The 89,390-nt window shown below is 72.9% G+C and carries 84 protein-coding genes and 1 tRNA gene; 38 read left to right on the forward strand and 47 right to left on the reverse strand.

Annotated elements, in window-relative coordinates:
* Nucleotides 1–75: 75 nt before the first annotated feature.
* Entirely contained in the window at nucleotides 76–1,332 is a 1,257-nt protein-coding gene (locus D2L64_RS20770) for an erythromycin esterase family protein (RefSeq protein ID WP_119578887.1), read from the reverse strand.
* Between the two features lie 60 nt (nucleotides 1,333–1,392).
* Nucleotides 1,393–2,298, reverse strand: coding sequence for a Gfo/Idh/MocA family protein (locus tag D2L64_RS20775; protein ID WP_119578888.1), 906 nt, complete (start codon nucleotides 2,296–2,298; stop codon nucleotides 1,393–1,395).
* A gap of 267 nt (nucleotides 2,299–2,565) precedes the next feature.
* Here D2L64_RS20775 and D2L64_RS20780 point away from each other — a divergent pair, with 267 nt between their 5' ends.
* Together D2L64_RS20780 and D2L64_RS20785 are read left to right on the forward strand one after the other, a co-directional pair.
* Complete coding sequence (locus tag D2L64_RS20780; protein ID WP_119578889.1) at nucleotides 2,566–2,952, forward strand: hypothetical protein; 387 nt, start codon at nucleotides 2,566–2,568, stop codon at nucleotides 2,950–2,952.
* Nucleotides 2,945–3,361 (forward strand): hypothetical protein, encoded by a 417-nt coding sequence (locus D2L64_RS20785; protein WP_119578890.1) that lies wholly within the window; start codon nucleotides 2,945–2,947, stop codon nucleotides 3,359–3,361. Before D2L64_RS20780 ends, D2L64_RS20785 begins: the two co-directional genes overlap by 8 nt.
* Nucleotides 3,362–3,452: 91 nt before the next feature.
* Here D2L64_RS20785 and fabG read toward each other — a convergent pair whose 3' ends face one another.
* Both fabG and D2L64_RS20795 read right to left on the reverse strand, forming a co-directional pair.
* Nucleotides 3,453–4,211 carry a 3-oxoacyl-ACP reductase FabG gene (gene fabG, locus D2L64_RS20790; RefSeq protein ID WP_119578891.1) on the reverse strand — a complete coding sequence of 253 codons (759 nt, stop codon included), beginning with the start codon at nucleotides 4,209–4,211 and terminating at the stop codon, nucleotides 3,453–3,455.
* A 50-nt stretch (nucleotides 4,212–4,261) separates the two neighbouring features.
* Nucleotides 4,262–5,914 carry an alpha-amylase family protein gene (locus tag D2L64_RS20795; protein WP_119578892.1) on the reverse strand — a complete coding sequence of 551 codons (1,653 nt, stop codon included), beginning with the start codon at nucleotides 5,912–5,914 and terminating at the stop codon, nucleotides 4,262–4,264.
* 61 nt (nucleotides 5,915–5,975) lie between these two features.
* On the opposite strand from D2L64_RS20795, the gene D2L64_RS20800 reads away from it, so the two are divergent.
* The gene (locus D2L64_RS20800) at nucleotides 5,976–6,566 is read left to right on the forward strand and encodes a DUF1349 domain-containing protein (protein ID WP_119578893.1); all 591 of its coding nucleotides are present in this window, start codon (nucleotides 5,976–5,978) and stop codon (nucleotides 6,564–6,566) included.
* A gap of 270 nt (nucleotides 6,567–6,836) precedes the next feature.
* On the opposite strand, the gene D2L64_RS20805 is transcribed toward D2L64_RS20800, so the two are convergent.
* Nucleotides 6,837–8,210: a chitinase gene (locus D2L64_RS20805; protein WP_119578894.1), complete on the reverse strand. Its 1,374-nt coding sequence runs from the start codon at nucleotides 8,208–8,210 to the stop codon at nucleotides 6,837–6,839.
* A gap of 148 nt (nucleotides 8,211–8,358) precedes the next feature.
* Complete coding sequence (locus D2L64_RS20810) at nucleotides 8,359–9,768, reverse strand: carbohydrate-binding protein (protein ID WP_119578895.1); 1,410 nt, start codon at nucleotides 9,766–9,768, stop codon at nucleotides 8,359–8,361.
* 165 nt (nucleotides 9,769–9,933) lie between these two features.
* On the opposite strand from D2L64_RS20810, the gene D2L64_RS20815 reads away from it, so the two are divergent.
* The 5 genes from D2L64_RS20815 (at nucleotide 9,934) to D2L64_RS20835 (ending at nucleotide 16,548) form a co-directional block, all read left to right on the forward strand.
* Nucleotides 9,934–11,082 (forward strand): carboxylate-amine ligase, encoded by a 1,149-nt coding sequence (locus D2L64_RS20815; protein WP_119578949.1) that lies wholly within the window; start codon nucleotides 9,934–9,936, stop codon nucleotides 11,080–11,082.
* 13 nt (nucleotides 11,083–11,095) lie between these two features.
* Complete coding sequence (locus D2L64_RS20820) at nucleotides 11,096–12,466, forward strand: FAD-dependent oxidoreductase (protein ID WP_119578896.1); 1,371 nt, start codon at nucleotides 11,096–11,098, stop codon at nucleotides 12,464–12,466.
* An 80-nt stretch (nucleotides 12,467–12,546) separates the two neighbouring features.
* Nucleotides 12,547–13,968, forward strand: a complete 1,422-nt coding sequence (locus D2L64_RS20825) for a WGR domain-containing protein (protein WP_119578897.1) — start codon at nucleotides 12,547–12,549, stop codon at nucleotides 13,966–13,968.
* Nucleotides 13,965–14,837: an aminoglycoside phosphotransferase family protein gene (locus D2L64_RS20830; RefSeq protein ID WP_119578898.1), complete on the forward strand. Its 873-nt coding sequence runs from the start codon at nucleotides 13,965–13,967 to the stop codon at nucleotides 14,835–14,837. The genes D2L64_RS20825 and D2L64_RS20830 overlap by 4 nt, the downstream gene beginning before the upstream one ends.
* 109 nt (nucleotides 14,838–14,946) lie before the next feature.
* Nucleotides 14,947–16,548, forward strand: a complete 1,602-nt coding sequence (locus tag D2L64_RS20835) for a ricin-type beta-trefoil lectin domain protein (RefSeq protein ID WP_119578899.1) — start codon at nucleotides 14,947–14,949, stop codon at nucleotides 16,546–16,548.
* Between the two features lie 13 nt (nucleotides 16,549–16,561).
* Here the strand turns inward: D2L64_RS20835 and D2L64_RS20840 are convergent, their stop codons facing one another.
* The gene (locus tag D2L64_RS20840) at nucleotides 16,562–17,368 is read right to left on the reverse strand and encodes an Fpg/Nei family DNA glycosylase (protein WP_119578950.1); all 807 of its coding nucleotides are present in this window, start codon (nucleotides 17,366–17,368) and stop codon (nucleotides 16,562–16,564) included.
* A 171-nt stretch (nucleotides 17,369–17,539) separates the two neighbouring features.
* Here D2L64_RS20840 and D2L64_RS20845 point away from each other — a divergent pair, with 171 nt between their 5' ends.
* The 4 genes from D2L64_RS20845 (at nucleotide 17,540) to rocD (ending at nucleotide 21,736) form a co-directional block, all read left to right on the forward strand.
* Entirely contained in the window at nucleotides 17,540–18,226 is a 687-nt protein-coding gene (locus D2L64_RS20845) for an SDR family NAD(P)-dependent oxidoreductase (RefSeq protein WP_119578900.1), read from the forward strand.
* Nucleotides 18,227–18,395: 169 nt separating this feature from the next.
* Nucleotides 18,396–19,253 carry a thrombospondin gene (locus tag D2L64_RS20850; protein ID WP_147376276.1) on the forward strand — a complete coding sequence of 286 codons (858 nt, stop codon included), beginning with the start codon at nucleotides 18,396–18,398 and terminating at the stop codon, nucleotides 19,251–19,253.
* 456 nt (nucleotides 19,254–19,709) lie between these two features.
* A complete protein-coding gene (gene ddaH / locus D2L64_RS20855; RefSeq protein WP_199714670.1) occupies nucleotides 19,710–20,525 on the forward strand; it encodes a dimethylargininase in 816 nt (271 codons plus the stop codon).
* Nucleotides 20,522–21,736: an ornithine--oxo-acid transaminase gene (rocD, locus tag D2L64_RS20860; protein WP_119578903.1), complete on the forward strand. Its 1,215-nt coding sequence runs from the start codon at nucleotides 20,522–20,524 to the stop codon at nucleotides 21,734–21,736. Before ddaH ends, rocD begins: the two co-directional genes overlap by 4 nt.
* 102 nt (nucleotides 21,737–21,838) lie before the next feature.
* On the opposite strand, the gene D2L64_RS20865 is transcribed toward rocD, so the two are convergent.
* The 6 genes from D2L64_RS20865 to D2L64_RS20890 all read right to left on the reverse strand — a co-directional run bounded on the left by D2L64_RS20865 (nucleotide 21,839) and on the right by D2L64_RS20890 (nucleotide 29,301).
* Nucleotides 21,839–22,987: an FHA domain-containing protein gene (locus D2L64_RS20865; protein WP_119578904.1), complete on the reverse strand. Its 1,149-nt coding sequence runs from the start codon at nucleotides 22,985–22,987 to the stop codon at nucleotides 21,839–21,841.
* Complete coding sequence (locus D2L64_RS20870; RefSeq protein ID WP_119578905.1) at nucleotides 22,984–23,277, reverse strand: 4a-hydroxytetrahydrobiopterin dehydratase; 294 nt, start codon at nucleotides 23,275–23,277, stop codon at nucleotides 22,984–22,986. Before D2L64_RS20870 ends, D2L64_RS20865 begins: the two co-directional genes overlap by 4 nt.
* 94 nt (nucleotides 23,278–23,371) lie before the next feature.
* On the reverse strand, nucleotides 23,372–27,076 hold the full coding sequence (locus D2L64_RS28320) for an SCO7613 C-terminal domain-containing membrane protein (protein WP_119578906.1): 3,705 nt from the start codon (nucleotides 27,074–27,076) through the stop codon (nucleotides 23,372–23,374).
* A 48-nt stretch (nucleotides 27,077–27,124) separates the two neighbouring features.
* The gene (gene cutA / locus D2L64_RS20880; protein ID WP_119578907.1) at nucleotides 27,125–27,445 is read right to left on the reverse strand and encodes a divalent-cation tolerance protein CutA; all 321 of its coding nucleotides are present in this window, start codon (nucleotides 27,443–27,445) and stop codon (nucleotides 27,125–27,127) included.
* Between the two features lie 9 nt (nucleotides 27,446–27,454).
* A complete protein-coding gene (locus D2L64_RS20885) occupies nucleotides 27,455–28,471 on the reverse strand; it encodes a 1-acyl-sn-glycerol-3-phosphate acyltransferase (protein ID WP_119578908.1) in 1,017 nt (338 codons plus the stop codon).
* Nucleotides 28,471–29,301: a patatin-like phospholipase family protein gene (locus D2L64_RS20890; protein ID WP_119578951.1), complete on the reverse strand. Its 831-nt coding sequence runs from the start codon at nucleotides 29,299–29,301 to the stop codon at nucleotides 28,471–28,473. Before D2L64_RS20890 ends, D2L64_RS20885 begins: the two co-directional genes overlap by 1 nt.
* A 133-nt stretch (nucleotides 29,302–29,434) precedes the next feature.
* On the opposite strand from D2L64_RS20890, the gene D2L64_RS20895 reads away from it, so the two are divergent.
* On the forward strand, nucleotides 29,435–31,108 hold the full coding sequence (locus D2L64_RS20895) for a serine/threonine-protein kinase (protein ID WP_233559067.1): 1,674 nt from the start codon (nucleotides 29,435–29,437) through the stop codon (nucleotides 31,106–31,108).
* A gap of 5 nt (nucleotides 31,109–31,113) precedes the next feature.
* On the opposite strand, the gene D2L64_RS20900 is transcribed toward D2L64_RS20895, so the two are convergent.
* The 7 genes from D2L64_RS20900 to D2L64_RS20930 all read right to left on the reverse strand — a co-directional run bounded on the left by D2L64_RS20900 (nucleotide 31,114) and on the right by D2L64_RS20930 (nucleotide 38,895).
* Nucleotides 31,114–32,175 (reverse strand): glycosyltransferase family 4 protein, encoded by a 1,062-nt coding sequence (locus D2L64_RS20900; protein WP_119578952.1) that lies wholly within the window; start codon nucleotides 32,173–32,175, stop codon nucleotides 31,114–31,116.
* A 159-nt stretch (nucleotides 32,176–32,334) separates the two neighbouring features.
* The gene (locus tag D2L64_RS20905; RefSeq protein WP_119578910.1) at nucleotides 32,335–33,009 is read right to left on the reverse strand and encodes a BON domain-containing protein; all 675 of its coding nucleotides are present in this window, start codon (nucleotides 33,007–33,009) and stop codon (nucleotides 32,335–32,337) included.
* A gap of 173 nt (nucleotides 33,010–33,182) precedes the next feature.
* The gene (locus D2L64_RS20910; protein ID WP_119578911.1) at nucleotides 33,183–34,817 is read right to left on the reverse strand and encodes a trypsin-like peptidase domain-containing protein; all 1,635 of its coding nucleotides are present in this window, start codon (nucleotides 34,815–34,817) and stop codon (nucleotides 33,183–33,185) included.
* A 62-nt stretch (nucleotides 34,818–34,879) separates the two neighbouring features.
* The gene (locus tag D2L64_RS20915; protein ID WP_119578912.1) at nucleotides 34,880–36,433 is read right to left on the reverse strand and encodes a HAMP domain-containing sensor histidine kinase; all 1,554 of its coding nucleotides are present in this window, start codon (nucleotides 36,431–36,433) and stop codon (nucleotides 34,880–34,882) included.
* Nucleotides 36,430–37,131, reverse strand: a complete 702-nt coding sequence (locus tag D2L64_RS20920) for a response regulator transcription factor (protein WP_119578953.1) — start codon at nucleotides 37,129–37,131, stop codon at nucleotides 36,430–36,432. The genes D2L64_RS20915 and D2L64_RS20920 overlap by 4 nt, the downstream gene beginning before the upstream one ends.
* Before the next feature lie 67 nt (nucleotides 37,132–37,198).
* Nucleotides 37,199–38,134 (reverse strand): lysophospholipid acyltransferase family protein, encoded by a 936-nt coding sequence (locus tag D2L64_RS20925; protein ID WP_119578913.1) that lies wholly within the window; start codon nucleotides 38,132–38,134, stop codon nucleotides 37,199–37,201.
* A complete protein-coding gene (locus D2L64_RS20930; protein ID WP_119578914.1) occupies nucleotides 38,131–38,895 on the reverse strand; it encodes a GNAT family N-acetyltransferase in 765 nt (254 codons plus the stop codon). The genes D2L64_RS20925 and D2L64_RS20930 overlap by 4 nt, the downstream gene beginning before the upstream one ends.
* A gap of 158 nt (nucleotides 38,896–39,053) precedes the next feature.
* Here D2L64_RS20930 and D2L64_RS20935 point away from each other — a divergent pair, with 158 nt between their 5' ends.
* The 6 genes from D2L64_RS20935 to D2L64_RS20960 all read left to right on the forward strand — a co-directional run bounded on the left by D2L64_RS20935 (nucleotide 39,054) and on the right by D2L64_RS20960 (nucleotide 46,935).
* Nucleotides 39,054–39,701 carry a hypothetical protein gene (locus tag D2L64_RS20935; RefSeq protein ID WP_119578915.1) on the forward strand — a complete coding sequence of 216 codons (648 nt, stop codon included), beginning with the start codon at nucleotides 39,054–39,056 and terminating at the stop codon, nucleotides 39,699–39,701.
* A gap of 146 nt (nucleotides 39,702–39,847) precedes the next feature.
* Nucleotides 39,848–40,780 carry an ABC transporter ATP-binding protein gene (locus D2L64_RS20940; protein WP_119578916.1) on the forward strand — a complete coding sequence of 311 codons (933 nt, stop codon included), beginning with the start codon at nucleotides 39,848–39,850 and terminating at the stop codon, nucleotides 40,778–40,780.
* Entirely contained in the window at nucleotides 40,777–41,592 is an 816-nt protein-coding gene (locus D2L64_RS20945) for an ABC transporter permease (RefSeq protein ID WP_119578917.1), read from the forward strand. The genes D2L64_RS20940 and D2L64_RS20945 overlap by 4 nt, the downstream gene beginning before the upstream one ends.
* 275 nt (nucleotides 41,593–41,867) lie before the next feature.
* Complete coding sequence (locus D2L64_RS20950; protein ID WP_119578918.1) at nucleotides 41,868–45,611, forward strand: multifunctional oxoglutarate decarboxylase/oxoglutarate dehydrogenase thiamine pyrophosphate-binding subunit/dihydrolipoyllysine-residue succinyltransferase subunit; 3,744 nt, start codon at nucleotides 41,868–41,870, stop codon at nucleotides 45,609–45,611.
* 89 nt (nucleotides 45,612–45,700) lie between these two features.
* Complete coding sequence (locus D2L64_RS20955) at nucleotides 45,701–45,880, forward strand: DUF6104 family protein (protein ID WP_119578919.1); 180 nt, start codon at nucleotides 45,701–45,703, stop codon at nucleotides 45,878–45,880.
* A gap of 5 nt (nucleotides 45,881–45,885) precedes the next feature.
* Nucleotides 45,886–46,935, forward strand: a complete 1,050-nt coding sequence (locus D2L64_RS20960) for a glycoside hydrolase family 6 protein (protein WP_233559068.1) — start codon at nucleotides 45,886–45,888, stop codon at nucleotides 46,933–46,935.
* Nucleotides 46,936–47,313: 378 nt separating this feature from the next.
* Here D2L64_RS20960 and D2L64_RS20965 read toward each other — a convergent pair whose 3' ends face one another.
* Entirely contained in the window at nucleotides 47,314–49,545 is a 2,232-nt protein-coding gene (locus D2L64_RS20965) for a bifunctional polysaccharide deacetylase/glycosyltransferase family 2 protein (protein ID WP_119578920.1), read from the reverse strand.
* Nucleotides 49,538–50,278: a hypothetical protein gene (locus D2L64_RS20970; RefSeq protein ID WP_119578921.1), complete on the reverse strand. Its 741-nt coding sequence runs from the start codon at nucleotides 50,276–50,278 to the stop codon at nucleotides 49,538–49,540. The genes D2L64_RS20965 and D2L64_RS20970 overlap by 8 nt, the downstream gene beginning before the upstream one ends.
* A gap of 396 nt (nucleotides 50,279–50,674) precedes the next feature.
* Here D2L64_RS20970 and pta point away from each other — a divergent pair, with 396 nt between their 5' ends.
* Together pta and D2L64_RS20980 are read left to right on the forward strand one after the other, a co-directional pair.
* On the forward strand, nucleotides 50,675–52,756 hold the full coding sequence (gene pta, locus D2L64_RS20975) for a phosphate acetyltransferase (RefSeq protein ID WP_119578922.1): 2,082 nt from the start codon (nucleotides 50,675–50,677) through the stop codon (nucleotides 52,754–52,756).
* Nucleotides 52,753–53,916: an acetate/propionate family kinase gene (locus tag D2L64_RS20980; protein ID WP_119578923.1), complete on the forward strand. Its 1,164-nt coding sequence runs from the start codon at nucleotides 52,753–52,755 to the stop codon at nucleotides 53,914–53,916. The genes pta and D2L64_RS20980 overlap by 4 nt, the downstream gene beginning before the upstream one ends.
* A gap of 113 nt (nucleotides 53,917–54,029) precedes the next feature.
* Here the strand turns inward: D2L64_RS20980 and D2L64_RS27650 are convergent, their stop codons facing one another.
* Nucleotides 54,030–54,197, reverse strand: coding sequence for a hypothetical protein (locus D2L64_RS27650; RefSeq protein WP_199714672.1), 168 nt, complete (start codon nucleotides 54,195–54,197; stop codon nucleotides 54,030–54,032).
* A gap of 149 nt (nucleotides 54,198–54,346) precedes the next feature.
* Here D2L64_RS27650 and D2L64_RS20985 point away from each other — a divergent pair, with 149 nt between their 5' ends.
* Nucleotides 54,347–55,213: an alpha/beta hydrolase family protein gene (locus tag D2L64_RS20985; protein ID WP_119578955.1), complete on the forward strand. Its 867-nt coding sequence runs from the start codon at nucleotides 54,347–54,349 to the stop codon at nucleotides 55,211–55,213.
* A 242-nt stretch (nucleotides 55,214–55,455) separates the two neighbouring features.
* Complete coding sequence (locus D2L64_RS20990; protein WP_119578956.1) at nucleotides 55,456–56,442, forward strand: alpha/beta hydrolase family protein; 987 nt, start codon at nucleotides 55,456–55,458, stop codon at nucleotides 56,440–56,442.
* A 79-nt stretch (nucleotides 56,443–56,521) separates the two neighbouring features.
* Here D2L64_RS20990 and D2L64_RS20995 read toward each other — a convergent pair whose 3' ends face one another.
* From D2L64_RS20995 to D2L64_RS21005, 3 genes are all read right to left on the reverse strand, one after another.
* The gene (locus D2L64_RS20995; RefSeq protein WP_119578924.1) at nucleotides 56,522–57,484 is read right to left on the reverse strand and encodes a zinc-binding dehydrogenase; all 963 of its coding nucleotides are present in this window, start codon (nucleotides 57,482–57,484) and stop codon (nucleotides 56,522–56,524) included.
* 76 nt (nucleotides 57,485–57,560) lie between these two features.
* Nucleotides 57,561–58,739 (reverse strand): NAD(P)-dependent malic enzyme, encoded by a 1,179-nt coding sequence (locus tag D2L64_RS21000; protein WP_119578925.1) that lies wholly within the window; start codon nucleotides 58,737–58,739, stop codon nucleotides 57,561–57,563.
* A 139-nt stretch (nucleotides 58,740–58,878) separates the two neighbouring features.
* Entirely contained in the window at nucleotides 58,879–59,220 is a 342-nt protein-coding gene (locus tag D2L64_RS21005; RefSeq protein ID WP_233559069.1) for a S24/S26 family peptidase, read from the reverse strand.
* A 75-nt stretch (nucleotides 59,221–59,295) separates the two neighbouring features.
* Here D2L64_RS21005 and sodN point away from each other — a divergent pair, with 75 nt between their 5' ends.
* Entirely contained in the window at nucleotides 59,296–59,700 is a 405-nt protein-coding gene (sodN, locus tag D2L64_RS21010) for a superoxide dismutase, Ni (RefSeq protein WP_119578926.1), read from the forward strand.
* Between the two features lie 121 nt (nucleotides 59,701–59,821).
* Nucleotides 59,822–60,229 carry an ATP-binding protein gene (locus D2L64_RS21015; protein WP_119578958.1) on the forward strand — a complete coding sequence of 136 codons (408 nt, stop codon included), beginning with the start codon at nucleotides 59,822–59,824 and terminating at the stop codon, nucleotides 60,227–60,229.
* 23 nt (nucleotides 60,230–60,252) lie between these two features.
* Here the strand turns inward: D2L64_RS21015 and D2L64_RS21020 are convergent, their stop codons facing one another.
* On the reverse strand, nucleotides 60,253–60,642 hold the full coding sequence (locus D2L64_RS21020; protein WP_119578927.1) for a hypothetical protein: 390 nt from the start codon (nucleotides 60,640–60,642) through the stop codon (nucleotides 60,253–60,255).
* A gap of 42 nt (nucleotides 60,643–60,684) precedes the next feature.
* Here D2L64_RS21020 and D2L64_RS21025 point away from each other — a divergent pair, with 42 nt between their 5' ends.
* Complete coding sequence (locus D2L64_RS21025) at nucleotides 60,685–61,629, forward strand: diacylglycerol/lipid kinase family protein (protein WP_119578928.1); 945 nt, start codon at nucleotides 60,685–60,687, stop codon at nucleotides 61,627–61,629.
* 446 nt (nucleotides 61,630–62,075) lie between these two features.
* The gene (locus tag D2L64_RS21030; protein WP_007072794.1) at nucleotides 62,076–62,333 is read left to right on the forward strand and encodes a WhiB family transcriptional regulator; all 258 of its coding nucleotides are present in this window, start codon (nucleotides 62,076–62,078) and stop codon (nucleotides 62,331–62,333) included.
* Nucleotides 62,334–62,484: 151 nt separating this feature from the next.
* Here the strand turns inward: D2L64_RS21030 and D2L64_RS21035 are convergent, their stop codons facing one another.
* The 4 genes from D2L64_RS21035 to D2L64_RS21045 are packed head-to-tail and all read right to left on the reverse strand — an operon-like array spanning nucleotide 62,485 to nucleotide 65,897.
* Nucleotides 62,485–63,261, reverse strand: a complete 777-nt coding sequence (locus tag D2L64_RS21035; RefSeq protein WP_407663150.1) for a sirohydrochlorin chelatase — start codon at nucleotides 63,259–63,261, stop codon at nucleotides 62,485–62,487.
* The gene (locus D2L64_RS21040; RefSeq protein ID WP_119578929.1) at nucleotides 63,243–64,007 is read right to left on the reverse strand and encodes a phosphoadenylyl-sulfate reductase; all 765 of its coding nucleotides are present in this window, start codon (nucleotides 64,005–64,007) and stop codon (nucleotides 63,243–63,245) included. The genes D2L64_RS21035 and D2L64_RS21040 overlap by 19 nt, the downstream gene beginning before the upstream one ends.
* Nucleotides 64,004–64,162, reverse strand: coding sequence for a hypothetical protein (locus D2L64_RS27655; RefSeq protein ID WP_199714674.1), 159 nt, complete (start codon nucleotides 64,160–64,162; stop codon nucleotides 64,004–64,006). The genes D2L64_RS21040 and D2L64_RS27655 overlap by 4 nt, the downstream gene beginning before the upstream one ends.
* Before the next feature lie 22 nt (nucleotides 64,163–64,184).
* Nucleotides 64,185–65,897: a nitrite/sulfite reductase gene (locus D2L64_RS21045; RefSeq protein WP_119578930.1), complete on the reverse strand. Its 1,713-nt coding sequence runs from the start codon at nucleotides 65,895–65,897 to the stop codon at nucleotides 64,185–64,187.
* A gap of 335 nt (nucleotides 65,898–66,232) precedes the next feature.
* Here D2L64_RS21045 and D2L64_RS21050 point away from each other — a divergent pair, with 335 nt between their 5' ends.
* Nucleotides 66,233–67,702: a glycosyltransferase family 39 protein gene (locus D2L64_RS21050; RefSeq protein WP_119578931.1), complete on the forward strand. Its 1,470-nt coding sequence runs from the start codon at nucleotides 66,233–66,235 to the stop codon at nucleotides 67,700–67,702.
* 155 nt (nucleotides 67,703–67,857) lie between these two features.
* On the opposite strand, the gene D2L64_RS21055 is transcribed toward D2L64_RS21050, so the two are convergent.
* Nucleotides 67,858–69,393, reverse strand: coding sequence for a PAS domain-containing sensor histidine kinase (locus D2L64_RS21055; RefSeq protein ID WP_119578932.1), 1,536 nt, complete (start codon nucleotides 69,391–69,393; stop codon nucleotides 67,858–67,860).
* Between the two features lie 25 nt (nucleotides 69,394–69,418).
* The gene (locus D2L64_RS21060; RefSeq protein WP_119578933.1) at nucleotides 69,419–70,450 is read right to left on the reverse strand and encodes an SIS domain-containing protein; all 1,032 of its coding nucleotides are present in this window, start codon (nucleotides 70,448–70,450) and stop codon (nucleotides 69,419–69,421) included.
* A gap of 258 nt (nucleotides 70,451–70,708) precedes the next feature.
* Between D2L64_RS21060 and D2L64_RS21065 the strand changes: the two genes are divergently transcribed.
* Nucleotides 70,709–72,346, forward strand: coding sequence for a tetratricopeptide repeat protein (locus D2L64_RS21065; protein WP_119578960.1), 1,638 nt, complete (start codon nucleotides 70,709–70,711; stop codon nucleotides 72,344–72,346).
* A 19-nt stretch (nucleotides 72,347–72,365) separates the two neighbouring features.
* On the opposite strand, the gene D2L64_RS21070 is transcribed toward D2L64_RS21065, so the two are convergent.
* Nucleotides 72,366–73,949 carry an MDR family MFS transporter gene (locus D2L64_RS21070; RefSeq protein WP_119578934.1) on the reverse strand — a complete coding sequence of 528 codons (1,584 nt, stop codon included), beginning with the start codon at nucleotides 73,947–73,949 and terminating at the stop codon, nucleotides 72,366–72,368.
* Nucleotides 73,950–74,058: 109 nt separating this feature from the next.
* Between D2L64_RS21070 and D2L64_RS21075 the strand changes: the two genes are divergently transcribed.
* Complete coding sequence (locus D2L64_RS21075; protein WP_199714676.1) at nucleotides 74,059–74,634, forward strand: TetR/AcrR family transcriptional regulator; 576 nt, start codon at nucleotides 74,059–74,061, stop codon at nucleotides 74,632–74,634.
* Nucleotides 74,635–74,686: 52 nt separating this feature from the next.
* On the opposite strand, the gene D2L64_RS21080 is transcribed toward D2L64_RS21075, so the two are convergent.
* Complete coding sequence (locus D2L64_RS21080) at nucleotides 74,687–75,190, reverse strand: GNAT family N-acetyltransferase (protein ID WP_119578935.1); 504 nt, start codon at nucleotides 75,188–75,190, stop codon at nucleotides 74,687–74,689.
* The gene (locus D2L64_RS21085) at nucleotides 75,187–75,402 is read right to left on the reverse strand and encodes a biotin/lipoyl-binding carrier protein (RefSeq protein WP_091447276.1); all 216 of its coding nucleotides are present in this window, start codon (nucleotides 75,400–75,402) and stop codon (nucleotides 75,187–75,189) included. Before D2L64_RS21085 ends, D2L64_RS21080 begins: the two co-directional genes overlap by 4 nt.
* A gap of 199 nt (nucleotides 75,403–75,601) precedes the next feature.
* Here D2L64_RS21085 and D2L64_RS28550 point away from each other — a divergent pair, with 199 nt between their 5' ends.
* Nucleotides 75,602–75,676: a 50S ribosomal protein bL37 gene (locus D2L64_RS28550; protein ID WP_370461611.1), complete on the forward strand. Its 75-nt coding sequence runs from the start codon at nucleotides 75,602–75,604 to the stop codon at nucleotides 75,674–75,676.
* A gap of 70 nt (nucleotides 75,677–75,746) precedes the next feature.
* Here D2L64_RS28550 and rsrA read toward each other — a convergent pair whose 3' ends face one another.
* The 5 genes from rsrA to D2L64_RS21115 form a co-directional block, all read right to left on the reverse strand.
* The gene (gene rsrA / locus D2L64_RS21095) at nucleotides 75,747–76,034 is read right to left on the reverse strand and encodes a mycothiol system anti-sigma-R factor (RefSeq protein ID WP_119578937.1); all 288 of its coding nucleotides are present in this window, start codon (nucleotides 76,032–76,034) and stop codon (nucleotides 75,747–75,749) included.
* Nucleotide 76,035: 1 nt separating this feature from the next.
* The gene (locus tag D2L64_RS21100) at nucleotides 76,036–76,851 is read right to left on the reverse strand and encodes a sigma-70 family RNA polymerase sigma factor (RefSeq protein WP_199714677.1); all 816 of its coding nucleotides are present in this window, start codon (nucleotides 76,849–76,851) and stop codon (nucleotides 76,036–76,038) included.
* Between the two features lie 276 nt (nucleotides 76,852–77,127).
* Nucleotides 77,128–77,739 (reverse strand): alpha/beta hydrolase family protein, encoded by a 612-nt coding sequence (locus D2L64_RS21105; RefSeq protein ID WP_119578939.1) that lies wholly within the window; start codon nucleotides 77,737–77,739, stop codon nucleotides 77,128–77,130.
* A 111-nt stretch (nucleotides 77,740–77,850) separates the two neighbouring features.
* On the reverse strand, nucleotides 77,851–78,243 hold the full coding sequence (locus D2L64_RS21110; protein ID WP_119578940.1) for a WhiB family transcriptional regulator: 393 nt from the start codon (nucleotides 78,241–78,243) through the stop codon (nucleotides 77,851–77,853).
* 197 nt (nucleotides 78,244–78,440) lie between these two features.
* Nucleotides 78,441–79,151, reverse strand: a complete 711-nt coding sequence (locus D2L64_RS21115) for an SOS response-associated peptidase (protein WP_119578941.1) — start codon at nucleotides 79,149–79,151, stop codon at nucleotides 78,441–78,443.
* Nucleotides 79,152–79,254: 103 nt separating this feature from the next.
* Here D2L64_RS21115 and aroA point away from each other — a divergent pair, with 103 nt between their 5' ends.
* Genes aroA through D2L64_RS21135 form a run of 4 tightly spaced genes read left to right on the forward strand, consistent with a single transcriptional unit; the run spans nucleotide 79,255 to nucleotide 83,459 of the window.
* Nucleotides 79,255–80,568 carry a 3-phosphoshikimate 1-carboxyvinyltransferase gene (aroA, locus tag D2L64_RS21120; protein WP_119578942.1) on the forward strand — a complete coding sequence of 438 codons (1,314 nt, stop codon included), beginning with the start codon at nucleotides 79,255–79,257 and terminating at the stop codon, nucleotides 80,566–80,568.
* The gene (rsgA, locus tag D2L64_RS21125) at nucleotides 80,526–81,620 is read left to right on the forward strand and encodes a ribosome small subunit-dependent GTPase A (protein WP_119578943.1); all 1,095 of its coding nucleotides are present in this window, start codon (nucleotides 80,526–80,528) and stop codon (nucleotides 81,618–81,620) included. Before aroA ends, rsgA begins: the two co-directional genes overlap by 43 nt.
* A gap of 19 nt (nucleotides 81,621–81,639) precedes the next feature.
* Nucleotides 81,640–82,443, forward strand: coding sequence for a histidinol-phosphatase (hisN, locus tag D2L64_RS21130; RefSeq protein ID WP_119578944.1), 804 nt, complete (start codon nucleotides 81,640–81,642; stop codon nucleotides 82,441–82,443).
* 59 nt (nucleotides 82,444–82,502) lie between these two features.
* A complete protein-coding gene (locus D2L64_RS21135; RefSeq protein WP_199714685.1) occupies nucleotides 82,503–83,459 on the forward strand; it encodes a hypothetical protein in 957 nt (318 codons plus the stop codon).
* On the opposite strand, the gene D2L64_RS21140 is transcribed toward D2L64_RS21135, so the two are convergent.
* Entirely contained in the window at nucleotides 83,414–84,616 is a 1,203-nt protein-coding gene (locus D2L64_RS21140; protein WP_119578946.1) for a glycosyltransferase, read from the reverse strand. The two genes, D2L64_RS21135 and D2L64_RS21140, sit on opposite strands and share 46 nt — an antisense overlap.
* Nucleotides 84,617–84,753: 137 nt before the next feature.
* Here D2L64_RS21140 and D2L64_RS21145 point away from each other — a divergent pair, with 137 nt between their 5' ends.
* Nucleotides 84,754–85,041, forward strand: coding sequence for an SDR family NAD(P)-dependent oxidoreductase (locus D2L64_RS21145; RefSeq protein ID WP_233559070.1), 288 nt, complete (start codon nucleotides 84,754–84,756; stop codon nucleotides 85,039–85,041).
* Between the two features lie 51 nt (nucleotides 85,042–85,092).
* Nucleotides 85,093–85,665 (forward strand): DUF5709 domain-containing protein, encoded by a 573-nt coding sequence (locus D2L64_RS21150; RefSeq protein ID WP_119578947.1) that lies wholly within the window; start codon nucleotides 85,093–85,095, stop codon nucleotides 85,663–85,665.
* 62 nt (nucleotides 85,666–85,727) lie between these two features.
* Here the strand turns inward: D2L64_RS21150 and D2L64_RS21155 are convergent, their stop codons facing one another.
* A complete protein-coding gene (locus D2L64_RS21155; RefSeq protein ID WP_119578962.1) occupies nucleotides 85,728–86,372 on the reverse strand; it encodes a response regulator in 645 nt (214 codons plus the stop codon).
* A 14-nt stretch (nucleotides 86,373–86,386) separates the two neighbouring features.
* Nucleotides 86,387–87,502, reverse strand: coding sequence for a MacS family sensor histidine kinase (gene macS / locus D2L64_RS21160; RefSeq protein WP_199714679.1), 1,116 nt, complete (start codon nucleotides 87,500–87,502; stop codon nucleotides 86,387–86,389).
* A gap of 117 nt (nucleotides 87,503–87,619) precedes the next feature.
* On the opposite strand from macS, the gene D2L64_RS21165 reads away from it, so the two are divergent.
* Nucleotides 87,620–88,090, forward strand: a complete 471-nt coding sequence (locus tag D2L64_RS21165) for an ATP-binding protein (protein WP_119578964.1) — start codon at nucleotides 87,620–87,622, stop codon at nucleotides 88,088–88,090.
* A gap of 9 nt (nucleotides 88,091–88,099) precedes the next feature.
* On the opposite strand, the gene D2L64_RS21170 is transcribed toward D2L64_RS21165, so the two are convergent.
* From D2L64_RS21170 to D2L64_RS21180, 3 genes are all read right to left on the reverse strand, one after another.
* Nucleotides 88,100–88,933, reverse strand: a complete 834-nt coding sequence (locus D2L64_RS21170) for a phosphoribosylaminoimidazolesuccinocarboxamide synthase (protein WP_119578965.1) — start codon at nucleotides 88,931–88,933, stop codon at nucleotides 88,100–88,102.
* Between the two features lie 44 nt (nucleotides 88,934–88,977).
* Nucleotides 88,978–89,217 (reverse strand): hypothetical protein, encoded by a 240-nt coding sequence (locus D2L64_RS21175; RefSeq protein WP_119578948.1) that lies wholly within the window; start codon nucleotides 89,215–89,217, stop codon nucleotides 88,978–88,980.
* An 89-nt stretch (nucleotides 89,218–89,306) separates the two neighbouring features.
* Nucleotides 89,307–89,380, reverse strand: a tRNA-Met gene (locus D2L64_RS21180).
* Between the last annotated feature and the right edge of the window lie 10 nt (nucleotides 89,381–89,390).

Genomic DNA, 89,390 nt, shown 5'->3' on the forward strand with positions numbered 1-89,390 from the left:
AAGGAAGGCAAGGGCCCCTGCTGACGCCTCGTGCGCGGCAGGGGCCCACTTGACGACGCGGGCCCGGTCCGGGCGTCACACCCCGGCCGGGTACGTCTCCATCTCGCCCGGCGTCACGAGCGCGGGCAGCGGATGCAGGGCAGTCGTCTCGTCGCACCAGATGAAGGCGTCGTACCGCTGTCCCAGCTGCGTCGGCACGTAGTTGCCCCACGATTCGAAGGACGGGTCGTACACCACCCCGATCGCCCGGTGGTCGAGCGTGTCGGTGACCCAACCCGGCTGGTCCGATCCGCCGAAGACCAGCACCGCGCGGTCCGGCATGAGCTGGTGCAGCAGGTCCTCGACCGAGCCGGCCCGGGCCGGCGGCACCACCATCGCCTCGGCCGGCGAGCCCCACCGCGGCGCGGCGATGGTGGTGCCCCGCCAGCTGCCGAACCCGACCAGCACGACCTGGTCGGCACCGTGGCGCTCCCGCGCCAGCTGCCCGATGTTCACCATCCCGTCGACGGCCATGTCGGTGGCGCGCGCGTCGCCGACGTGCGTGTTGTGGGCCCAGACCACCCCCCGGGCACCCGGCCCGTAGCGGTCCAGCAGCCGGTCCAGGGTGTCGGCCATGTGGTTGTCCCGGACGTTCCACGACCCCGGGCCACCGGCAACCATCTCCCGGTAGTAGCGCTCCGCGCCGGCCACCACCTCCGCGTTCTGCCAGGCCGCGAAGGCGCCCGGCCCGTCGGTGGCGGCAACTTCCCGGGTACGCGCCAACAGCCGCACCACCTCCTGCTCACAGCGGGCCGAGACGAACCGGCTCGCCATGCCGTACTCCTCGACCCGCTTGCCGTACGGCTCGAAGCACCGGTACGCGTCCTGCGCGGCCTCCAGCGACGCCGGATCCTCCTCGCCCAGGTAGTCGAAGATCGCCTGCATCGACTCCCAGAGGCTGTAGACGTCCAGGCCGTGGAAGCCGACCCGGGACGCCTCGGCCTGCTCCAGGTTCCACTCGCGCAGCCACCGGCAGAAGCGGGCCACCTCGGCGTTCGCCCACATCCAGGTCGGCCAGCGCTCGAAGCGTTCCAGCGCGACCTGCGGCTGTGCCGCGCCATCCGGCGCGCCGACCACCGAGCGGTGCACCCGGTCGCAGTCCGGCCAGTCGCCCTCCACCGCGACGAAGTCGAACCCGCACTCGGCGATCAACCGGCGGGTGAGCTGTTCCCGGATCCGGTAGTAGTCGTAGCTGCCGTGCGTCGCCTCCCCGATCATCACCACCCGGGCGTCCCGGGCTCGCTCCAGCAACGGGTCGAGGTCGCTCGGCGCACCGAGCCGCTGAACCAGCATGCCTGCGGCTACCCGGCACCCGGACGGGCAAACGCCGACGCGGCGGTGTGCCGGCGTGCGTCAGGGGGCGGAAACCGGGCGGGCGACGCCCTGGGCCCGGGCCGCTTCGGCGGCGGCGAGGACGGCCACCACCTCGCGGCCGAAGCGCACGTCGCACCGGTGGTCGCGGGTGCCGCTGTCGATCTCCGTCAGCAGTTGGTCGATCGCCACCCCGAACGCCGTCGCGGCGGTGCCGTCGGCGTTGGGCAGCCGCTCGATGCCGTTCTCGCCGTAGCACACGAACTCCGCGGCCACCGCCTCGGGCGGGGCGTCCAGGGTCAGCGACACGGTGCTGGTAGCCCCACCGTCGTGTTCGAGCAGCAGGTGCACCAGCCCGCCGGGGCCGTCGGTGGCCGTCACCCGGGTCACCCGGCCGAGCACCGGCAGCAGCACCGCCAGGGCGTGCGGGCCGATGTCCCAGAGCGCGCCGTGCGCGCGCCGCCACGCCGACCCGGCGTACGGGCTGCTCGGCTGGAAGATCGAGGCGAACCGGATCACGTTCGCGGTGTGCCAGCCACCGGCGGCGGCGGTCGCGGCGACGAACCCGGCGACCTCCGGCTGGTAGCGGCCGGTGAAGAAGACGACCGAGGCCACGCCCGACCCGGCGGCGGCATCCACGACCCGGTCGGCGTCGGCGACGGTAAGCGCGAGCGGCTTGTCCAACAGCAGGTGCCGGCCGGCGGTGGCGGCCCGCACGGCGATGTCCGCCTGGACGTCCGGCGGCAACGCGACGGCCACCGCGTCACACGCCGCCAGCAGGGCGTCGACCTCGTCGAAGGCGGGTACGCCGTACCGGGTGGCCAGCGCCGCGGCCCGGTCGGGGTTGCGGCCCCAGACGCCGACCAGCTCCGCCCGCGGGTGCGCGTCGAGCGCCGCCGCGTGCGTCTGCGCCGCCCAGTGCCCGGTGCCGAACAGTCCGAACCGCATCCTGGGGTACCTCCACCGTCGTCTCCGCCCGTGGCCGTCCCACGGATTGCTCCACGCTAAACGAGCGGTTCCGGCTCCGTCGGGTGCCCGTGGCGGTCGGCGCTGCGGTGCGGATCCTGTCGAGCTGATGGCACAGACGGATCACGCCGACCGCGACACGCCACCCGCCCCGGCGGCACCAGGTCACCGCGGAGAGCCGCGCGGTTCGTCTTACTACGCGGGTTAGTAGAGTGGTCCGGTGATCGGAACGAGCACCGGACGGGCCGGATGAACGCCGCCGGTTCGCCGGTCGACGGCGTACCCTCGGTCGTCGCCATCGTGTTGTCGCTGCTCGTCGCCGCGTGGGCGCTGGTGGCCGCGCTGCGCCACCGCCCGCCGGACCGGGTACAGCTGATCGGCCTGGCCGTACTGGAACTGGTCCTGCTCGGGCTGGCGGTGCTGGCCGGGGTAGCCCTCACCGGCGGCGAGCAACCGGGCGAGCCGGGGGCGTTCTTCGGCTACCTGGTGACCCTGCTCTGCCTGCCACCGCTGGCCGCGGTGCTGGCCCGGATGGAGCCGACCCGGTGGGGCTCGGCGATCGTCTGCGCCGTCTGCCTGGTGACGCCGGTGGTCGTGGTACGGCTACAGCAGACCTGGCAGGTGCTCGGTGGCTGAGCTGCGCACCGAGCGGCCGACCCGGACCAACGCCGGCCCCGGCCGGCTGCTGATCGCCGTCTACCTGCTCTTCGCGATCGCCGCGACCAGTCGCGCCGGTCTGCAGATCCTCACCCGGTTCGACGAGGCGCCGCTGGCGTACCTGCTCTCCGCGCTCGCCGCGGTGGTCTACATCGTGGCGGCGGTGGGCCTGGCCCGGGCCGGCCACGCGGGCCGCCGGGTCGCCCTGGCCTGCTGCACCGCGGAGCTGGTCGGCGTGCTCGGGGTCGGCGCGTTCAGCCTGGCCCGCCCCGACCTGTTTCCGGACGAGACGGTCTGGTCGGGCTTCGGCAGCGGGTACGGCTACATCCCGCTGGTGCTGCCCGTGCTCGGGCTGGCCTGGCTCTGGTTCACCCGCGCCCGGGGGTGAGGACGGGCCCCGGTCGACGCCGGTTACCGGACGGACCCCGTCCCGACGGCCAACGGCGGGGGAAGGGGCCCGGACGGCACGGTGGGGGCGGTCAGTCGCGGGGACCGCCGGCGACGTAGACGACCTGGCCGGAGACGAAGGACGCGCCCTCGCTGGCCAGGAACGAGATGGTGTGCGCCACGTCCTCGGGCCGCCCGACCCGGCGGACCGGGATCTCCGACTCGGCGTGCTTCTGCATCGCCTCGAAGTCGATCTTCATGCGGGCGGCGGTGGCGGCGGTCATGTCGGTGACGATGAAGCCCGGCGCCACCGCGTTGACGGTCACCCCGAACGGCCCCAGCTCGATGGCGAGGGTCTTGGTGAACCCCTGCATCCCGGCCTTCGCGGCGGCGTAGTTGGCCTGCCCCCGGTTACCGAGCGCGGACGTGCTGGAGAGGTTGACGATCCGGCCCCACTTTGCCTCGACCATGTGCTTCTGCGCGGCCTGGCTGACCAGGAACGCACCCCGCAGGTGTACGCCCAGGACGGTGTCCCAGTCCGCGTCGGTCATCTTGAACAGCAGGTTGTCCCGGAGCACCCCGGCGTTGTTGACCAGTACGGTCGGCGCCCCCAGCTCGCCGGCGACCCGCTCGACGGCGGTCTCGACCTGGGCCCGGTCGGACACGTCGGCGCCGACGCCGAGCGCCCGCCCGCCGGTGGCCGCGATCGCGGCCACCGTCTCCGACGTCGCCGACTCGTCGATGTCGACCACCGCGACAGCCAGCCCGTCGGCGGCCAACCGCTTGGCGGTGGCCGCACCGATCCCCCGCGCCGCGCCGGTCACGATGGCGACCCGCTGCCCCTCCGACATTCCTACCTCCCGGTAACTTGGCTCGACGGCAGGAGCCTAACCCGGTGAGATCAGGAGGACCAGGCGCGGCGCAGCCGGATCCACCGGTAGCCGTACCCGGCGACGTTGAGTTTGTCCAGCTTGCCGATGTCGGCGTAGTTGCGGTCGGCGAGCACGTCGATCGGAAGCTCGGCCTCCGGCTGGAGCAGACTCAGATCCACCTCGGCGTCCACCGCCCCCAGGTTGTGCAGGAAGACCATCGTCCCGGTCGGCCCGTCGGCGCGGTGCGCCAGCACACCGGGCGGCATCGGTACGTCGATGTGGGTGGTGGAGCCGAAGCCGATCTCCGGCGCCTCCCGCAGGGTACGGATCATCCGCTCGAACCAGGCCAGCAGCGAGTTGCGGTCCCGGCGCTGCAGGGTGACGTTGACCTTGTCGTAGCCGAAGTCGCCCTTGTCGATGACCGGACGCACCAGCTTCTCCGGCTCGGCCCGGGAGAAGCCGGCGTTGCCCTCGTACGACCACTGCATCGGGGTACGGATCGCCTCCCGCCCGGGCAGCGACAGGTCCTCTCCCATGCCGATCTCCTCGCCGTAGCGCAGCACCGGCGTGCCGCGCAGCGAGAACTGCAGCGAGTACGCCAACTCGATGCGCCGCCGGTCGTTGTTCAGCATCGGTGCCAACCGGCGGCGGATGCCCCGGTCGTAGATCCGCATGTCCTCCTCGGGGCCGAAGTGCTCGTACACCTGGTTGCGCTGTTCGGCGGTGAGCCGGGACAGGTCGATCTCGTCGTGGTTGCGCAGGAAGGTGGCCCACTGTCCGCCCTCGGGCAACGCCGGAGTGTCGCGCAGCGCCTCGATCACCGGCTCCGGATCCTGCCGGGCCAGGGCCAGCATCAGCCGACCGTTCAGCATGAAGTCGAAGAGCATGTGGACCCGGTTCGCCGAACCGCCGCTGTCGCCGAAGAACGCGGGCAGCTGGTCCGGCTCGACGTTGGCCTCGGCCAACAGGATCGCGTCGCCCCGGCGCCACTGCACGTGCTGGCGCAGCTCGGTGAGGAACTCGAAGTCCAGGTCCGGGTTCGGGTCACCGGGCTCGGTCCGCTCGATGATGAACGGCACCGCGTCCATCCGGAAGCCCGCGACACCGAGCTGGAGCCAGAACGACATGATCTTCTTGATCTCGTCGCGTACCTCGGGGTTCGTGGTGTCGAGGTCCGGCTGGAACCGGTAGAACCGGTGGTAGTACCAGGCCTTGGCGGTCCGGTCGTAGGTCCAGGTCTCGTGCTGCTCGCCTGGGAAGACCATGCCCTGGTGGCGGTCGGCCGGCTCACGATCGGACCAGACGTACCAGTCGCGGTACGGCGAGTCCGGCGACGAACGCGCGGACTGGAACCACGGATGCTGGTCGGAGGTGTGGTTCACGACCAGGTCGATGATCACCCGGATGCCCCGGTTGCCCGCCTGGTGCAGCAGCTCGGCGAAGTCGCCGAGGGTGCCGAAGCGCGGGTCCACGTTGTAGAAGTCGGTCACGTCGTACCCGTCGTCGTCGTTGGGCGACGGGTGGATGGGGTGCAGCCAGAGGCAGGTGACGCCCAGCCGGGCCAGATAGTCCAGCCGGCCGATCAGGCCCTGGATGTCGCCGACCCCGTCACCGTTGGAGTCGGCGAACGTGTCGATGTCGAGGCAGTACACGACCGCCTCCGAGTACCACCTGTCAGACATGCCCCGGAAGGTTCTCCCGGTCGGGCCGGCGGCAAACCCACCGACCCGTTACGGTGCCGTGATGCGCAGCATCGAGTGGTCGAGCGGCAGCTGGCTGCTGCCGCCCGTCCGAACGGTCCAGGAACCCGACGGCGGACTCGGCGTCGAACCGGGCGCGGGCAGTGACCTGTGGCGGCACACCAGCTACGGCTTCGTCCACGACGACGCTCCCGCGCTGCTCGCGCCGTTGCCGGAGAACACCGCGGTGGAGGTCGACTTCCGGCTGGACTACACCGAACAGTTCGACCAGGCCGGCGTACTGGTGTGGGTGGACGATCGGAACTGGGTGAAGGCCGGGGTGGAGGTCAGCGACGGCGAACCCCAGGTCGGCGCGGTGGTCACCCGGGAGCACTCCGACTGGTCGGTCGCCCCGGTACCGCGGTGGGCAGGCCGGGAGGTGACCGTACGGGTCAGCCGGGCCGGCGACGCGCTGACCGTACGCGCCCGGGTGGCCGGGGAGCCCTGGCGACTGGTCCGGCTCGCCCCGCTGACCCCGGACGCCACGGCTTCGGCCGGACCGTACTGCTGCTCACCCAGCCGGGGCGGGCTGACCGTCAGGTTCACCGACTGGCGCCAGGGACCGGCCGACGAGGCCCTGCACCCGTCGCAGTAACCACGAAGCCCCTCCCCCACGCCCACGCCGCCCGCGCCCCGCGTCGCGCCCCGCCCACGCCGCCCACGCCCCGCCCACGCCGCCCACGCCCCAGCCCCAGCCCCAGCCCCGGCCCCGGCCCCGGCCCCGGCCCCGGCACAGATCTTGCACTTATGGTCGCCGTTATGTGTCTTTTATTCAGTTATGGACCGACCGAAAGCGCAAGATCAACGCGGCGGGGAGGGAGGGAGGGAGGGAGGACGGCGGGGCGGGGTGGGGGGTGGGGTGGGCTCAGGGAAGGGTGCGGAGGTGGGGGGCTACGGTTCGGGCGAAGTTGTTGTTGTGGGTGACGTCCCAGTTGACGGACCAGGTCATCGCGCCACGCAGGCCGGGGTAGGTACGCGGCGGGCGGAAGCTGCCGCAGTTGGTGCCCCGGGTCAGGCAGTCCATCGCGGCGTTGACCACGCTGGGCGCGACGATGCCGCCGCCGGCCGCCCCGGGACCGGCCGGCAGGCCGAGCCCGACCTGGTCGGGGCGGAGCCCCGCCTCCAACTGGACGCAGGCCAACGCGACGATGAAGTTGACCGTGCCCTGGGCGTACGCGGCGTTGTTGTCGCAGCCGAGCATCGCCCCGGAGTTGTAGAACTGGGTGTTCACCACGGTCAGGATGTCCTTGATGTCCAGCGCCAGCTTGAAGTAGCTGCTCGCCGGGTTCTGCATGTCGATGGTCTGCGGCGCCATCGCGATGATCAGACCGCTGCCCACCTTGGCTCGCAGGGACCGTAGCGCCTGCGCCATGTAGGTCGGGTTCAGGCCGTTCTCCAGGTCGACGTCGACGCCGTCGAAGCCGTAGCGCTGGATGAGGGCGTACACGCTGTCGGCGAAGGCCACCGCGGAGGCGGCGTCGTTCACGGCGACCCGGCCGGTCTCACCGCCGACCGAGATGATCACCTTCTTGCCCCGGCTCTGCAGGGTGCGCACGTCGGCGGAGAACTCGGCGTCGGTGTAGCCGCCGAGCGAGGCGGACAGCCCCGGGTCGACGGCGAAGCCGACCGCGCCGGGCGTGCCGGTGGCGTCGGCGAAGGCGACCGCGACCAGGTCGTACTCGGTGGGCACGTCCCGCAGCCGCAGCTCGACGGCCGGGTTGTCGAAGTTGTGCCAGTACCCGGTGAGGATGTGCTTCGGCAGGCCGGTGACCGGCGGCGGGGTGGTCGGCGGCGGCGTCGTCGGGGGCGGGGTGGTGGGTGGCGGGGTGGTCGGGGTGATCCCTCCACCGCAGGCCACGCCGTTCAGCTGGCAGTTCGTCGGTACGCCGGGTCCGCTGCCGAGGAAACCGAAGGAGACCGACGCGCCGGGGGCGATGGTGCCGTTCCAGGAACGGTTGGTGAAGGTGTACCGCTGGCCGCTGGAGGTCAGCAGCGCGTCCCAGTAGGTGCCGACCGTGGTGCCGGCGGGCAGGTCGAAGGTGAGGCTCCAGCCGTTGACGGTGCCGGTGCCCGCGTTGGTGATCGTGTACTTGCCCTCCCAGCCGGACCCCCAGTCGGACGTCTTGACGAAGCTCGCGGTGGCTCCGGCGGCGTACGCGGCGGGCGCCAGCCACACCGCGCCGAGCGCGGCGGCCACCGCGCCGACCACCGACAACACCAGGATTCTGGACCGTTTCATGGGATGCCTCCAGACCGGACGGAAATCCATGGGCGTCAACCTGGCGCCCATTATTAAGAGTGTTAACTATTTCTGTCCAGTGCTGGCCGGCGGGAGGCCAGGAGGGCCCCGCTTCGCCGACGGCGTGAACAGGGGCCCTCCCGACACCTCAGCGGCGGAAGTGGAACCAGTTGACGTTGACGAAGTCGTTGGGTTGGCCGCTGCTGAAGGTGAGGTAGACGGTCCGCCGTCCGGTCACCGACGTGACGTTGCCGGGGACCGAGCGCCAGCTCTGCCAGCCGCCGGTGTTGGCGATCGCGAAGCTCCCGATCGGCGTACTCGTCGGGCTGCCGATCCGCACCTCGACCAGGCCGCTCACCCCGGAGGCCGCGCCGGAGGCGACCCGGGCCACGAAGTCCCGCGGCGCGGTGGAGCCGAACTCCACGTTGTCGAAGCGGACCCAGTCACCGTTGCGCAGCGCCGCGATGTTCTGCCCACCCTCGGAGCACGCCTCGACGAGCACGCCGTTCTGCGCGTTGAACGACTCGGCCTGGATGGTCGCGTACGCGTCCCGTACGCCACTGGGCGGCGGGGTGGTCGGCGGCGGGGTGCTGCCGCCACCCCGGCTGTAGACGGCCACGTAGTCGACGAGCATCGGTCGGCCGGGCACGGTCGCCGAGGTGGGGGTGGCGCTGCCGGCCACCCCGTTCGGGAAGGCGCCGCCCATGGCCACGTTGAGCAGCAGGAAGTAGCCCGCGTGGCTGGTCATCTGCGACCAGTACGGCTCACCGACACGGGTCTGGCTGACCGTGTGGTAGAGCTGCCCGTCGACGTACCAGCGCAGTTGCTGCGGGCTGGTCGAGGCGTCCCACTCGAACCGGTAGGTGTGGAAGGCCGACTGGCAGGTGCTGCCCGGACAGGCCCGGGAGCCGCCGATGCCGTTGAACTCGTCGCACGGGCCGCCGGGCGCGACACCGCAGTGCAGCACGCCCCAGACCGTGTTGAGCCCGTTGACGTTCTCCATCACGTCGAACTCGCCGATGCCCGGCCAGTTCTGGTAGTTGCCCCGGTACGGCGAGCCGAGCGCCCAGAACGCCGGCCAGTAGCCGGAGGCGGCGGCGCCGGTGACGTTGGGCAGTTGGATGCGGCCCTCGATGGCCAGCACGCCGCCGGTCGGCGGCTTGAAGTTGCTGCGTACGGTCTCGATGCGGGCCGAGGTCCAGCGGCCGGCGCTGTCGCGCAGCGGCGTGATCCGCAGGTTGCCGGCGCCGTCGTGGCTGACGTTGGCGGTGCTGTTGGTGTACGTCTGGATCTCGCCGGTGCCCCAGTTGGGCGGGCCGCCCGGGTAGCTGGTGCCGGTGTCGACGATCCAGTTGCTGGCCGACGGGAGGGTGCCGGCGGCGCCGGTGAAGTCGTCGCTCCACACCAGGCTCCAGCCGGCGGGGGGCGCCGGTACGGCGGCGTCGGCGGTGGCGCCGATGCCGGCCAGGCCGGCGGTGGCGGCGACGAGCACGGCCACTGCCAGGGGCAGCCGGCGCCGCGCGGGCGGGGCGGCCGGAGCCGCCGGGACAGGATTCATGGGACGTGCCTCTCTGCGGGGCGAACTGAGAGAGCGCTCTCTCAGGAGTTGTACGTCTCACCTGGACGGTTGTCAATGCATAGTTTCCGGCCCCCGCCGCCGCGGGTACTTGGCGGCCGACCCGGTGCGGAGCGACCGCCCCGGCAGAAGCGGACGGTGGTGGCGATGGTCAGGCAGGCAGCGGCGGCTGCGAACCCCTCGGCGGCGGAGACCGAGCTGCTCACCGTGGGTGTCGAGGAGGAGTTCCTGCTCGTCGACCCGGACACCGGAGCCGCGGTGCCGGCCGTCGACGAGGTGCTGGAGCAGGTACCGCCGGAGCTGCGCGGGCAGGTGGAGCGCGAGTTCCAGACCAGCCAGATCGAGATCGGCAGCCCGCCCGGGGTGGAACTCCCCTCGATCCGGCACTCGCTGGGGCTGCTGCGCTCCGCGCTCGCCGACGCCGCCGAGCGGGCCGGCGCGCGACTGCTGGCGATCGGGACCGGCCCGGTCGACGGACCGGTGCCACCGGTGGTGGACAAGCCCCGCTTCGACCGGATGGTGGAGCGGTACCGGCTACTGGTGCCCGGACCGGGCAACAACGGCATGCACGTGCACGTCGGGATACCCGATCCGGACACCGGCGTGCAGGTGCTCAACCACGTACGGCCCTGGCTGCCGATCCTGCACGCGGTCACCACCAACTCGCCGTTCAGCCGCAGCGCGGACACCGGCTACGCCAGCTGGCGCTCGATCGAGTGGGAACGCTGGCCCTCGGTGGCGCCGACGCCGTACCTGGTCAACCACGACCACTACCGGCGGTTGATTAGTCAGCTGATCGGCAGCGGCGTGATGCTCGACGAGGGGATGCTCTACTGGTACGCCCGACTGTCGGCCAAGTACCCGACGGTGGAGCTACGCATCGGTGACGTCTGCCCGACGGTGGACGACGCCGTACTGGTCGCCGCCCTGGTCCGAGCCCTGGTGGCGACCGCACTGGACGACATCGCCGCCGGCCGGCCGCCCCTGCCTACCGACCATCACCTGCTGGTCGGGGCGCACTGGCGGGCGGCCCACGACGGGCTGGAGGGTGCCGCGGTGGAACCGGCCAGCGGCGAGCTGCGACCGGCGTGGGACCTGCTGCACCAGTTGGTCGGACGGCTCGGCCCGGCGCTGGAACGGCACGGTGACCACGCCGAGGTGACGAGCCTGCTGGACGGGCTGCGCGCACACGGCACCGGCGCCGCGCGGCAGCGGGCGGTGTACGCCCGCACCGGCAGGTTGGCGGATGTGGTGTCGGAGGTGGCCCGACAGACCCGGGGAGAGGTCCCCGGGTGACAGGGGGTTTGCGATGGCGGAACGACTGATCGTCATCGGCGGGGACGCGGCCGGCATGGCCGCCGCGTCCCAGGCCCGGCGTCGCCGTGGCCGGGACGACCTGGAGATCGTCGCGTTCGAGCGCGGGCACTTCACGTCGTACTCGGCCTGCGGCATCCCGTACTGGATCAGTGGGCTGGTGAACGACCGCGAGCAGTTGGTGGCCCGGGATCCGGCGACCCACCGCAAGCAGTTCGACATCGACGTCCGGCTGCGGCACGAGGTGGTCGGGATCGACCTGGACCGCCGCGAGGTCACCGCCGTGGACCTGGACGGCGGCGGCGAGGTCCGGGAACCCTTCGACACCCTGATGTACGCCACCGGCGCGGTGCCGATCATGCCGGACTGGGCCCGGACCGAGGCCGGCGGCGTGTACGGGGTGCAGACGCTGGACGACGGCTCGGCGCTGCGCGAGTGGCTGGAGGCCGACCCACAGCCGCGCCGGGCGGTGGTGGTCGGTGGCGGCTACATCGGGGTGGAGATGGCCGAGGCGCTGGTGCTCCGGGGTCTGGCCGTCACCCTGGTCGAGCGGGGCGAGCAGCCGATGTCCACCGTCGACCCGGACATGGCCCGGCTGGTCACCGAGGCGATGCGCGGGCTCGGTGTGGACATCCGCACCGGGGTGGCGGTCACCGGCCTGACCGAACGGGACGGCCGGGTGACCGGGGTGCTGACCGACGGCGGTCCGATCCCGGCCGACGTGGTGGTCCTCGGTCTCGGCGTACGCCCGAACACCGAGCTGGCCGACGCGGCCGGGCTGCCGCTCGGTCCGACCGGCGGGATCCGGGTGGACCGCCGGATGCGGGTCACCGGGGTGCCCGGGGTGTGGGCCGCCGGTGACTGCGTGGAGACGCTGCACCGGGTCAGCGGGATGCCGGTGCACGTACCGCTCGGCACGCACGCCAACAAGCAGGGCCGGATCGCCGGGATCAACATCGGCGGCGGGTACGCCACCTTCGCCGGGGTGATCGGCACCGCCGTGACCAAGGTCTGCGACCTGGAGGTGGGGCGGACCGGGCTGCGGGAGCGGGAGGCCCGGGACGCCGGCTTCGAGTTCGTCTCGGTGATCGCCGAGTCGACCAGCCGGGCCGGCTACTACCCCGGTTCGCGGCCGATGACGGTGAAGCTGATCGCCGAGCGGCCCAGTGGCCGACTGCTCGGGGCGCAGATCGTCGGCTGGTCCGAGGCGGCGAAGCGGATCGACACGTTGGCCGTGGCGCTGTGGAACAAGATGACGGTGGACGACATGACCGCGCTGGATCTCGGCTATGCCCCGCCGTACGCCCCGGTCTGGGATCCGGTGCTGGTCGCCGCCCGCAAGGCGGTCGACGCGCTGGCCCGCTGAGCGGATCCTGTCGGTGGGGGCGGTTAGCGTGTGCGCGCCCACCCCGTCGGGTGGTGCCGACCCCCTCGGAGGAATGCCCCATGGCGCAGGAGACGACCTACCTCGAACTGTCCGAAGTAGACGGTGGAGCGCACAAGTTCTACGAGGTGTTGGTCGACGGCACCGCGCTGACCGTGCGTTACGGCCGGATCGGTGACCAGGGCCAGGTGAAGACCAGTGGCTACCCGGACAACGCGCGGGCGCGGGCCGCCGCGGCCCGCAAGATCGGCGAGAAGATCCGCAAGGGGTACGCCCCGGCCGTGCCCGGCGTACGCCAGAAGCGTGCCGTCTCCCGCCGGCAGATCGTCAGCACCCGCTCCACCGCCCGCACCGCCCCGGTGCTCTGGCGGTACGACTCCGGCGCCCCCGCGTTCGGCATCTTCATCGACGGACGCACCTGCATGGTGGGCAACGAGCGCGGTGTGATCACCACCCTCGACCACGACGCCCGGGTGCTGGACCAGGTCCGACTGCCCGACGGGGTGAAGTCCATCGTGGCGGACGACGCGTGGATCTACGCCGGCTGCGACGACGGCAACGTCTACGACCTCTCCGGCAAGATCCCCCGGGTCGCGTACGCGATCGCGCCCGACATCGACATCTACTGGCTGGACATCCACGACGGCGTGCTCGGGGTCTCCGACGCGGGCGGCGGGATCGCCGCCGTCGACCACGAGGACGAGTTCCTCTGGCGGCGCGCCGGGCGCGGCCGGTCGGCCTGGATGGTGCGCTGCGACAGCGACGCGGTCTACCACGGTGACTCGACCGGGGTCAGCGGCTACGACTGGCGCACCGGCCAGGAGCTGTGGCACACCCGCACCGGGTCGGTGCTGTTCGGCTGGCAGGAACGCGACGCGGTGTTCGCCGGCACCGCCACCCGCGAGGTGGTCCGCGTCGGCAAGGACGGCCGGGCCACGCAGACCTACCGGGCCGACGCGCCGGTCTTCTCCTGCGCCACCGCCGCCGACGGCCGGTACGTCTTCGCCGGCGACAGCCAGTCCTCGATCTACTGCTTCGCCGCCGACGGCACCCGGCTGTGGAAGCTCGGCACCGGCTGCGGCTCGGCGTACTCCATGCAGTACCACGACCAGCGCCTCTACGTGGTGACCACCAGCGGCCACCTGGCCTGCGTCGACGCCAGCGAGCCGGCGATCCGGGCGGCCGAGGCCGGCAGCGTGCCCGAGGTGGTCGACGTCAAGGCCCCCGCCCGGCTGCCCGAGCCGGCCGCGTACCACCAGGTCGAGGTGGTCGGCGAGGCCGGCGACGGGGTGATCGTGGAGTGCGTCAAGCAGGGCGGCCGGCTGCGGGTGCACGTCCTGTCCACCGGCTACCACCGGGACTGGTCGGTGCAGTTCCCCAAGGGCATCCGCGAGCCCGGCGCCCGCTACCTGGTCACCGAGGTTCGTGAGTCCGGTCGGGGCGGCTTCTACCGCACCCACGGCGACATCCGCCGCCTCCGATGACGGGCGCGCTGCGGATCCCCGACGAGTTGACCTGGTTGCGTGCCATGCCGGGTGGCCCGCAATGGTTGGCCGGGCTGCCGGAGCTGCTGGACACCTGTGCCCGGCACTGGTCGCTACGGGTCGGGCCACCCTTCGGGTACGGCATGACCTCGCTGGTGGTGCCGGCCGACCGGCCCGACGGCACCCCCGCGGTGCTCAAGTTGCAGTTCCCAGACCCGGAGAGCGAACACGAGGCGACCGCGCTGCACCACTGGGACGGCAACGGCGCGGTCCGGCTACTCGCCCATGACCCCGACCGTCGGGCGCTGCTGATCGAGCGCTGCGATCCCGGTACGCCGTTGCACGTACTCCCGCCGGACGATGCGCTGGACGCGGTGGTGGCGCTGCTTCCCCGCCTCTGGCGGCCCGTCGACGGGCCGTTCCGGTCGCTGGCCGAGGCGGTGCAGGGCTGGGTGGTCCGGTTACCGGCCGCCTGGGAACGGGTCGGCCGACCGTACGAACGGCGGTTCGTGGACCTCGCCGTCGACCTGCTCACCGGGCTGGCCGGCAGTCAGGGCGAACAAGTGCTGGTCAACCAGGACCTGCACGCCGCCAACGTGCTGCGGGCCACCCGCGAACCGTGGCTGGCGATCGACCCGAAACCGCTCGTCGGTGAGCGGGAGTTCTCGGCGGTGCCGATGGTGCGCGGCGTCGAACTGGGCCACTCCCCCGCAGCGGTGCGCCGCCGACTCGACCGGCTCAGCACCGAGCTGGGCCTGGACCGGGCCCGGGTACGCGACTGGACGATCGGCCACACGATGGCCTGGAGCATCGCCGGTGACACGGTCTTCGCCGACCACGTCGAGATCGTCCGCTGGCTCCTCGACTAGTTGCCCGGTAGGCGAGCCGAAGAAGGAATTTGTCAGCGAGGTCGTGAACGCAACACGATCCGGAGCCGTCACCAAAGATGTCGCCACGCCGAAGGGGATTGGCCTACCTGTGACCTCCGACCTCACACTCAAGAAGTTCAAGGCCGCCCGGGTGCCGCGCAGGATACTGGCGTTCGTGCTGGCCGCGCTGGCGATCCTCGCTGCCGTCGTCGCCACCATCAGTTACAGCGTCGCCTCGGCCCAGGGCGACGCGGTGGTCGGCGACCCGGTCTCCGAGAAGCAGATGACCGTTCTCGTCACCGCCGCCGCGTCCTGCCCGGTCCTGACTCCGGCGAGGATCGCCGGGCAGCTGATGGCCGAATCGGGCTTGGACAACCGGGCGGAGAAGACCACCTCCGGTGGTCGGGGCATCGCCGGCCTCAGAGACGGCGACTGGAAGTCGTGGAAACCGTGGCCGGCCGCCCAGCGCTCCGACACGTCCGCAGGCATCCTGGCGCTCGCCCACCAGATGTGCGACTTCACCGGTCAACTCCGGGTGGCTGGTGTCACCGGTGACCAATGGCGTCTCGCGGTGGCCGCCTTCCACATCGGACTGCCCGCCGTCACCGAGGCCAACCGGGTGCCCGACGCGGCGGCGGAGTACGTCGACCAGGTCAGCGCCTACGCCGGGTACTACGGCAAGCTGAAGCAGTTCGGCGGGGCCGGTACCACCGCCCCGACGCTGCCCGCCGTCGAGGCGAAGCATGTTCCCGCCGCGTATGTGCCGCTCGTCGTCGAGGCAGGTTCGGTCTGCGAGCAGGTGACCCCGCCGCTGGTCGCCGCGCAGCTCATGGCGCAGTCCGGATTCGACGCCAACCGACTCGGTCCGGCCGGTCAACGCGGCATCGCGCAGTTCCTACCCGAGGTCTGGCAGTCGTACGGGCCCACGGGCGGCTCGGTATGGGAGCCGGAGGTCGCCATCCCCACCCTGGGCGACGCCATGTGCGACCTGGTCGAAGAGTTGTCCGCGCTGGAGGGCGACCCGATGCTGCTCGCGCTCGCTGCCTACCGCGACGGCATCACGGCGGTTCGACAGTCCGGCGGCACCATCGACCGGCACACCGAGACGTTCCTACGGTCGGTGAAGTCCCTCGCCGACATCTACGCGCTCGACTCCCGGCTGACGAACTCGGCCCCGACCGCGCCTTCCCCGTCGACCGTGCCGCCGTACGTGACCCCCACCCCGACCAAGGACACCCAGCCCTCCGGCGCACCGAGCCCGAGCACCGATCGGCCCACTGGCGCGCCGTCCAGCCCGGCGGCGTCGCCGACCCCCGCGCCGAAACCCACGCGCCCGGCCGGCGCGGTGCAGATCTACCACGTACAGACCAAGCTCTGTGTCAGCTCCGGCAGCACCGGCAGCGGCACCCGGCTCAAGCTGCGGGCCTGCGCCGAGGAGCCGGCGCAGTGGTGGGATGCCCGTGACGACGGCACCTTCCGCTCCCGTGGCCTGTGCATGGAGGTCGCCTTCGGGGGCTCCGATGACGGCACGCCGGTGCAGGCTGCCACCTGCACCGCGAAGCCAGCTCAGCAGTGGCAGCTCAACGCCAAGGGCCGCCTGGTCAACAAACTCAACGACCGGGTCCTCGACGTCCGAATCAACGACGAGGACAAGCCGGTCGAGATCTGGACCAACCGCGGCTACGCCGACCAGGCCTGGCAACTGCGGTAACGAGTGGCGGGTTTCAGGGCTGGCAGCCGGCGCACCAGTAGAGATTGCGGGCGGTGATGGTGCCGCGGCTGACCGGGGTGGCGCAGACGTGGCAGGGCTGCCCGGGGCGGCGGTAGACGTACACCTCGCCGCCGTGCCGGTCGACTCGGGCAGGGCGGCCCATCGCCTCGGGCAGGTGTTCGGCGCGGACGGTGTCGATCCGGCCGGTGGCGACCGCACGCGTCATCAGTTCGACCAGGTCGGCCCAGAGCGCGTCCCAGCCGGCGCGGGTCACCTCGCGGCCGGGCAGCGTCGGCGGGAGCCCGGCGCGGAACAGCACCTCGGTCACGAAGATCAACCCGGTGCCGGCCACCACCGACTGGTCCAGCAGCAGCGCGGCCAACGGCGTCGAACTGCGGGAGATCCGGGCGTACGCCCGCTGCGGCTGCGCGTCGGCGCGCAGCGGGTCAGGACCGAGGCGGGCCCGCAGCATCGCCACCTCGGACGGGGTGAGCAGTTCGCAGGCGGTCGGCCCACGCAGGTCTAGCCAGTGCTGGTCGCTGGCCAGCCGCAGCCGGATCTGTCCCACCGGCTCCGGCGGCTCACCGTCACCGTCGGTGACCTTGCCGTACAGGCCGAGGTGCACGTGCAGGATCCGCTCACCGGCATAGTGGTGCAGCAGGTGCTTGCCGTACGCCTCGGTCCGCTCCAGGACGGCCCCGGACAGCAGCGCGGCCCCCTCGGCGAACCGGCCCTGCGGGCTGGTGGCGAGCAGCTTCTCCCCGGCGAACAGCTCCGCGTGACGCGCCGCCAGGCGATGAATCGTGTGTCCTTCTGGCACGACCGCCAAGCGTAGGCGGGGCGGAAGCCGCTCGGCCAACTGCGGCTGCGCGCTGCTGCCGACCAACCCCCACTACTCGCCGGTAGGGATCGGGGCGGCATGTCTGGTTCAATTGCGCGTCGGGGCGGCGGGGACGGCGGGCCGCACGGCGGCTGAAGAGGGACGGTGGGCATGACGGATCGGCTGCGCTACGCGGTGGTGGTCGGCAACAGCGACGGGATCGGGCTGGCGTTCACCCGCCGGCTGCTGGCCGACGGGTGGCGGGTCGCCGGGCTGTCCCGGCGGGAGAACTCGATCAACGTACCGACGTACACCCACCACACCGTCGACGTGACCTCGCCGGACTTCCCGCAGGTGCTGGGCACGGCCATCGACGAACTGGGACAGGTCGACCTCTGCGTGTACGCCGCCGGGGTCGGCGAACCGGTCGACCTCGCCGATCTGGACGAGCAGACCCGCACCTTCGAGGTCAACCTGATGGGCGCGGTACGCACCGCAGCCGTGGTCGTACCGAGGATGCTGGCCGCCGGGGACGGGCACATCATCGGACTGTCCAGTCTCGCCGACAAACTGGTCTCCGGCCACGCACCCGGTTACGCCGGGTCGAAGGCCGGCCTGTCGTCGTACCTGATGGGGTTGTCGGCGGCGTTGCGCGGACAGGGCGTGAGCGTGACCACCGTGCGGTTCGGGTTCGTCGACACCAAGATGGCCAAGGGGCCGGTACGACCGCTGATGATCCCGGTCGACCGGGCGGTCGAGATCCTGGTCCGCTGCGTACGCGACCGCCCGGTGCGGGTCTCCCGCCCCCGCCGCATGGCCCTCCTGACGACCGCCCTCTCCCCCTTCGCCCGCGGCTGACCTCCCCCACTGGTACGAAACCGCCCCGGCGGCCGGTAGGCATCAAGATCGGCTGCTCGGCGGGCGGTGTCGGGCGGAGGTGGGATGGGTATTGGTCGGGGTGTATCGGCGTGGGGGGTGGGACGGGGGGGTCGCGGCACCCGCCACGCGTGACCAGGAGGGTGACACCATGAGATTTCCTTCGCTGTCCCGCCGCGCGGAGCCGGCGACGACCGTGGACGAGGAGGCCGACGGCCGCGCCGCGGTCGCCACCGACACCCGCACCACCGACGCGCGCCCCACCAGCGGCGCACGTGCCACCACCGACACGAGCCCCGCGGGCGGCCGCCCGGTGGCCGAACGCGGCAATACCCGGACGTACCGCGGCGGGGCCGCGGCCACCGCCACCGACCAACCCACCGACCGCATCGACGCCGACCAGGTCGCCACCGACCGGCCCGGCACCGGACGGCCCGCTGCCGACCAGGCCGCTAACGGCCGGGCCGCCGCCGACCGAGCCGCCGCCGACCAGGTCGCTAACGACCGGGCCGCCACGGCCCGCTCCGGCGTCGACGGTTCCCGGCGGGCCCGGACCGCCGCGCCCGCGGCCGCACCCAACCGCGACCGCACCACCGCCCCGAGCGGCGTTGAGCCGGGTCGGGGTGGCGACCCGGACCGCGTCGCGGAGCGGGAGCTTGCCGGGGACGAGCCGGCCGTCGTGCGGCGGCCACGGGCCAGTCTGCTGGCCACCCTCGGCCTGGTCGTCGGGAGCGCCGGGTTGCTGTTCGTACTCACCGGGACGCTTGCCGGGTACGGCATCGCCATCGGTGCGGTCGGCGCCGTGCTCGCCGTACTCGGCTTGATCGGGACCCGGCGGCGGCACCTCGTCGGGAAGCCCGACGCGTTGCTGGGGATCGCCCTCGGTCTCGGCGCGGTGGTGCTCGGGGTGCTGGCGATGACCGGGCAGTACGACTGGCCGACCACCGACGGCGATGCGGTGGCCCGGCTGCGCGAGTGGCTTGATTCACAGTTTGTGAATCGGAGCTAGCGGGCACCTTTCGCCGCGCCGGTGGTTCACCGGCGCCCGGCCGGTGCGGAACCGGCCGTAGCCCGACCAGTTCTGGTGGTTCACCAGCCGGGCACATACCTCGTCAGGGGCGGCGGTGCGCCGCCCCTGACGTATGTCCGCGCCCTTCCCTCACCGTTTCGCCGGTGTGGCGGTATTCGGTACGAGGCGACCGCCATGCCGGCGAAACGGCGACGATCAAGGCCGCCGACGCGCGGAGCGGAACCGACCAGGCCAGCCGACGCGCGAAGCGGAACCGACCAGGCCGACGCCGCAACGATCAGCCGACAAATGCCGCGTAGACGCAACGATGAGCCGTTCCTCGCAAGGGTCAACGGTGGATCCTGCACGTCGGCGCCGCATACCGTTGAGCCACGCGCCAGCCCGTGGACCGAAGGTGGCCGGGCGCGCGGAGACCCTGGGAGCAGGACAATGACGATGGACGCCACCCGCCAGCGCTTCCTGATGTGCCGGCCGACGTACTTCGCCGTCGACTACGCGATCAACCCGTGGATGGACCCCACCGCCCCGGTCGACGCCGACCTCGCCGTACGGCAGTGGGAGCGGCTGCGCCAGGTGTACCGCGACCTGGGCCACACGGTCGAGGAGATCGCCCCGGTGGCGGGCCTGCCCGACATGGTCTTCGCCGCCAACGGCGGCACCGTCATCGACGGGAAGGCGATGGCGGTGCAGTTCCGCGACCCGCAGCGCGCCGACGAGGCGCCCGCCTACCGCGCCTGGTTCGAGGCCGCCGGCTTCGAGCTGTACGACCCCAAGCACGTCAACGAGGGCGAGGGCGACATCCTGCTGGCCGGCGGCCACCTGCTCGCCGGCACCGGTTTCCGCACCGCGCACGCCTCGCACGCCCAGTTGCAGGAGGTCTTCGGCTACCCGGTGATCACCCTGCAACTGGTCGACCCGCGCTTCTACCACCTGGACACCGCGCTGACCGTGCTCGACGAGCAGACCGTGGCGTACCTGCCGGAGGCGTTCTCGCCGGGCAGCCAGGCCGTACTGCGCCGGCTCTTCCCCGACGCGGTGCACGCCACCATGGCCGACGCCGAGGTGCTCGGCCTCAACGCGGTCAGCGACGGGCGGCACGTGGTGCTGCCCGAGCAGGCCACCGACCTGGCCGGCAAGCTGCGCGACCGGGGCTACCAGACGATCGGCGTCGACCTGTCCGAGCTGCGTAAGGCCGGCGGTGGCCCGAAGTGCTGCACGTTGCGACTCCGTCAGGGAAAGGCGAGCCGATGATCGAGGACATGCTGCGGACCCCCGCCGCGGTGCAGGACGCGGAGCGGCACACCGCGCACAACTACCACCCGCTGCCGGTGGTGATCTCCTCGGCCGAGGGCGCCTGGGTGACCGACGTGGACGGCCGGCGTTACCTGGACTGCCTGGCCGGATACTCGGCGCTGAACTTCGGTCACCGGCACCCCACGCTGATCGCCGCCGCGCACGCCCAGCTCGACAGGCTGACCCTGACCAGCCGGGCCTTCGTCCACGACCAGTTCGCCGACTTCTGCCGCGAACTGGCGGCGCTCTGCGGCAAGGACCTGGTGCTGCCGATGAACACCGGCGCCGAGGCGGTGGAGACCGGCATCAAGGTGGCCCGCAAGTGGGGCTACCAGGTCAAGGGCGTACCGGCCGGGCAGGCCAACATCGTGGTGGCGGAGGGCAACTTCCACGGGCGTACGACCACCATCGTGAGCTTCTCCACGGACGAAGACGCCCGGGCTGACTTCGGGCCGTACACCCCGGGTTTCCGGGTCGTCCCCTACGGTGACCTGGCCGCTCTGGCCGGGGCGGTCGACGAGCACACCGTCGCGGTGCTGCTGGAGCCGATCCAGGGCGAGCAGGGCGTGGTGGTGCCGCCGAGCGACTACCTGCCGGGGGTGCGACAGCTCTGCACCGAACGCAACGTGCTCTTCGTCGCCGACGAGATCCAGTCCGGCCTGGGGCGTACCGGTGCCACCTTCGCCTGCGAGCAGGAGGGCGTCGTACCGGACATGTACCTGCTCGGCAAGGCGCTCGGCGGAGGCATCGTGCCGGTCTCCGCGGTGGCCGCCGACGCCGACGTGCTGGGCGTACTCCGGCCCGGACAGCACGGCTCCACCTTCGGCGGCAACCCCCTCGCGTGCGCGGTGGCGACCGAGGTGGTCCGGCTGCTGGCCACCGGCGAGTTCCAGCGACGCTCGGCCGAGTTGGGCGAGCGGCTGCACGCCGGGTTGCGCGGGCTGATCGGCAAGGGTCTGGTCGCCGTCCGCGGCCGGGGGCTGTGGGCCGGGCTGGACATCGACCCGGCGCTGATGAGCGGCCGGGCGGCCTGCGAGCGGCTGATGGCGCGGGGCGTCCTGGCCAAGGACACCCACGGCTCGACCATCCGGCTGGCCCCGCCGCTGACGATCACCGCCGAGGAGATCGACCACGCGGTGGCGCAGTTGGCCGCCGTACTGGCCGGCTGACCGGTCGTACCGAACGGGCGGGCGCCGGGACCACGGTCCCGACGCCCGTCGTCGTACCCGCCCGGTGCTCCCGGCCGGGGGCTGCCGGTGGCGGGCGACAGCTCAGCGGGGCAGGCGCATCGCCATCGTCGGCGCCTCGGACATCACCGAGTCGGGGTTGTACGGCGCGCCCGCCGGCAGGTCAGCCGGCCGACCGATCTGCACGCCGGGATACAGCTCCACCAGGTCACCCGCGCCCAGTACCCGGGTCTGCTGCGGTGCGAGGGGGATCCGGTCGGACTCCGCCATCGAGCCGCCCGGCCGCACTCCCGAGCCGTTGGTGCTCACGTCGGTGACGACCACGTCGCTGCCGCGCAACTCCAACCGGACGTGACTGCGGCTGATCCACCGCCGCGCCTCGTCGTTGAGCCACTGCCCGAGCATGACCGCCCCGGTGCCGTCCGGTGCCCGACCGACCAGCACCGGCTGCTCCTCGGTGAGCACGAAGCGGCGGCGGATCAGGCCACCGATGCGTACCGCGAGGACCTCGCTACGCGTCCGGGGCCCGTTGTCGCGCAGCCGGGTGCCGTGCCGGGGGCAGGTCGGCACGCCGTTACGCAGCGACGGTGGCGCCTGGCCGGTCGGCTTACGGCCCACGGCGGCGAGGTCGGCGAAGGCACCACCGCCGCCACTCCCGCCGAACAGGTTGCAGCCGGACTCCGAGCAGCGCCACTCCCGGGCGAGCAGCTTGGCGGCGGCCGGCGACGGCGGCCCGGCCAGCGGCGTGTGACCACCGCCGACATGGGCGATGAAGACCGGTCCGCCGGCACCCGGCACCGGGGCGAGCGCCCGACCGGGCTGCTCGACCAACCACGGGAACCGCCCACGCAGGCCGTCGAAGCGGACCCGGCTGAGCACCGGCAGGCCGAGCAGGTCGGCCACCTCCAGCATCCGGTCACCCGGGTTGTCGAGCACCTCGACCAGGCCGTCGTCGGCCCACCGGCGCACCACCATGCGTTCGTTGGAGGTCAGGTCGGCGTCGGAGAGCACCCCCCGGTGCACCACCGCGTAGACCGGGACGCTGTCCTCCTCCAGGCTGCGTGCCAGGGCGTCGATGACCATGCCGAGGCGCAGCGTGCTGGCCGGACGACCGCCGTCGAGATCCTGGTAACGGATCACCTCGGCCAGGTCGATCACCGCCCGGACCAGCTGCGGGTCGGTGCAGACCCGCCCCTCGATGGCGTCCAGCACCTTGCTGATCTCGAACCTCATCGGCTGCCTCCCACGATCCCGTCGATCCGCCGGGCCAGCTCGATGTCCCGCCCGGTGACACCGCCCGCCGAGTGGGTCACGCAGCGGAAGGTCAGGGTCCGCCAGCGGATGTCGATGTCCGGGTGATGATCCAGTTCCTCGGCCGTCACGGCGACCCGGTCGACCACCCCGATGGCGTCCGGGAAACTGGCCAGCTCCACGGTACGGGTGATCCCGGCGGGGTCTCCCGACCAGCCCGCCAACCCACCCAGTTCGTCTCGTACCGCCTCGGCGGTGAGCACCTCTGCCATGGCCAGACCCTACCGCTGCCCGCCCGCCCACCCCGCAACCCGATCTTGGTGCGAACGTGCCCGCGAGCGCGTTCGCACCAAGATCGACGCATGGTCAGCTCATCCGGCCCACCGTGGCGCGTAGTCGCAGCAGGTCGCGGCGGCGCCGCTCGTAGGTGGCCGCCAGGCTGATCAGGGCCAACCCGGCGACGGCCAGGAAGACCCACCGGGGCAGCAGATCCCAGCCGCGGATCAGCTCGTGCAGGGCGAGCAGGGCCAGGGTCCCCCCGCCGAGCAGCACCGGCGCCTGCCAGCGCCGGATCGCGCCGAGCAGCGTCGCGGCCAGCGCAACGGTACCGAGCAACAACCGCCGCCACGGCTGCGGCTCGGCGCCGAACAGCACCGCGGTCAGGCTGGGCAGCAGCAACGCGGCCAGGCCCGGGCCGAGCGCGAGCCAGCTGGTCAACCCCGATCGGGTACGCAGCGCCACGGTGCCCGCGGCGAGCACCAGCACCGCCAACGGCACGGTGTACGCCTCCAGCACGCTCACCCCACCGGAGACCAGCAGCAGCCAGTCGGCGAACAGCACACTGCCGGCGGCGATGCCGGCGAAGACCCACCGCCGCGCGGCCGACTCGCCCCGACGCAGCAGGCGCAGCCCGAGCGCGGCGGCCCAGAGCACGCAGATCGTGGCGGCGTGCCGAGGCGCGCCGCTGGTGAGCAGCAGGGCGACCAGTGCCACCGCCTGCGCGGCGGCGTCCAGCACCCGACTCGCCAACCCGGCCGGAGTCACCGCGCCGCCCCGACCGGCCAGCGTCGGGGCTGCACCCTGACCGGCAGCCGTCGACGCCGCGCCGTGACCAGCCATCGCCGAGGTCGGCGCGGTGGTCCGACGGGCGGGCACGAGCGCGGCCAGCGCGAGCACGGCGGCGGCCACGCCGAGCACCGCGAACGCGGCCGACCGCAGCGGCAGCCCGCCGGCCAGCGGCGCGGCGACCGCGAAGCCGGTCGCCGCGGTGACCGCGACCAGCCAGCTCGTCACCCGTACCGCCAGCTGACGCGCGGCCACCCCGGCCACCGTCGCGGCCACCACCAACAGGCCCAGCCCGGCCAGGGTGCCGAACCGGGTGGCCTGCAGGTTGACCAGTCCGGCCCCGGCCAGCACCAGCCCCACGGAGACCGCGACGGCGGCGAACGCCCCGCGAGTCGACCGTACGGCGGCGACCAGCAGCAACAGCACACCGCCGAGCAGCGCCGTCGCCGGCACCACCGGCCAGGGCGCGGCGGCGGCGACCAGCAGCACCGGTACGGCCGCCGCCGCGAACGGCAGAGCCGCCGTCACCACCCGCCCGGTTCCGGCCCGCTCGGCCCCGGCTTGCCCGGCCCCGGCCCGCTCGGCCCCGGCTTGCCCGGCCCCGGCCCGCTCGGTTGCGGCCCGCCCGACCGGCCAACCCAGCAGCGCCGCCGCCAGGGTCAGCAGCACCAGCGCCACGCCGACCGGCAACGCATCGGGAACCGCCTGGGTCGCCGGTGCGCCGGACCACGGAGCAGCCGGCGGACCGTACGGGGCCAGCAGCGCCGTCCCGACCGTCGGCAGCATCGCCAGCACTGCCACGGCGGCCAGGCCCAGCCCCGCCGCGGCGGGCGCGACCGGCGGCCGGCTCCGGAATCCGGCCAGCGCCAACAGCAGCGCCGCCACCGCCGCGTAGAGCGCCGTCCGTTCCTCGGCCGGTACGGTCAGCGGCGCCAGGCCGGTCAGCACGGCCACCGCGGCGAGACCCGCCGAGGCGTACCCGTGCAGGTCGGGCCAGGCGCGGCGGAGCTGGAGCAGCGCGACCGCCGGCAGTGCGACGGCGGCCAGCGCCGCCCGGGACTGCCACCACGGCGGCGCACCGAACCCGATCAGCGCGATGGCCGCACCGGCCGGCACCACGAGCACCGCGGCGAGCAGCGCGCACCCGGCCAGCGTCCGCTGCCCGGGGCTACCGCGCCGACCGGTGGCGGCCACCCCGACGCCGACGAACAGGATCACCGCGCAGGCCGCGCCCGCCCCGGCCGGACCGGCCAGTCCCACCAGCAGACCGTGTGCGAGCAGTGCGGCGCCGGTGAGCGCCGAGACCAGCACGGTCGCCCCCCGGGTCGCCGGGCGGGCCACCGCGACGGCCAGCAGCGCCGCACCAGCCACCAGGTCGACGGCGACCACCGCCGGCCACGGCGCGGCCCAGGCCACCGGCAGGGCGAGCGCCGTGGCGGCGACACCGATCACGCTGACCGCCGGTCGGGCGGCACGGGGCAGCAGCCAGACCGCCGCCGCCGAGGTCAGCGCCACCGCGACCGGGAGCTGCCAGCCCCAGGCGAAGGCCGGTCCCGCCGTGGCCCCCCGCCACGGCGGCAGCGACCGGCCGACCGTGGCGCCCCCCAGCACCACCGCCGTCAGCATCGCCAACTGTGCCCCGCCCGCCGCCACCACCAGCGCGCCGATCCGCGGGCCGGGCTGCCAGCCGACCGGGAGCAGCCGCACCGCACCAGCCAGTGCCGCCGCCACCAGTGCCGCCGCCACCAGCACCACCGAGCCGCGCAGCTCCGCGACCGGGCGGATCAACGCGAGCGCCAGCACCGGCACCAGGACACCCGCGGCCGATGCCCGCGCGATCCGCCCGCCCAACAGCAGCGCCGTACCGAGCAGGGTCGACGCCACCAGCAGCAGCGGTACGCCGGCCAGCACCGGCACCCCGCCGGCCCGGCCGACCAACAGCGGCACCAGGGCGAACCCCGCGGCGACCAGCAGTGCCACGGCGTACCCGACCCCGGCGGTGACCTGCGCGGCGAGCGGCGTCGCCGAGGTCGTCGTGGCCCCCTCGCCCGCGACGTTCCTCGATCGACGCCGCACCGCGACGATCACCGTCAGATCGACGAGTGCCACCCCGACGAAGGCCACCGCCCAGCCGGCCGGCTCCGGCCGGGTCTCGGCGACGAGCAGCGGCAGCACCGGCTGCCCGACGAGCAGCGCCGCGAACCACGGCACGGTCAGCCGACTGAGCCGGGCGTACCCGGCGGCGACCGCCGTGCCGACGGCGGCGACCAGGGCCGCGTACCGGCTGCCCGGCCAGACGGACACCCCGAACAGGTCGACCGACCAGGCGGCGTACCCGTCGAGCAGCACCAGCAACAGCCCGACGGCAGCGAACGTCTCGGCGGTACCCCGCAACCCGCGCCAGCGCGCGACGAGCGGCACGGCGAGCAGCAGCAGCGTGAACGCCAACAGGATCAGGGACCGACCAACCACCCCGACCGACGCCCAGGCCACCGCGGTGAACACGGTCGCCGCGGTACCGAGCAGCAGCCCACCCAGGACGAACAGCACGCCCTGGATGGTCCGGGTCGAGGTCTCCGCCCGGCCCGGAACGGCCGGCGGCACCGGGGTCATCCCGGGCCACCCGGTGACCGGCGGTCCCGCCACGGCCGGCGCGCCGGGTGCCGAACGGACGACGGCGGCCGCAGGGACCGTGGGCGGCGGGGCGACCTGGGTGGCGAACGCGGCCGGGTGGGCGGCCGGCCGGCCGGTCACCGGCGCGGTCGGGAACTCGCGGCGGATGGCGCCGGCCAGGTCGGCGCGCCGTTGCCGCAACGCCGTGAGCCGGCCGGTCAGCCCCTCGTACGCCGCTCGGGCCCGTTGCACCTCGGCGCCCAGCCCGACGATCTCCCGGTCGAGCCGGATCACCTCGGCGGCGGCGAGGTGCGGCGGCCGACCGCAGCCGGAGCAGCCGGAGTCGAGATTCGCCGGCGCACCGCACGCCGGACAGGGGTAGCCGTTGTCCACCCGGTCATCCTGGTCGGCGCCGCCCCGACCGCACCAGAGCCCGGGTACTCAGGGACGAGTGTGATCGAACACCCAGCTGGCGTACCCGGGGTGGCCGCACTCCACCTGGGAGACCAGGATCTCCGGCACCTCGTACGGGTGACTGGCCCGGATCTGGTCCACCAGCGCCACGACGCGGTCCGGTGCGGTCTTGAACTGCACCGACCACTCGGTGCTGGTCTCCACCCCGGACCGCCACCAGTACGTGCTCTCCACCTGGCCGCCCACCTGTGCGCAGGCCGCCAGTCGCCCAGCCACGGCGGCGGCGGCCAGCAGGTCCGCGACCGAGCGTGCGTCAACCACCGTCGTCACCACGCTGATCTGGTCCATCCACGAACCCTACGCGGCACCGTCGCGGTTGGCCGCGATCCACGCGTCTATCCGACTCCACCAGTCGTACAGCCAGTCGATGCGCTGCTGCCGACCGGCCGGAATCTCCTCCGGCGGCACCGACCAGAACCGCATCACCAGGCGCTTGTCCATCGGCAGTTCCCGCCACACGTCGGTGACGGTGAGCATCTTGTCCAGGCCGGTGTGCGCCACGAAGATCACTCCGGCGTCCGGCGCGGCGTCCAGCGCGGCCAGCAACCCGCCGGGTTGCGGGGCGAGCACGTGCCGCATCGCCTCCGCCTTCAGCGCCATCCGTTCGTGCCCCCGGTCCCGCAGCCGGTCGATGGCCCGGAGCCGGCGTCTCGGGGTGAAGTTCCCGCCCTCGGGAAAGATCACGAAGGCGTCGTCGTCGTCGAGCCCGGCGGCGAGGTGCCCGACCTGCTCGGCGAGCGAGCCACGGCCGTCGCGGCCCGGCGCGATGAACCGGCTCGGCAACCGGTTGAGCAGCACGTCGATCGCCGGATCCCACTGCAGGGTGTGCTTGAGGACGATCCGCGGCTCCCGCTGGAACCAGTTGACCAAGGCATGGATCAGGATGAACGAGTCGCCCGGCCCGGCGTGCCGGCAGAGGACCAGTTCGGGGCGGCCCGGCAGGGCGGTGTCGGGATCGGTGCCGACCACGTCGATGGTCAGCCGCAGCGTCCACCGGGCCTGCCAGAAGAACACCCGCAGGAACCAGCCCGCCAGCACGTAGTGGGCGCGTTGGAAGGCCGGCGCGCCGACCCGCCAGCCGAACCCGGAAGCCACCCAGAGCGCGAAGAGGCAGATCAGCGCGGCCGCGTCCCAGAGCAGGTAGAAGAAGCCGATCCAGAGCAGCCGCAGGGGACGCAGCCGGCCCGGCACGAACGGGGACACCGTCAGGGCCAGCAGGGCCCAGAACGGCACCGTGGTCACCAGCAGGGTCGCCAGCAGCACCACGCCGGGTGCCAGCAGCAGGCGGCGCAGCCACCGGGGCGGTAACGGCATCAGCGGTCCAGGTTCGCCAGGTAGTGCCGGGAGGCCGCGTAGGCCCGGCTGATCCGCCGACCCACCGCGGCCATGTCCCGGTACGCCCACGGGGTGTCGTCGCGCGGTTCCAACCCACCGGTCGGCAGCACGTGCACCTCCACCCCCTCGGGCAGGGCGGCCATCTCCCGGGCGAACCGGTGCCGGCGGGCGATCTCGAACGCGACCTGCGCGATCTCCCAGGGTCGTCGGGGCGGGGCCAGCGCCCGCTCGATCCGACCCACCTGGAGTACGAAGATCCGCCCGGCGCCGGCCGAGACCGCCTCGCCGATCGGGATGGAGTTGACGATCCCGCCGTCGACGTAGTGCTGGTCACCGATCCGGGCGGGCGGCAGCAGCCCCGGTACGGAGGCCGAGGCGAGTACGGCGGGTACCACCGGCCCGCTGACGAACCAGTGCTCGGCGGCCCGTTCGATGTTCGCCGCGCAGCAACGGAACGGGATCTTCAGGTCGGCGAAGGTGGTCTCCGCGCCCAGCTCGTTCTCCAGCAGCTTGCGCAGCGGGCGGGGCGAGTGCAGGTGGGTGCGGGCGGCGAAGCGGCGCAGCTGCCGGGCCACCGAGTCGCCGTACACCTCGCTGGCCTCCGGGGAGGCCCAGAGCCGGACCAGCCGGTCGGTGACCTCCTCGGTCGGTTCGGCGGCGACCAGCGCGCCGTTGACCGCACCGATCGAGGTGCCGAGCACCATGTCCGGCCGGATCCCGGCGCGGAACAGGGCGCGCAGCATGCCCACCTCGACCGCGCCGAGGACACCGCCACCCCCGAGTACGAACGCCACCGGTCCCCGCGACATGCCGTTCATCCTGGCACGTCCACACCGACACCCGCCGTGTCGGTACCGGCACCCGCGGTCCACCGAACCGTTGACAGGGCGGCAACATTCGCGCAACCTGATACCGCCCCCACCGACGAGGCAGGTGCGATCCGTGAAGCCAGCACTGCAGCCCGGCCGGTTGCTGGCCACCAGATACCGGCTGATCGACCAGATCGGCGCCGGCGGCATGTCGGTCATCTGGCGGGCCCACGACGAGGTGCTCGACCGGGTCGTCGCGTTGAAGGTGCTCGCCCCGTCGCTCGCCGCCGACGCCCGGTTCCGGGACATGGTCCGCGAGGAGGCCCGAGCCGCCGCCCAACTCGTCCACCCGCACGTGACGTCGGTGCACGACTACGGCGAGACGGTGGCTCCGGACGGCGCCATCACCTCGTTCGTGGTCATGGAACTGCTCTCCGGCGAGGAACTGGAGTGCCGGCTGACCGAGGGCCCGCTGCCCTGGCCCGAGGCGGTGGAGGTCGGCGCGCAGGTCGCCGACGCGCTCGCCGCCGCCCACCGGCTCGGCGTCGTGCACCGGGACGTGACCACGGCCAACGTGATGATGACCCCGGTCGGCGCGAAGGTGCTCGACTTCGGCATCGCCACCCGGATCGGCGCCCCCGACGACGACGAGGACGGCGCCACCTTCGGCACCCCCGCGTACGTCGCACCGGAACGGTTGGACGGCTCACCGGCCCAGCCAGCGACCGACGTCTACTCCCTCGGCGTACTGCTGCACGAGACGCTCACCGGCCGGGTGCCGTACCCGGCGGACACCTGGGAGGAACTCAGCGCGGCGCTGGCCGACGGGGCACCGCCCACCCTGGACGGGGTGCCCGGACTACCGCCGGCGGTGGCCCAGATCTGCCTGCGCTGCCTGTCCCGCGACCCGGCCGACCGACCCACCGCCCGCCAGGTGGCCGCCGTGCTGCGCGACCAACTGTTGCCCGCCGACCCGCAGGCCACCACGATGCTCGCGCCGACGGTGACGCTCCCGGCGATCCAGGCACCCGTCGGGGTCGCCGCCGCGGCCGGGACGGCCGCCGGATCCGCCGCCGCCGGGTCCACCGCCTTCGCGGCGCCCCCGGCCAGCACGACGGCCGCCGGGCTCAACGGCTTCGCGGTGCCCCCAGCCGGCACCGCGGCACCGGCCGCCAGCGGGTCCGCCCCCTTCGCGCTCCCCCCGACCGGCGAGCCGGGGCCGGTCACCGCCGGGTCGGCCGTACCGTCCGGGCCCACCGACGGCCCGCCGGCCGGTGAACCCGCCCGGCGACGCCGGCCCTGGCTGCGCCCGGTGCTCGCGGCGGCGGCGGTGCTCACCGGGGCGGCGCTGCTGGTTCCGGCGTTGCTGCCGGACGACACCGACCCGCCCACCGCGCTGCCCAGCACCGAGCCGACCGGCGCGGACCCGACGGCACCGGCCACCGGTTCCGCCGAGCCGCAGCCGCCCGTCCCGCCGTCGCCGACGGTGGCCGTGCCGCGGAGCCCGACCGCCTCGCCACCCTCCGCTGGTTCGCCGGGCACCCTGGCCGAGGCGGCGAACCGGCTCGAAGCGGTGATCGACGCCGGGGTCGCCGACGGCGGCATCCGCGACGACGTGGGCCTCGACCTGCGCAACGAGCTACGCAACCTGACCCGCGCGGTGGGTCTCGGCGAGAGCGAGTTGGGGCCGGGGGTGGCCAGACTGCGGGAGAAGGTGTCGACCCGGCTCCGCGAGGAGGGGTTGAGCCCGGCGTACGCCCGGCAACTGGACGAGGCGATCCGCGGTCTCGGTGCCGCCCAGACCTGACCCGGTCAACCCGGCGTGATCCGGGCCGGCTCCCGCATCGCGGTCCGCGGCGTGGCGGCCACCAGGAACCGGTGGTACACCTCCTCGTAGCCGGCCGCCATCCGTTCGGTGGAGAAGGTTCCCGCCACGTGCGCCACACAGTCCGCGGGATCGAGGTGGGGTGCCTCGCGTAGCGCCGTGGGCAGTTCCTCCTGCCGTCGACAGATCATGCCGGTGACGCCCGGCCGGAGGAGTTCCGGCACCGCGCCACGGTCGAGCGCCACCACCGGCGTGCCGGTCGCCATCGCCTCGAGCATCACGATGCCGAACGGCTCCTCCCACTGGATCGGCATGACCAGGCAACGCGCCTCGACCAGCAGTCGCAGCACGGCCTCCCGGTCGGCGTCGAACACCACCGTGACGTCCGGGCCGAGCAGTGGCTCGATCGTCTCCTGGTAGTAGCGCCGCTCGGCGGGCTCGTTGCACTTGCCGGCGAGCACCAGCGGCAGACCCGCCTCCCGACATGCCTTGATGGCGAGTTCCGGGCCCTTGTCCGGGCTGAACCGGGCCAGCCACAGCACCGGCCCGTGGCTGGGCGTGTCCTTGCGCGGGAAGCCGGCGACCTCCATCGCGTTGTGCACCGTGCCGACCCAGGGCAGCCGGGGATTGAGCCGACGTTGGGCGTGCGAGATGGCCACCAGACCGACGCCGCGGTCGGTGTCGCTGAGCACCGTGCCGTACTCACCCACCGGGTTGCCGTGCACGGTCGCCACCGTGGGCACGTCTCGTCGACCGGCGACCAGCGGACCGATCGTGGTGTGGTCGTGGACGACGTCGAAGTCGGCCGCGCTGACCACGTGGTTCACCCGGGCCAGGTGGGCCAGTTCGGGGAGCGACTCGCCGAGCCGGTCGAACTGCAACTCGTCGAGGGTGGCGAGGAACTCCGCGGCCGTGCCGTGGTGCTCACCGGCACCGAGCAGCGTCACCGCGTGCCCCCGGTCGACCAGGGCGTCGACCAGCCCGGCAACCACCTGTTCCAGCCCGCCGTAGCCCGGCGGCGGCACCGACAGCCAGGGTGGCACCACCATCGCGATCCGCAACCGGCGCCGCACTGTCGCGTGGTTGTCGGGCACGAGTCCTCCCCCGTCGAGCTGTGGCGTCGACCCGGTCGGCCGCCGCGGCGGAAGCCGGAGATCGGAGCGGCTTTCCCCATCCCCGTACCGGCAAACCGGACATCGGGGCGGGACTCAGCCGCCCACCAGCAGTTCGTTGTGCACCGTGCCCACCCCCTCGGCCGACCACGCCATCCGTTCCGCCTGGTCCCGTTCCCACCAGGACCGCACCACCCCGGTCAGGGTCACCGCGTCGCCCCGCACCTCGACGGTCACCCGCTCGGTGCCGATGCCCCGCAGCAGGGCCCGCTGTACGTCCCGGCGGGCCCGGTCGGCGTCCGGGGCGGCCGCCGGACGAACCTCGACCAGGTTGGTGACCCCGCGTACGCCGCGCAGCCGGCGGAGTTCCCGCTCGGCGGTACGCCGCTGCCAGCCGAACTCCACCTCGCCGCGCAGCATCAGCCAGCCGTTGGCGACGGTGAGGTCCAACCGCTCGGCCGGTACGAAGCTGTTCCACTCCAATGCCCGGCTGGCGGCGATGGCCAGGGCACCGTCGGTGATGTCGAGCGGACCGGCCGGAACCACCTCGAGGTCGTCGGCGACCGCGCGTACGCCGCGGATGCGCTGTGCCCCGCGGACCGCGGCCCACCTGCGGGCGGCGCTGTCGACCTGGCCGGTGAGGGTCACCACGCCGTCGTACACGGTCACCCCGAGGTCGGTCGACCGGATCTGCGCGTCCCAGGCGAACTCGTCGAGTACGTCTCGCTGGATCTGGTCGTCGGTACGGGCAACGGTCTCCGTGCTGGTCATGGCACCCCCACAGCGGCCTCCGGGTCTCTTCGCAGAGGTTGCCGACGTACCGGGTGAGGCCGGCTCATCCGGTACGGGTGAGCCGGCCGGCACAGAAAGCGGGGCGGCGGGTGCCGCGACCAACCCCCTTGGCCGCGCCACCCGCCGCCCCAGGAGGGAGGCAGGTTCTTGACTTATGACGTTTCGGCGAGCGTCACGGTTGCCGTGGTCTCGGCCCCGTTTCGCTGATAGGTCACCTCGACCTGGTCACCGACCTTGCCGGCCTGTACGGCACCGACGAGATCGTTCGAGTCGTTGATGGCCTTGTCACCGAACCGGATGATCACGTCGCCGCGCTGCAGCCCGGCCCGCTCGGCCGCGCTGCCCGGGGTGACGGCGTTGACCAGCGCCCCGCCGTTGGGCGCGCCGGTCACGCTCACCCCGAGCGACGGGTGGCTGATCTTCTCGCCCCGCTGGAGCTTGTCCGCGACGTCCTTGGCCTTGTTGCTCGGGATGGCGAAGCCGACCCCGATGTTGCCGGTGTTGCCCTGCCCGGCGGTGGCGATCGCGGTGTTGATGCCGATCACCTCGCCCCGGGTGTTGACCAGGGCACCACCGGAGTTACCCGGGTTGATCGGCGCGTCGGTCTGCAGCAGGCCCGAGATCGAGCTGACCGTCTGGCCGGGAAGCTGCTGGCCGCTGCCGGCCTGGATGGTGCGGTCCCGGGCGCTGAGGATGCCCGCGGTGACCGAGCCCTGCAGGCCAAGCGGGCTGCCCAGGGCGAGCACCTGGTCGCCCACCTGCATGGCGTCACTGTCGCCGAAGGTGGCCGCCTTCAGGTCGCTCACCCCGGTGGCCTGGAGCACCGCCAGGTCGGTCTTCGGGTCGGTCCCGACGACCTGGGCCTGGGCGTTGGTGCCGTCGGCGAAGATCACCCGAACGGTGTCGCCGCCCCCGGCGATCACGTGGTTGTTGGTCAGCAGGTAGCCGTCGGCGGTGAGCACCACACCGGAGCCCTCCCCACTCCCGGTGGAGATCGACACCACGCTGTCCTGGACCGACGCGGCGATGCGCGGCAGGTCGGCGCTGTCGATCACCGGCGCGGCGGAGTAGGTGCGGGTGATCCCGCCGCCGTCGCTGAGCGCCAGGGCGAGTGCGCCACCGGCGACACCGCTGCCGAGCATCAGCGCGAACACCGCGACACCGGCGCCGACGAGCTTGGCGACCCGGCCGGGACGGGGCCCGGTCGACTGCGCCGGCGCCCACGGCGCGGGCTGCCCCGGATAGCCGCCGGGCTGCCCGGTGTAGCCGGCCGACGTGGCACCGGGCTGTCCCGGGTAACCGGGGTAGCCGGCCGGCTGCCCGGGATAGCTGCCGGACTGGCCCGGATAGCCGCTGGACTGGCCCGGGTAGCCCGGATGCCCGGCCGATGCGGTCGGCTGCGCCGGCCAGCTGGGCTGGCTCGGGTACCAGGACGCGCCGGAGTGCCGCTGACCTGGCTGGTACGACTGATGATCGGCCGGCGTCCAGGAGGGCTGGCCGGAATCCGAGGTCGTCGGCTGCGCGGAGACCGGAGCTGCCGGCTGGCCGGGCGGGGGCGACCCGGCGACGGGCAGGCCGGCCAGGGTCGGCTCGGCGTCCGGGCCACCGGTGGCCGGGGCGTCGACGGCACGGACCGGGACGGTGGCGGCCTCGGCGGTGGGATCGGTGCCGGCCGCCGGGGCGGCCGGGGAGTCGGTCCGCGCGTAGTCGGCGCGGGTCAGCTCGGGGTGCGACGGCTCGGCGTCGGTCGGGGCCGGCCGGCGCGGTTCGGACTCGTACTCGGTCATGTCCCTACCCTCCCCCATCGCTCTGCGTTCCGCCTTAGCCCGGCCTGAGGATTCGCTGAAAGTCACTCGGACTCGCTGTCGGTGGCCGGGGCGAGCGGCAGCCGGACCCGGAAGGTGGCCCCACCGCCCGGCGTCTCGGTCACCTCGACGGTGCCCTGGTGCACGCTCACCAACGCGGCGACGATGGCCAGGCCGAGGCCGGTACCGGTGTTCCCGCCCGTACGCCGGGTCCGCGAGGCGTCCGCCCGGTAGAAGCGTTCGAAGACCCGCTCCGCCTGCTCGGCGGTGAGCCCGGGACCCGTGTCGGCCACCTCGATCACCGCCAGGTTGCCCGGCTCGGAGCGCAGCCGCAACGTCACCGACGCCTCCGGCGGGGTGTGCCGCAGCGCGTTGGTCACCAGGTTGCCGATCACCTGCCGCAGCCGCGCGTCGTCGCCCCGCACCACCAGCGGCCCGGAGCCGGACGCGATCTCCAGCTCGATCCGCCGGTCCGGGGCCATCACCCGGGCCGCCTGCAACGCGTCGGCGGCCAGCACGGGCAGTTCCACCGGGGCGAGGGAGAGCGGTCGCTCCCGGTCCAGCCGGGCCAACAGGAGCAGATCCTCCACCAGCAGGCCCATCCGGGCCGCCTCGTCCTCGATCCGGCGCAGCAGGTCGGAGGTCTGCTCGGGGGATCGGGCGGCACCCTGCCGGTACAACTCGGCGAAGCCCCGGATGGTGGTCAGCGGGGTACGCAACTCGTGCGAGGCGTCCGCGACGAACTGCCGCATCCGTTCCTCGGACCGGCGGGACCGGGCCTCGGAGGCACGGGCCGCCTCGGCGGCGTCGCGGGCCGCCGCCTCGGCGGATCGGGCGGCCGACTCCGACGCCGCCCGGGCGGTGAAGGCCATCTCGATCTGACTGAGCATCGCGTTCAGCGCCCGGGAGAGCCGGCCCAGTTCGGAGGTCGGGCAGGGCTGGCCGTGTTCCGGGTCGGGCACCCGACGACTGAGATCGCCGCCGGCGATGGCCGCGGCGGTGCGTTCGATCTCCACCAGCGGTTTGAGGCTGGTCCGGACGATCGCCGCGCCGATCGAGGCGAGCAGGATCAACACCGCCCCACCGACCAGCACGTCTATCCAGACCAGTCGGGTGACCGCCCGGTCGACGTCGATGAGGTGCTGGGCGACCGCGGCCCGTTGGCCGTTGGGCAACTGGGTGTAGAGGATCCGCCAGCGCACCTCGCTGCCCCGGGCCCGGACCGTACGCGGCTCACCGACCTGGTCGTCGAAGCCGGCCGCGTTCGCGGGCCAGCGGGGCACGTCGGCGTCGCTGAACCGCCGCTCGTCGAAGTAGGCCCAGTCGGCGACACCGGTCCGCGGGTTCGTCGTGACCAGCAGGTAGTCGGTGGGGATGGCCGCGCTAGGCCGTTCCATCCCGGCCACCTCCTCGAGGTTGCGGGCCGCCGCCGCCAGCTCCCCGTCCACCTCGCCGACCAGGTAGCTCCGCAGGAAGAAGGTGGTCAGCGAACTGATCACCAGCAGGGCGGCGGCGACCAGGGCGAGGACCGCCGCGACCAGCTTGACCCGCAGGGGTGTCGCACGCAGCCGGGTCTTGCCCTGCTGTAACGCGTTCACGCCGCCGGCTTGCGCAGCACGTAACCGACACCACGGAGGGTGTGGATCAGCCGGGGCTCGGTGTTGTCGACCTTCCGCCGCAGGTACGAGATGTACGACTCGACGATGTTGTCGTCGCCCCGGAAGTCGTAGTTCCACACGTGGTCGAGGATCTGCGCCTTCGACAGCACCCGGTTGGCGTTGAGCATCAAGTAGCGCAACAGCTTGAACTCGGTCGGCGAGAGCTGCACCCGCTGCCCGGCGCGGTAGACCTCGTGGGTCTCCTCGTCCAGTTCCAGGTCGGCGAAGGTGAGCCGGGCGGGGGCCTGCTCGCCGGTGCTGGTCCGGCGCAGCACGGCGCGGATCCGGGCGGTCAACTCCTCCAGGCTGAACGGCTTGGTGACGTAGTCGTCGCCGCCCAGGGTGAGGCCACGGATCTTGTCGTCGGTGGCGTCCCGGGCGGTGAGGAAGACCACCGGGGTACGCGTGCCGCCCTCGCGCATCATCCGGATCACCTCGAAGCCGTCGAGATCGGGCAACATCACGTCGAGCACCACCAGGTCGGGCCGGTGGTCACGGGCCGCGTTCAGCGCGGCGCTGCCGCTGGTGGCGGTGGCCACGTCGAAGCCCGCGAACCGCAGGCTGGCGGAGAGCAGCTCGAGGATGTTGGGATCGTCCTCGACGACGAGCAGTCGCGCCTCGGTCTGGGTAGCGGCCATGCCGCCCATCATCCGCGCAGTCGCTGCACCCGTGCTGGGCGGATCCTGAAAAAAACCTGTGAGCTGATCAGGCCGCCAGGGACAGCTCCGGACCGGGCGGCTCGGCCGGTCGGGGCCGCCGCGACAGCGGGCCCGGACCGGACGCCGCCCGGTCCGGCGACGGCGCGGCCGCCACCGACGGTACGAGATGGACGGCCGACTCGGCGACCCGGGCCAACGCCCGCCGGTCCGCGGCCCGTCCGGGATGCAGTGGCGCGCCGATCTCCACGGTGACCCGCAGGTCCCGGGCGGCCAGCACCCGACGCACCGACCGCCACAGGGTCTCGTCCCCGACGAAGGCCGGCGCGGTGGTCGGTGTGCCGGTCGCGCCGCACCGGTAGGCGATCCGCAGCGGCACCACGGGCGCCCCGGCATCGATCGCGGCCTGGAACATCGCCGGCCGGAAGCCGGGCCGCGGCCGACAGTCGTCGCGCCCACCGCACCAGGTGGTCCCCTCCGGGAAGACCGCGACGGACCGGCCGGCGCGCAGCGCCGCCGTGACCCGGTGCACCACACCGGGCAGCTCCCGTGGGCGGGCCCGGTCGACGAAGATGGTGCCGACCGCGCGGGCCAGCAGGCCGACCAGCGGCCACCGGCCGACCTCCTGCTTGGCCACCAGCCGGGCCGGCGCGGCCGCCAGCACCGCCAGGATGTCCCACCAGGAGACGTGGTTGGCGGCCAGCAGCGCGCGCCGCCGGGGCAGCCGCCCGCGTACGTCGAGCCGGACCCCGCAGGCGCGGGCCGTCGCCCGGGCCCAGCCGCGGGTCGCGGCCTGCCGCTCCCGGCTGGGCAGCACCGGCAGCACCACCACCAGCCCGATCCCGAGGCCGAGCAGACCGAGCAGGGCCACGGCCCGCCCCACCTGCCGGGACACCGGTACGGCCGGCGACTGTCCGGGCCGCGGCAGGCAATCGGGGCCGCAGCCGGAACTGGGCCGCCACAGCGGATGCGCCCTCGTGCTCACGGCTGCCCGCCGAGGAAGTGCCGAAGGTAGCGGGGATTGATCCGGTCCATGGCGAGCAGCACGTAGTAGTCGGCCACCCCGAAGTCCGGGTCGTACGCGGGCTCGCCGCAGATCCACGCGCCGAGCCGCAGGTAGCCACGCAGCAACGGGGGCACCAGCCGGGCCGAACCCGGAAGTGACTCGGTCGGTACGCCCGGTTCGGCGAACCAGGGCCGCTGCGGGCGGACCCGCAGCGGCGCCGGGGCCAGGTGCCGGGCCCGGGCCTGGGCCCACACCTCGGCGGCGGCCAGGCCGCCGTCGGCCACCGGCACCGAGGCGCAACCACCGAGCCAGTTCAGCCCCCGCAGGTGCAGGTAGCGGGCGATGCCGGCCCACATCAGGTTGATCACCGCGCCGGTCCGGTGGTCCGGGTGTACGCAGGACCGGCCCGCCTCGACCAGTTGAGCGCGCAGCGGGTCGAGCGCGGTCAGCTCGAACTCGCCATCGGCGTAGCGTCGGGCGATCCGGCCGGGCGGGAGCAGGCGGTAGGTACCCACCACCTCGCCGGTGCGCTCCTGGCGCACCAGCAGGTGGTCGCAGTACGGGTCGAAGGCGTCCCGGTCGAGGCCGGCCGCGTCCGAGGACACGGTCGCGCCCAACTCACCGGCGAACACCCGGTGACGCAGACGTTGGGCGGCCTCGACCTGGCTGGGGTCGTCGGCGATCGAGAGCAGGTAACCGCTGGTCGTCAGGGACACGTCCGCGGTGGATGGAGCGGCCATGCCCCTTGTGTAGTGCCCGGTCGGTTGCCGGCCCCGGTGACCGGCGATGTCGATCCGGTGAACGCCGGCCGGCGATCCGACGCCGCCGCCCCACCTGCACCGGCCCGGCCGCGACCTGGGAGGCTGCCCGGGTGGGCGACGCGGCGGAAAGCACTCCGATGATCATCGAGGCGCGGTTCAACGGGCCGCCCGGCTCGGGCAACGGGGGCTGGAGCGCCGGGATCTTCGCGACGGCGTACGGCGGGACGGGCCCGGTGGAGGTGACGCTGCGCCGGCCGCCACCGCTGGACACCCCGCTGACCCTCGCCGACGGCCAGGTGCGCGACCCGGCCGGTGAGGTGGTCGCCCAGCTGCGCCCGGCGCCAGACGTACCCGATCCGGTGCCACCGGTCGACCCGGCCACCGCCCGGGCCGCCGCGACGGCGTACCCCGGCCTGGTGGACCACCCCTTCCCCGGCTGCTACGTCTGCGGACCGCGACGCGACGACGGCCTGCGGATCTTTCCGGGGCGGTTGCCGGACGGCCGGACGGCCGCGCCGTTCTCCGCACCCGCACGGGTGAGCCCCGCCACAGTCTGGGCCGCGCTCGACTGCCCCGGCGGCTGGGCGGTGATCGCGGCCGGCCGGCCGTACCTGCTCGGCCGGATGGCGGCCCACGTCGAGGCGCTGCCCCGTCCCGGCGACCGGTGCGTGGTGACCGGCGCCCTGGTCGAGACCGAGGGACGCAAGGCGCTGGTGCACACCAGCCTGTACGGTCCCGACGGTGCCCTGCTCGGCCGCGCCCGCGCCACCTGGATCGCCCGGTAGGCACGACCGTCGATCGGGTCGTACCTGGGGATGAGTCGACTCCTGCTCGGGGTGGACGACGATCTCCGGAGCGCGCCCGATTGATTTGCTTGACCGCTAACGTCACGCTGTGCAACGGCGCATCCCGGCGCCACGGGAGGAGAATGATGTCCGACGGGCAGTCACGCCCCAATGACGCGCAGATCGTGGTCTCCGGCCTGACCAAGCAGTACCGCAACGTACTGGCGGTCAACAATCTGTCGTTCACGGTCCAACCGGGTCGGGTGACCGGCTTCCTCGGTCCGAACGGCGCGGGCAAGACGACCACGCTGCGGATGCTGTTGAACCTGGTCACCCCGACCTCGGGTACGGCCACCATCGGCGGCCAGCGGTACCCGGAGCTGACGGCGCCGCTGCGGCACGTCGGCGCGGTGCTGGAGGCGTCCAGCGCACACAAGGGCCGAACCGGGATCAACCATCTCCGGGTGCTCTGTGCCGCGGCCGGGCTGCCGCGCCAGCGGGCCGACGAGGCGCTCGCGCTGGTCGGTCTGACCCCGGCGGCGAAGCGCAAGTTCAAGGGCTACTCGCTCGGCATGAAGCAGCGGCTCGGTATCGCCGCTGCGATGCTGGGCGACCCGCGGGTGCTGATCCTCGACGAGCCGGCCAACGGGTTGGACCCGGAGGGCATCCGGTGGATGCGCGGGTTCCTCAAGGGGCTGGCCGCCGAGGGTCGCACCGTGCTGGTCTCCAGCCATCTGCTGTCGGAGATGCAGCTGCTCGCCGACGACGTGGTGATCATCGCGGCCGGTCAGCTGGTCCGGCAGGGCCCGGTCGAGCAGGTGATCGGTTCGATGGCGCAGGGCGTCCGGGTCCGGGTCCGTACCCCGCAGGCCGAGGCGCTGACCACGGCGCTGGCCGGTGGCCCGGCGACGGTGCAGACCGACGAGCACGGCACGCTCCTGATCGCCGGGGTGGACGCCCCGACGGTGGGTCGGGCCGCGCTGGGCGCCGGCGTCGAGTTGCACGAGCTGACCACCGAACGACCCGACCTGGAACGGGTGTTCCTGGAGCTGACGGCCGGAAAGGCGGGCATTCGATGAGCAACCTGGTCCGCTCCGAACTGCTCAAGATCCGTACGACCAGCACCTGGTGGTGGCTGGCCATCGGGGCGCTCCTGTCGATCGCCATGGCCTTCCCGATCAACGCCTGGCTGTTCAACACGGCGGTCGGCGGCAACGCCGAAGACATCGGGCTCACCGGCGACGCCGCGTCCGCTCCGGCACAGGCGGCGAACCTCTACACCTCCGGCCAGTACCTCGGCCTGATGTTCGTGATGCTGATCGGCATCCTGATGGTCACCAACGAGTTCTTCCACCAGACCGCGACCACGACCTTCCTGGCCACCCCGCGACGCACCACGGTGATCGTCAGCAAGCTCATCGCGGCCAGCCTGCTCGGATTCGCGTTCTGGCTGGTCACCACGGTGATCGACCTGGGCGCCGGGGCGATCTTCCTGTCCCTGAACGACCACGGCACGCTGCTCGGCGAGTGGGAGGTCCAGCGGGCGCTGCTGCTCAACCTGATGGCGTACGCCATCTGGACCGTGCTCGGCGTGGGCATCGGCACCCTGATCACCAACCAGCTGGGCGCGGTGATCACCTCGTCGGTGCTCTACCTGATCGGTACCCAGGTCGTCAGCCTGCTCTTCTTCATGCTGTCGAGCTGGCTGGACAGCGTGGCCGTGCTCAAGTGGCAGGTGCTCTGGCCGGCTGTCGCGTCCCAGGTCATGATCACCCCCGGTGAGAACGAGATGCTGCCGGCCTGGTGGGTGGGCGCGCTAGTGCTGATCGGGTACGCGCTGGTCAGCGGCATCGTCGGCGTACTGATCACCCGGCGGCGCGACATCTCCTGACCGCAGTCGGCCCGCGACGGGCCCGGTGAACCGGCACACAACCGGTGAACCGGGCCCGTCGCGGTCATACTCACCTTCTCCGCCACCACCGGCCATCAACCGGACACGCAGCGCTAACCGAACTTCTAACATCTTCTGTGAATCGGACCACGCGGCGGAGGCGGAAATGCCTTGAGGATCGGTACGGCGTAGCCTGGGATCCGTCCTGTGCGCCCGTCCCGGCGAGCGGACACCGCGTGACACACAAACCCGCGTGAAAGAGGCGATTACCGGCCGTGTCGACCCAGCAGACTTCGCAGGAGAACCCACTGGCGGGTTTCGGCCCGAACGAGTGGGTCGTCGAGGAGATGTACCAGCGCTACCTCGCCGACCCGAGCAGCGTCGACCCGGCCTGGCACGACTTCTTCGCCGACTACCGGCCCGGCCCCGGCGCAGCCCGCCCGGCCGACGGTGACGGCGCCGGCCGGCCGACGACCACCGCCGAACCGGCCCGCAAGGAACCCGCCAAGGCCGAGCCCGCGGCCAAGACCGCGCCGGCCGCCAAGACCACCACCCCGGCCAAGACCGAGCCGCGTACCGCGCCGGCAGCGGCGAAGCCGGCGAAGAGCGAGCCGGCGAAGCCCGCCGCCAAGGCCCCGCCGGCGAAGACCGCGCCGACCGCCACCGGCCCGCAGACCACGCCGCTGCGTGGCGTCGCCGCCAAGATCGTCCAGAACATGGACGCGTCGCTGGCCGTGCCGACCGCGACGAGCGTGCGCGCCGTGCCGGCCAAGCTTCTGGTCGACAACCGGATCGTGATCAACAACCACCTCGCCCGCGGGCGCGGCGGCAAGGTGAGCTTCACCCACCTGGTCGGTTACGCGATGATCCGGGCGCTGGTCGCGCACCCGGAGATGAACAACTCCTTCGCCGAGGCCGACGGCAAGCCGACGATGGTCCGCCCGGAGCACGTCAACCTGGGCATCGCCATCGACCTGGCCCGGCCGGACGGCAGCCGCACCCTGGTGGTCCCCTCCATCAAGGGCTGCGAGCGGATGGACTTCCGGCAGTTCTGGCAGGCGTACGAGGACGTGGTCCGGCGCGCCCGCAAGAACGAGCTGACCATGGACGACTACTCCGGCACCACCATCTCGCTGACCAACCCGGGCGGCATCGGCACCGTGCACTCGATGCCGCGGCTGATGCAGGGCCAGAGCGCGATCATCGGGGTCGGCGCGATGGAGTACCCGGCGCCGTACCAGGGCATGAGCGAGGCCACCCTGGCCGAGTTGGCGGTCAGCAAGGTGATCACGCTGACCAGCACGTACGACCACCGGATCATCCAGGGCGCGCAGTCCGGCGAGTTCCTCAAGGCCATGCACGAGCTGCTGCTCGGCGAGCACGGCTTCTACGACCAGATCTTCACCTCGCTGCGCATCCCGTACGAGCCGGTGCGCTGGATGCGCGACGTCGCGGTCGACAGCGAAGGCCAGATCAACAAGACCGCCCGGGTGCACGAGCTGATCCACTCGTACCGGGTGCGCGGTCACCTGATGGCCGACACCGACCCGCTGGAGTTCAAGATCCGCAAGCACCCGGATCTGGACGTGCTCCAGCACGGGCTGACCCTGTGGGACCTGGACCGCACCTTCCCGGTGAACGGCTTCAACGGCCGGCAGCGGATGCGGCTGCGCGAGATCCTCGGCGTGCTGCGCGACTCGTACTGCCGCCGGGTCGGCATCGAGTACATGCACATCCAGGATCCGGCGGAGCGCCGCTGGATCCAGGAGCGGGTCGAGCGCAAGTACGAGAAGCCGCCGGCCGACGAGCAGAAGCACGTGCTGAACCGGCTCAACGCGGCCGAGGCGTTCGAGACCTTCCTGCAGACCAAGTACGTCGGTCAGAAGCGCTTCTCGCTGGAGGGCGGCGAGTCGCTGATCCCGCTGCTCGGCGAGGTGCTGGAGGCGGCGGCCGAGAACGACCTGGACGAGGTCGTGATCGGCATGGCCCACCGGGGTCGGCTCAACGTGCTGGCCAACATCGTCGGCAAGCCGTACGAGAAGATCTTCTCGGAGTTCGAGGGGCACCTGGACCCGCGCTCCACCCAGGGCTCCGGCGACGTGAAGTACCACCTCGGCCAGAACGGCAAGTTCACCACCCCCGACGGCGACCACTCGGTCAAGGTCTCGGTGGTGGCGAACCCGTCGCACCTGGAAGCGGTGGACCCGGTGCTGGAGGGCATCGTGCGGGCCAAGCAGGACCGCATCGACCTCAAGCTGGAGGGCTACACCGTGCTGCCGCTGGCGGTGCACGGCGACGCCGCCTTCGCCGGGCAGGGCGTGGTGGCCGAGACGCTGAACCTCTCCCAACTGCGCGGCTACCGCACCGGTGGGACGGTGCACGTGGTGGTCAACAACCAGGTCGGCTTCACCACCGCGCCGGAGTACAGCCGTTCCAGCCTCTACAGCACCGACGTGGCCCGGATGATCCAGGCGCCGATCTTCCACGTCAACGGCGACGACCCCGAGGCCGTGGTCCGGGTCGCCCGGCTGGCCTTCGAGTACCGGCAGACGTTCAACAAGGACGTCGTGATCGACATGGTCTGCTACCGGCGGCGCGGGCACAACGAGGGCGACGACCCCTCGATGTCCAATCCGCAGATGTACAAGATCATTGACTCGAAGCGGTCGGTCCGCAAGCTCTACACCGAGGAGCTGATCGGTCGCGGCGACATCACCGTGGAGGACGCGGAGGAGCTGCTGCGCGACTACCAGGCTCAGTTGGAGCGGGTGTTCAAGGCCACCCGCGACGCGGCGAGCGCACCACGCCAGCTGCCCCGGCCGGCCCGGCAGGACGAGCCCGAGCCGCAGGTGGAGACGGCCACCGACCCGTCGGTGGTCAAGGCCATCGGCGAGGCGCACGTCAACCTGCCCGAGGGGTTCACCCCGCACAAGCGGATCCAGCAGCTGCTCGACCGGCGGGCCAAGATGGCCGTCGAGGGCAACATCGACTGGGGCTTCGGCGAGATCATCGCCTTCGGAGCACTGCTGCACGACGGGGTCACCGTCCGGCTCGCCGGGCAGGACTCGCGGCGCGGCACCTTCGTACAGCGGCACGCCTCGATCGTCGACGCCCAGACCGGCGACGACTACCTGCCGCTCAAGTCACTGACCGGCGACGGTGAGCGCTCCCGGTTCTTCGTGCACGACTCGCTGCTGTCCGAGTACGCCGCGATGGGCTTCGAGTACGGCTACTCGGTGGAGAACCTCGACGCGCTGGTCTGCTGGGAGGCGCAGTTCGGCGACTTCGTCAACGGCGCCCAGTCGGTGATCGACGAGTTCATCTCCTCCGGTGAGGTGAAGTGGGGGCAGCGTTCCGCGGTCACCCTGCTGCTGCCGCACGGCCACGAGGGACAGGGCCCGGACCACACCTCCGGCCGTCCGGAGCGCTTCCTCCAGCTGTGCGCCGAGGACAACATGCGGGTGGCCGTACCGACCACTCCGGCGAACTACTTCCACCTGCTGCGCCGTCAGGCGCTGTCGCCGAAGCGCAAGCCGCTGGTGGTCTTCACGCCGAAGTCGCTGCTGCGGCACAAGCTCTGCGTCTCGTCGGTGCAGGACTTCACCACGGGTACCTTCGCCCCTGTGCTCGCCGACCCGGCGGCGCCGGCTCCGGAGCAGGTCAAGCGGGTACTGCTCTGCTCAGGCAAGGTCTACTACGACCTGTTCCAGGCCCGGCAGGAGCGCGGGGTCACCGACACCGCGATCGTCCGGCTGGAGCAGCTCTACCCGATGCCGGTGGCGGAGATCCGGGCCGCCCTCGCCCAGTACCCGAACGCCGAGGACTTCGCCTGGGTGCAGGAGGAGCCGGCCAACCAGGGCGCCTGGTCGTTCGTGGCGCTGAACCTGCTGGAGCACCTCGACGGGGTCCGACTGCGCCGCATCTCGCGGCCGGCCGCCGCCGCCCCGGCGGTCGGCTCGGCGAAGATGCACGAGGTCGAGCAGAACGCCCTCATCGAGGCGGCACTCCCCCGACCCTGACGAGATCCATCCCGGTCCCGTCCCACCCTCGGGTGGGGCGGGACCGGCGGCTTCACCGGGCCGAGACCGGTGAGGAAGCGAGTAGGCGGATGTACTTCACCGACCGGGGCATCGAGGAGCTGGTCGAGCGGCGCGGCGACGAGCAGGTCACCCTGGAGTGGCTGGGCGAGCGGCTGCGCGACTTCGTCGACCTGAACCCGGAGTTCGAGACGCCGATCGAGCGTTTCGCCACCTGGCTCGCCCGGCTCGACGACGAAGACGACGACTGATCCGGGTGAGCACCTCCCCAGCGGGCCGCCCGGCTTCCCAGGCGGCCACCGGCCGGCGGCGCGGTGGCCTCGCAGCGGTTGGCGCCGCCCTGACGCTGCTGCTGGCCGGTTGCAGTGGCGGACCGGCGCCGCAGCCGGAGCGGCCCGACGTGACCGACTCCGCGCTCCCGCCCGCTCCGCCGGTCTTCTACGTCGACCCGGCCAACCCGGCCGACGCGGAGGCGGAGCGACGCGCGGCCCAGGGCGACATCGCCGGGGCCGCGGCACTGCGGGAACTCGGCCGCCGGCCCAGCGCCAAGTGGTTGACCGGTGGACCGGCCCGCGACGAGGTCGACGCCTTCCTCGGGCAGGCGGCCCGCTCGGGACAGACCCCGATCCTGGTGCTGCACAATGTGCCGCAGCGGGACTGCGGGCGGCAGGGCAAGGGCGGTGCGCGCTCCGGCACGGCGTACCAGTCCTGGGTTCGCGAGGTCGCCGCCGGCATCGACGGCCGTCCGGTCATCGTGGTTCTCGAACCGGGCGCACTGCCCGACGCGGTGACCGGGTGCGTAGCCGACCCCGCGGCCCGGATCGCACTGCTCCGGGACGCGGTCGCCGTACTGGCCAGCACCGGTACCGCCCGGGTCTACCTCGACGCGGGCCACCCCGGCTGGGTCTCCGATGCCGAGAGGCTGGCGGCGGGGCTGCGCCGGGCCGGGGTCGACGAGGCGGCCGGCTTCGCGCTCAACGTGGCCAACTTCGTCCGTACCGAGGAGAACGTCGACTACGGCCACCGGCTCTCCGACGCGCTGGGCGGTGGCGTCAGGTTCGTCGTCGACACCAGCCGCAACGGCGACGGGCCGTACCCGGCCGACCGGGTGAAGGGGGCGCCGAGCTGGTGCAACCCGCCCGGCCGGAGGATCGGCGAGGATCCGACGACGGAGACCGGCCTGGACCGGGTGGACGCGCTGCTCTGGATCAAGTTCCCCGGCGAGTCCGACGGCGACTGCCGGCCTGGCGAGCCGAGCAGCGGCGAGTTCTGGGCGGAGTACGCCATCTCCCTCATCCGGGACTGAACGGAGCACCATCCGGGCCGCCACACCCCGGAGGCCCCCACCCCCGGACCCCGCCGCACCCGGAGCACGCCGCCGGCTGGGCGGCCGGAACTCCGGCACCCGCCGGACCTCCACCCACTACCTGACGCCCTAATGACTCTGCTTCAACGGACGCCACGGTTTCGGGCGGCGAATCGCCGCGTGGGTTGAAGCAGAGCAGATGAGGCAGTCCGGATGGCCTGCGCGGTCCGCGCGAGGAACGCGGGTCCGCGCGAGGAACGCGGGTCAGCGCGAGCAACGCGGGTCAGCGCGAGCAACGCGGGTCAGCGCGAGCAACGCGGGTCAGCGCGAGCAACGCGGGTCAGCGCGAGCAACGCGGGTCAGCGCGAGCAACGCGGGTCAGCGAGGCTGGGCGGGGATCGGGGGCGGGGTGCTGGCGGGCTGGGCGGGGGTGAGGCCGGTGCGGCGCAACTTCTGCCAGCCCAGCCGCCCGCCGGTCAACGCGGTCACCACCGACTGGATCATGACCAGGTACATCAGCTGGCGGTAGGCGAACTGTTGCAGCGGCAGTACCCACAGCACGCCGAGTTTCTCCCGGTCGAGCCGGAACGCCACCACCGCGGTCAGCAGTTGCAGCCCGAGCATGACGAGCCAGGCGACCGCCGTGGCGGTGCGGTCCAGGAAGAACAGGCCGTAGAGCGCGAGCAGGTCGATCACCGGCGCCAACAGCGGCAGGAGCACCCCGAACAGGCTCAGGAAGAGCAGACAGCGTCGCGTGAACCGGCCCGAGGCGCCCCGGTCCAGCAGCGACCGGCGGTGCTTCCACATCGCCTGCATGGTGCCGTAGCTCCACCGGTACCGCTGTTTCCACAGCTGGCCCAGGGTGGTCGGCGCCTCCGTCCAGGCCCGCGCCGTCTCCTCGTAGACCACCTTCCAGCCGGCGCGGCCGAGCGCCATGGTGATGTCGGTGTCCTCGGCCAGCGTGTCGTCGGTCATCCCACCGGCGTAGGTCAGCGCCTGGCGGCGGAACGCGCCGATCGCGCCGGGAACGGTGGACATGCAGCGCAACGACTCGTACAGCCGGCGATCGAGGTTGAAGCCGATCACGTACTCGATGTGCTGCCACTTGGCGATCAGGCTGTCGCGGTTGCCCACCTTGACGTTGCCGGCGACCGCGCCGACCTGGGGGTCCGCGAACGGCTGGACCAGCCGCCGGACGGAGTCCCGCTCGAACACGGTGTCCCCGTCGACCATGACGATCAGCTCGTGCCGGGCCAGCGCGACCCCGGTGTTCAGTGCGCTCGGCTTGCCGCCGTTGGGCTTGCGGACCACCCGCACGTTGGGCAGGCCGAGCGACTCGGCGATCTCCGCCGTCCCGTCGCTGGAACCGTCGTCGACGACGATCACCTCGATCCCGCCCGGGTGGTCACCCCCGGCCAGGGACCGGACCGCCGCGGCGATCCCCTCCTTCTCGTTGTACGCGGGCACGATCACCGACACCGGCTCGGTCACCGGCGGCCCCCACGCCCAGTTCTCGGCGCGGCGGCGGCGGGCGTGCCGGCCGGCGAGCACGAACAGCAGGACGCTCCGTCCCACCGTCAGCACGCCGACCGCGATGAAGAGCCACCCGAGCAGGCCCAACGTCCGGTCCGCGCCCTGTACCGCCCAGATCAGCATCTGGCCGCGCCAGCGCTCGCCCGGGCCGGCAGCCGGGTTGGCCTGGACCCGGTGGTCGATCCCGGCCTCGGCGAGCGCCAGGTTCAGCCCGTCGGTGACCGTGACGAACCGGTAGCCCCGCTCCTTCATCAGCGGGATGAACCGGTCCAGCGCGGCCAGCGTCTGGCCGCGCTCGCCGCCCGCGTCGTGCCAGAGCGTGATGGCGCCCGCGTATCCGGTGGGGGTCACGTTGGCGACGATCTGCTCGACGCCGGGGCGGGCCCAGTCCCGGCTGTCGGTGTCGTTGAGGACGCTGAGGTAGCCCAGGTCACCGGCGTGGGTGAAGACCGGCCAGTCGTCGTTGCCGACGGCCATCGGGAACGACGAGTAGGGGAACCGGATCAGCGAGGTACGCACCCCGGCGGCGCTGGCCACGGCCAGTTGGGTCTGGGCGTACTCCAGCTGGCGCCGCCAGCCGGGCAGGGCCGCCAGATCCGGGTGGGTGAAGGTGTGGATGCCCAGTTCGTGACCGTCGGCGGCCAGTTGGCGGACCTGTTGCGGATGGCGGGCGACCTGTGACCCGACCACGAAGAACGTGCCCGGCACCTGGTGCCTCTCCAGCACCCGCAGCACCGCCGGGGTCCAGACCGGGTCGGGGCCGTCGTCGAAGGTGAGCGCGATGGTCCGGGGCGGCAGCCGGTAGGACTGGTGCTGGCCGCCGCTGGTGCTGATCACGGGTCCGCCGGTGATCACCGAGGCCGGCACCTCGCTCTGGTTCACCGGCCGCTGCCCGGCCAGCGCCTGCTCGCTCTCGTCACGGTCGGGGGCGAAGGAGGCGTTGGCGTACGCGCCGACCAGCAGAACGGCGACCAGGACCGCGCACAGCACGCCGAACAGCGTCCAGCTCGGTGGTGGCACCACCCGACGACCCAGACCCGGCCGCCGACGTGATCTCCGCGGTGGCCGCTCAGTCATCGGCGCGGGTGACGGTGTCCGTGCCGCCCGACGGCTCGATGATCGGCGACGGTTCCACGGACGGCGGTTCGGTGCTGGGTGACGGCACGGCCGGGGTGCTTCGGGTGGGGCTGGTCTCGGCCGGTGGCCGTGACGCGGTGCGGCTGGGCTCGGCGGTGGCGGTCCGGGTCGGGGTGGCCGAGGTGCGGGCGGCGCCGGTGGTGGACGGGGCGGGTGGCACGGCCGGTCGGGCCGGTGCGGTCGAGGTGGGCGCCACCGCGGCGGGCAGCGACGGTGCCGGGGGCGGCTGCCAGGGCTGCCGGGTCGGTTCCACGAAGGGCAACACCGTCTCGGTGTTGACCGGGCCGCCGACGAAGCTCGCCCCGACCAGCCCGGTGTAGAGCAGGCCGGCCAGCCCCAACGCGTACGCGACCCACCGGAGCCGGGAACGGCGCCGGCCGCTGGGGTCGACGAAGACGGGTGGTGGGGCGGGGATCGCCGCGATCACGCTGGTCGGGCTGTCCCCGCGCATCATCAGTACCGTCGGCGCGTCCACCACCGGTTGCAGTACGGTCGGCGCGTCGGTCATCCGCTGCACCACCGTCGGGGCGTCCACGGTGGGCCGGTCCGGGCCGATCCCGTCGGTTTCCGGTCGCGCCAGCCGCGCCAGTCCGGCGTGTTCCTCCGACGCGGGCAGCCGACCGCCGGGTGCGCCTGTCGCTGCGTTTGCGCCGGTCAACCGGTCCCCACTCATGGCCCGGGAGTCTAGGAGTGAGTGGCTCTCGGGTTGCGCGCGGAGTCTTTCCGGGAGATGCAAGTTGCATCCTGGCAATAGTTGTGTGATCGAACTGGCGCGGAGCGTGACAGCGGGCTCGCCCGGCGAGCCCTCCCGGCACTCGTACCGTCTCTCCGAGCTGGCCGAACCTCACCCTGACCAGGTCGAACGGTCAGCCGGCGACCGCCGTGGCGTCGGTCGGAGCCGCCCGGACCGGCCCGGGCGGCCGGCGAAGCGGCCAGAAATGCCCGCCCGGTCGGCGATCCGAGATCAGCCGCCCCGGCGGCCGGTACGACACCGGGGCGGGCCGGAGTGCCCCCGGCACCCGGCACCAGGACCCGGGCGGGAGCGACCTGGATCTTGTAGCGTGAGTCCGTGGCCCGAAGCGTGTACCTGACCAGCATCGGCTCGGGCGGCGGCAAGTCGACCATCGCCCTCGGCCTGGCCGAACTGCTGTCCCGCCAGGTCGGCCGGATCGGCGTGTTCCGGCCACTGGTCGCGCCGGGTGGCCCGGACCCGATCCTCGCCCTGCTCAGCGAGCGGTACCGGGTCGGGCTGCCGGCCGCCGAGCTGTGCGGCACCACGTACGCGGAGGCGACCGCGCTGGTCGCCGACGGGCGGCGGGAGGAGTTGATCACCCGGATCGTCGAGCGTTACCGGGACGTGGAGCGACAGTTCCCGGCGATGGTCGTGGTGGGTAGCGACTTCGCCGGCGCCGGTGCCGGTGACGGCCCCCGCGAGCTGGCCTTCAACGCCCGGCTGGCGACCGAGTTCGGCAGCGTGGTGGTACCGGTGGTGGACGGGTTCGGTCAGCAGCCGGCGGCGATCACGGCGGCCAGCCGAGGGGCGTACCACGATGTCGTGGACCTCGGCGCGACCGTACTCGCGGTACTGGCCAACCGGGTGCCGGGCGAGATGACGTTGCCCCGGCTGCCGGTGCCCGCGTACGCCATTCCGGAGGTGCCGAGCGTCTCGGCGCCGACGGTGGCCGAGGTGGCCGCGGCGCTCGGCGCCACCCTGCTGGCCGGCGACGACACCGCACTCGGCCGCGACGTGCTCGACTACGTGGTCGGCGCGGCCCACGTGCCGACCCTGCTGGAACACCTCACCGAGGGCGCCCTGGTGATCATGCCGGGTGACCGGGACGACCTGCTGGTGGCGGCGAGCGCGGCACACGTGGCCGGGCAGGTCTCGCTGGCCGGGCTGGTACTCACCCTCGGCGAACCACCCGACCCCCGGGCCATGCGGCTGGTGGAGGCGCTGAACGCCCGGCTCGCGGTCCTGTCGGTACCCACCGACAGCTACCACACGGTGGCCGCGTCGAGCCGGATCGAGGGCCGGCCCAGCACGCTGAACCCGCGCAAGGTGGAGGCCGCGCTCGGCGCGTTCGAGGCGCACGTCGACACCGTCGAGCTGGCCAGCCGGCTGCGGGTGAGCCGCTCCGCCCGGGTCACCCCGCTGATGTTCGAGTACGACCTGATCGACCGGGCCCGGGCCCGGCGGCGACACCTGGTGCTGCCGGAGGGGACCGAGGAGCGGATCCTGCGGGCCACCGAGATCCTGCTGCGTCGGGGGGTGGCCGACCTGACCCTGCTCGGCAAACCCGACGAGGTCGCCCGCCGGGCCCGCGAGGTGGGCGTCGACATCGGTACCGCCCGGGTGGTGGACCCGACCAGCAGCCAGTGGCGCGACGAGTTCGCCGAGGCGTACGCGGGGCTGCGCGCCCACCGCGGCGTCACCGTCGAACTGGCGCACGACATCGTCGCCCAGCCGAACTACTTCGGCACCATGATGGTGTGGGCCGGCTACGCCGACGGCATGGTCTCCGGCGCCACGCACACCACCGCGGCGACCATCCGGCCCGCGTTCGAGATCGTGAAGACCATGCCGGCGGTCTCCGTCGCCTCCAGCGTCTTCTTCATGCTGCTCGCCGACCGGGTACTGGTCTACGGCGACTGCGCGGTCAACCGCGACCCCGACGCCGCTCAGCTCGCCGACATCGCCATCTCCTCGGCCGACACGGCGGCAAGGTTCGGCATCGAACCGCGGGTGGCGATGCTGTCGTACTCGACCGGCAGCTCCGGCGCGGGTGCCGACGTGGAGAAGGTCGCCGCGGCCACCGCGCTGGTCCGCCAGCGCCGGCCCGAACTGGCCGTGGAGGGGCCGATCCAGTACGACGCGGCGATCGACCCGGCGGTGGCGGCGACGAAACTGCCCGACAGCGCGGTCGCCGGGCGGGCCACGGTCTTCATCTTCCCGGACCTGAACACCGGCAACAACACGTACAAGGCGGTGCAGCGCTCGGCCGGGGCGGTGGCCGTCGGCCCGGTGATGCAGGGCCTGCGCCGTCCGGTCAACGATCTCTCCCGGGGGGCCACCGTGCCGGACATCGTCAACACCGTGGCGATCACCGCCATCCAGGCCGCCGCGCTGGCCGACGGCGAGGCGACCTCGTGAGCGGGGCCGGCAGCGATGTCCAGAGCGGCGGTACGGGCGGCGGCGCGGGCAAGGTGCTGGTGCTCAACTGCGGGTCGTCGTCGGTGAAGTACCGGCTGTACGACGGCGAGCAGGTCGTCGCCAAGGGCGCCGTCGAACGGGTCGGCGAGCCGGGCGGTGGCCCCGCCGACCATGCCGGCGCGGTCCGGCAGATCCTGGCCGGGCTGGACCTGACCGGGCTCACCGTCGTCGGGCACCGGGTGGTGCACGGTGGCCGGCGGTTCACCGCACCGACTCTGGTGGACGACGCGGTGCAGGCCGCCATCGCCGACCTGGTGCCGCTGGCCCCGCTGCACAACCCGGCCAACCTCGCCGGCATCGAGATGGCCCGCGACGCGCTGCCGGCGGTGCCGCAGGTCGCTGTCTTCGACACGGCGTTCCACCACACGCTGCCCGACTCGGCCGCCACGTACGCGATCGACGGGGATGTCGCGCAGCGGTACGGCATCCGCCGGTACGGCTTCCACGGCACCTCGCACTCGTACGTCTCCCGCCGTACCGCCGAACTACTCGGCCGCCCGTACGCCGAGGTCAACACGATCAGCCTGCACCTGGGCAACGGGGCCAGCGCGTGCGCGGTCGCCGGAGGCCGCAGCGTCGCCACCTCGATGGGCATGTCGCCGCTGGAGGGTCTGGTGATGGGCACCCGCAGCGGCGACCTCGACCCCACCATCGTGTTCCACCTGCGCCGCGAGGGCGGGATGGGGGTCGACGAGATCGACGACCTGCTCAACCATCGCAGTGGCCTGCTCGGGCTGGCCGGCGTCAACGACATGCGCGAGGTACTCGCCCGCCGGGCGACCGGGGACGCGGCAGCGGCGCTGGCGTTCGACGTCTACTGCCGCCGGATCACCGAGTACGTCGGTGCGTACTACGCGCTACTCGGCCGGGTGGACGCGATCACCTTCACCGCCGGCGTCGGCGAGCACGCGGCACCGGTCCGCGCCGCCGCCCTGGCCGGGCTCGACCGGTTGGGTATCACCGTCGACCCGGACCGCAACGCCGGCAGCGGCGACCGGCTCATCTCACCGGACAGCGCACCCGTGGCGGTCTGCGTGGTCGGCACCGACGAGGAGCGGGAGATCGCACGGGCGGCCCGGGCAGTGGTCGACGCCACCTGACCGGTGCCGCCCTCTCGGACGCCCGGACCGCCTGGCGCACGGCCCGCCTGGCGCACGGACCGACGTGACCGGCCCCGGCCCGGCTGCTTGCCCGGCTGGCGCCCAGCCGCGGGTCAGCCGAGGGCGAGCCAGCCACCCAGGGCGACCAGGATCACCACGACCGCGGCCACGCCGATCATCAGGCCGGTCCGGGAGGTCCGCTCGTCGGTGCTGTCGGCGGTGTCGGCGAAGGCGCGGAACGCCTGGGTGTTGCCGCTCGGGTCGGTGTAGTTCTCAGCCATCCCGGCACCATAGCGAAGCCTCGCGGGCACGGAGGGCCCGCGACGGTCGGCCGAACGGGTGGCGTACAGCACCGAGCAACCGGACCCGGGCTGCGGTCCGAGGGCTCTACCTTGATGTCGTGGGGATCAGGCGGCGGCTGGCCGCGTCGATGGTGGTCGCGCTGATGGCCGGGTCAGCCGGCTGTGCCACGACCGATGCCGAGGCCGAAACGCCGGCAGCACCCAGGTCGGCGCCGCAGGTGCAGTACCCGGTCGGGGTCCGCACGTTCGTCGTCGACCCCGGTTCGACACGACCGCTGCCGGTCACCGTCTGGTATCCGACGCAGGGCTCCCAGGTGGCCGACGGGCGGTTCCCGGTGGTGCTCTACAGCCACGGCCTGGCCAGCCTGCCCGAACTGCACACCGGCCTGACCGCCCGGTGGGCCGCCGCCGGCTTCGTGGTGGCCGCGCCGGCGTACCCGCACACCCGGCGCGACGCCGCCCGGTTCTCCCGGGCCGACGTACGCCACCAGCCGGCCGACGGTTGGCGGGTCATCCGGCACCTGGTCCGGCTCGACCGGCGGACCGGTGATCCACTCGCGGGCCATCTCGACGTTCAACGGGTCGCCGCAGCCGGGCACTCGGCGGGTGGCTTCACCACCTCCGGCATGTTCACCAGCGGGCGACCCGCCTGGCTACGGGCCGGCATCGTGATCGCCGGCGGTGGCATGGCGGGCAGCTTCGCCGAGCCGCCCGCACCCATCCTGTTCGTGCACGGTACGGCCGACTCGGTGGTGCCGCTGAGCGTCGGGCGGGCCGCCTACCGCCGCAGCATCGGACCGGCCAGTTTCCTGAGCCTGCTCGGCCAGGGCCACGGCGAGTACCTGATCCCCGGCCGGCCCGGCTTCGCCCAGGTGCTCGGTACCACCACCGACTTCCTCCGCTGGACCCTCTACGGCGACCAGCAGGCCGCCCGCCGCCTGCCCACCCGCGCATCCCTCCCCGGCACCACCACCTTCGAAACCCGCCACCCCTAACCCCCACCCCACGCACCCCGCCTCGCCCCGCCCCGCCCCCCTCGCCTCGCCGATCTTGCACTTTCTGCCTCGGCTCTCCGCCCAAGCGAGCCCCTGTCCCCGCGATCTTGCACTTACGGTCGCCGAGTTGGCAGGTTCTGCGGCTTTTATCCCGACCATAAGTGCAAGATCGCGGGCGTGGGTGGGGTAGGGCGGGAGGGCACGTGGGGAGGGTGGGGTGGACGGGAGGGAGAATGGGGTTCATGTGTCGTCGTGCTGCTTCTCTGCTGCTCGCCGCCGCGCTGGTTGCCGGCGCGTCGGTGGGGTGTTCGAACGGGAACGAGTCCGCCGCGCCGCAGGCGACGGCTACCGCCACACCGGAGGCCACACCGGCGCCGTCGGCCAGCGCGTCGGCGCCGACGATTCCCGCCGGCAAGGCGCCGGAGCAGTCCTTCGCGGTCGGCGTACGGCAGCTGAAGCTGAACCGCGACGGCGACCGGCCGCTGCCGGTGCGGGTGTGGTACCCGGCGGTCGGACGGTCCGGCGGCAAGCCGGCGACCGGCGTCGACGCCGCGGACGGGCGGTTCCCGGTGGTGATGTTCAGTCACGGCCTGGGTGGCCGCCCCGCTGACTACGAGACGCTGCTGACCCGCTGGGCCGCGGCCGGCTTCGTGGTGGCCGCGCCGACCTTCCCGCACACCTCCGGTACGGACCAGCCCAACGTGCTCGACGTGCTCAACCAGCCCGCCGACGTGTCGTACGTGTTGACCGAGGTGCTCGCCCTCGACGGCCGCGACGGGGACCCGCTCCGGGGCCACCTGGCGACCGACCGGGTGGCCGCGACCGGGCACTCGGCCGGTGGGGTGACCACCATCGGGCTGTTCACCACCCGCCGGGACGAGCGGCTGGCCGCGGGGATCGTCTTCGCCGGCACCGCGCTCGGCGTGGGCACCGCGTTCGCGGGGGCCGCGGCTCCGCAGTTGTTCGTGCACGGCGAGGCCGACGAGGTGGTGCAGTACGCCGCCGGCAAGGCCGTCTACGACGCGGTGCCCTGGCCGAAGGCGATGCTGAGCCTGCCCGACGGCGACCACGGGCGGGCCCTGCTGGGCAACGGCACGTCGCTGCGGGTCGTCGCGGACACCACGATCGAGTTCCTGCGCTGGACGCTGTACGGCGACTCCACGGCCAAGGACCGGATCGCCACCGCCGCGGCCCGCGACGACGTCGCCACCCTCGACAACAACCTGTGACGGCGGGCCCGGCGACGCCGCAGGCGGCGGCGGGCCCGCTCCGGCAACGGCTCAAGAGCGGGGGCTGTTCGGCAGCGCCTCAGCTGGTGTGGTCGACGACGACCTTGCCGAAGACCTCGCCGGAGTGCAGCCGGGCGAAGGCGTCCGCGACCCGGCTGAACGGCACCACGGTGTCCACCACCGGACGCACCTTCCCCACAGCGCAGAAGGCGAGCAGGTCGGCCAGGTCGGCCGGGGTGCCCATCGAGGTGCCGAGGATCTCCAGCTGCATGGCGAAGACCCGGCGCAGGTTGACCTTCGGCTCGTGCCCGGCGGTGGCACCGGCCACCACGATCCGGGCGCCGAAGGCGGCGGACTTCAGCGAGTGGTCGAAGGTGGCCGCACCGACGGTCTCGATCACCACGTCGACCCGTTCGGGCAGCCGGGAACCGGGCTCGACGGCGGTCGCGCCGAGTTCGGCGATGCGCGCCCGCTTGGCGGCGTCGCGGCTGGTCGCGTACACCCGTTTGCCCATGGCGACGGCGAGCCCGACGGCCGCGGTGGCCACGCCGCCGCCGGCACCCTGGACCAGCACCGCCTCGGCCTCGTCGATCCGGCCCTTGGTGGTGAGCATCCGCCACGCGGTCAGCCAGGCCGTCGGCAGGCACGCCGCGTCGGTGGCCGCCAGGCCCGCCGGCAGCGCCACCAGGTTCGACCGGGGTACGGCCACCCGCTCGGCCAGGGTGCCCGGGAAGTGCTCGGAGAGGATGGACATGCCGCGAGGGTCGCCGGGGGTGGGCACCACCGGGTAGACCACCACCTCGTTGCCGTCCGGGTCCACGCCGACCGCGTCGCAGCCCAGGATCATCGGCAGCTGCTCGGCGCGCAGCCCGACGCCGCGCAGGGACCACAGGTCGTGGTGGTTGAGGGAGGTGGCCGTGACACTCAGCGTCACCCAGTCGTCGCCGGGCAGGCCCGGTTCGGGCTGCTCACCGACGGTGAGCGCGGCGAGCGGATCGGCGTCGTCGAAACGGGAGGCGAAGGCGGCACGCATGATCCGCACCGTAACAAGCGGCACGCCGGTTAAGAAGGGGCCCGTCCCCTACGCCGGGCGTCGAGGAGGGCCCCTCCCTCACCGCTCAGCTGCGGGCGACGCCGTCGCGGCGGGCGGCTTCGGCGACCGCCTCGGCCACGGCGGGGGCGACCCGCGGGTCCAGGGGCGAGGGCACGATCGCCTCCGGGGTCAGCGACTCGGCCACCACGGCGGCGATGGCGTCGGCCGCCGCGACCTTCATCGCGTCGGTGACCCGGGTGGCCCGGGCCTGTAGCGCTCCCCGGAACACCCCCGGGAAGGCCAGCACGTTGTTGATCTGGTTCGGGTAGTCGCTGCGGCCGGTGGCGACCACCGCGACGTGCCGGGCGGCCACCTCGGGATGCACCTCGGGCGTGGGGTTGGCCAGCGCGAACACGATCCCGCCGGGGGCCATCCCGGCCACCGCCCGCTCGGGGATCTGCCCGCCGGAGACCCCGATCAACACGTCCGCCTCGCGCAGCGCCTCGGCGATGTCGCCCTGCCGGCCGTCGGCGTTGGTCAGTTCGGCCAGTTCGGCCTTGGTGCCGGTCAGGCCGGTGCGGTACGCGGAGATGATCCCCTGGGAATCGCAGACCACCACCCGGTCCGGGTCCACTCCCCCGGCGACCAGCATCCGGGTCACCGCCACGCCCGCCGCGCCCGCGCCGCTGACCGCCACCCGGAGGTCGCCGAGTTTGCGGTCGAGCAGGGTCGCGGCGTTGCGCAGCGCGGCCAGCACGACGATCGCGGTGCCGTGCTGGTCGTCGTGGAACACCGGGATGTCCAGCGCCTCGTCGAGCCGGCGTTCCACCTCGAAGCAGCGGGGTGCGCTGATGTCCTCCAGGTTGATCCCACCGAACGAGGGGGCGAGGGCCTTGACCGTCGCCACGATCTCGTCGACGTCCTGCGTGTCCAGGCAGATCGGTACCGCGTCGACCCCGCCGAACTGCTTGAACAGCACGGCCTTGCCCTCCATGACCGGCAACGCGGCGCGTGGGCCGATGTCACCGAGGCCGAGTACGGCCGTACCGTCGGTGACGACCGCGACGGTGTTCGACGCCCAGGTGTAGTCGTGAGCGAGCGTCGGATCCGCCGCGATGGCCTCGCAGACCCGGGCGACGCCCGGGGTGTACGCGAGGGAGAGGTCGTCCCGGCTGGTCAGCGGGACCGTCGAGACGACGGTCATCTTGCCGCCCCGGTGCAGTTGGAAGACGGGATCAGCAGGGTCCACGGTGGACGTAGGCATGGTGACTCCAGGATCTGTCGAGCAGATGGACCAGCCGGTCGCGCACACGGTGAGGCGTCGAGCGGCGGCGCGTGGTGCGGGGGGTCACCCGGGCACTTCCGAGCATAGTGCGGTGGGTGGGTCCAGCATGTGAGCAGGGTCATAACCGACGGGGCGGTACCCGGCCCGGGCTGGGCCAGTAGCGGGCCACCACCCGGCCGACCACGTCGGCCACCCCGTAGGCCCGGGAGTCGTCGGTGACGAGGTCGTTGTCCCCGTGCAGCCACCACCCGCCGGCCTCCGGCCGGACCGCACGCTTGACCACCAGCAGGTCCGGGCGGGTACGGAAGACCGCGATCACCACGTCGCCGGGCCGGATCGCGCGACCACCACGACGGACCAGCACCGCGTCGCCGTGCCGCAGCGTCGGCGACATGGACGGCCCGGTCACCAGTACGGCGGACAGCGGCCACCACAGCCGGGGCGCGGACACCGGTTTCACCTCCAGCGGCCTCGGGGACCGCGTCCAGGAGTAATGTCGTCTTGGATCATCGCAAACTTCCCATGGAGGATCCTGATGCGACTTCCACGCATCCTTGCGCCTCGCGTGACCGCCAGCGCGCACTGCGACCTGCCCTGCGGTGTCTACGACCCCGCCCAGGCTCGGATCGAAGCCGAGTCGGTAAAAATGATCTGCGAGAAGTACCAGGCCAACACCGACCCGGAGTTCCGCACCCGAGCCATCCTGATCAAGGAGCAGCGGGCGGATCTGGTCAAGCACCACCTCTGGGTGCTGTGGACCGACTACTTCAAGCCGCCGCACTTCGAGAAGTACCCGCACCTGCACCAGCTGTTCAACGAGGCCACCAAGCTGGCCGGCGCGGCCGGCGCCAAGGGCGCCACCGATCCGGCCAAGGCCGACGAACTGCTGCAGAAGATCGACGAGATCTCGAAGATCTTCTGGGAGACCAAGCAGGCCTGAGGCCTGCCGACGGCGACCGGCTCGTCCCGCTCGGGGACGGGCCGGTCGCCGTTTCCGTCGGCCGGGCTACGACCCGTACGGACGGCTGAGCGGGTAGAGTCCCCGACCGGGGGGATGAGTGGTGACTCAACTGACCGGCCAGCCGACAACCGACGACGACATCGTGCAACTGACCGTGCCTGCCGACGGCGGGTACCTCGGCGTACTCCGTACCGCCACCGCCGGCCTCGCGGCGCGTCTCCAGTTCGCCCTCGACGAGATCGAGGATCTGCGCATCGCCGTCGACGAGGCCTGCGCCATGCTGCTCGCCATCGCGCCGCGGGGGGCCGAACTCGACTGCCGGTTCGCGGTGACCGAGGATGCCCTGACCGTCGAGGTGACCGTGCCCACGGTGCCGGGCGCCCGGCTGCCCGCCGAGTCGTCGTTCGCCTGGAAGGTGCTCACCGCGTTGACCACCTCGGCGGCGGCGACCGCGGCGGACGGTCGGGCCAGCATCTCGCTGCTCACCCGCCGCGCGTCGGGCTGGTGAGCCACGGGGCGCCCCGGGTCAGCTCACTCGAAGCCCAGGGCGCGCGTGGTCGGCGGGCTCACCAGTAGCCAGGTGACGCCGAGTCCGAGCGCGATCAGCGGCACGCCGAGCCAGCCCAGCCCTCCCTGGATCATGAACCAACCGATCGGCAGCAGCATGAGTTGGAGCACGATGGCCGGTGCCCGGGCACCGGCCCGGCGGCGCAGCAGTGCACCTCCCAGGGCCCAGAGCGCGACGGCGGTGCCGACGGCGAAGGCGGTGACCAACAACGCCGACGTCAGGTCGGTGCTGGTGGCGGTGAAGTCGGCGACGATCAGCCAGGCCGCGACCAGCCCGACGGCGACCGCCTGGCCTCGCAGCAGCCGGACCGCCCAACGCAGCGTGACGGGGGTCGGGTCGGAGTCGATGGTCACGCGGTCACGATACCCGTGAGCATCCGGGGTACAGTGCCGCCCATGCGGGCCGTCCTGCTGGTCAATCCGAAGGCCACCACCACCAGTGAACGCGCGCGAGACGTGCTGGTCCGGGCGCTGCGCAGCGAGGTGGACCTCTCCGTGCGCTACACCCGCCAGCGTGGTCACGCCACCGCGCTGGCCCGGGAGGCCGCCGTGGAGGGCGTCGACGTCGTGGTCACCCTGGGTGGGGACGGCACGGTCAACGAGGTGGTCAACGGGCTGATGACGGCGAGCACCGCCGGCGGCGAGGCACCGACCGCCGAGCGGTTGCCGGCACTGGCCACCGTGCCGGGTGGTTCGACGAACGTCTTCGCCCGGGCGTTGGGCCTGCCGCGCGAGTGGGCCGAGGCCGCCAGCATGATCCTGGAGGGCCTGCGGCTGAGCAGGCAGCGCACGATCGGCCTGGGCCGGGCCGACGACCGCTACTTCACCTTCTGCGCCGGCTTCGGGCTCGACGCGGCGGTGATCCATCGCGTCGAGGAGGCCCGCCGCAAGGGTCGGGTCTCCTCACCCGGGCTCTACTTCCGGGCCTTCACCGCACAGTTCCTGCTCGGTAACGAACGGCGACACCCGGCGATCCGGCTGGAGCAGCCGGGCGAGGCAACCGAGAGTGATCTGGCGAGCATCATCGTGCAGAACACCGCGCCGTGGACCTACGTCGGTGACCGGGAGGCCAACCCGAACCCGGATGCGTCGTTCGATCTGGGGCTGGACGTGATGGCCCTTCGCCAGCTTGGCGTCGCCAGCACAACACGTACGGTGACACAACTCCTGTCCAACACGCCGAATCCGCATGGTCGTCAGGTGTTACGTCGTCATGACGTAGCGGAGTTCACGCTGGTGGCAAGCCGCCCGCAGGCGTTCCAGCTCGACGGGGACTATCTTGGCGAGCGGGAAAAAGTCAGATTCACCTCCGTTCCCGCCGCACTCAGAGTAATCTGTTAGGTCTCCGGTACCACCGGGCGGAGATGGCCGGCGCGACCCCCAGCGCGCGACGACCGCGACACCCGGAACCGATGCCGGAAATGTCGGCATTGCCCGGCGGACTGTACTATATTGATTCTCGACTGTGGTACGCCGGGCGGGCGGAGCGATCCAGAACCCGGACAAATGGGTTGTGGGCTTGCTCACCGCGCGGAGTTTTTCCGAGCGTCACCCTTGACATTGCGTAAGTTCGTGAAAGTATTCACAAGCGAACTTGAGTTACCGGGACATTGCCTGGACATGCTCGGCAGGTTGAGCAGTTCCAGCAGGCCCCCGGGAGCTAACAGCCTGCTCACGCAGTGCCGAATTGGTCGACGCGAACCGTCACCACCGGCATATGCGGATGCATATAGGAAAGCAACAACAGCAACATCTGCCACCCACCCAGAATGAGGAGTGTTGCCGCCATGGACTGGCGTCACCATGCTGTCTGCCGCGACGAGGACCCGGAGCTGTTCTTCCCGATCGGGACGTCCGGTCCGGCTCTCCTGCAGGTCGAGCAGGCCAAGGCCGTCTGCCGGCGCTGCTCCGTGACCGACCAGTGCCTGCAGTGGGCGCTGGAGTCCGGTCAGGACGCAGGCGTCTGGGGCGGGATGAGCGAGGAGGAGCGGCGCGCCGTCAAGCGTCGCGGCGGCCTCCGGGTGCTGCGCGCTCACTCCGCCTGACCGCACGAACACCAACGCATCACGCCCCCGGCCGGGCTCACCCGCCGGGGGCGTCCTGCTGTCCACCCATCCCCGCACTCCACCGCCTCTCCCCGCGTTGATCATGAGGTTGACGGCGCATCAGAGATCGACAACGCCGTCAACCTCATGATCAACGCGGGGAGAGGCGGTGGAGGACCAGGTGGACCAGGGCCGGGGTGTCGGTCAGGGGGGCGGCCACGGCTACCGCGCCGGCGGCGTGGGCGGCCCGGGTCACGGCGTCGTGGAACAGGCCGGGGGCCAGGAAGTACGCGGCCACGGCGACCCGCCGGGCACCGGCCGCCCGGAGCCGGGTCACCGCCCTACCAGCGTCCGGTGGCGCTGCGGAGGCGTACGAGACCCGGGTCGGCACGTTCAGGCTCGCCCCCAACGCCGCCGCCACCCGACCGACCGACCTCCGCGCCCGGGCGTCCCGGGTGCCCGCCGCGGCCAACACCAGGGCGTCGAACCGGCCCGGGTCCGCCTCGGTTAGTCGTCGCCGCAGCCCGGCCAGCAACGCCGGATCCACCCCGTCGGCCGTCGGACCGAGAACCTCGGTCGTCCGTACCCGCATCGGTGCTCCGGACTCCAGTGCGGCGGCCACCGCCGCGGGGATGTCCACCCGCCGGTGGAACGCGGCGGTGAGCAGCAACGGCACCAGGATCGCCCGGGTGTGCCCGGCGCCCGCCAGGTCACGTAACGCCTGGGTCGGATGCGGTTCGGTGTGGTCCAGCCAACTCGCCAGCACCGGCGTACCGGGACGCGCGGCCGAGACCGCCCGGGCCAGTGCCCTGGTCGCCTCGGCCGCGCGCGGATCGCGGCTGCCGTGGGCGACCAGCAGCACCGGGTCACCGCCCGGCTCCGGCCGGTCCGGATGTCCCGCCGGCCCGTTCAGAGGTGCAGGCCGCACTCGGTCTTCTCGAACATCGCCCAACGGCCGGCCCGCGGGTCCTCACCGGCCCTGGTCCGCCGGGTGCACGGCCAGCAGCCGATGGAGCCGTAGCCGCGCCGGAACAGCTCGTTGACGGGCACGTTCCACCGGGCGATGTACGCGTCGACGTCCGCCTGGCTCCAGGCCGCGATCGGGTTGACCTTGACCTTGCCCCGACGCGGGTCGAAGGTCACCACCGGCGTGTTGGCCCGGGTCGGCGACTCGTCACGGCGCAGCCCGGCGGCCCACGCGTCGTACCCGGCGAGCGCCCGCTCCAGCGGTTCCACCTTGCGCAACCGGCAGCACTCGTCCGGTGACTTGTTGAACAGTCGCGGTCCGTACTCGCCGTCCTGCTGGCCCACGGTGAGTCGCGGCCGGATGGACCGGACGTTGACCGGCAGCCGCCGGACGACCTCGTCGCGGACCGCGAGCGTCTCCGGGAAGTGCAGCCCGGTGTCGAGGAAGACCACGTCCACCCCGGGCGCCACCCGGGAGACCAGGTGGGCCAGCACCGCGTCGGCCATCGAACTGGTCACGCAGAACCGGTCGCCGAAGGTCTCGGCGGCCCACCGGGCGATCTCCAGCGCGGGCGCGCCCTCCAACTCCCGGCCGGCCCGCTCGGCCAACTCGCGCAACTCGGCGGGGCTGCGCCGGGCGGGATCGACGGGCGCGACGGGCGTGGTGCCGACCAGCCCGAGGCCGGTGGCGGAGACCAGGGCGCTCATCGGGTCACCGCCGGGGAGAGCAGGCCGGTGAAGCGGACCGTGAAGACCCGGGCGCAGGCGTGGCACTCCCACGCGGCTGGTCCGGTCTCGCTCGGCCGCAGGTTCTCCTCGCCGCAGTACGGGCAGTACAGCGGAACGGATCGAGTCTCGCTCATCGCGTCACCTCGCTACGCTCGGTCATCGCAGTTGCTCCTCGTCGGCCCTGATCACCCAGTTGGCGAAGGTCTCCCCCTCGGTGCGGCCGGCCAGATAGTGCCGGGCCAGCCGCTCGACGTACTCGGGAAGCTCGTCGGCGGTCGTCTTCAGCCCCCGCAGCTTGCGCCCGAAGCCGGCGGTCTGCCCCTCGGCCATACCCAGTCCGCCGCCCAGGTGCACCTGGAAGCCCTCCACCTGGCGGCCGTCGGCCCCGGTGACCAGCTGCCCCTTGAGGCCGATGTCGGCCACCTGGGTGCGGGCGCAGGCGTTCGGGCAGCCGTTGATGTGGATGGAGATGTCCGTGTCGAAGTCGCGCAGCCGCTGTTCCAGCCGGGCCACCAGCTCCTCGCCGCGCGCCTTCGTCTCGACGATGGCCAGCTTGCAGTACTCGATGCCGGTGCAGGCCATGGTGCTGCGCCGCCAGGTCGACGGCCGGGCCTCCAGGCCGATCTCGCGCAGACCGGTCACCAGCGACTCCGTCCGCTCCGGCGGCACGTCGAGCACCAGCAACTTCTGGTACGGCGTCAGTCGTACCCGCCCGCTGCCGTGCGCCTCGACGACGTCGGCCAGCCGGGCGAGTTGGGTGCCGGAGACCCGCCCGACCACCGGGGCGGCACCGACGTAGTTACGCCCGTCGCGTTGAGCGTGTACGCCGATGTGGTCGATCGGCTTCTCCGGCAGCTGCGGCGCGGGCCCGTCCAGCAGCGTCCGGCCGAGGTACTCCTTCTCCAGCACCTCCCGGAACTTCGTCACGCCCCAGTCGGCGACCAGGAACTTCAACCGGGCCCGGTGGCGCAGCCGGCGGTAGCCGTAGTCCCGGAAGATGCCGACCACACCGGCCCAGACGTCCGGCACCTCGGCCAGCGGCACCCAGACACCGAGTCGCTGGGCGAGCATCGGGTTGGTGGAGAGCCCACCGCCGACCCACAGGTCGAAGCCGGGGCCGTGCTCGGGGTGGTCGACGCCGAGAAAAGCGATGTCGTTGGCCTGGTACGGGGTGTCCACCAGCCAGGAGATCGACGACTTGAACTTGCGGGGCAGGTTCGAGAACTGCTTGTCGCCGACGTACCGCCGGACGATCTCGTCGATCGCGGAGGTGGGGTCGACCAGTTCCGCCTCGGCCACCCCGGCGACCGGACTACCCAGCACGATCCGTGGGCAGTCGCCGCACGCCTCGGTGGTCTGCAGGCCGACCGACTCCAGCCGCCGCCAGATCTCCGGCATGTCCTCGACCCGGATCCAGTGGTACTGGATGTTCTGCCGGTCGGTGATGTCGGCGGTGTCCCGGGCGAACTCCCGGGAGATCTCGGCGATGGTCCGCAGCTGGGCCAGGTCGAGCTGGCCGCCGTCGACCCGCACCCGCAGCATGAAGAACTCGTCTTCCAGCTCGTGCGGTTCCAACACGGCGGTACGGCCACCGTCGATGCCCGCCTTCCGTTGGGTATAGAGACCCCACCAACGGAACCGGCCGCGCAGATCCTGCGGGTCGATGGAGGCGAAGCCACGGTGGGCGTAGATGTTCTCGATCCGGTCCCGCACGTTGAGCGGGTTGTCGTCCTTCTTGGTCCGCTCGTTGGGGTTGAGCGGCTCACGGTGTCCGAGCGCCCACTGGCCCTCTCCCCGGGCCCGGCGCGGCGCCCGGGCGGGGCGCGCCGAGGAATCCCCGGTACGGGCCGGAATCTCGCTGACCGCCATCGCGGCGTCCTCCGTTGTCTGCGGTGCCTCGGCGGGGTACGCGAACGCGGCGACCGGCTCCGGGAGGGGCCGTGGACAACGGTGTCATGGGCGGCCGGCGCGCTGCGTACCCGAGGCAGAATGGTCGGGCGTCGTCAGTGGGCCGGACAGATCGCGCTGCGCACGCGGCCGTAGTCGACGTGGCGGCGAGCCACGAAGCGGCGGACCACGGCGGCAGTCATGAACGTCATGTTGCCACACCTCTCACGGGCCAGCCAATGAGCGCGTGCGGGATCCCACATCACGGGCGGTCGCTGCGGCCGTCTCTGAGCGCGACCATGTGGCAGGCTCGCGACATGGGGGATTTGTCCGGCAGGTCGGTCCCGACCGCCGGAACCGGCGTCCGGCTGAGCGGGATCCGCCTGCGCGCGCTGCCGGTGTGGCTGCTGCCGGCGGCCGTCACCCTGGTCGTCACCCTGGCCGGGCTGGACGCCGCCCAGCCGTGGCGGGACGAGCTGGCCACCTGGAGCGCCGCCACCCGCGGGGTGGGCGGCCTGCTCCGGCTGGCCGGCACCATCGACGCCGCCACCGGGCCGTACTACCTGTTCATGTACGCCTGGCTGACGGTCGCCGGTGACACCGTCGCCGCACTGCGGCTGCCGTCGGCGCTGGCGATGGCGGCGGCGGCCGGGCTGACCGCGGTACTCGGGCAACGGTTGTGGGACGCCCGCATCGGCACCCTCGCCGGGCTGCTCCTCGCGGTGCTGCCGGGCACCTCCCGGTACGGCCAGGAGGCCCGGCCGTACGCCCTGGCCACCGCCCTCGCGGTGCTGAGCACCCTGCTGCTGGTCGAGGCGTTGCGGCGGCCCGGGTGGGGGCGCTGGGTGGCCTACTCCGCGGCGACCACCGCCCTCGGGCTGACCCACCTGATCGCCCTGACCCTGCTCGCCGCGCACGCGGTCGTGGTGCTGTGCCGGGCCGCGCGGCTCCGGCCGCTGCGCTGGTGGCTGCTCGCCCTGGTCCCGGTGGCGCTGGTGCTGACGCCGCTGGTCCTGCTCGCCCGCAGCCAACGGGCCCGCCAGCTGGACTGGGTGGACACCGCCCGGCTCGGTGACCTGGCCACCCTGCCCGGCGGGCTGGCCCAGAGCGCGGCGGTGGGCGGACTGCTGGTCGCGCTCGCCGTACTCGGTGCCGGGCGGCTCGGCCGGCGGGCGGTGCTGCCGGGGGCCTGCGTACTGCTGCCGGTGTTGCTGCTCTTCGTGGTGGGGCTGGCGGTACCCCTCTGGGTACCCCGGTACCTGGTCTTCGTGATGCCCTTCGGCTGCCTGCTGGCCGGTGCCGCGCTGGCGTCGGCCCGGCTCGCGGCCGCGCTCGTCGTGATCATCCTCGCGGGGCTGCTCGGGTTGCCGGACCAGATCGCACTGCGCCGTACGCACGAGTGGCCGCGCACCGCCACCGTCGACTACCGCGGGGCTGCCCAGATCATCGCCGCCGGTCAGCGCCCGGGCGACGCGGTGGTCTACGCGCCCCGGGACAGCTGGCTCTTCCTCGACCTCGGGCTGCGTTACCACCTGGGCGAGCGCGCGCCCCGGGACGCGCTGTTGGCCGAGGAGCAGCAGCAGCGCGGCGACCTTTGGGCCGTCGAGTGCGACCGCCCGGCCGACTGCCTGGCCGGCGTGGACCGGGTCTGGCTGGTGGTCGGCGGCCGGCAGAGCGATCCCCTGGCCGCCGTTCCCGGCCCGAAGGGGGACGCCCTGCGCACCAGCTACACCGTCGACGGAACCTGGCTGCGTCCCGGCCTCACCGTCACCCTCCTCACCCGCTGACCCTCGCCTGACCGGGCAGCTCAGCCCGACACCGGGCAGGCTCAGCCCGACACCGGGCAGGCTCAGCCCGACACCGGGCAGGCTCAGCCCGACACCCGGCAGGCTCAGCCCGACACCCGGGCAGGCTCAGCCCGACACCGGGCGGGGCCGGGCGGTCAGGAACTGGGGCGGCTGAGCGGGACCACGAGGAGCGCCTCGGTGCCGGTGTCGGCGCCGGGCCGCAGTTCGATGCTGCCGCGCAGCTCGCCGGTGACCAGCGCGCGGACGATCTGCAGGCCGAGTTTGGCGCCCCCCTCGGCGTCGAAGCCGGTCGGCAGTCCCCGACCGTTGTCGGCAACCGTCACGTGCAGCGTCTTGCGGAACCGGTGGGCGGAGACCACCACCTCGGGCCGGGTCGCCGCCGGCCCGGCCGGTGACTCGTCGGTCTCGCCGGCCGGCGGGAAGCCGTGCTCGACGGCGTTGAGCAGCAGTTCGTTGAGCACCATCACCAGCGAGGTGGCGATCTCCGCCGGCAGCACCCCGAAGCTGCCGGTACGCCGCATCCCGACGGTCACCTCGGTCGCCGCCACCTCGGTCGCCGCGCTGGCCACCCGGTCGACGATGCCGTCGAACTCGACCGCCTCGTCGCTGGACATGGAGAGCGTCTCGTGCACCAGGGCGATCGAGGCCACCCGGCGGACCGACTCCTCCAGCGCCACCCGGGCCTCGGGCATGGCGACCCGGCGGGCCTGCAGGCGCAGCAGCGCCGCCACCGTCTGCAGGTTGTTCTTCACCCGGTGGTGGATCTCGCGGATGGTGGCGTCCTTGGTGATCAGGGCGCGGTCCCGGCGGCGTACCTCGGTGATGTCGCGGACCAGCACCAGCGCGCCGATCGGCACCCCGGCGGGCATCAGCGGCAGCGCCCGGGTGAGCATCGTCGCGCCGCGCGCGTCGATCTCCCGCCGGGGCGGTGCCTCGCCGCGCAGGGCGGCGAGGATGCCGTTGGCGGCCTCCGTGCCCTCCAGCGGGTCGTTGGCGAGCCGACGGTGCAGCGCCGCGAGATCCTCACCCACCAGGTGGGAGACGTATCCCAGCCGCCGGTACGCCGACTGCGCGTTCGGGCTGGCGTAGGTGACCTTGCCGCCGGCGTCCAGCCGGACCAGGCCGTCGCCGACCCGGGGCGCCGAGGTGGTCTCGCCGGGATGCCGGGGCGGCGGGAAGGTCCCGTCGGCGATCATCTGGGCCAGGTCGTCGGCCGTGGTCAGGTAGTTCAGCTCCAGCTGGCTGGGGGTACGCGCGGTGGAGAGGTTGGTGTCCCGGCCCACTACGGCGATCACCTCGCCGGACTCCCCGTCGGCGGCCCGCAACCGGACCGGGATCGCCTCGTGCCGGGCGGGCACGTCGCCGTACCAGACCGGGTCGCCCTCCCGCCAGATCCGCCCCTGCCCGTAGGCGACCTCCAGGTGCGCCACCTCCGGACCGCCGACGATCCGACCCACCTGGTCGTCCTGGTAGGCGGTGGGCGCGGTGGTGGGACGGACCTGGGCGACGCAGAGGAAGCTGCCCTCGCCGTCCACCGGCACCCAGAGCAGCAGGTCGGCGAAGGAGAGGTCGGACAGCAGTTGCCAGTCACCGGCGATGCGGTGCAGGTGGTCGATGTCGGCCGGGCGGAGACGGGTGTGCTCCTCGGCGAGGTCGCGCAGCGTGGACACGCCGACCAGGGTGCCACGCGAAGGGTCACATCGTCGCGGTGACCTTCTTCAACCCCCGGGGCGCGTCCGGGTTCTCGCCCCGGGCCAGGGCCAGCGCCAGCGCCAGCCGTTGCAGCGGCAGGATGTCCAGCAGGGGGGCGTACCGCTCGTCGACCTCGGGTACCGCGATCCGGGTGGCCCCCTCGACCTCGGCGGAGCCGACCACCACCACGTCGGCGCGGCGCTCGCCGAGCCGGGGCAGCACCTCGCCCATCGCCTGCCCGCCCGGCCCGGAGCCCACCACGGCCAGCACCGGCACGTCGGGGTCGGTCATGGCGAGCGGGCCGTGCAGCAGGTCGGCGCCGGAGAAGGCCAGCGCCGGCAGGTAGGAGGTCTCCATCAGCTTCAGTGCCGCCTCCCGCGCGGTCGGGTACGCGTACCCCCGGCCGGTGGTGACCAGTTGGGCGGCGAACCGGTAGCGCGGCGCCAGTTGGGTCGGGGTGGGATCGTCCAGGGTGCGGGCGGCCAGCCCGGGCAGGGCGGCCAGGGCCCGGTGTTCCTCGTCGGGCAGCCGACCGTCACCGGCCCGGATCCCCTCCACCAGCAGCAGCAGGGCGAGCAGTTCGGCAGTGTACGTCTTGGTGGCCGCCACCGCCCGCTCGTGCCCGGCGGCGATGTCGACGGAGAGTTCGGCGGCGCCGGCCAGCGGCGAGTCCGGCGCGTTGGTGACCGCGAGGGTGAGCGCGCCGGACTCGCGGGCGACCCGGAGCACCTCGGTCAGGTCCGGCGACCCGCCGCTCTGGCTGACCCCGACCACCAGCGCGTCGGAGAGGTCCGGCCGGGCGCCGAAGAGGGTCATCGTGCTGGGCGAGGCGAGACCGGCCGGCAGACCGAGGCGGATCTCGGTGAGGTAGGCCCCGTACAGGGCGGCGTGGTCGGAGGTGCCCCGCGCGGTGAACACCACGTGCCGCGGCCGGCGCTCGGCGATGGCCGCGGCGACCCGGGCGATCGGTGCGGCGTACTCGGCGGCGAGCAGTCGCTCGTAACCCGCCGGCTGCTCGTCGATGTCGGCGGCCATGCCACTTCCTGGGCGCGTCACGAAAGCTCCTCCCCTGCGCGATCCCCGCGCGTTTGCTGCTCAGTCTTGCACCTTTTAGCGGATATGAACAACTGAACGAGCAGCATCGCGCAGGCGATCACAAAAACTCGATGCGGTCACCTACGCTGACCGACCTCACCACCCAACGGTGAAGAGCAGTGAGAGGACGACGTGGCCGAGGGAACGGACGATCGGGCGTTGCCGGCGACGGAGGAACTGGCGCTCGCCCGGACAGCCATGGCCGCCGGCGACCTGACGCACGCCGCCGGCCATGTCGCGAGCGCCCTGGTCCGCGCCCCGACACTGCCCGAGGTGCACGAGACGCTCGCCCGGCTGGCCGCCGCCAGCGGCGGTGGCCTGGACCTCTTCCCGTTGCAGCACCACACCTTCGTCGGGGCGGTGGTCGCCCGGGCGCACCTGCTGGCCGCGGCCGGCCGGCCCGCCGAGGGTCTCGACCTGCTGGTCGCCGCCGGGGCGCACGCACCCGGCACGGACTGGGCCGGGGTGCCCTGGGTGACCTCGCCGGAACTGGCCGAACGGATCGGCCCGGACCAGGCGGCCCGGGTGCTGATGCAGGTCTGCGCCGCCGCCCCCGATCCGGTGCCCGCCGCCGACCGGGCCGCCCTGGCCCCGTACCTGACGCTGGCCCGCAACGCGATCACCGTCCACCCCGAGCACGCCCTGCTGCTGGGCACGGCGTCCGCGCTGGCCCGGCGGGTGGGCGAGGTACCGCTCGCGGTCCGCTGGGCCGGTCGGGGCGTACGCGCGGCGCCGTCGAAGATGGGCGAGGTCTGGCTCGGGTACGCGCTGCGCAGCGCCGGCCGGACCCGGGAGGCGCTCGCCGCGCTCCGTCGTGCCGTCGACCACGACCCGGACGACCTCGCGGTCTACGCAGACATCGCCGGCACGCTGGCCGACCACGGCCGGCTGACGGAGGCGCTGGCCTGGATCGAACGCGCCCTGGACCGCAACCCGTCCTTCGACTGCGCGGTGCACACCGCGCACCGGCTGCGCTTCCAGCGCGACGGTGACGTGCGCCACCTGGTCGCGCTGGCGGACTTCGTCCGCGATCACCCGGACGACTCGCACGAGCACAGCGACCTGGCCGAGTGCTGCCGTGGCCGGCCCTGGCTGGGGCAGGTCACCCCGCCCGTCGTGCCGGTCGCCGGGGAGACGCCGGTGCTGGTGGCGACCCCGTCGGCCGCGGCACCGACCGCCGGCGGCGATCCCGCGGTACGCCCGTCGCCCCCGTCGGCGGAGGCCACCCGCCGACTGCGCCAACTGGCCCACCCGGCCTGGCCGCACCCGCCGGCCGCGTACGACACGGCGGTCGCGCTGGCCACCCTCGACCTGAACGACCTGCTCGGCCTGCTGGCGTACCCGCCGGAGACCCCGCAGACCGCGCTGGGGCGGGTGCTGTCCGGCCAGGACCCCTCGCTGTGGGTACGGTGCGTCCAGGTGTGGACCTGCCTCGGCCTGCTCCACCATCGCACCGACGAGCCGTGGCTCTCCTCGACCCGACGTCGGGTGCTGGTGGAACTCGTCAACGGGGTCGAGGAGGTCGCCGAGGCAGCCCTGTTCGCCCTGGTGACCGCCGCCTGGGTCGACCCGGCGGTCCGCCCCGACGTGGCCCGGGTGGTCAGCGGGCGACTGAGCACCGCGGCCGAGGCGGCCCGGCAGCGACCGCTGCCGAACGCCCCGTCCCTGGCCCACCTGGCGCTGGCCACACCGGACCTCGACCCGGACAGCGTCGCCCTGGCGCGTGCGCTGGCCGGCATCCCGGCCCGCCCGCGCCGCCGTCCGCTGCGCGCCCTGACCGGCCGGCTACTCGGGTTGATCCGGCCGCGACTGCCGGGACCACCGCCGCCGCCCTGACCGGCTCCTCACCCGCTCGTCACGCGCTCGGGCTGCGGGCCAGCGCGGTCTCCGCCTGCTCCTCCGGGCTGCCCTGGTCGGCGTCGTTGCTGGTCCGCAGCGGGATCTCCCGGATGAACCAGGCGAGCACCGGCACCGCTACGGCGAAGAGCACCGCCCACAGGAAGACGTTCGAGATCGCGTCGGCGAGCCCGCCCAGGACCAGTTCGCGGGCCTGCGCCGGCAGTTCCCTGAGGGCCTCGATGTTCATCGCCGCGCCGCCCTCGCCACCACCGCCGAACGCCTCACCGGCGGCCGATCCGGCGAGCCGGTTGGCGAAGATCGCACCGAACAGCGAGATCCCGAACGACCCGCCGATCGAGCGGAAGAAGGTGGCCGCGCCGCTGGCCGCACCCAGGTCCTTCTGCTCGACGCTGTTCTGCGCGATCAGCATCGACGTCTGCATGAGGAAGCCCATGCCGACGCCGAGCACGATCATGTAGAGCGAGGACTCCACCTTGCCGGTCTGCACGTCCAGCAGGCTCAGCAGGGCGAGCCCGACGGCCATCACCACACCGCCGACGATCGGGAACACCCGGTAACGCCCGGTCCTGGTGATCGCCCGGCCGACGACCAGCGAGACCACCAGCATGCCGAACATCAGCGGCAGCAGCAGCAGACCCGAGTTGGTGGCCGAGGCGCCCTGGACGGTCTGCTGGTAGAGCGGCAGGAAGTTCATCGCGCCGAACATCGCGAAGCCGAGCAGGAAGCCGATCACCGAGATGAGGGCGAAGTTCCGGTTGGCGAACAGCCGCAGCGGCAGGATCGGCTCGGCGGCCCGCCGCTCGACGAACCCGAAGATCACCAACGTGGCGACGGCGAGCCCGCCGAGGCCGAGGATCTGCGGCGAACGCCAGGCGTACTCGTTGCCGCCCCAGGTGGTGACCAGCACGATCGCGGTGATGCCGACGGAGAGCAGCGCGGCGCCGAGCCAGTCGATCCGGTGTTCGGTGCGGTACTTCGGCAGGTGCATGGTGGCGATGAGCAGCACCAGCGCCACACCGCCCAGCGGCAGGTTGACGTAGAACGCCCACCGCCAGGAAAGGTGGTCGGTGATGAAGCCACCGACCAGCGGGCCGGCCACCATCGCGATGGCCATGATCCCGGCGATCATGCCCTGGTAGCGGCCCCGCTCCCGGGGCGGCACCAGGTCGCCGATGATCGCCATCACGCCGACCATCAGGCCACCGGCGCCCAGACCCTGCACGGCCCGGAAGGCGATCAGCTGGACCATGCCCTCCTCCGGTCCGCCGAGGAAGCCCGAACCGGACATCCCACACAGCGCGGACCCGACCAGGAAGATCACCACAGCGGTGAGGAAGACCGCCTTGCGGCCGTAGAGGTCGCCGAGCTTGCCCCAGATCGGCGTCGAGACCGTGGTGCCGAGCACGTACGCGGTCACCACCCAGGTGAAGTGGTTGAGACCGCCGAACTCGCCCACGATGCGGGGCAGGGCCGTGCTGACGATCATGTTGTCGAGCATCGCCAGCATCATGGCGATCATCAGGCCGAAGAGGACGACCCGGACATTGGGTCGCACCGCGACCTGCGCTTGTTGAGCCATGAGTAAGCTCTCCCCCCGAGATACGGCCGCACTTACTTGCCGCCCGGCTAGTCACCTTACTAGCCGCACGGTAAGTTGGACAGGCAACGACGGTCAAGCGAGTTGGGTGGTGCGGGTGAGCCAGAGCACAGGCGGCACGCGGGAGCGGATTCAGGCCGTCGCGCTGGAGCTCTTCACCGAGCAGGGCTACGAGGCCACCTCGCTGCGGGAGGTCGCCGAGCGGCTCGGGGTGACCAAGGCCGCGCTCTACTACCACTTCAAGAGCAAGGACGAGATCGTCACCAGCGTCGTGGAGGACCGGCTGGTCCGGATCGACGCCCTGGTGGCCTGGGCGGAGACCCAACCGCCCAGCCTGGCCACCCAGCGCGCGGTCATCGAGCGCTACGCCGACACCATGTTCACCGGCGAGCAGCCCTCGGTAATGCGCTTCTTCGAGCAGAACCAGACGGCGCTGAAGAGTCTCTCCGCCGGACGGGAGATCCGCGAACGGATGTTCCGGCTGGCCAACGTGCTCGCCGCCGGTGACGAATCGCCGGGCGGGCAGCTACGGGCCACGCTGGCACTGTTCGCGGTACACACCAGCTGGTTCGCGGTACGCACCCCGGGCATCACCGACAGCGAACGTCGGCGGGTGGCGCTGGAGGTCGCCGACGAGCTGCTCGCCGCGATCGCCGCCCGCTCCTGAGCCTGGATCCCGCGGCCTGGCCGCCGCCACGGCCGGGCGGGCACGAACCCGGCTAGCCGAGGGGCAGGCGCAGGGCCAGCAGGTCCACGCCGGGCAGCGGGGTCCAGTCCTGCTCGGGCACCCGCTGGAAGCCACGACGGCGGTAGAGCCGGTGGGCCGGCTCGGCGTGGCCGTCGCGTACGCAGATCACCAGCGCCGCGCGGCCCAGCTCGGCGGCGCGTACGACGCACGCCTCGACCAGCGCGGCACCCGCGCCCCGGCCCTGCGCCGCCGGGTCCACCGCCAGCATCCGGAACTCGGCCTCGCCCGGGCCGCACATCTCGGCGTACCGGCTGCCGGGCAGCACGAAGGTGACCGAGCCGAGCAGTTGGCCGGTGACCTCGTCGGCGGCGACCAGGATCTCGCCGTGGGCGGCCCGACCCGTCACGTCGGCCAGCACGTCGCCGTACCCGGTCTCGCCCTTGAGCTGACCGTCGGCCTCGTACGCGGCGACGGTCAGCCGGGCCAGGTCCGCGAAGTCGGCCGGGACGGCCGGCCGGACCAGCACGCCGGTCAACCGATCACCGCGATCAGGTCGCCGTCCTGCACCACGTCGCCCTCGTTCACCGCGAGCTGCTGCACCACGCCGTCGGACTCGGCGACCACCGGGATCTCCATCTTCATCGACTCCAGGATCACCAGGGTGTCGCCCTCGGACACGGTGTCACCGGTCGAGGCGACGACCTTCCAGACGTTCGCCACCATCTCGGCGCGGATCTCCTCGGCCATCTCCCGGTCCCTTCCCTCGCGACTACCTGGGAGGTATCCAATCATGCGCCGGCCGTCCACGGACCAGGAGCGGCCCCGGCCGCACCCGCCGCACGCGGGCTCTAACATCAACAGGTCGGACCCTGGCGCCGGGCGGACCGGTGCGTGCACCGGCGCCGAGGTCGTGCGCAGGCGATCCGACCATCACGAGGAGGTCAGCATGGCGAAGAAGGCCCGCAAGAAGAAGGCCCGTAAGAAGAGCGCCGCCAACCACGGCAAGCGCCCCAACTCCTGAGCCGCAGCGCCAGGCAGCGAGACGCCGGTGGCCCACCCGGGCCACCGGCGTCGTCGTGTTGGTGCGGGGCTCAGTCGGCCAGTTCGCGCGACTCGCTGCCCTCGAAGACGACCAGTTCGCTCAACCGCACCCGCAGCCGCTCACGCAGCTCGTCCGGCGCGGACTCGTTGCCGCAGCAGCGCGCCACCAGCGCCCTGACCTCCTGCTCGATGCCGTACTCCCGCAGACACGGGCCGCACTCGTCGAGGTGGTGGCGGATCAGCGTGCGACGTTCCTGCGCGCACTCCAGGTCGAGGTAGAGGTAGACCTCGGCGAGCACCTCACGGCAGTCCGTCTCGTGCGGATCTCCACAGCTCACGTCACACCTCCCGGCCACTGGCAGCGGTCGAACTCCGGGCCGACGGCGCGGCGGAGAAGCCGCGCTCCGCGGCGTAGTCCTCGAGCAGCTTGCGCAGATTACGACGGCCGCGGTGCAACCGCGACATCACGGTGCCGATCGGCGTACCCATGATGTCGGCGACCTCCTTGTAGGAGAACCCCTCGACGTCGGTCAGGTAGACCGCCAGCCGGAACTCCTCCGGCAACTGCTGGAGGGCCTCCTTGACGTCACTGTCGGGCAGCCGGTCGAGCGCCTCGGTCTCCGCGGAGCGCAGCCCACTGGAGGTGTGCGACTCGGCCTCGGCGAGCTGCCAGTCGGTGATCTCGTCGGTCGGCGCCTGCACCGGCTGGCGTTGCCGCTTCCGGTAGGAGTTGATGTAGGTGTTGGTCAGGATCCGGTACAGCCAGGCCTTCAGGTTCGTGCCCTGCTCGAACTGGTGGAAGGCCGCGTACGCCTTCAGGTAGGTCTCCTGGACCAGGTCCTCGGCATCCGCCGGGTTACGCGTCATCCGCAGACCGGCCGCGTACAACTGATCGACGAATGGCATCGCGTCCCGCTCGAACCGGGCCCTGCGCTCGTCCGTCTTCTCGGTGGTCAACCGCACATCCCCTCGGGTCGGATGCTTCCCCGCCGAGGATACGCGCCCGGACCTACCTGAAGATTCGGTTCCGACGGGTGTGCCCGTCACCACCTCGGCCGGCGGCGCCGCCGCGGGCCATTCCGGGCCGGCCAGCAGCCGTCTGAGCTGCCTCGCCTCCCGCTCGTCGCGTTCCCGGTTCCGGAACTGGGTCGGCACCGGTCACCCCCTCGCACAGTGTTCGTCCGAGGTGTGCAACACCCGCCACGGGTCGGGACATTCCGCGCCGCGCTCCCATTCCTGGTCCCGGCCACGGTGGCGCGCCGAGGCTGGGACCAGGAAGGGCCTGGGAGCCCGGTGCCGCCGCCCGGACCGGGCAGGGCGACACCACCGAATGCAACGACCCGGCGCGTCGGACGGAAACGGCGGGGCTCCGTCCCACCCCCGGGACGGAACCGGCGGGGTCACTCCCACGTCCGGGACGGGCACGGCGGGTCAGTCCCACGTCCAACCGTGCTCACGCAGCCAGTCGACGACCAGCGCGGCCGTACCGGCCGGGTCGCCGCGCAGGTCGTGCCGCTCCCCCGGCCGGACCAGCACGCGCACCGCCGGGCCGGACTCCGGTACGCCGAACGGATCCCGGTCACCGTTGACCACGAGGGTCGGCAGGCCGGTCGCCAACTCCCCGGCCCGGCTGCGCTCCGGCCGCCCGGGCGGATGCAGCGGGAAGGCGAGCGCGACCACTCCGGCAGCGCCGACGGCGGTGGCGGTACGGCAGGCCACCCGCGCGCCGCTGGACCGGCCGCCCACCAGCAGGGGCACGTCGCCGCGGGCCCGCAGCACGGCCAGTACCGCCTGCCAGGCCTCGTCGAGTTGGGCGGCGGGCGCCGGCGCGCGTCGACCGGCGACCCGGTACGGCTGGGTCACCCGGGCCACCGCCAGCCCGACGGCCACCACGGCGTCCCGGAGCGCCAGCAGGTCGGGCGCGTCCACGCTGCCGCCCGCGCCGTGTCCCAGCACCAGTAGCACCCGGGGCGGGCCGGCAGGCAGGTCGATGTCCACCCGCGCCGGCCCGCGCGGGGTGTCGATGAGATCCTCGTGCGGCACCGGCCCATTCTGCGGCCCCGCTCCGCCCCGCGTCCCGCCGCCGGCCAACCCGCCGGTCCGATGGCGGGCCCCGCCGGCCAACCTCACGGTCCGGATGGCGGGCCCCGCCGGTCAGGTCGACGGGACCAGGGTCAACAACCTGTCCCGCACCGGCGGACCGGCGTCGCTGGCGACGTCCGGATCCGGCTGCACCTCGCCGCGCCAGGCCACCAGCATCGCGCGTCGCTCGCGCGGGGTGGTGCCACCCCAGACGCCGTGGCAGTCGCCGACCTCCAACGCCCAGGCCAGACAGGAACCCTGCACGTCGCAGCTGCGGCAGAGCGCCACCGCCGCGTCGGCCGGCTCGTTCGGCGCCGGAAAGAACGTCTCCGGGTCGACACTCTGACAGGTTCCCCTGGTACGCCAGGCTTCGTCCTGTCGACGTTCACTCAGCGCCCGCAGCAGTCGCGGATCGCGCCGCGCGGCAGCTACCTCGTGTGGACGGGGCATACGCGCCCGGGTCATCCACCCACCTCCCCCGTGGGACCAGCAATATCGATGGAGATCATTCGGCTGACACGAACGACACCCATCACCGGCGCTGTGTTCTATCGCACTTCTGGACGCCGGGACAAGACTCTGACGGGAAGTTGGCAAAACGTTCGCGCGACCTATCACCCGCAATCACACAAATCACTCCCGACAATGTGCCGGGGCGGCGTTCAGAACAGCGTCGGATCCGCCGACTCGGCGGGACGCGCCAGCGACACCCGGGCGGTCAGCGCCGGCCCGTCGTTGCGGACGTCACCCACCGCCGGCCCCACCGGTCGTACCTCCACGCCGGCCAGCCACTCCAGCGGCGGCGGGTCGAGCAGCCGGCTGGGCTCTTCGGCTGCGCCCAGCCAGGGCTCCCACTTCTTCGGCGGCAGCAGCAACGGCATCCGGTCGTGCACCTCGGCCAGTTCGCCAAGCGCGGCCGTGGTCAGCACGCTGCAGGTCAGCAGCGGGCCACCGGGGCCCTCCCAGAGCGACCAGATGCCCGCGAAGGCGAGGACCGAACCGTCCACCGGGGTCATGAAGTACGGCTGCTTGCGGCCGCCCGGCTGGCGGACCCACTCGTACCAACCGTCGGCGGGGACCAGACAGCGGCGGCGGGCGAAGGACGGCGCGTACGCCCGGCTGGTGGCGACCGTCTCGACCCGGGCGTTGATCATGCGAGCGGCGCCGGCAGGAGATCGGGACCACGGCGGCACCAGGCCCCAACGGCCGAGGCAGAGCGCGCGATGCCCGTGCGGACTGACCCGGACCAGGGGAACCGGATCGGTCGGCGCGACGTTGTAGTCGGCGCCGAGCCCGCCGCCGGTCTCGTCCACGGAGTCGAACAGGCCGCTCAGGTCACCGGCGCTCCGGGTCGTGGCGTACCTCCCGCACATGCCGCCCACGCTAGCGTGCCGCCGGCCGTACGGGGATCCCGGCCAGCGGGAGTGGCGGTACCGACGGCGGACCCGGGCGCCCGCGACACGGCAGAATGTAACCGTGGGAAACCTGACCGCGACCCGGCCGCTACAGCCGTGGACCGCTCCGACGGCCAGCGATCCGGTCTCGGCGTCGCTGACGCTGCCCGGCTCCAAGTCGATGACCAACCGGGCGCTGGTGCTCAGCGCGCTGGCCGCCGGCCCGTCGACGCTGGCCAAGCCGTTGCGGGCCCGGGACACCGAGCTGATGGCCGCCGGGTTGCGGGCGATGGGCGCCCACGTGTCGATCGCCGACGACGAGCGGTGGCTGGTCCGCCCGCACCGGCTGGTGGGTCCCGCGCACGTCGACGTCGGGCTGGCCGGGACGATCATGCGCTTCGTGCCGCCGGTGGCCGGGCTGGCCGAGGGGAAGGTGACCTTCGACGGTGACCCGGTCGCGCGCACCCGCCCGCTCGGTCCGCTGATCGAGGCGTTGCGCTCGCTCGGCGTACGCATCGACACCACCGGGCCCGGCAGCCTGCCGCTGGCCGTCCTCGGCGCCGGCCGGGTCACCGGCGGCGAGGTCGAGATCGACGCCTCCGCCTCCAGCCAACTGGTCTCCGGGTTGCTGCTGGCCGCGCCGCGCTTCGACCGTGGGCTGGTGGTCCGGCACGTCGGCCCGCCCGTGCCCTCCGCACCCCACCTGCGGATGACCGTGCGGATGTTGCGGGCCGCCGGTGCGGCGATCGACGACAGCACGCCCGACGTCTGGGTGGTCGAGCCGGGTCCGCTGACCGGACGCGGCTGGGAGATCGAGCCGGACCTGTCCGGCGCGGTGCCGTTCTTCGCCGCCGCCCTGGTCACCGGCGGCGAGGTGACCCTGCGGGGCTGGCCGCGCGGCAGCGCCCAACCGGTGGAGCGGCTCCGCGCGCTGTTGCAGCAGATGGGTGGGCAGGTCGCGCTGACCACCGACGGGCTCACCGTCCGGGGCACCGGGACAGTGCGTGGCCTGCACGCCGACCTGTCGGACGTCAGCGAACTGACCCCCGTGTTCACCGCGCTGGCGATGCTCGCCGACACCCCCTCGGTGCTCACCGGCGTCGCGCACATCCGGGGCCACGAGACCGACCGGCTCGCCGCGCTGAACCGCGAGTTCACCGCGCTGGGCGCGGACGTCACCGAGTCGGCCGGCGGCCTGGAGATCCGTCCCCGGCCGCTGCGCGGCGGAGTGTTCCGCACCTACCATGACCACCGGATGGCGCACGCCGCCGCGGTGACCGGCCTCGCCGTGCCCGGCATCGAGTTGGACGACGTGGCGTGCACCTCGAAGACGATGCCGGAGTTCCCGGCGCTATGGTCGGCGATGGTGACCGGCAAGAGCTCGACGGACGGGTAGGAGCGGCCCTGGCGACGAAGCGGCGGGAGTACGACGAGGACGACGTGCGGGTCCGGCCCGGCCGGTCCTCGCGTCCGCGTACCCGCACCCGGCCCCGGCACGCCGACGCGGAGGACGGTTTCGTGTTCGCCGTCGACCGGGGGCGGTACACCTGCGTGCTCGCCGGTGCCGCGCCGGACGCGCCCACGGTCACCGCGATGCGCGCCCGTGAGCTGGGGCGCAAGTCGGTGGTGGTCGGCGACCGGGTCGGCCTGGTCGGCGACACCTCGGGCGCGCCCGGTGCGCTGGCCCGCATCGTCCGGATCGAACCGCGCCGATCGGTGCTGCGGCGGACCGCCGAGGACGACGCCAGCACCGCCGAGGGCCGGCTGGAACGGGTGGTGGTGGCCAACGCCGACCAACTCGTGATCGTCAGCGCGCTGGCCGATCCGCCGCCCCGCACCGGGTTCATCGACCGCTGCCTGGTGGCCGCGTACGACGCGGACATCGAACCGCTGCTCTGCCTGACCAAGGCCGATCTGGCCGGCCCGGAGGCGGTGCTCGACTACTACACCGAACTGGAACTGCCGTACGTGCTGATCCGGCCGGACTCGCCGCTGGACGCGCTGCGCAGCCTGCTCGCCGGCCGGGTCTCGGTGCTGGTCGGCCACTCGGGGGTGGGCAAGTCCACGCTGGTGAACCGCCTGGTCCCGGAGGCCGACCGGGCGGTCGGCACGGTCAGTGCGATCGGCCGGGGCCGGCACACCTCGACCAGCGCGGTGGCGTTGCGGCTGCCCGTCCTGGCCGACGCGGTGGACGACCCGGGCTGGATCGTGGACACCCCTGGGGTGCGCAGCTTCGGGTTGGCGCACGTCTCCGCCGAGAGCCTGCTACACGGCTTTCCGGACCTGGTCGAGGCCACCGTCGACTGCCCGGCGAACTGCCCGCACACCACCGACGAGACCGACTGCGCGCTGGACGCCTGGGTCGCCGACGGGCGGGCCGACCCGCGCCGGCTGGCCTCGTACCGCCGGTTGCTGGCCTCCCGGGCCGGCGAGCCCGACGCACGCTGACGCCGCTACCGTGTCCGGCATGACCGGGTACGCCGACGACCTCGCCCTCGCCCACCGGCTCGCCGACGCCGCCGACGCCATCTCCACGGCCCGGTTCCGCGCGCTCGACCTGCGCGTCGAGTCGAAGCCGGACCTGACCCCGGTCTCCGACGCGGACACCGCGGTGGAGCGGGAGATCCGTGCGCTGCTCGCCGAGCACCGCCCCGCCGACGGCCTGCTCGGCGAGGAGTACGGTGCGACCCCCGCCGAGGGCACCCGGCAGTGGGTGGTGGACCCGATCGACGGCACCAAGAACTTCGTCCGGGGAGTACCCATCTGGGCCACCCTGATCGCGCTGCTGGAACAGGGGCGTCCGGTCGTCGGGCTGGTCTCCGCGCCGGCACTGGGTCGCCGCTGGTGGGCGGCGCAGGGCGGCGGCGCGTACGCCGGCCCGGACGTCACCCGGGGTGCGGCGATCCGGGTCTCCGGGGTGGCGAAGCTGGCCGACGCCAGCCTCTGCTACTCCTCGCTGGCGGGTTGGGAGGAGAACGGCCGGTTGGCGCCGGTGCTCCAACTGATGCGCGACACCTGGCGCAGCCGCGCCTACGGCGACTTCTACGGTTACATGTTGTTGGCCGAGGGTGCGCTGGATGTGATGATCGAGCCTGAGTTGTCGCTGTGGGACGTGGCCGCGCTGGTACCCATCGTGACCGAGGCCGGGGGCACGTTCACCGACCTGGCCGGCCGGGCGGCGCCGGCCGGCACCGAGACCAGCGCCGTGGCCAGCAACGGCAGGTTGCACTCCGACATCCTCGACCGGCTGGGTCAGCCGGCCGCGCACTGACGCCCGGTAACCTCTATCCTCGCCAGGTGGCTACCGCGGGTTGGTGTTTTCTGGCGGCGATGATCGTCGCGTACGGCATCGCCAACCTGCTGCAGTCGGTCGCCGCCACGCGTACCACCGTGCACCACACCTTCGACCCGGGGTTGCTGCTGCGCCTGGCCGGGCACCGCACCTACCTGGTCGGGCTGGCCTGCCAGGTCGCCGGGTTCGTGCTGGCCTTCCTGGCCCGCCGGGATCTGCCGCTGTTCCTGGTGCAGGCGAGCGTGGCCGCCGGGCTGGGGGTCACCGCCCTGCTCGGGGTGATCGTGTTGAAGTGGCGGCTGCCGACCGCCGAGGTCGCCCTGCTACTGCTGCTCTTCGCCGGGATCACCGCGCTGGTGCTCTCCGCCCGCCCGGCGCCGTCGAAACCGTTGGGGACGGCAGGCATGATCGCCCTGCTGGTGACCCTGGGGGTGATCGCGGTGTTGGGCATCTTCGCGGTCCGGTTGCGCGGCGCCCCCGGCTCGGTGGCGCTCGGGGCGCTCGCCGGGCTGGGTTTCTCCGCCGCCGCGGTGGCCGCCCGCCCGCTGGCCTCGGCGCCGAGCTGGGAGGTCTTCCTCACCGACCCGCTGCTGTACCTGCTCGTCGGGCACTCCATCGTGGGCCAGCTGCTGCTCGGCCTGGCCATGCAGCGCGGCTCCACCACGGCGGCGGTGGCCGCCATGGACGCGGCCGGTGCGGTACCCGCCGCGATCATCGGCCTGCTGCTGCTCAACGACAAGATCTGGCCGGGCCGGGAATGGCTCGCCGGCATCGGCTTCCTGGTCACCCTCGGCGCGGTCATCGGGCTCACCCGGTACGCCGAACCCCAGCACCACCATGCCGTCGCCCGGGAGACCACCCGAGCCGTGGTACCCGGCACGGACGGCCCGTTGCTGACTCCCGACGGCTCGGCGGAGAACCTCCTCGACCCCAACCCGGACGAACCGGCTCAGGCCGCCTCGACCGGTTTACGCCGGCCGATCACCCGCTCGTAGAGCCGTTCCAGGGCACCCGCGGTCCGCTCCCAGGTGTAGCTGCACCGCACCCGGTCCACCGCCGCGTGCCCGTACGCGAACCGGCCCGCGTTGTCGGTCAGCACCCGGCGCAGCGTCATACCGAGGGTGCGTACGTCACCCGGCGACACCAGCTTGCCGGTGACCTCGTCGACCACCGCGTCGGCGATGCCGCCACGGGCGTAGCCGACCACCGGCACACCGCAGGCCATCGCCTCCAGTGACACCCGGCCGGCCGACGAGTAGTACGGCGTGCAGGCGACCACGTCGGCCGAGCGGTACCAGGTGGCCATCTGGTCGTGCGGCACCGCGCCCACCAGGTGCACCTGTTCGCCCACGCCGACCCGATCGGCCAGCTCACGCAGTCGCCGGGCCTCGGCGTGACCGGCCAGCCCGGCGGCCGGCGGTCCACCGGCGATCACCAGCTCCGCGTCGCCGACCAGGCGCATGGCGCGGATCAGGTCCTCCTGACCGTGGCCGGGCGAGAGCCCACCGACCGAGAGGATTCGCGGTCGCTGCTCGCGCGGCGCGGCCTCGCCGTCGGGATGGAACCGCTCGGTGTCCACCCCCGTCGGCACCAGGGCCACCGCGGTGCGTTGCAGACCCATCCGGGTCAGCTCGTCCACCTCGTCGTTGCACTGGGCCACCGCGATGTCCACCACCCGGGTCAACGCCCGCTCCAACGGGATCCGGGTACCGGGACCGTCGTACTGCGGGCCGAGATGGCGCAGCTGCTCCATCCCGATCGAGTGGTACGTCTGCACGACGGGGATGTCGGTCTCCCGTACGGCGTGCGCGGCGGCCAGTCCGCCGACCCAGTAGTGGCCGTGCACCACCTCCGGTGTCCAGTCACCGGCCCAGCGGTCGGCCAGCCACTGGCCGAACTCCGACACGTACGGCACCAGCTCGGCGGTGGGCAGCGGGGCCACCGGTCCGACCGGGGCCCGTTCGACCCGGTAGCCGTCGACGATCTCACTCTCGGTCGCCGCCGGGTCGTCGCGACGGGCGAACACCCGCACGTCGTGACCGCGACCGGCCAGTTCGGCGGCTACCCGGGCGATGTGCTGGTGGGTACCGACGACGGAGTCGTCGCCGGCGGGCGGCACAGCGGCGTGGGCGCAGACGAGGCCGACGCGCATGGGTCACCTCCATGCGGATGGGGCGGTGGTCCTCCGGTCAGAGCGTCCCATTAACCGGGGCCCGACGAGCCGAAACCTGGCAGATCGGAAGGGGGCCGGCGGCATGACCGGCGGCGCCGTCGGGTATCGGTGCGGGTATGCCCCTGACCCGCCCGCTGCCCGAGAGCACCGTGGTGATCACCGGCGCCTCCAGCGGCATCGGCGCGGCGACCGCGTACGCCCTGGCTCGGCGCGGGTGCGCCGTGGTGCTCGCGGCCCGGACGGAGCCGGCGCTGCGGGTGGTGGCCCGGCGCTGCGCGGAGCTGGGTGGCCGACCGATCGTCGTACCCACCGACGTCACCGACCCGGCGGCAGTGCAGCGGCTGGCCGCCGCCGGCACCGCGGTCGGCACCGTCGCCGCCATCGCCCGGCAACGGCGCGGGTGACGAAGCGGCGGGACCGGTTACGGCCGTTGGGCAGCGGGTAGTGGTCAAGGTATGCGCGATGACGAGTACCCGACCCCGCTGTCCGATCCTGAGGCTGACGGTCTGCCCGACACCGCCGACGACGACTCGACGGCCGGGGACGACGTACTGACCGGGCGGGAGGCCGACGGCCCCGACCCGGCCCAGTTGCCCGGCGACCGCGTTCCGGTGGCCGTCGACGAGTTCGGCACCACCGCCGACGAGCAACTCGACGGTGAGTCGCTGGACTACAAGCTGAGCCGGGAGCAGTTCGAGCTGCCGGTCGACGACCCGCTGGCCGGCCCGGTGGATCCGGACATCGCGGCCGAGGCGGACAGCCGGGAACAGGCGGCGCAGGCACAGCTGGACGCCGACGTCATCGACCCCGGCCCGACGTCGGACCCGAACTCCCCGGTCTCCATCTACGACCACGGGCAGTTGGGCACCGTCGCGGACGCCACCGTGGGTCGGCTGGTCGAACCGGACGAGGGCAGCCACACCGACCAGGAGACCGATTCGATCGCGTACGACGCGGGCGCGGCCGGCGGTGGCGCCAGCGCCGAGGAACTGGCCATCCACGAGACCCGCCCGCCGCACTCGGTCTGACCTCCGAGGTTCCCGACGCACCCGGTCCGGGCGCCGGGGCCGGCGTCCGGCGCCGCACCGGGTCAGTCGTCGAGGCCGCGTTCGATGGCGTACCGGGTGAGTTCGACCCGGTTGTGCAGCTGAAGCTTGCCGAGCGTGTTCTGCACGTGGTTCTGCACCGTGCGGTGCGCCAGGCCGAGCCGCGCGGCGATCTGCTTGTAGGACATCCCCTTGGCCACCAGGCGCAGCACCTCGGTCTCCCGCTCGGTGAGTCGGGGTGCCGCGCCGTCGGCGCTGGTCGGGGCCTCCTCGTCGACGGCGGCCAGCCGCCGGTACTCCCCCAGCACCAGTCCCGCCAGCCCCGGCGTGAACACGGGTTCGCCGGCCGCGGTGCGCCGGACCGCGGCCAGGAACTCGGCGAGCGCCGCGGACTTGAGCAGGTAGCCGGTGGCACCGGCCTTCACCGCGTCCAGCACCCCCTGCTGTTCGCCGCTGGCCGAGAGCATCAGCACCCGCACCTGCGGCCAGGCCGCCCGCAGCCCCCGGATCACCTCTACTCCGGAGATGTCGGGCAGTTGCAGGTCGAGCACCACCACGTCGGGCCGGGCGGCGGCCACCACCCGGATCGCCTGGCGTCCCTCGCCACAGCTGGCCACCACCTGGTGACCCGCCTCGGCCAGGTCGCGAGCCACCCCCTCCCGCCACATCGGGTGGTCGTCCACGACCATCACCCGTACGCCGCTCACGGTTTCCTCCTCGGCACGGTGAGTTCGACCTCGGTACCGCTGCCCGGCGCGGAGCTGATCCGGGCCGCGCCGCCCAGGTCGATGAGCCGGCCACGGATCGCCTGGGCCACTCCGAGGCGGCCCTGCGCGGCGGCCTCGACGAGCCGGTCCGGTGCGAAACCCGGCCCCTCGTCCCGAACCGACACGGTCACCGCCGCGCCCTCGTCCTCGACCAGCACCCAGGCCCGTCCGCCGCCGTGTCGGGCCGCGTTGTCCAGCGCCGCCCCGGTCGCGGCGGCCAACTCGCGGGCCACCGCCGCGGGCAGCGGGACCGGGGTGGCGGGTGCGGACAGCGAGACCGTGGCCGACGCGTACCGGCCGAGCAGTTCACGCACGTCCAGCTGACCCTCGGTCGGCAGCGGGCCGGCCTTCGAGATCAACGAACGCAGCGCCGCCTCCTGCTCGCCGGCCAGCCGGGCCAGCTCACCCGCCTCGCCGTCGAGGTGCGCGCCACGGCGCTGCACCAGGGCGAGCACCTGGAGTACCGAGTCGTGGATGTCGCGGGCCAGCCGGTCCCGTTCCCGGGTGGCGGCCTCCAACTCGACGGCGCGCTGCAATCGTTGGCCGGCGGTCACCGTCAACCGGGCCACGTGCCCGACCACCACACCGGCGAGCAGCATGAGGATCGCACCGTTGAGCGCGGTCGGGGTGACCATGCCCCGGGTCGCGAGGTCGGTCGCGCCGAGTACCAGCGCGGCGGCGGCACCCCGGCGCCGACCGCCGGAGACGGCCCAGGCGAGCACCGGCCCGCTCAGCCAGGCCACCGCCAGGGTGGGCAGCCCCGCGGCGAGCGCGGCCCGGCCCATCACCCACGGGGTGACCAGCAGGATCGCCACCACGACCCCCAGGTCGGCCAGGAGCAGCGGCCAGCCGCGCCGGGCCGGAGCGGCGTAGCCGACCGCGGTGACGGCGGTCCAGACCGCCATGACCAGCACCACCGCACCGGCGGCGAAGGGGTGCGCGTACCGGTCCGCGTCGCGGGCGAAGATCACGCAGACGTACGCCAGGGAGGCCACCCGGAACACCGCGACCGCCCGCCAGAGCGGAAGCTCGAAACCACCGGACGCGGGCACGTGCGTCACGATGCCACAGGCGCCGCGAACGCACCTCGCCTGATGCGGCCCAACTAACCCTGACGTACGGTGGTAAATGCCGCGTAAACCTCTGCGATCTCCTGTCGGGACGGGGCCATGACGAACGCAGAACCCCCCACACCGCGTACGGTGGTGCCCATCGAACACGCCCTCCTGATCGCCGACGCCTTCGACCAGGCCCAGGTGACCGAGCTCCGCCACTCGGTCGCCTCCTGCGCGGGCGCCGCCGGCCTGCGCGACGAGCGCCTGGACGACTTCGTACTCGCCGTCAACGAGCTGATCACCAACGCCGTGCGGCACGGCGGCGGGCGGGGCTGGCTACGGTTGTGGGAGGAGCCCGGGCTGGTGCTCTGCGAGGTCTCCGACCACGGCCAGGGCATCAGCACGCAGCGGCTCGACGAACGCAGCCGGCCGGCGCCGGACACGGCCGGCGGCTGGGGTCTCTGGCTGGCCCGGGAACTGACCGACGCGATGGACGTCGAGACCGGCCCCGACGGCACCACGGTACGGATCACCACCGCGACCGTCCCCACCGAGCAGCACACCGGCCGCCACCGGCACGACTGACCCGCCGGATCACTCCCAGCGGTTGCCGGTCAGCTTCTCGTAGACGTCCACGTAGCGGGCCCGGGTGGCGGCCACCACATCGGCGGGCACCTCCGGTGCCGGCGCCTGCTTGTTCCAGCCGCTCTCGGCCGCCCAGTCGCGCACGTACTGCTTGTCGTAGGAGAACTGGGTGCGCCCCGGCTGGTACGACTCGGCCGGCCAGAACCGCGACGAGTCGGGGGTGAGCAACTCGTCGCCGAGGACCAGCGCGCCGTCGGCCGCCCAGCCCAGCTCGATCTTGGTGTCGGCGACCAGGATGCCCCGCTCCGCGGCCAGCTCGGCACCCCGGCAGTACACGTCGATGGTCAGTTGCCGCAGCCGCTGCGCGGTCTCCCCGCCGACCTTGTCGACGACCTCGGTGAAGGTCATCGGCTGGTCGTGCTCCCCCACCGGCGCCTTGGTCGACGGGGTGAAGATCGGCTCGGGCAGGATGGACGCCTCGACCAGCCCGCGCGGCAGCTCGACACCGGACACCGCGCCGCTGTTCTCGTACTCCTTCAGGCCGCCGCCGGTCAGGAAGCCGCGGGCGACGCACTCAACCGGAACCATCTGCAACCGACGACAGCGGATCGCCCGGCCGGCGAACTCCGCCGGCACGTCGGTGGCCGAGATGACGTGGTTCGGCACCAGATCGGCCAACTGCTCGAACCACCACAGCGACAGCGCGGTGAGCAGCTTGCCCTTGTCCGGGATCGGGGTCGGCAGCACCACGTCGTAGACGGAGATGCGGTCCGAGGCGACCAGGATCAGGTCGTCTCCGTCGGCGTAGACATCCCTCACCTTGCCCGAATGCAGAAGTTCCACGGCCACAAGTACACCACGCGGCACACGTACGGCCGTGGCCGGACCTAACGCCGACGGCCCCGGGTCAGCCGGATCACCAGCAGCACGACGACGGCCACCACCGCCAGGCAGCAGAGCAGACTGAGGAAGCCGAAGAAGCCGCCGCCCCGCCGCCGCCGGGCGGCCTCGACGACCAGTTCCCCGGTGCCGGTCGACGCCCAGGCGGCGACCGGCACGAACACCGACAGCACGACCGCACCCACGAGCGCGCCGAGCCGCCCCCACCACCTACTGATCGAAGACATGGCCCCATCCTCGCCGACCCGGGCAACAGGAGTCGCCGGGGGCAGAAAAGATCAGCGGCCCCGGACGTATCCGGGGCCGCTGAAGGCAGTAGCGGGGACAGGATTTGAACCTGCGACCTCTGGGTTATGAGCCCAGCGAGCTACCGAGCTGCTCCACCCCGCGTCGCTGGAAC

It is taken from the genome of Micromonospora radicis (genome assembly GCF_003583405.1).
GTDB classification, from domain to species: Bacteria; Actinomycetota; Actinomycetes; order Mycobacteriales; family Micromonosporaceae; genus Micromonospora; species Micromonospora radicis.

Bases quoted from the DNA above. Each gene is read 5' to 3' on its own strand.
- D2L64_RS20940 (WP_119578916.1), top strand. From the start codon at position 39,848: ATGTCCGACGGGCAGTCACGCCCCAATGACGCGCAGATCGTGGTCTCC.
- D2L64_RS21040 (WP_119578929.1), bottom strand. From the start codon at position 64,007: ATGAGCGCCCTGGTCTCCGCCACCGGCCTCGGGCTGGTCGGCACCACG.
- D2L64_RS20935 (WP_119578915.1), top strand. From the start codon at position 39,054: ATGATCATCGAGGCGCGGTTCAACGGGCCGCCCGGCTCGGGCAACGGG.
- fabG (WP_119578891.1), bottom strand. From the start codon at position 4,211: ATGTCGGAGGGGCAGCGGGTCGCCATCGTGACCGGCGCGGCGCGGGGG.
- D2L64_RS20825 (WP_119578897.1), top strand. From the start codon at position 12,547: ATGGCGCAGGAGACGACCTACCTCGAACTGTCCGAAGTAGACGGTGGA.
- D2L64_RS20815 (WP_119578949.1), top strand. From the start codon at position 9,934: ATGGTCAGGCAGGCAGCGGCGGCTGCGAACCCCTCGGCGGCGGAGACC.
- D2L64_RS20990 (WP_119578956.1), top strand. From the start codon at position 55,456: ATGTGTCGTCGTGCTGCTTCTCTGCTGCTCGCCGCCGCGCTGGTTGCC.
- hisN (WP_119578944.1), top strand. From the start codon at position 81,640: ATGACCGGGTACGCCGACGACCTCGCCCTCGCCCACCGGCTCGCCGAC.
- D2L64_RS21145 (WP_233559070.1), top strand. From the start codon at position 84,754: ATGCCCCTGACCCGCCCGCTGCCCGAGAGCACCGTGGTGATCACCGGC.
- D2L64_RS21050 (WP_119578931.1), top strand. From the start codon at position 66,233: ATGGGGGATTTGTCCGGCAGGTCGGTCCCGACCGCCGGAACCGGCGTC.
- D2L64_RS20970 (WP_119578921.1), bottom strand. From the start codon at position 50,278: ATGAGTGGGGACCGGTTGACCGGCGCAAACGCAGCGACAGGCGCACCC.
- D2L64_RS21030 (WP_007072794.1), top strand. From the start codon at position 62,076: ATGGACTGGCGTCACCATGCTGTCTGCCGCGACGAGGACCCGGAGCTG.
- D2L64_RS20965 (WP_119578920.1), bottom strand. From the start codon at position 49,545: ATGACTGAGCGGCCACCGCGGAGATCACGTCGGCGGCCGGGTCTGGGT.
- D2L64_RS27655 (WP_199714674.1), bottom strand. From the start codon at position 64,162: ATGAGCGAGACTCGATCCGTTCCGCTGTACTGCCCGTACTGCGGCGAG.
- D2L64_RS20810 (WP_119578895.1), bottom strand. From the start codon at position 9,768: ATGAATCCTGTCCCGGCGGCTCCGGCCGCCCCGCCCGCGCGGCGCCGG.
- D2L64_RS20805 (WP_119578894.1), bottom strand. From the start codon at position 8,210: ATGAAACGGTCCAGAATCCTGGTGTTGTCGGTGGTCGGCGCGGTGGCC.
- D2L64_RS20900 (WP_119578952.1), bottom strand. From the start codon at position 32,175: ATGGTGGTGCCACCCTGGCTGTCGGTGCCGCCGCCGGGCTACGGCGGG.
- D2L64_RS21085 (WP_091447276.1), bottom strand. From the start codon at position 75,402: ATGGCCGAGGAGATCCGCGCCGAGATGGTGGCGAACGTCTGGAAGGTC.
- ddaH (WP_199714670.1), top strand. From the start codon at position 19,710: ATGGACGCCACCCGCCAGCGCTTCCTGATGTGCCGGCCGACGTACTTC.
- D2L64_RS21175 (WP_119578948.1), bottom strand. From the start codon at position 89,217: ATGTCTTCGATCAGTAGGTGGTGGGGGCGGCTCGGCGCGCTCGTGGGT.
- D2L64_RS21140 (WP_119578946.1), bottom strand. From the start codon at position 84,616: ATGCGCGTCGGCCTCGTCTGCGCCCACGCCGCTGTGCCGCCCGCCGGC.
- D2L64_RS20905 (WP_119578910.1), bottom strand. From the start codon at position 33,009: ATGACCAGCACGGAGACCGTTGCCCGTACCGACGACCAGATCCAGCGA.
- D2L64_RS21110 (WP_119578940.1), bottom strand. From the start codon at position 78,243: ATGACCCGGGCGCGTATGCCCCGTCCACACGAGGTAGCTGCCGCGCGG.
- D2L64_RS20910 (WP_119578911.1), bottom strand. From the start codon at position 34,817: ATGACCGAGTACGAGTCCGAACCGCGCCGGCCGGCCCCGACCGACGCC.
- D2L64_RS20885 (WP_119578908.1), bottom strand. From the start codon at position 28,471: ATGCCGTTACCGCCCCGGTGGCTGCGCCGCCTGCTGCTGGCACCCGGC.
- D2L64_RS21135 (WP_199714685.1), top strand. From the start codon at position 82,503: ATGATCGTCGCGTACGGCATCGCCAACCTGCTGCAGTCGGTCGCCGCC.
- D2L64_RS20780 (WP_119578889.1), top strand. From the start codon at position 2,566: ATGAACGCCGCCGGTTCGCCGGTCGACGGCGTACCCTCGGTCGTCGCC.
- D2L64_RS20955 (WP_119578919.1), top strand. From the start codon at position 45,701: ATGTACTTCACCGACCGGGGCATCGAGGAGCTGGTCGAGCGGCGCGGC.
- D2L64_RS20865 (WP_119578904.1), bottom strand. From the start codon at position 22,987: ATGAGGTTCGAGATCAGCAAGGTGCTGGACGCCATCGAGGGGCGGGTC.
- D2L64_RS21045 (WP_119578930.1), bottom strand. From the start codon at position 65,897: ATGGCGGTCAGCGAGATTCCGGCCCGTACCGGGGATTCCTCGGCGCGC.
- D2L64_RS20795 (WP_119578892.1), bottom strand. From the start codon at position 5,914: ATGTCTGACAGGTGGTACTCGGAGGCGGTCGTGTACTGCCTCGACATC.
- D2L64_RS21155 (WP_119578962.1), bottom strand. From the start codon at position 86,372: ATGGTCGTGGACGACCACCCGATGTGGCGGGAGGGGGTGGCTCGCGAC.
- D2L64_RS21025 (WP_119578928.1), top strand. From the start codon at position 60,685: ATGCGGGCCGTCCTGCTGGTCAATCCGAAGGCCACCACCACCAGTGAA.
- D2L64_RS20845 (WP_119578900.1), top strand. From the start codon at position 17,540: ATGACGGATCGGCTGCGCTACGCGGTGGTGGTCGGCAACAGCGACGGG.
- cutA (WP_119578907.1), bottom strand. From the start codon at position 27,445: ATGGACCAGATCAGCGTGGTGACGACGGTGGTTGACGCACGCTCGGTC.
- D2L64_RS20930 (WP_119578914.1), bottom strand. From the start codon at position 38,895: ATGGCCGCTCCATCCACCGCGGACGTGTCCCTGACGACCAGCGGTTAC.
- D2L64_RS21150 (WP_119578947.1), top strand. From the start codon at position 85,093: ATGCGCGATGACGAGTACCCGACCCCGCTGTCCGATCCTGAGGCTGAC.
- D2L64_RS20800 (WP_119578893.1), top strand. From the start codon at position 5,976: ATGCGCAGCATCGAGTGGTCGAGCGGCAGCTGGCTGCTGCCGCCCGTC.
- D2L64_RS27650 (WP_199714672.1), bottom strand. From the start codon at position 54,197: ATGGCTGAGAACTACACCGACCCGAGCGGCAACACCCAGGCGTTCCGC.
- rocD (WP_119578903.1), top strand. From the start codon at position 20,522: ATGATCGAGGACATGCTGCGGACCCCCGCCGCGGTGCAGGACGCGGAG.
- D2L64_RS21060 (WP_119578933.1), bottom strand. From the start codon at position 70,450: ATGGCCGCCGACATCGACGAGCAGCCGGCGGGTTACGAGCGACTGCTC.
- D2L64_RS20920 (WP_119578953.1), bottom strand. From the start codon at position 37,131: ATGGCCGCTACCCAGACCGAGGCGCGACTGCTCGTCGTCGAGGACGAT.
- D2L64_RS20985 (WP_119578955.1), top strand. From the start codon at position 54,347: ATGGTGGTCGCGCTGATGGCCGGGTCAGCCGGCTGTGCCACGACCGAT.
- D2L64_RS20830 (WP_119578898.1), top strand. From the start codon at position 13,965: ATGACGGGCGCGCTGCGGATCCCCGACGAGTTGACCTGGTTGCGTGCC.
- rsgA (WP_119578943.1), top strand. From the start codon at position 80,526: ATGGTCGGCGATGGTGACCGGCAAGAGCTCGACGGACGGGTAGGAGCG.
- D2L64_RS20820 (WP_119578896.1), top strand. From the start codon at position 11,096: ATGGCGGAACGACTGATCGTCATCGGCGGGGACGCGGCCGGCATGGCC.
- D2L64_RS20890 (WP_119578951.1), bottom strand. From the start codon at position 29,301: ATGTCGCGGGGACCGGTGGCGTTCGTACTCGGGGGTGGCGGTGTCCTC.
- D2L64_RS21070 (WP_119578934.1), bottom strand. From the start codon at position 73,949: ATGGCTCAACAAGCGCAGGTCGCGGTGCGACCCAATGTCCGGGTCGTC.
- D2L64_RS21000 (WP_119578925.1), bottom strand. From the start codon at position 58,739: ATGCCTACGTCCACCGTGGACCCTGCTGATCCCGTCTTCCAACTGCAC.
- D2L64_RS21165 (WP_119578964.1), top strand. From the start codon at position 87,620: ATGACGAACGCAGAACCCCCCACACCGCGTACGGTGGTGCCCATCGAA.
- D2L64_RS20770 (WP_119578887.1), bottom strand. From the start codon at position 1,332: ATGCTGGTTCAGCGGCTCGGTGCGCCGAGCGACCTCGACCCGTTGCTG.
- sodN (WP_119578926.1), top strand. From the start codon at position 59,296: ATGCGACTTCCACGCATCCTTGCGCCTCGCGTGACCGCCAGCGCGCAC.
- D2L64_RS20870 (WP_119578905.1), bottom strand. From the start codon at position 23,277: ATGGCAGAGGTGCTCACCGCCGAGGCGGTACGAGACGAACTGGGTGGG.
- D2L64_RS20775 (WP_119578888.1), bottom strand. From the start codon at position 2,298: ATGCGGTTCGGACTGTTCGGCACCGGGCACTGGGCGGCGCAGACGCAC.
- D2L64_RS20850 (WP_147376276.1), top strand. From the start codon at position 18,396: ATGAGATTTCCTTCGCTGTCCCGCCGCGCGGAGCCGGCGACGACCGTG.
- D2L64_RS21115 (WP_119578941.1), bottom strand. From the start codon at position 79,151: ATGTGCGGGAGGTACGCCACGACCCGGAGCGCCGGTGACCTGAGCGGC.
- D2L64_RS20945 (WP_119578917.1), top strand. From the start codon at position 40,777: ATGAGCAACCTGGTCCGCTCCGAACTGCTCAAGATCCGTACGACCAGC.
- D2L64_RS21065 (WP_119578960.1), top strand. From the start codon at position 70,709: ATGGCCGCCGGCGACCTGACGCACGCCGCCGGCCATGTCGCGAGCGCC.